The 112,494-nt window shown below is 63.2% G+C and carries 109 protein-coding genes, 1 tRNA gene and 1 riboswitch (2 of these 111 cut by a window edge); of the genes, 66 read left to right on the top strand and 44 right to left on the bottom strand.

Annotated features, from left to right (window positions below; translation table 11 throughout):
- The 3 genes from DH08_RS28100 to DH08_RS28090 form a co-directional block, all read left to right on the top strand.
- Positions 1–160 carry the end of a Na/Pi cotransporter family protein gene (locus tag DH08_RS28100; protein WP_192182511.1) on the top strand. 1,571 nt of this gene lie to the left of the window's left edge, so the window shows 160 of its 1,731 coding nt (coding positions 1,572–1,731); its start codon lies off the left edge, out of view; the stop codon is at positions 158–160.
- Between the two features lie 281 nt (positions 161–441).
- Positions 442–1,029, top strand: coding sequence for a YqaA family protein (locus DH08_RS28095; protein ID WP_006199903.1), 588 nt, complete (start codon positions 442–444; stop codon positions 1,027–1,029).
- Between the two features lie 128 nt (positions 1,030–1,157).
- Entirely contained in the window at positions 1,158–1,676 is a 519-nt protein-coding gene (locus tag DH08_RS28090; protein ID WP_192182510.1) for a disulfide bond formation protein B, read from the top strand.
- Positions 1,677–1,833: 157 nt separating this feature from the next.
- Here the strand turns inward: DH08_RS28090 and DH08_RS28085 are convergent, their stop codons facing one another.
- Both DH08_RS28085 and DH08_RS28080 read right to left on the bottom strand, forming a co-directional pair.
- Complete coding sequence (locus tag DH08_RS28085; protein WP_006199900.1) at positions 1,834–2,391, bottom strand: HNH endonuclease; 558 nt, start codon at positions 2,389–2,391, stop codon at positions 1,834–1,836.
- A 128-nt stretch (positions 2,392–2,519) separates the two neighbouring features.
- Complete coding sequence (locus tag DH08_RS28080) at positions 2,520–3,161, bottom strand: DNA-3-methyladenine glycosylase family protein (protein WP_192182509.1); 642 nt, start codon at positions 3,159–3,161, stop codon at positions 2,520–2,522.
- 74 nt (positions 3,162–3,235) lie between these two features.
- Between DH08_RS28080 and gluQRS the strand changes: the two genes are divergently transcribed.
- Positions 3,236–4,114 carry a tRNA glutamyl-Q(34) synthetase GluQRS gene (gene gluQRS / locus DH08_RS28075; RefSeq protein ID WP_192182508.1) on the top strand — a complete coding sequence of 293 codons (879 nt, stop codon included), beginning with the start codon at positions 3,236–3,238 and terminating at the stop codon, positions 4,112–4,114.
- A 12-nt stretch (positions 4,115–4,126) separates the two neighbouring features.
- Here the strand turns inward: gluQRS and DH08_RS36630 are convergent, their stop codons facing one another.
- Positions 4,127–4,639 carry a hypothetical protein gene (locus tag DH08_RS36630; protein WP_246801016.1) on the bottom strand — a complete coding sequence of 171 codons (513 nt, stop codon included), beginning with the start codon at positions 4,637–4,639 and terminating at the stop codon, positions 4,127–4,129.
- Between DH08_RS36630 and DH08_RS28065 the strand changes: the two genes are divergently transcribed.
- Positions 4,617–5,507, top strand: a complete 891-nt coding sequence (locus DH08_RS28065; protein ID WP_192182507.1) for a DMT family transporter — start codon at positions 4,617–4,619, stop codon at positions 5,505–5,507. The two genes, DH08_RS36630 and DH08_RS28065, sit on opposite strands and share 23 nt — an antisense overlap.
- A gap of 41 nt (positions 5,508–5,548) precedes the next feature.
- On the opposite strand, the gene DH08_RS28060 is transcribed toward DH08_RS28065, so the two are convergent.
- Positions 5,549–6,400, bottom strand: a complete 852-nt coding sequence (locus DH08_RS28060) for a YihY/virulence factor BrkB family protein (protein ID WP_192182506.1) — start codon at positions 6,398–6,400, stop codon at positions 5,549–5,551.
- 57 nt (positions 6,401–6,457) lie between these two features.
- On the opposite strand from DH08_RS28060, the gene DH08_RS28055 reads away from it, so the two are divergent.
- The 7 genes from DH08_RS28055 (at position 6,458) to DH08_RS28025 (ending at position 11,854) form a co-directional block, all read left to right on the top strand.
- The gene (locus DH08_RS28055; RefSeq protein ID WP_192182505.1) at positions 6,458–7,324 is read left to right on the top strand and encodes an SDR family oxidoreductase; all 867 of its coding nucleotides are present in this window, start codon (positions 6,458–6,460) and stop codon (positions 7,322–7,324) included.
- 24 nt (positions 7,325–7,348) lie between these two features.
- Positions 7,349–7,540: a twin transmembrane helix small protein gene (locus tag DH08_RS28050; protein ID WP_006199891.1), complete on the top strand. Its 192-nt coding sequence runs from the start codon at positions 7,349–7,351 to the stop codon at positions 7,538–7,540.
- A gap of 19 nt (positions 7,541–7,559) precedes the next feature.
- The gene (locus tag DH08_RS28045; protein ID WP_192182504.1) at positions 7,560–8,141 is read left to right on the top strand and encodes a cob(I)yrinic acid a,c-diamide adenosyltransferase; all 582 of its coding nucleotides are present in this window, start codon (positions 7,560–7,562) and stop codon (positions 8,139–8,141) included.
- 34 nt (positions 8,142–8,175) lie between these two features.
- Positions 8,176–8,979, top strand: a complete 804-nt coding sequence (locus DH08_RS28040; RefSeq protein WP_192182503.1) for a rhomboid family intramembrane serine protease — start codon at positions 8,176–8,178, stop codon at positions 8,977–8,979.
- A 172-nt stretch (positions 8,980–9,151) separates the two neighbouring features.
- Positions 9,152–9,901: an electron transfer flavoprotein subunit beta/FixA family protein gene (locus DH08_RS28035; RefSeq protein ID WP_192182502.1), complete on the top strand. Its 750-nt coding sequence runs from the start codon at positions 9,152–9,154 to the stop codon at positions 9,899–9,901.
- A gap of 24 nt (positions 9,902–9,925) precedes the next feature.
- Entirely contained in the window at positions 9,926–10,855 is a 930-nt protein-coding gene (locus tag DH08_RS28030; RefSeq protein WP_192182501.1) for an electron transfer flavoprotein subunit alpha/FixB family protein, read from the top strand.
- A gap of 120 nt (positions 10,856–10,975) precedes the next feature.
- Positions 10,976–11,854 (top strand): 3-hydroxybutyryl-CoA dehydrogenase, encoded by an 879-nt coding sequence (locus DH08_RS28025; protein ID WP_192182500.1) that lies wholly within the window; start codon positions 10,976–10,978, stop codon positions 11,852–11,854.
- A 48-nt stretch (positions 11,855–11,902) separates the two neighbouring features.
- Here the strand turns inward: DH08_RS28025 and DH08_RS28020 are convergent, their stop codons facing one another.
- The 3 genes from DH08_RS28020 to DH08_RS28010 form a co-directional block, all read right to left on the bottom strand.
- Complete coding sequence (locus DH08_RS28020) at positions 11,903–13,879, bottom strand: PAS domain S-box protein (RefSeq protein WP_192182588.1); 1,977 nt, start codon at positions 13,877–13,879, stop codon at positions 11,903–11,905.
- A 198-nt stretch (positions 13,880–14,077) separates the two neighbouring features.
- Entirely contained in the window at positions 14,078–14,716 is a 639-nt protein-coding gene (locus DH08_RS28015) for an NrsF family protein (RefSeq protein ID WP_192182499.1), read from the bottom strand.
- A gap of 1 nt (position 14,717) precedes the next feature.
- Positions 14,718–15,254: a sigma-70 family RNA polymerase sigma factor gene (locus tag DH08_RS28010; RefSeq protein WP_192182498.1), complete on the bottom strand. Its 537-nt coding sequence runs from the start codon at positions 15,252–15,254 to the stop codon at positions 14,718–14,720.
- A 205-nt stretch (positions 15,255–15,459) separates the two neighbouring features.
- Here DH08_RS28010 and DH08_RS28005 point away from each other — a divergent pair, with 205 nt between their 5' ends.
- The 3 genes from DH08_RS28005 to DH08_RS27995 all read left to right on the top strand — a co-directional run bounded on the left by DH08_RS28005 (position 15,460) and on the right by DH08_RS27995 (position 19,308).
- On the top strand, positions 15,460–16,467 hold the full coding sequence (locus DH08_RS28005) for an iron ABC transporter substrate-binding protein (protein WP_192182497.1): 1,008 nt from the start codon (positions 15,460–15,462) through the stop codon (positions 16,465–16,467).
- A 175-nt stretch (positions 16,468–16,642) separates the two neighbouring features.
- Positions 16,643–18,229 carry an ABC transporter permease gene (locus DH08_RS28000; RefSeq protein WP_192182496.1) on the top strand — a complete coding sequence of 529 codons (1,587 nt, stop codon included), beginning with the start codon at positions 16,643–16,645 and terminating at the stop codon, positions 18,227–18,229.
- Positions 18,226–19,308, top strand: coding sequence for an ABC transporter ATP-binding protein (locus DH08_RS27995; RefSeq protein WP_192182495.1), 1,083 nt, complete (start codon positions 18,226–18,228; stop codon positions 19,306–19,308). Before DH08_RS28000 ends, DH08_RS27995 begins: the two co-directional genes overlap by 4 nt.
- A gap of 42 nt (positions 19,309–19,350) precedes the next feature.
- Here the strand turns inward: DH08_RS27995 and DH08_RS27990 are convergent, their stop codons facing one another.
- The 5 genes from DH08_RS27990 to DH08_RS27970 form a co-directional block, all read right to left on the bottom strand.
- The gene (locus tag DH08_RS27990; RefSeq protein WP_192182494.1) at positions 19,351–20,154 is read right to left on the bottom strand and encodes a phosphodiesterase; all 804 of its coding nucleotides are present in this window, start codon (positions 20,152–20,154) and stop codon (positions 19,351–19,353) included.
- An 83-nt stretch (positions 20,155–20,237) separates the two neighbouring features.
- The gene (gene ugpC / locus DH08_RS27985) at positions 20,238–21,338 is read right to left on the bottom strand and encodes a sn-glycerol-3-phosphate ABC transporter ATP-binding protein UgpC (RefSeq protein ID WP_192182493.1); all 1,101 of its coding nucleotides are present in this window, start codon (positions 21,336–21,338) and stop codon (positions 20,238–20,240) included.
- Between the two features lie 11 nt (positions 21,339–21,349).
- Positions 21,350–22,264, bottom strand: coding sequence for an ABC transporter permease subunit (locus DH08_RS27980; RefSeq protein WP_192182492.1), 915 nt, complete (start codon positions 22,262–22,264; stop codon positions 21,350–21,352).
- A gap of 7 nt (positions 22,265–22,271) precedes the next feature.
- On the bottom strand, positions 22,272–23,156 hold the full coding sequence (locus DH08_RS27975) for a carbohydrate ABC transporter permease (protein ID WP_192182491.1): 885 nt from the start codon (positions 23,154–23,156) through the stop codon (positions 22,272–22,274).
- 106 nt (positions 23,157–23,262) lie between these two features.
- On the bottom strand, positions 23,263–24,615 hold the full coding sequence (locus DH08_RS27970) for an extracellular solute-binding protein (protein WP_192182490.1): 1,353 nt from the start codon (positions 24,613–24,615) through the stop codon (positions 23,263–23,265).
- 464 nt (positions 24,616–25,079) lie between these two features.
- Between DH08_RS27970 and DH08_RS27965 the strand changes: the two genes are divergently transcribed.
- A complete protein-coding gene (locus DH08_RS27965; RefSeq protein ID WP_192182489.1) occupies positions 25,080–27,515 on the top strand; it encodes a sensor domain-containing diguanylate cyclase in 2,436 nt (811 codons plus the stop codon).
- On the opposite strand, the gene tlpA is transcribed toward DH08_RS27965, so the two are convergent.
- The gene (gene tlpA, locus DH08_RS27960) at positions 27,507–28,193 is read right to left on the bottom strand and encodes a thiol:disulfide interchange protein TlpA (RefSeq protein WP_192182488.1); all 687 of its coding nucleotides are present in this window, start codon (positions 28,191–28,193) and stop codon (positions 27,507–27,509) included. The two genes, DH08_RS27965 and tlpA, sit on opposite strands and share 9 nt — an antisense overlap.
- A 36-nt stretch (positions 28,194–28,229) precedes the next feature.
- Here tlpA and argH point away from each other — a divergent pair, with 36 nt between their 5' ends.
- The 6 genes from argH (at position 28,230) to DH08_RS27930 (ending at position 35,368) form a co-directional block, all read left to right on the top strand.
- Positions 28,230–29,630 (top strand): argininosuccinate lyase, encoded by a 1,401-nt coding sequence (gene argH, locus DH08_RS27955; protein ID WP_192182487.1) that lies wholly within the window; start codon positions 28,230–28,232, stop codon positions 29,628–29,630.
- Between the two features lie 88 nt (positions 29,631–29,718).
- Positions 29,719–29,925: a hypothetical protein gene (locus DH08_RS27950; RefSeq protein WP_120016324.1), complete on the top strand. Its 207-nt coding sequence runs from the start codon at positions 29,719–29,721 to the stop codon at positions 29,923–29,925.
- A 52-nt stretch (positions 29,926–29,977) separates the two neighbouring features.
- Complete coding sequence (lysA, locus tag DH08_RS27945) at positions 29,978–31,246, top strand: diaminopimelate decarboxylase (RefSeq protein WP_192182486.1); 1,269 nt, start codon at positions 29,978–29,980, stop codon at positions 31,244–31,246.
- Positions 31,247–31,292: 46 nt separating this feature from the next.
- Positions 31,293–32,234, top strand: a complete 942-nt coding sequence (locus DH08_RS27940) for a threonine/serine dehydratase (protein WP_192182485.1) — start codon at positions 31,293–31,295, stop codon at positions 32,232–32,234.
- Between the two features lie 113 nt (positions 32,235–32,347).
- Complete coding sequence (locus DH08_RS27935; RefSeq protein ID WP_192182484.1) at positions 32,348–34,936, top strand: TIGR02302 family protein; 2,589 nt, start codon at positions 32,348–32,350, stop codon at positions 34,934–34,936.
- A 39-nt stretch (positions 34,937–34,975) separates the two neighbouring features.
- Positions 34,976–35,368, top strand: coding sequence for a glyoxalase superfamily protein (locus DH08_RS27930; RefSeq protein ID WP_192182483.1), 393 nt, complete (start codon positions 34,976–34,978; stop codon positions 35,366–35,368).
- Here the strand turns inward: DH08_RS27930 and DH08_RS27925 are convergent.
- Positions 35,352–36,236, bottom strand: coding sequence for a LysR family transcriptional regulator (locus DH08_RS27925; RefSeq protein ID WP_192182482.1), 885 nt, complete (start codon positions 36,234–36,236; stop codon positions 35,352–35,354). The genes DH08_RS27930 and DH08_RS27925 overlap by 17 nt on opposite strands.
- A 210-nt stretch (positions 36,237–36,446) precedes the next feature.
- On the opposite strand from DH08_RS27925, the gene DH08_RS27920 reads away from it, so the two are divergent.
- The gene (locus tag DH08_RS27920; protein ID WP_192182481.1) at positions 36,447–37,397 is read left to right on the top strand and encodes a DMT family transporter; all 951 of its coding nucleotides are present in this window, start codon (positions 36,447–36,449) and stop codon (positions 37,395–37,397) included.
- Positions 37,398–37,403: 6 nt separating this feature from the next.
- Here the strand turns inward: DH08_RS27920 and DH08_RS27915 are convergent, their stop codons facing one another.
- From DH08_RS27915 to DH08_RS27905, 3 genes are all read right to left on the bottom strand, one after another.
- A complete protein-coding gene (locus DH08_RS27915; RefSeq protein ID WP_192182480.1) occupies positions 37,404–37,775 on the bottom strand; it encodes a response regulator in 372 nt (123 codons plus the stop codon).
- A 53-nt stretch (positions 37,776–37,828) separates the two neighbouring features.
- On the bottom strand, positions 37,829–38,371 hold the full coding sequence (gene hpt / locus DH08_RS27910; protein ID WP_006200213.1) for a hypoxanthine phosphoribosyltransferase: 543 nt from the start codon (positions 38,369–38,371) through the stop codon (positions 37,829–37,831).
- A gap of 117 nt (positions 38,372–38,488) precedes the next feature.
- Positions 38,489–39,136 (bottom strand): hypothetical protein, encoded by a 648-nt coding sequence (locus DH08_RS27905; RefSeq protein ID WP_192182587.1) that lies wholly within the window; start codon positions 39,134–39,136, stop codon positions 38,489–38,491.
- A gap of 177 nt (positions 39,137–39,313) precedes the next feature.
- Here DH08_RS27905 and ftsE point away from each other — a divergent pair, with 177 nt between their 5' ends.
- From ftsE to DH08_RS27890, 3 genes are all read left to right on the top strand, one after another.
- Complete coding sequence (ftsE, locus tag DH08_RS27900; RefSeq protein WP_006200215.1) at positions 39,314–39,973, top strand: cell division ATP-binding protein FtsE; 660 nt, start codon at positions 39,314–39,316, stop codon at positions 39,971–39,973.
- A complete protein-coding gene (locus tag DH08_RS27895; RefSeq protein WP_192182586.1) occupies positions 39,966–40,955 on the top strand; it encodes a cell division protein FtsX in 990 nt (329 codons plus the stop codon). Before ftsE ends, DH08_RS27895 begins: the two co-directional genes overlap by 8 nt.
- A gap of 162 nt (positions 40,956–41,117) precedes the next feature.
- Positions 41,118–41,804 carry a YdcF family protein gene (locus DH08_RS27890; RefSeq protein WP_192182479.1) on the top strand — a complete coding sequence of 229 codons (687 nt, stop codon included), beginning with the start codon at positions 41,118–41,120 and terminating at the stop codon, positions 41,802–41,804.
- A gap of 16 nt (positions 41,805–41,820) precedes the next feature.
- Here the strand turns inward: DH08_RS27890 and DH08_RS27885 are convergent, their stop codons facing one another.
- A complete protein-coding gene (locus tag DH08_RS27885) occupies positions 41,821–42,453 on the bottom strand; it encodes a pyridoxamine 5'-phosphate oxidase family protein (protein WP_192182478.1) in 633 nt (210 codons plus the stop codon).
- A 111-nt stretch (positions 42,454–42,564) separates the two neighbouring features.
- Here DH08_RS27885 and DH08_RS27880 point away from each other — a divergent pair, with 111 nt between their 5' ends.
- Both DH08_RS27880 and DH08_RS27875 read left to right on the top strand, forming a co-directional pair.
- Positions 42,565–43,470, top strand: a complete 906-nt coding sequence (locus DH08_RS27880; RefSeq protein ID WP_192182477.1) for a LysR family transcriptional regulator — start codon at positions 42,565–42,567, stop codon at positions 43,468–43,470.
- Positions 43,471–43,571: 101 nt separating this feature from the next.
- The gene (locus DH08_RS27875; protein WP_192182476.1) at positions 43,572–44,372 is read left to right on the top strand and encodes a lysophospholipid acyltransferase family protein; all 801 of its coding nucleotides are present in this window, start codon (positions 43,572–43,574) and stop codon (positions 44,370–44,372) included.
- Positions 44,373–44,399: 27 nt separating this feature from the next.
- On the opposite strand, the gene DH08_RS27870 is transcribed toward DH08_RS27875, so the two are convergent.
- The 3 genes from DH08_RS27870 to DH08_RS27860 all read right to left on the bottom strand — a co-directional run bounded on the left by DH08_RS27870 (position 44,400) and on the right by DH08_RS27860 (position 46,718).
- A complete protein-coding gene (locus DH08_RS27870) occupies positions 44,400–45,020 on the bottom strand; it encodes a LysE family translocator (RefSeq protein WP_192182475.1) in 621 nt (206 codons plus the stop codon).
- Positions 45,021–45,114: 94 nt separating this feature from the next.
- The gene (locus tag DH08_RS27865) at positions 45,115–46,062 is read right to left on the bottom strand and encodes an aldo/keto reductase (RefSeq protein WP_192182474.1); all 948 of its coding nucleotides are present in this window, start codon (positions 46,060–46,062) and stop codon (positions 45,115–45,117) included.
- Positions 46,063–46,181: 119 nt separating this feature from the next.
- Positions 46,182–46,718 carry a gamma-glutamylcyclotransferase gene (locus tag DH08_RS27860; protein WP_192182473.1) on the bottom strand — a complete coding sequence of 179 codons (537 nt, stop codon included), beginning with the start codon at positions 46,716–46,718 and terminating at the stop codon, positions 46,182–46,184.
- Positions 46,719–46,841: 123 nt separating this feature from the next.
- Here DH08_RS27860 and DH08_RS27855 point away from each other — a divergent pair, with 123 nt between their 5' ends.
- Together DH08_RS27855 and DH08_RS27850 are read left to right on the top strand one after the other, a co-directional pair.
- Entirely contained in the window at positions 46,842–47,840 is a 999-nt protein-coding gene (locus tag DH08_RS27855) for a DUF2125 domain-containing protein (protein ID WP_192182472.1), read from the top strand.
- Between the two features lie 9 nt (positions 47,841–47,849).
- On the top strand, positions 47,850–48,782 hold the full coding sequence (locus DH08_RS27850) for a sugar kinase (RefSeq protein WP_192182471.1): 933 nt from the start codon (positions 47,850–47,852) through the stop codon (positions 48,780–48,782).
- 3 nt (positions 48,783–48,785) lie between these two features.
- Here the strand turns inward: DH08_RS27850 and DH08_RS27845 are convergent, their stop codons facing one another.
- Positions 48,786–49,721 carry a prephenate/arogenate dehydrogenase family protein gene (locus tag DH08_RS27845; protein WP_192182470.1) on the bottom strand — a complete coding sequence of 312 codons (936 nt, stop codon included), beginning with the start codon at positions 49,719–49,721 and terminating at the stop codon, positions 48,786–48,788.
- Positions 49,722–49,727: 6 nt separating this feature from the next.
- Positions 49,728–50,837: a histidinol-phosphate transaminase gene (hisC, locus tag DH08_RS27840; protein WP_192182469.1), complete on the bottom strand. Its 1,110-nt coding sequence runs from the start codon at positions 50,835–50,837 to the stop codon at positions 49,728–49,730.
- 135 nt (positions 50,838–50,972) lie between these two features.
- Positions 50,973–51,050, top strand: a riboswitch (SAM riboswitch).
- A 76-nt stretch (positions 51,051–51,126) separates the two neighbouring features.
- Here hisC and metX point away from each other — a divergent pair.
- Together metX and metW are read left to right on the top strand one after the other, a co-directional pair.
- Positions 51,127–52,296 (top strand): homoserine O-acetyltransferase MetX, encoded by a 1,170-nt coding sequence (gene metX / locus DH08_RS27835; RefSeq protein ID WP_192182468.1) that lies wholly within the window; start codon positions 51,127–51,129, stop codon positions 52,294–52,296.
- A 58-nt stretch (positions 52,297–52,354) separates the two neighbouring features.
- The gene (gene metW / locus DH08_RS27830) at positions 52,355–52,969 is read left to right on the top strand and encodes a methionine biosynthesis protein MetW (RefSeq protein ID WP_192182467.1); all 615 of its coding nucleotides are present in this window, start codon (positions 52,355–52,357) and stop codon (positions 52,967–52,969) included.
- Between the two features lie 25 nt (positions 52,970–52,994).
- On the opposite strand, the gene DH08_RS27825 is transcribed toward metW, so the two are convergent.
- Entirely contained in the window at positions 52,995–53,315 is a 321-nt protein-coding gene (locus DH08_RS27825; RefSeq protein WP_192182466.1) for a DUF1330 domain-containing protein, read from the bottom strand.
- 326 nt (positions 53,316–53,641) lie between these two features.
- On the opposite strand from DH08_RS27825, the gene DH08_RS27820 reads away from it, so the two are divergent.
- Positions 53,642–54,577, top strand: a complete 936-nt coding sequence (locus tag DH08_RS27820) for a glycosyltransferase family 2 protein (protein WP_192182465.1) — start codon at positions 53,642–53,644, stop codon at positions 54,575–54,577.
- Between the two features lie 21 nt (positions 54,578–54,598).
- Here the strand turns inward: DH08_RS27820 and DH08_RS27815 are convergent, their stop codons facing one another.
- From DH08_RS27815 to DH08_RS27805, 3 genes are all read right to left on the bottom strand, one after another.
- Positions 54,599–55,399 carry a DUF1194 domain-containing protein gene (locus DH08_RS27815; protein ID WP_192182464.1) on the bottom strand — a complete coding sequence of 267 codons (801 nt, stop codon included), beginning with the start codon at positions 55,397–55,399 and terminating at the stop codon, positions 54,599–54,601.
- An 83-nt stretch (positions 55,400–55,482) separates the two neighbouring features.
- Positions 55,483–57,306, bottom strand: coding sequence for an ABC transporter ATP-binding protein/permease (locus DH08_RS27810; protein ID WP_192182463.1), 1,824 nt, complete (start codon positions 57,304–57,306; stop codon positions 55,483–55,485).
- A gap of 124 nt (positions 57,307–57,430) precedes the next feature.
- On the bottom strand, positions 57,431–58,201 hold the full coding sequence (locus tag DH08_RS27805) for a class I SAM-dependent methyltransferase (protein WP_192182585.1): 771 nt from the start codon (positions 58,199–58,201) through the stop codon (positions 57,431–57,433).
- Between the two features lie 105 nt (positions 58,202–58,306).
- Between DH08_RS27805 and gloB the strand changes: the two genes are divergently transcribed.
- Positions 58,307–59,074 (top strand): hydroxyacylglutathione hydrolase, encoded by a 768-nt coding sequence (gloB, locus tag DH08_RS27800; RefSeq protein WP_192182462.1) that lies wholly within the window; start codon positions 58,307–58,309, stop codon positions 59,072–59,074.
- Positions 59,075–59,096: 22 nt separating this feature from the next.
- On the top strand, positions 59,097–59,525 hold the full coding sequence (locus DH08_RS27795; protein WP_192182461.1) for a cupin domain-containing protein: 429 nt from the start codon (positions 59,097–59,099) through the stop codon (positions 59,523–59,525).
- Here DH08_RS27795 and DH08_RS27790 read toward each other — a convergent pair.
- The 3 genes from DH08_RS27790 to DH08_RS27780 are packed head-to-tail and all read right to left on the bottom strand — an operon-like array spanning position 59,522 to position 61,898.
- Positions 59,522–60,196, bottom strand: a complete 675-nt coding sequence (locus DH08_RS27790; protein ID WP_192182460.1) for a lysoplasmalogenase family protein — start codon at positions 60,194–60,196, stop codon at positions 59,522–59,524. The two genes, DH08_RS27795 and DH08_RS27790, sit on opposite strands and share 4 nt — an antisense overlap.
- Positions 60,193–61,080: an aromatic amino acid exporter YddG gene (gene yddG / locus DH08_RS27785; protein WP_192182459.1), complete on the bottom strand. Its 888-nt coding sequence runs from the start codon at positions 61,078–61,080 to the stop codon at positions 60,193–60,195. The genes DH08_RS27790 and yddG overlap by 4 nt, the downstream gene beginning before the upstream one ends.
- Before the next feature lie 29 nt (positions 61,081–61,109).
- Positions 61,110–61,898: a DUF3108 domain-containing protein gene (locus DH08_RS27780; protein WP_192182458.1), complete on the bottom strand. Its 789-nt coding sequence runs from the start codon at positions 61,896–61,898 to the stop codon at positions 61,110–61,112.
- 248 nt (positions 61,899–62,146) lie between these two features.
- On the opposite strand from DH08_RS27780, the gene rpmB reads away from it, so the two are divergent.
- The 3 genes from rpmB (at position 62,147) to DH08_RS27765 (ending at position 63,945) form a co-directional block, all read left to right on the top strand.
- Positions 62,147–62,443, top strand: a complete 297-nt coding sequence (gene rpmB, locus DH08_RS27775) for a 50S ribosomal protein L28 (RefSeq protein ID WP_192182457.1) — start codon at positions 62,147–62,149, stop codon at positions 62,441–62,443.
- A gap of 118 nt (positions 62,444–62,561) precedes the next feature.
- A complete protein-coding gene (locus DH08_RS27770) occupies positions 62,562–63,242 on the top strand; it encodes a queuosine precursor transporter (RefSeq protein WP_192182456.1) in 681 nt (226 codons plus the stop codon).
- Positions 63,243–63,270: 28 nt separating this feature from the next.
- Positions 63,271–63,945: a polyamine aminopropyltransferase gene (locus tag DH08_RS27765; protein ID WP_192182455.1), complete on the top strand. Its 675-nt coding sequence runs from the start codon at positions 63,271–63,273 to the stop codon at positions 63,943–63,945.
- Between the two features lie 42 nt (positions 63,946–63,987).
- Here DH08_RS27765 and DH08_RS27760 read toward each other — a convergent pair whose 3' ends face one another.
- The 4 genes from DH08_RS27760 to DH08_RS27745 form a co-directional block, all read right to left on the bottom strand.
- On the bottom strand, positions 63,988–65,010 hold the full coding sequence (locus DH08_RS27760; protein ID WP_192182454.1) for an esterase-like activity of phytase family protein: 1,023 nt from the start codon (positions 65,008–65,010) through the stop codon (positions 63,988–63,990).
- Positions 65,007–66,905: a cobaltochelatase subunit CobT gene (gene cobT / locus DH08_RS27755; protein WP_192182453.1), complete on the bottom strand. Its 1,899-nt coding sequence runs from the start codon at positions 66,903–66,905 to the stop codon at positions 65,007–65,009. Before cobT ends, DH08_RS27760 begins: the two co-directional genes overlap by 4 nt.
- 11 nt (positions 66,906–66,916) lie before the next feature.
- Positions 66,917–67,903 carry a cobaltochelatase subunit CobS gene (gene cobS, locus DH08_RS27750; RefSeq protein WP_006200247.1) on the bottom strand — a complete coding sequence of 329 codons (987 nt, stop codon included), beginning with the start codon at positions 67,901–67,903 and terminating at the stop codon, positions 66,917–66,919.
- 123 nt (positions 67,904–68,026) lie between these two features.
- Positions 68,027–68,656: a J domain-containing protein gene (locus tag DH08_RS27745; RefSeq protein WP_040582048.1), complete on the bottom strand. Its 630-nt coding sequence runs from the start codon at positions 68,654–68,656 to the stop codon at positions 68,027–68,029.
- Positions 68,657–68,887: 231 nt separating this feature from the next.
- Here DH08_RS27745 and DH08_RS27740 point away from each other — a divergent pair, with 231 nt between their 5' ends.
- On the top strand, positions 68,888–69,190 hold the full coding sequence (locus DH08_RS27740) for a BolA family protein (protein ID WP_006200249.1): 303 nt from the start codon (positions 68,888–68,890) through the stop codon (positions 69,188–69,190).
- Positions 69,191–69,252: 62 nt separating this feature from the next.
- Here the strand turns inward: DH08_RS27740 and DH08_RS27735 are convergent, their stop codons facing one another.
- Entirely contained in the window at positions 69,253–70,803 is a 1,551-nt protein-coding gene (locus DH08_RS27735) for an acetolactate synthase large subunit (RefSeq protein WP_192182452.1), read from the bottom strand.
- Positions 70,804–71,192: 389 nt separating this feature from the next.
- Here DH08_RS27735 and DH08_RS27730 point away from each other — a divergent pair, with 389 nt between their 5' ends.
- Genes DH08_RS27730 through DH08_RS27720 form a run of 3 tightly spaced genes read left to right on the top strand, consistent with a single transcriptional unit; the run spans position 71,193 to position 76,031 of the window.
- A complete protein-coding gene (locus DH08_RS27730; RefSeq protein WP_192182451.1) occupies positions 71,193–73,142 on the top strand; it encodes a PrkA family serine protein kinase in 1,950 nt (649 codons plus the stop codon).
- Positions 73,143–73,160: 18 nt separating this feature from the next.
- A complete protein-coding gene (locus tag DH08_RS27725; protein WP_192182449.1) occupies positions 73,161–74,471 on the top strand; it encodes a YeaH/YhbH family protein in 1,311 nt (436 codons plus the stop codon).
- A gap of 9 nt (positions 74,472–74,480) precedes the next feature.
- On the top strand, positions 74,481–76,031 hold the full coding sequence (locus DH08_RS27720) for a SpoVR family protein (protein WP_192182447.1): 1,551 nt from the start codon (positions 74,481–74,483) through the stop codon (positions 76,029–76,031).
- Positions 76,032–76,094: 63 nt separating this feature from the next.
- Here DH08_RS27720 and DH08_RS27715 read toward each other — a convergent pair whose 3' ends face one another.
- The 3 genes from DH08_RS27715 to DH08_RS27705 are packed head-to-tail and all read right to left on the bottom strand — an operon-like array spanning position 76,095 to position 78,735.
- Positions 76,095–76,991 carry an HlyC/CorC family transporter gene (locus DH08_RS27715; RefSeq protein ID WP_192182445.1) on the bottom strand — a complete coding sequence of 299 codons (897 nt, stop codon included), beginning with the start codon at positions 76,989–76,991 and terminating at the stop codon, positions 76,095–76,097.
- Positions 76,988–78,127, bottom strand: a complete 1,140-nt coding sequence (gene aroB, locus DH08_RS27710; RefSeq protein ID WP_192182437.1) for a 3-dehydroquinate synthase — start codon at positions 78,125–78,127, stop codon at positions 76,988–76,990. Before aroB ends, DH08_RS27715 begins: the two co-directional genes overlap by 4 nt.
- Entirely contained in the window at positions 78,124–78,735 is a 612-nt protein-coding gene (locus DH08_RS27705) for a shikimate kinase (RefSeq protein ID WP_192182435.1), read from the bottom strand. Before DH08_RS27705 ends, aroB begins: the two co-directional genes overlap by 4 nt.
- 162 nt (positions 78,736–78,897) lie before the next feature.
- Here DH08_RS27705 and DH08_RS27700 point away from each other — a divergent pair, with 162 nt between their 5' ends.
- The 6 genes from DH08_RS27700 (at position 78,898) to DH08_RS27680 (ending at position 83,265) form a co-directional block, all read left to right on the top strand.
- The gene (locus tag DH08_RS27700) at positions 78,898–79,050 is read left to right on the top strand and encodes a hypothetical protein (protein WP_006200257.1); all 153 of its coding nucleotides are present in this window, start codon (positions 78,898–78,900) and stop codon (positions 79,048–79,050) included.
- A gap of 9 nt (positions 79,051–79,059) precedes the next feature.
- The gene (locus DH08_RS27695) at positions 79,060–79,977 is read left to right on the top strand and encodes a site-specific tyrosine recombinase XerD (protein WP_192182433.1); all 918 of its coding nucleotides are present in this window, start codon (positions 79,060–79,062) and stop codon (positions 79,975–79,977) included.
- A gap of 100 nt (positions 79,978–80,077) precedes the next feature.
- The gene (locus DH08_RS27690) at positions 80,078–81,028 is read left to right on the top strand and encodes an acetyl-CoA carboxylase carboxyltransferase subunit alpha (RefSeq protein ID WP_192182431.1); all 951 of its coding nucleotides are present in this window, start codon (positions 80,078–80,080) and stop codon (positions 81,026–81,028) included.
- A 222-nt stretch (positions 81,029–81,250) separates the two neighbouring features.
- Positions 81,251–81,385, top strand: a complete 135-nt coding sequence (locus DH08_RS36985) for a hypothetical protein (protein WP_282595059.1) — start codon at positions 81,251–81,253, stop codon at positions 81,383–81,385.
- Positions 81,386–81,642: 257 nt separating this feature from the next.
- The gene (locus tag DH08_RS27685; RefSeq protein WP_192182429.1) at positions 81,643–82,938 is read left to right on the top strand and encodes a L,D-transpeptidase family protein; all 1,296 of its coding nucleotides are present in this window, start codon (positions 81,643–81,645) and stop codon (positions 82,936–82,938) included.
- Positions 82,939–82,989: 51 nt separating this feature from the next.
- The gene (locus DH08_RS27680; RefSeq protein WP_192182427.1) at positions 82,990–83,265 is read left to right on the top strand and encodes a sulfurtransferase TusA family protein; all 276 of its coding nucleotides are present in this window, start codon (positions 82,990–82,992) and stop codon (positions 83,263–83,265) included.
- 17 nt (positions 83,266–83,282) lie between these two features.
- Here DH08_RS27680 and DH08_RS27675 read toward each other — a convergent pair whose 3' ends face one another.
- Positions 83,283–84,401, bottom strand: a complete 1,119-nt coding sequence (locus DH08_RS27675) for a CobW family GTP-binding protein (protein ID WP_192182425.1) — start codon at positions 84,399–84,401, stop codon at positions 83,283–83,285.
- 3 nt (positions 84,402–84,404) lie between these two features.
- Complete coding sequence (locus DH08_RS27670) at positions 84,405–85,571, bottom strand: D-alanyl-D-alanine carboxypeptidase family protein (protein WP_192182584.1); 1,167 nt, start codon at positions 85,569–85,571, stop codon at positions 84,405–84,407.
- A gap of 214 nt (positions 85,572–85,785) precedes the next feature.
- On the opposite strand from DH08_RS27670, the gene DH08_RS27665 reads away from it, so the two are divergent.
- Positions 85,786–86,949, top strand: a complete 1,164-nt coding sequence (locus DH08_RS27665) for a M20 aminoacylase family protein (RefSeq protein WP_192182423.1) — start codon at positions 85,786–85,788, stop codon at positions 86,947–86,949.
- A 184-nt stretch (positions 86,950–87,133) separates the two neighbouring features.
- Positions 87,134–87,210: transfer RNA gene (locus tag DH08_RS27660), tRNA-Arg, on the top strand.
- Between the two features lie 288 nt (positions 87,211–87,498).
- Here DH08_RS27660 and DH08_RS27655 read toward each other — a convergent pair.
- Positions 87,499–88,386, bottom strand: a complete 888-nt coding sequence (locus tag DH08_RS27655; RefSeq protein WP_192182421.1) for a metal-dependent phosphohydrolase — start codon at positions 88,384–88,386, stop codon at positions 87,499–87,501.
- A gap of 328 nt (positions 88,387–88,714) precedes the next feature.
- Between DH08_RS27655 and DH08_RS27650 the strand changes: the two genes are divergently transcribed.
- The 4 genes from DH08_RS27650 (at position 88,715) to DH08_RS27635 (ending at position 94,444) form a co-directional block, all read left to right on the top strand.
- Complete coding sequence (locus tag DH08_RS27650) at positions 88,715–90,451, top strand: adenylate/guanylate cyclase domain-containing protein (protein ID WP_192182419.1); 1,737 nt, start codon at positions 88,715–88,717, stop codon at positions 90,449–90,451.
- A 393-nt stretch (positions 90,452–90,844) separates the two neighbouring features.
- Positions 90,845–92,059 carry a glycosyltransferase family protein gene (locus DH08_RS27645; protein ID WP_192182417.1) on the top strand — a complete coding sequence of 405 codons (1,215 nt, stop codon included), beginning with the start codon at positions 90,845–90,847 and terminating at the stop codon, positions 92,057–92,059.
- Position 92,060: 1 nt separating this feature from the next.
- On the top strand, positions 92,061–93,305 hold the full coding sequence (locus DH08_RS27640; protein ID WP_192182415.1) for a glycosyltransferase: 1,245 nt from the start codon (positions 92,061–92,063) through the stop codon (positions 93,303–93,305).
- Between the two features lie 353 nt (positions 93,306–93,658).
- Positions 93,659–94,444, top strand: a complete 786-nt coding sequence (locus DH08_RS27635) for a glycosyltransferase family protein (RefSeq protein ID WP_345892454.1) — start codon at positions 93,659–93,661, stop codon at positions 94,442–94,444.
- Between the two features lie 90 nt (positions 94,445–94,534).
- Here DH08_RS27635 and DH08_RS27630 read toward each other — a convergent pair whose 3' ends face one another.
- Positions 94,535–95,209 (bottom strand): class I SAM-dependent methyltransferase, encoded by a 675-nt coding sequence (locus tag DH08_RS27630; protein ID WP_428339312.1) that lies wholly within the window; start codon positions 95,207–95,209, stop codon positions 94,535–94,537.
- An 80-nt stretch (positions 95,210–95,289) separates the two neighbouring features.
- Between DH08_RS27630 and DH08_RS27625 the strand changes: the two genes are divergently transcribed.
- From DH08_RS27625 to DH08_RS27610, 4 genes are all read left to right on the top strand, one after another.
- Entirely contained in the window at positions 95,290–95,553 is a 264-nt protein-coding gene (locus DH08_RS27625; protein ID WP_192182411.1) for a hypothetical protein, read from the top strand.
- A 17-nt stretch (positions 95,554–95,570) separates the two neighbouring features.
- Positions 95,571–98,285, top strand: a complete 2,715-nt coding sequence (locus tag DH08_RS27620; protein ID WP_192182409.1) for an ABC transporter transmembrane domain-containing protein — start codon at positions 95,571–95,573, stop codon at positions 98,283–98,285.
- 162 nt (positions 98,286–98,447) lie between these two features.
- Entirely contained in the window at positions 98,448–98,897 is a 450-nt protein-coding gene (locus DH08_RS27615) for a cyclic nucleotide-binding domain-containing protein (protein WP_192182407.1), read from the top strand.
- Between the two features lie 75 nt (positions 98,898–98,972).
- A complete protein-coding gene (locus DH08_RS27610; RefSeq protein WP_192182405.1) occupies positions 98,973–99,827 on the top strand; it encodes an MBL fold metallo-hydrolase in 855 nt (284 codons plus the stop codon).
- Position 99,828: 1 nt separating this feature from the next.
- Here DH08_RS27610 and DH08_RS27605 read toward each other — a convergent pair whose 3' ends face one another.
- Positions 99,829–100,593: a polysaccharide deacetylase family protein gene (locus DH08_RS27605; RefSeq protein WP_192182403.1), complete on the bottom strand. Its 765-nt coding sequence runs from the start codon at positions 100,591–100,593 to the stop codon at positions 99,829–99,831.
- Positions 100,590–101,678 (bottom strand): glycosyltransferase family 4 protein, encoded by a 1,089-nt coding sequence (locus DH08_RS27600; protein ID WP_192182401.1) that lies wholly within the window; start codon positions 101,676–101,678, stop codon positions 100,590–100,592. The genes DH08_RS27605 and DH08_RS27600 overlap by 4 nt, the downstream gene beginning before the upstream one ends.
- Before the next feature lie 86 nt (positions 101,679–101,764).
- On the opposite strand from DH08_RS27600, the gene DH08_RS27595 reads away from it, so the two are divergent.
- The 8 genes from DH08_RS27595 to DH08_RS27560 all read left to right on the top strand — a co-directional run.
- Positions 101,765–102,931 (top strand): DUF3095 domain-containing protein, encoded by a 1,167-nt coding sequence (locus tag DH08_RS27595; RefSeq protein WP_428339308.1) that lies wholly within the window; start codon positions 101,765–101,767, stop codon positions 102,929–102,931.
- 85 nt (positions 102,932–103,016) lie between these two features.
- Positions 103,017–104,360, top strand: coding sequence for a nucleotide sugar dehydrogenase (locus DH08_RS27590; RefSeq protein WP_192182397.1), 1,344 nt, complete (start codon positions 103,017–103,019; stop codon positions 104,358–104,360).
- Between the two features lie 234 nt (positions 104,361–104,594).
- Positions 104,595–105,929: an adenylate/guanylate cyclase domain-containing protein gene (locus DH08_RS27585; RefSeq protein WP_192182395.1), complete on the top strand. Its 1,335-nt coding sequence runs from the start codon at positions 104,595–104,597 to the stop codon at positions 105,927–105,929.
- Between the two features lie 156 nt (positions 105,930–106,085).
- Positions 106,086–107,981 (top strand): ABC transporter ATP-binding protein, encoded by a 1,896-nt coding sequence (locus DH08_RS27580; RefSeq protein ID WP_192182393.1) that lies wholly within the window; start codon positions 106,086–106,088, stop codon positions 107,979–107,981.
- Positions 107,978–109,876 carry an ABC transporter substrate-binding protein gene (locus DH08_RS27575; RefSeq protein ID WP_192182391.1) on the top strand — a complete coding sequence of 633 codons (1,899 nt, stop codon included), beginning with the start codon at positions 107,978–107,980 and terminating at the stop codon, positions 109,874–109,876. Before DH08_RS27580 ends, DH08_RS27575 begins: the two co-directional genes overlap by 4 nt.
- A 2-nt stretch (positions 109,877–109,878) precedes the next feature.
- Positions 109,879–110,877 (top strand): ABC transporter permease subunit, encoded by a 999-nt coding sequence (locus DH08_RS27570; RefSeq protein WP_192182389.1) that lies wholly within the window; start codon positions 109,879–109,881, stop codon positions 110,875–110,877.
- Positions 110,874–112,055, top strand: a complete 1,182-nt coding sequence (locus DH08_RS27565; protein WP_192182387.1) for an ABC transporter permease — start codon at positions 110,874–110,876, stop codon at positions 112,053–112,055. Before DH08_RS27570 ends, DH08_RS27565 begins: the two co-directional genes overlap by 4 nt.
- A 210-nt stretch (positions 112,056–112,265) precedes the next feature.
- Positions 112,266–112,494, top strand: the start of a protein-coding gene (locus DH08_RS27560) for a class I SAM-dependent methyltransferase (protein ID WP_192182582.1). It continues 251 nt past the right edge of the window; only the first 229 of its 480 coding nucleotides appear in the window; it begins with the start codon at positions 112,266–112,268; the stop codon falls past the right edge of the window.

Genomic DNA, 112,494 nt, shown 5'->3' with positions numbered 1-112,494 from the left:
TCTCGGTTCGATCGAGTGGGCAGAGATTCTGATCCGCCGCATCGATGCCGAGCGCAAGTCGGTCAATCGCGCCGGAGTGGTTGCCCGCGCATCGGCGCGCAGGCAGGACAAGCAGCGTCCGCTGGGCGATACCGGCCTCAGCCCTGTTCCGGCTGAGTAAAGGGCAGCGTCCGGACCACACTCCACCGAAACAATGCAAGCGGCATCGTCATCCGGCGGTGCCGCTTTTCTCGTTTTCGGGCTGCCCGCGACCAAACCTCACCTTTCTGTTTCGTGAAGCTTCAGCCATTGTGCAGCGCGGAAAATCTTTCTAGACAGACGGCGCGTTGGAGCGCCTCGCGTCCAGGAGATGGATGCGGCGTGCTTCTGGTCTTTGTTTTCATGCACGTCGCTTCCCCAAAACCGCTGCGCACTTTTGGGCGACGTGCATTAGGAGAGCCGATGCTTCGCGGACTTTACGACTGGACCTTGTCGCTGGCGGCGCGGAAATCCGCCGAATGGTGGCTGGCCTTCATCGCCTTCGTCGAAAGCTCGGTGTTCCTGGTACCGGCCGACGTGCTCTATCTGCCGATGGCCTTGTCGCGGCCCGACCGCGCCTACCGCTATGCACTGATCGCCACCGCCGCTTCGGTTCTGGGCGGCATCGCCGGCTGGTTCATCGGCCACTATGCCTATGAAGCGGTGGCCAAGCCCATTCTCGAATTCTACGGCAAATACGACGAGTTCGAGGCGCTGCGCACCTCGTCCGGTATCGGTTTCATCATCCTGATGCTGGTCACCTCGGGCGCCGCCCATCTGCCGCCGATCAAGGTGGTGACGATTCTCTCCGGCGTCATCGGCGTCAACCTGCTGTTGTTCATCGCGCTGGCGATCGTCGCGCGCGGCGCTCGCTTCCTGCTGCTGGCCTGGCTGTTGCGCCGCTATGGCGAAACGATCCGCGAGTTCATCGAAAAGCGTCTCGGCCTGATTGCCAGCGCCGCCGCCGCCGCCCTGATTTTGCTCTATATCGCGGTCAGATACGCTCACTAGAGCAATTCCAGGAAAAGTGCGCAGCGGTTTTCCGTCCGGAATTGCGTCAAGACAAACAGATAGAGCGGTACGGCGTTTCCGTGAAACGATGAACCGCTCTAAGCGACGAAGCAGACGGACCACCATCGATGACAGCGACCATGAATGCCGATACCGGACGCCAGCGCACGCGGGCCGCACTTTTCCTTGCTGTCGTCATGGCTGCCACCGTCGGCTCGGCGCTCGCCTTCCAGTACATAGGCGGCTACATCCCCTGCCATCTCTGCCTGGAGCAGCGCACGCCCTATTACATCGGCGCACCGCTGATGCTGCTGGCGGCGCTTGGCTCGGTGCTGGGCGCGCCCGCCTGGGTAACGCGCGGGCTGCTCGCCATCGGCGGACTGTTGATGCTCTACGGCCTCTATCTCGGCGTCTATCACTCCGGCGTCGAATGGGCATGGTGGCAAGGCCCGGCCGATTGTACCGCCGGTGCCGGCCCGGTCGACACCGGCGGCAAGGGCGTGCTCGATGCGCTCGACAAATTCGTGCCGCCGTCCTGCGACAAGGCGGCATTGCGCATCCTCGGCCTGTCGCTGGCCGGCTGGAACGCCATCGCCAGCTTCATCCTGGCCGCCGTCGCCTTCCGCAGCGCCTTCGCCCGCGACTGAACTGCTGAGCCCGACGCGAGATCGTTCAAGAATTCGGCAGGCTGAGCCGCATGAAGTGATTTTCGAGAACCGGAGCGGAGCGGACATTCAAGTCCGTGAGCACCGGAAGCGCAGAAAATCGCTTCAGGCGGCCAGCCTCCCGAATTATCGGACGATCTCAAGGTTCGAGTTCGACATCCCAGTAGAGATAATCCATCCAGCTTTCATGCAGATGGTTGGGCGGGAACAGGCGGCCGTTGTTGTGCAGGTCGTGCACCGTCGGCTGAAAAGGTTTCTGCAGCGGCCACATCTTGGCGTGCGCCGGCATCATGCCGCCCTTCCTGAGGTTGCAGGGCGAGCAGGCGGCGACGACATTCTCCCACGTCGTCGCCCCGCCGCGATGGCGCGGGATGACATGATCGAAGGTCAGGTCCTCCGGCGTGCCGCAATACTGGCACTGGAAACGATCGCGCAGGAAGACGTTGAAGCGGGTGAAGGCCGGATGCCTCGATGGCTTCACATAGGCCTTCAGGCTGACGACGCTGGGCAGCTTCATCGAGAAGGTCGGCGACGACACGGCGTGCTCGTACTCGGCGACGATGTTCACCCTGTCGAGGAACACCGCCTTGATGGCGTCTTGCCATGACCAGAGCGACAGCGGGTAATAGCTGAGCGGACGGTAGTCCGCATTCAGCACCAGCGCTGGAAGCCCATCCGGAGATACGGCAATCGTCACGCGTTGACCTCCTTGTCTCGCGAACCGATCGGCCGGGATACTGTAAGCCCGACATGACAGGGATGTGAAGCGGATTGTCGCTCGCCAGAAACGTCAAAAGCGCCTGATTTTCAGGCTTTTTTGTGGATTCACGCGGGGGGTGCAGCGTCCCTGCCCTTCAATTCGCGGTAATAGGCCCAGAAAAGTCGCGACGCGACACCTCGCCACGGGCTCCATGATTCGGCGAGCCGGATAAGCGTTTTCTCCGGCGGACGCGGGTCGATGCCGAGCGCGTGGCCGACGGCGCTCTGCAGCGCAACGTCACGCGCGGGGAAGATGTCGGGGTGGCCGGCGGCGAACAGCAGATAGACTTCCGCCGTCCACGGGCCGATGCCCGACACCGCCGTCATCGCCGCGATCGCCTCGGGGGCGTCGAGCAAACAGAGATGGTTGAGGTCAAGCCCATCGGCCACGGCTGTTGCCACGGCAATCAGGCCGCGCTGCTTCGGCCGCGACAGCCCGGCCTCGCGAAAGACGTCTTCGCCGGCGCCAAGGATCGCCTGCGGCGTCAGCGGATCGAGCAGCGTCGTCAGCCGCCCGAAAATCGCATCGGCGCTGGCGCGGGACACTTGCTGCGAGACGATGATCGAGGCAAGGCTCCTGAACCCCGGCTCCGAAAGCCTGAGCGGTACCTCCCCGGCCATGCCGCGCACCTTTTCAAGCCGCGGGTCGATGCGGCAGAGCGCGTCGAGCCCTTGCGCGATGTCGTCGAGATTGGCGATGCGTTGCATGTTCCCTTCCGCCTGGGCCGGGCGCAAGGTAGCAATCGGCGAAAGCGCCTGACAACCGACAAGCCGCCTGAGAGATGACGCTGCTGACATTCCGCTTTGCGCCGAGCCCGAACGGGCAATTGCATCTCGGCCACGCCTATTCGGCGCTGCTCAACCAGAGACTGGCGGCCGCGGCCGGCGGGCGCCTGCTGCTACGCATCGAGGACATCGACATCACACGCTGCACGCCGGAGTTCGAAGCCGGCGTCCTTCACGACCTGAAATGGCTCGGGCTCGACTGGGAAGAACCGGTACGCCGCCAGTCTGACCATTTCGCCGAATACCGGACGGTGCTCGACCGGCTGATTGCCGAAGAGCTTGTCTATCCGGCCTTCATGAGCAGAAGTGAGATCCGCGCCTTCATCGCCGGCAGCGAAAAACGCGGCCGCGACTGGCCGCGCGACCCGGACGGCGTGCCGCTCTATCCCCCAGTGGACAAGGCGGTGCCGGTAAGGGAACGCCAGCGGCGGATCGCCGAGAACATGCCCTTTGCCTGGCGGCTGGACATGGACACGGCGATGGCGCGCGCCTCGGGTGATCTGTCATGGACCGAATTCACCGACGAGACGCTTTCCGGCACCAGACAGGTCGAAGCCCGGCCGCAGGACTGGGGTGACGTGATCTTGGCGCGCCGCGACATCCCGACCAGCTATCACCTGGCCGTCGTCGTCGACGACGCCCTGCAAGGCATCAGCCATGTCGTGCGCGGCCAGGATCTGTTTTCAGCGACCGGCGTGCAACGCCTGCTTCAGGACATGCTTGGCCTGCCGCAGCCGGGATACTTCCATCATCGCCTGATCCCAGGCCCGGACGGGCGCAAGCTGTCGAAGAGTTTTGGCGATACCGGCCTTGCCGCGCTCAGGCAGGCGGGCGTCTCGCCGGACGACGTCAGGCGGCTGGTCGGCATCACCTGAACGGCAGAAACGCTACCAGCGGGCCAGCCCGGCTTTGATGAACGCCATCGTGCTGATGAAGGCGAAGGCGCCGCCCAGGCCCCAGGCGATCGCGAGTTTGAGATCCCGCAGGCTGATGCCATGCTCGTTGGCAACCATCACCGCGACGAAAAAGCCGAGCGTGAACAGCAGCGTGTTGCCGGTCGAACCGAAGCCGTCGTCGCGCATGATAGCGTCGAGCGCTGTGCCGAAGAAGAAGCCGAAAACGGCCACCGTCGCGACCGTCATCAGCAGCCAGCTGGTGTCGAGATTCAAAAGCATGACTACCCATGGCGACCGAGCCGCCATGCCCCTGGGATCAACCGATTGAAACGATTGTCCTGACGCCGTTTGTTGAATTCTAATGAGCTTATGGATCAATCGTTTCATTTTGCTTGCCGGATTAAACGGCATTAGAGCAATCGCCGTAGTCGGTTCTTCATCGAATACGTCTCCACCCGGTTCACGGACGGCTCCCGGAAAAATGCACAGCATCAAGCGGTTCATCCCCGCCTCCTTTGTCGTCCTGTGGGCAACCGGCTTCATCGGTGCGCGCTATGCCATGCCCTGGGCCGAGCCGTTCACCTTCCTGGCCGTGCGCTTCGTCCTGGCCGCCATCCTGCTGGGCGGCTTGACAGTCATGCTCGGCTCCAAAGGAGCCACCCGGGCGGAAGCGCTGCATGCGATGGGCGCCGGCGTGCTGATGCACGGCGTCTATCTCGGCGCCGTGTTCTGGGCGATCCACAGAGGCATGCCGGCCGGCTTCTCTGCCCTGATCGTAGGTCTGCAGCCGCTGGTCACGGCAGTGCTTGCCGGCCGGTTTCTCGGCGAGGCGATCCTGCCGCGCCATTGGGCGGGTCTCGCCGTCGGCCTTGCCGGCGTCGTCATCGTGCTGTGGCCGAAGCTCGGAGCGCTCGGCGGCGGCGTAACGGCAGCGACGCTGACCGCCTCGCTCATCTCGGTGCTTGGCATGAGCGCCGGCACGATCTGGCAGAAGCGCTTCGCCTCCGGTGGCGACCTGGTGGCGGCGACGATGTGGCAATATGTCGGCGGCGCCGCGCTGATGGCGCTCGCCTCGTTCGCCTTCGAGACTCGCACCGTCACCATTAATGGAGAGCTGATCTTCGCCATGGCTTGGCTGGTGCTGGTGCTGTCGATCGGCGCCATCTTCCTTCTGATGGTGATGATCCGCGACGGCGAGATGTCGAAGGTCGCTTCGCTGTTCTACCTCGTTCCCGCCGTCACCGCGGTCATCGCCTGGGCGCTGTTCGGCGAACAGCTCAACCTGGTCCAGATAACCGGCATGGCCATTGCCACACTGGGCGTCGGCCTTGCCACCGCCCAGCCAACCAGGAATCAGCCGACCAAAGCATGATCCCGAAAAGTGGAACCCGGTTTTCGGAACATGATCATGCTTCAACCAACTCTCGCGCGCGCCTCGAGATAGCGGCTGATCGCGGCGTTGAGCTCGCCGCCGAGGATGAAGATCGCCGAGAGCATGTAGAGGAAGACCACCGCGATCATGATCGACGCGAGGCCGGCATAGGTCGTCACATAGGACGAGAAATGATCGAGATAGGTGGCGAAGATGGTCGAGCCGGCAAGCCAGGCGACCAGTGTGAAGATGATGCCGGGCACGATCGAAAGGAAGCGGCGCTTGCCCGCCGGCAGCCAGAAATGCACCGCGAACAGCCCGCCAACAATGACGGTCGAGGCGATGACGTAACGCCATAGGGTGATCGTGCCCATATAGGGCTTGATCCCTTCGATATGCGCTTCGGCAAGCCGCGCCAGCAGCGGCGCGAACACCAGGAGCACGCTGATCACCAGGAAGCACGCCGTGGCGATCAGCACGAAGATGATGCTCTGCACCCGGCGATAGATGATGCCGCGTGTCTCTGACACGCGATAGGCCCGGTTGAGCGAGGTGCGCAGCGCCTCGATCCCGTTCGACGCAAAATAGGCGGCAAGCAGCACGCCGTAGGTCAACAAGTCGGTGCGGCGGACGGTGAGCACGTTGAGCACCTCGCGCGCGATCGGCTTGGCGATTTGTTCGGGCCAGGTGTCGAAGACCAGGTGCACGGCCGTGTCGGAAAAGGCCTGCGCGCCGAGAAAGCTCGCCAGGGTCGTGGCGAAAATCAGGAACGGGAACAGCGCCATCAGCGATGTGATCGCCAGATGGCTGGCCATCGCCCAGCCGTCGTCGGTGTTGAAATGACCGATCGCGTCATAGAGCACGCGGCGCAGGACGACGATTTTCCGCAACAAGTCCCGCGTTCCCTTCGATTGTCTCGACGCCGCGAATATGGGAAGGGAATGCGGCAAATGGCAACCCTTGGTCAAACCGCTAATCCCGCCGCGAGAGAATTGCGCACCATCATCGTCACCGGTGCGTCTTCCGGAATAGGCGCCTATTGCGCCCGGACGCTCAAGGCGGAAGGCTGGCGGGTGTTCGCGACGGCGCGCAAGCCAGCCGACATCGCCGCGCTCGAGGCCGACGGCATCGAGACCTTCTATCTCGACTATCGCGAGCCCGGCTCCATCGAAGCGCTGGTCGCCTCGGTGCTGGAACGCACCGGCGGGCGGCTCGATGCGCTGTTCAACAACGGCGCCTATGCCCAGCCGGGCGCCGTGGAGGATCTGCCGGTCGCGGCGTTGAGAGAACAGTTCGAGGCCAATCTCTTCGGCTGGCACGATTTGACGCGCCGCATCGTGCCGGTGATGCGCGGCCAGGGCCATGGCCGCATCGTGCACTGCTCCTCGATCCTCGGGCTGACGCCGGTGCGCTTTCGCGGCGCCTATTCCGCCTCCAAGCATGCGCTCGAAGGGCTGATGCTCTGCCTGCACCAGGAACTCGCGGGCAGCGGCATACACGTCTCGCTCATCGAGCCGGGACCAGTGACCTCGAAGATCGCCAGCAATGCGTTGTTCTGGTTCCTCAAGAATATAGACCACGAGAACTCGGTTCACCGCGCCGACTATCAGTCGCAGCTGGCACGGCTGCGGGCCGGCGGCAGCGTATCAGGGCTGAAACCCGGGCCGGAGGTGGTCCATACGGCCTTGCGCCATGCGCTTCTGTCGCGGCGCCCGCGACCGCACTATGTGGTAACAGTGCCGGCCAGAATCGGCGTGATCCTCAAACGCATACTGCCGGCATCAATGCTCTACCGCTTGCTTGCCAAACGCGCCTGAACGCAATCGAACTGGGAACAGACTATGGCAACCGTCTTCAATGTGCTCGCCGTCCTCGTCATGGTCGCCGTGGTGATCGTGCTGGTCCGCGGCCTCATCAACATGATGCGTGGCGGCGACGGCATGACCTCGAACAAGCTGATGCAGGCGCGCGTGCTGTTGCAGTTCGTGGCATTGGTGCTGATCCTGCTGGCGGTGTATTTCACCCGCAAGTGAGCTTTCCGGGAGGCAGAGCGTGGTCAAGCTCAACAAGATCTACACCCGCACCGGCGACGACGGCACCACCGGCCTCGGTACGGGCGAGCGGCGGCTGAAGTCCGACCTGCGCGTCGACGCCTACGGCACGGTCGACGAAGCCAATGCCTGCATCGGCATGGCCCGCATCCACACCGCTGCCGGCCATCAGGCGATCGACGCGATGCTGTCCCGCATCCAGAACGACCTTTTCGATCTCGGCGCCGATCTCTCCGTGCCGGACGACGGCAAGCCGCTTGGCTACGAGCCGCTGCGCATCATCGCCTCGCAGACCGACCGCGTCGAAAAGGACATCGACCTCCTCAACAAGGACCTTCAGCCGCTCAAATCCTTCGTCCTGAACGGCGGCACGCCGGCGGCCGCCGCCCTTCACCTCGCCCGCACGGTGGCGCGGCGGGCCGAGCGCATTATGGTGGCACTGGCACAGGATCCGCGCGAGCACGTCAACCGCGAGGCGATCAAATACATCAATCGCGTCTCGGACTTTCTGTTCGTCGCCGCACGCGCGGTCAATGACAACGGAAACGCCGACGTGTTATGGGTGCCGGGCAAGAACCGCTGAAATCGACCGAAGCGGAAGGGGCAAGTCAAACCTCATGTTCATCCCGCTTTACGACACCAACAGGCTGCGGCACATCCGGCTGCAATATGTGACGATCGGCCTGATCGCGGTTAACGCGCTGGTCTTTCTCATCACCTCGATCGGCGGCGAAAACTTCAAGAACGCTGCCGTGCTCGGCCTCGGCTTCATTCCTTCGGTCGTTCACGACAAGGTTGAACTCTCCCCTGAATTCGTCGTCATTCCGGAGAGCCTGAGCTACCTCACCTATGCCTTCCTGCATGCCGACATCTTCCATCTCGGCGGCAACATGCTGTTCCTGTGGGTGTTCGGCGACAATGTCGAGGACGCGCTCGGCCATATCCGCTACCTCATCTTCTACCTGCTTTGCGCCGCTGCCGGCGCCTTCTTCCAGGGCCTGGTGGCGTGGGATTCGCAGGTGCCGCTGATCGGTGCGTCCGGCGCCATCGCCGGCGTCGTTGCCGCCTATCTGATCCTCTATCCCAGGGTGAAGGTGTGGGTTCTCGCCTTCGCCCGCATCCCGCTGCGCATTCCGGCCTTTATCCCGCTCATCCTGTGGATCGTCTTCCAGATCGTCATGTTCGCCGCCGGCGGCGAGGACCAGGTCTCCTGGGCCTGCCATATTGGCGGCATCATCGCCGGCGCGGTGCTGGTGCTGGTGCTGCGCCGCCGCGGTGTGCCGCTGCTTGCCGGCGCCGACGGTGAACCTGCGGCGGAAGCCGATCAAGCGCCTGTTGCTGCCGAGCGGGTCGCCAGCGATCCGCATGCAGCCCAGCCGGCGCCGCAATGGGGCCGTGGCGGCGCTTCCAGTCCGAACTGAACCGATTTGACTGCGTCACGCATATTGACGCGCCGGGTTGTCGCAACTACGGAAGCGCCACCATTAGGCGTTTGAAGAGCAGGATTCCGTCCGGAATGTCGGCTTTCGACAACTCAGAAAGGGCGCGCGCTGCTATAGCGCGCCCAAATATTCTTGAAAGAGGTGACAGGAAATGAAGATCCTTGTGCCCGTGAAGCGGGTTGTGGATGCGAACGTCAAGGTGCGCGTCAAGGCCGACGGTTCGGCGGTTGAGCTTGCCAACGTCAAGATGGCAATGAACCCGTTCGACGAGATCGCGGTCGAAGAGGCCATCCGGCTGAAGGAAGCCGGCAAGGCCGAAGAGATCATCGTCGTCTCGATCGGCCCGCAGCAGGCACAGGAAACCTTGCGCACCGCGCTCGCCATGGGCGCTGACCGCGCCATCCTCGTCAAGACCGACGAGCAGACCGAGCCGCTCGGCGTCGCCAAGGTGCTGAAGGGCGTGGTCGAAGCAGAACAGCCCGGCCTGGTGATCCTCGGCAAGCAGGCAATCGACGACGATTCCAACCAGACCGGCCAGATGCTGGCCGCACTGCTCGGCTGGGCGCAGGGCACTTTTGCTTCCAAGGTTGTTGTCGAGGGCGACAAGGCCAAGGTGACGCGCGAAGTCGACGGCGGCCTGCAGACGGTGGAACTGAAGATGCCGGCGATCGTGACGGCCGACCTTCGCCTCAACCAGCCGCGCTATGCCTCACTGCCCAATATCATGAAGGCCAAGAAGAAGCCGCTCGACGAAAAGAGCCCGGCCGACTACGGCGCCGACGTCAAGCCGCGGCTGAAAGTACTCAAGACCGAGGAACCGGGCGGCCGCAAGGCGGGCGTCAAGGTCAAGAGCGTCGCCGAACTGGTCGACAAGCTCAAGAACGAAGCCGGCGTGCTGTAAGCGATCGGGAAAGGAACCAAGAAAATGACCATTCTCCTCATCGCCGAACACGACAACGCAACGCTTTCCGACCAGACCGCCAAGGCGCTGTCGGCAGCCCTGCAGATCGGTTCGGACGTCCACGTCCTGGTTGCCGGCAAGGGCGCCAAGCCGGCGGCAGATGCCGCCGCCAAGCTCAAGGGCGTGACCAAGGTGCTGCTGGCCGATGCCGACGAACTGACCGAGCGCCTCGCCGAACCGATGGCGGCGCTGATCGTCTCACTGGCCGGCGCCTATGACACGATCATCGCCCCGGCGACCTCGTCGGGCAAGAATGTCGCACCGCGCGTGGCCGCCCTGCTCGACGTCGCGCAGGTGTCGGAGATCATCGAAGTGGTGTCGCCCGACACCTTCAAGCGGCCGATCTATGCCGGCAACGCCATCCAGACGGTGCAGTCGAGCGACGCCAAGAAGGTCATCACGGTGCGCACCGCCTCCTTCCAGGCAGCGCCCGAGGGTGGCTCGGCCGCGGTCGAGACCGTCAAGGCCGCCGCCAATCCCGGCCTGTCCTCCTTTGTCGAGAACAAGCTCTCCGAGACCGACCGTCCGGAGCTGACCTCGGCCAAGATCATCATCTCGGGCGGCCGTGCGCTGGGTTCGTCGGAAAAGTTCCAGGAGGTCATCCTACCGGTCGCCGACAAGCTCGGCGCGGCCGTCGGCGCGTCCCGCGCCGCCGTCGACGCCGGCTATGCGCCGAACGACTGGCAGGTCGGTCAGACTGGCAAGGTGGTGGCCCCCGATCTCTACATCGCCGTCGGCATCTCCGGCGCCATCCAGCACCTTGCCGGCATGAAGGATTCCAAGGTCATCGTCGCCATCAACAAGGACGAGGAGGCGCCGATTTTCCAGGTTGCCGACTACGGTCTCGTCGGTGATCTCTTCGTCATTCTGCCGGAACTGCAAAAGGCGCTTTGACGCTATCTGCCGAACCGTATTAAATTGTGAAGGGTGGGGTAGACGAAGCTGCCCCGCCCTTTTAGTTTGCACCGCACAAAAAGCAGGCCGCAAAGGCCTTTCTTCGACGGGATCGGTGTAATGAGCAAGATCGAGACGATCGGCATCATCGGCGCGGGCCAGATGGGCGGCGGTATCGCCCATGTCTCTGCGCTTTCCGGCTACAAGGTGCTGATCTACGACATCTCGCTCGAGCGCATCGAGAAGGGCATCGCCACCGTCAGCGGCAACATGGCCCGTCAGGTCGGCTCGGGCAAGCTCGAGGAAAAGCTGCGCAACGAAGCGATGGCGCGCATTTCTGCTGCACCCGCCATGGCCGATCTTGCCGGCGCCGACCTGGTGATCGAGGCAGCGACCGAGGACGAGACAGTCAAGCGCAAGATCTATGCCCAGCTCTGCCCGCAGCTCAATCCCGAGGCGATCCTGGCGACCAACACCTCGTCGATCTCGATCACCCGGCTTGCCGCGCAGACCGATCGTCCCGAGCGCTTCATCGGCATACATTTCATGAACCCGGTGCCGGTGATGAAGCTGGTCGAGCTGGTGCGCGGCATCGCCACCGAGGACCAGACCTTCGAGGCGGCCAAGGCCTATGTGAAGCAGCTCGACAAGACGATCACCGTCTCGGAGGATTTTCCGGCCTTCATCGTCAACCGCATTCTGCTGCCGATGATCAACGAGGCGATCTACACGCTCTACGAGGGCGTCGGCTCGGTCGACGCCATCGACACCGCCATGAAGCTCGGCGCCAACCACCCGATGGGGCCGCTGCAGCTTGCCGATTTCATCGGCCTGGACACCTGCCTGTCGATCATGCAGGTGCTGCATGACGGCCTGTCGGATTCGAAATACCGCCCCTGCCCGCTGCTGGTGAAATATGTCGAAGCCGGCTGGCTCGGCCGCAAGACCGGGCGCGGCTTCTACGACTATCGCGGCGAGCATCCGGTTCCGACGCGCTAGAATCCGAAGACTTCGGCGCGGCAGCTCACAGACCTAGCAAGGCCTGCTTCAGGAGGCCGCGGCAAGCGGCTTGGGCGGCGCCGTGTCGGCGCCTTTGATGTCCTCATCCGGCGCCGCTGAAACGCAGCCCCGTCCGGCGGCCTTGGCCGCGTAACAGGCAGCATCGGCCCGTGCGATGATCTCATCCACTTCGCCACAGCCGGCGCGGATCGGAGCCAGGCCGATGCTGGCGCCGATCGAATGCGGTCGTCCGTCCCAGGTGAAATTCAGGCCGCGGATCGCATCGATGATGGATCGTGCCGCAATCATGCCGCTGGCGGCCGAGCCCGACCTCAGGATGACGGCGAACTCGTCGCCTCCGAGGCGGGCGACGATGTCTTCAGGTCCAAGCACGCCACGGATCGCCTCGGCGACCCGCTTCAACAGGGCATCGCCCGCGGCATGGCCGCCGGTGTCGTTGACCAGCTTGAAGTGGTCGAGGTCGACAAACATGAACTGATGCTCCCCGATCGACCCTGTCGTATCGCCGGCCGAGTTCGTCGTGCCGCCGACCGGCCCTGTCGTGTCGGCCGCGTCGGCCTTGCCGCTCCGATCGACCAGTTCCTCCATCGTGCGGATGAAGCTCGAACGGTTGGCGAGACCGGTGAGCGCGTCATGGGCGGCGGCATAGGCGAGTTGGCGCTGCAGGGCGCGCGCATCGGTAAAATCCTGGAAGACGATGACCAGTCCGCAGAATTCAGCTCGCTCGTTCATGATCGGCGACACGACCTGACGGATGCTGCAGCGCGTGTCGTCGCGGCGGACCAGCACGGCGCGACTGTTCTGCTCGGCGGGAGCTGTGCCGCCGGTCGAAGCCCGTGCCACGCCGATCCTCTGCCCGGTCTCTTCGTCTACCGCCCAGTAGACATGACCGAGCGTCTTGCCGAGCGCCTCGCCGCTGGTGACGCCGGTCAGCTTTTCGGCCACCGGATTCATGAAGGTGACGCGGTTTGCGGCATCCGTGCAGATCACGGCATCGCCGATCGACTGCAGGGTGACGCGCAGCCGTTCCTTCTCGTCGGCCAGCATCGCCGCCGAGACGATGAGGCGCGCTTCGGCCTCCTTGCGCTGAGTGATGTCGGTCAGGCTGCCAATGGCCCTGATCAGCCGCCCGACGGCGTCACGCTCGATGGCCTTGCCGCGGTCGAGGATCCAGACCCAGTGCCCGTCCTTGTGGCGCATTCTGAACTCGGCTTCGAAAAACGGCGTCTCGCCGGCGAGGTGGGCGCGGTCGGCCTCGGCGACGAGCTCGCGGTCGTCGGGATGGATCATCGTCAGCCAACGGTCGGGGTCGCCGTCCAGTTCGCCATCTGCATAGCCGAGCATCTTCACCCAGGTACCGGAGTAGGTCGTGCCGCCCTTGCGCATGTCGAGATCCCAGACGCCCTGACCAGCGCTGGCCAGTGCAAAGTTCCAGCGCGTTTCGGCTTCCGCGATGCGGGCCTCGGACTGCTTGCGGGCGTCGATGTCCTCAATCTGTGAAACCAGGTAGAGCGGGCGGCCGTTGTCTTCGTCGCGGATGACCGAGCCGGCAAGCTGCGCCCAAACCGGCGTCCCGTCCTTCCGCAGGTAACGCTTCTCGAAGTGGAAGGCGTCGATCTTGCCCTCCTTCAGGCTGATCATCGTTTCCCTGCCGATCTGCAGGTCGTCGGGATGCGTGATCTGGAAGAAGGTCAGCGCCTCGATTTCCTCCCGGCTATAGCCAAGCATGGTGGCGAAAGCCGGATTGGTCTGCAGGATGCGGCCGTCGAGGCCGACGATGGCGACGCCGATCGCCGAATCCTCCATGGCGCGGCGGAACCGCTGTTCGCTCTCGCCGATCTGCCGGCGGTCCTCGACGATCTGGCGAACGAACAGGGCGGTGAGGAAAAGCGACGCCGCGATCATCGCGACCGCTATCTGCAGGCAGAGTTTCAGGGCCTCGGCGCCGAGCTCCAGGTGCGACAGCAGGATCGACGCAAGGACGGCGACAAGGCCGACCACCATCAAAACCAGCGCAGCATGTCTGTCGGCCCGCAGGCCTTTCCAAGTCCACGTCACAATGCGGATCCACCCCGTTACGCAATTGCACGTTGCTGCAACCCTGGCGGATCGATTTTAAGGAAAGGTTGCGCTGGCGGTCCCGGCGACGATGCTAACCGGCAAACAATTGCCGGCATGATTAAGGATCGGTGTGCGTTCCCCCTACCAGCGCACGAAAAGCCGCCCGCCCAGGGCTCCCAGCGCCGTAAGGATGATGATCGCGACCGTGTACCAGGTGGCGACGAAGAGCGGTGAATCGTCGACGCAGTGCGCGGCATAGAAGGTCGCCGCCAGCCCACCGGCGAGCAGGCCCGCAACCGCGCCGGCAAGCACCGGCCGCGTCGGCGCGCCGTAGCGCAGCATCCACAGGAAAATCGCCAGCGGGCCAATGCCGATCAGCGGGATGAAGCCCATGCAGATCATCATGTTGGAGCCGACCAGCCGCGTGCCCCATTGCGCCTCAGGCACCGCGAAGAGTTCCAGAACCACAGCCACGAGGACGAGCAGCGGCGCCGCGGCCATCCAGGCCGCCGCCTTTCCCGTCGATGCGCCGGGCGTCGACAACGCGTGGATCAGCGCGAAGGCGGTGCCGGCAAGCACGATGGTGAAGACGAACTTCGACAGGAAGCGCATCGTGTGCATGGCGATCATGATGTCGGAACGTGGACCGATCGTGAACCAGAAAACCACCGCGGCGATCACCGCCGCAGCCGCGGTGGCTACCCACCAGGCCGAACGCAGCGGCATCGCCTTGCTGCGGGCGTCGGCGTCCAATGCCTTGATGAGATCCTCGGTCCTCATGTCATTCCCGCCCGAAACGCCTGGCAATGGCGGCAAGGCCGCGATGCAGCGACACCCGCACCGCCGTCTCGGTAATGCCGAATTTCGCCGCCGTCTCGCCGATCGAACGGCCCTCGACCGACACCGCCGAGACCACCGAGCGCTGCGCCGGCGGCAGGCTGTCCAGCACCCGGTTGATGTCGCGCTCGCTGACGGTCTCGGTCTCAGGCTCGGCGAAGGTTTCGGCGATTTCGTCGATCTCGATCTCGACACGCCGCCCGCGCCGCCGGAAGGCATCGATCAGCTTGAAGCGCGCTATGGCATAGACCCATGGCAGCACCGGCGCATCGTCGCGCCAGGTATGCCGTTTCACATGAATAGCCAGCAAGGTTTCCTGCACGACATCCTCGGGGTCGACCCCGCCCTGTACGATCTTGCGCCGGGCAAAGCCGCGAACGAGAACAGCCGTCCGGTGCAGAAAGTCGGCGTAGGCCCTTTCATCTCCGGCGATTGCGGCCTTGAGCAGCCGGGAAAGCTCGGCCTCATCCTTGCCGGTCACAAGAGTTCACTCCCCCGATGTTCGCGTCTCGGCGCTGTTTTGTTACGTGGCCGGCGAAATAATGTCCAAGCCAAACTGCCGCAGAATCACGAAAGTTTGCGCCCGGCTGCCGATTGAACCAGTTCACCAATGTTGACTCGGACAATCAGGTATTGGTAGGTGCAGCCGTGCCAAGACCAACCAACAAGATCGAGGACGACACCCCATGAGATACGCCCTTTCCGCCCTCGCCGGCGCCACCGCGCTGGCGATCAGCCTGATCGCCGCCCCGGCCACGGCCGAGGATGCCGGCATCGTCGTCTACAACGCCCAGCATGAGAGCCTGGCCAAGGAATGGGCCGAGGGCTTCACCAAGGAGACCGGCATCAAGGTCACGCTGCGCAATGGCGGCGACAGCGATTTCTCCAACCAGATCGTCGCCGAAGGCGCTGCCTCGCCGGCCGACGTGTTCCTGACCGAAAACTCGCCGGCCATGGCCCTGGTCGAGGCCGCCGGCCTGTTCGCGCCGGTCGATGCCGACACGCTGGCGCAGGTTCCGCAGGAATACCAGCCGACCACCGGCAAATGGGTCGGCGTTGCCGCGCGCAGCACCGTCTTTGCCTACGACAAGACCAAGCTGAAGGAAGACCAACTGCCCAAGTCGCTGCTTGAGCTCGCCGAACCGAGCTGGAAGGGCCGCTGGGCCGCCTCCCCCTCCGGCGCCGATTTCCAGGCCATCGTCAGCGCTCTGCTGCAGCTGAAGGGCGAGGCCGCGACGGCCGACTGGCTGAAGGCGATGAAGACGAACTTCACCGCCTACAAGGGCAACAGCACTGTGATGAAGGCGGTCAATGCCGGCGAGATCGAAGGCGGCGTCATCTACCATTATTATTATTTCGGCGATCAGGCCAAGACCGGCGAGAACAGCAAGAACGTCGCCATGCACTATTTCAAGAACCAGGATCCGGGCGCTTTCGTCTCGATCTCTGGCGGCGGCGTGCTGGCCTCGAGCAAGCACCAGAAGGAAGCTCAGGCCTTCCTGAAGTGGGTGACCGGCAAGGGTGGCCAGGAGGTGCTGAAGAACGGCACGTCCTTTGAATATGCGGTCGGCAAAGGCGCCGACTCCAATGCGAAACTGGTGCCGCTCGCCGATCTGCAGGCGCCGAAGGTCGAGCCGGCGACCCTGAATTCAAAGAAGGTCACCGACCTGATGACGGCAGCCGGCTTGCTTTAGTTCGCGTTCGTCCTAAAAGGGCAACCGACTGCGCTCCCGCGGGATACGCTCTCCGCGGGAGCGCTCTGTTTTCGAGGTGGCATTCGTCGATGACGACAAGCTGCGTTTCTGGCCGCATTCCGCGTGCCTCCGATGATCTCCGCCAGCAGGCGGAAGCGGCGCGGCGTCCGGCCTGATGCAGTCTGCGGTCGATCTTTCGCGTCCAGGCCTGCCGGCCGGCCTTAAGGCCGGACATGGGACGCGCCGTCGCTCCCTCTCCTGGATCCTGATCGCGGCCACCCTTGTCTCGCTGCTTGCATTGCTGCCGCTTGCCTTCATCGTCTGGGTGGCGGTGCAGACCGGCTGGGAAACCGCATCGGCGCTGGTCTTTCGTCCACGCGTCGGCGAACTCCTGGTCAACACCGTCCTTCTGGTGGCGATGGCGGTTCCGATTTCGATCGTGCTGTCGGTAACGCTGGCCTGGCTGACCGAACGCAGCGACCTGCCCGGCGCACGCCTATGGGCTTGGCTGTCGGTGGCGCCGCTCGCCATCCCCGCCTTCGTGCATTCCTATGCCTGGGTCAGCCTGGTGCCGGGACTGCACGGCCTTTGGGCCGGGGTGCTGGTTTCGGTCCTTGCCTATTTCCCGTTCCTCTATCTGCCGATCGCGGCGGCGCTGCGTCGTCTCGACCCCGCGCTCGAGGATGCCGCGGCGGCGCTTGGGCTCGGCCCATGGCGGGTCTTTGCCCGCGTCGTGCTGCCGCAGCTGAGGCTCGCCATTTGCGGCGGCTCGCTGCTGGTCGGCCTGCATCTGCTTGCCGAATACGGTCTTTATGTCTTCATCCGCTTCGACACTTTCACCACGGCGATCGTCGACCAGTTCCAGTCGACCTTCAACGGACCGGCCGCCAACATGCTGGCCGCGGTGCTGGTGACGTGCTGCTTCGTGCTGCTCGCCCTGGAAGTACTGGTGCGTGGCGAGGAGCGCTATGCCCGCGTCGGCTCCGGTGCGGCGCGCCAGCAGCAGCGCACGCGGCTCGGCCGCGTCACACTTGCCTGCCTGGCGCTGCCCGCAATCACCGCACTGCTTTCGCTCGGCGTGCCTTTCGTCACCATCGGCCGCTGGCTGATCGCCGGCGGCACCGATGTCTGGCGCCTCGACGAGATCGGCCTTGCACTCGGCCAGACCCTGTTCCTGGCGGTTGGCGGCGCGCTGCTCGCAACGATCGCCGCCATGCCGATGGCCTGGGTCTCGATCCGAGCGCCGGGTCCGCTGCAGCGGCTTCTCGAAGGCTGCAACTACATCGTCGGCTCCCTGCCCGGCGTCGTCATCGCGCTGGCGCTGGTCACCATCACCGTACGCATCGCCATGCCGCTCTACCAGACCCTGTTCACCATCCTTTTCGCCTATGCGCTGATGTTCCTGCCGCGCGCTTTGATCAGTCTCAGGGCGTCGATCGCGCAGGCGCCGGTCGAACTCGAACGCGCTGCCTCGAGCCTCGGACGGCCGCCGCTCAGGGCGCTGTGGTCGACGACGATCCGCCTGTCGGCACCGGGAGCTGCGGCGGGCATGGCACTGGTGGCGCTCGGCATCACCAACGAGCTGACCGCCACCCAGATGCTGGCGCCCAACGGCACCCGCACGCTGGCGATGGCGTTCTGGTCCTATAGCGGCGAGATCGACTATGCCTCGGCCGCACCTTACGCCTTCATCATGGTGGCGATGTCGCTGCCTTTGACCTGGCTGCTTTACGTCCAGTCGAAAAGGATGGCTGGACGATGAGCTTTCTCGAACTCAGCGGCGTGCAAAAACACTACGGCCCGGTGGCCGCACTTGCCGGCGTCGACCTCAGTGTCATGCGCGGCAGCCGCACGGCGATCGTCGGACCGTCCGGCTGCGGCAAGACGACCCTGCTCAGGCTGATCGCCGGCTTCGAAGCCCCCGACCAGGGCCGCATCGTGCTCGACGGCGAGGTGCTGGCCAATGGCGGCGCCGCCGTTCCGGCGTATCGCCGCGGCATCGGCGTGGTGGCGCAGGACGGCGCCCTGTTCCCGCATCTGACCATCGCCGACAATATCGGTTTCGGCGTGGTCCGCGGCGCCGACAAGCGCACCGAGCACATTGTCGAGCTCGCCTATATCGTCGGGCTGGACAAGGCGATCCTCAAACGCCGCCCGCACGAGCTCTCCGGCGGCCAACAGCAGCGTGTGGCGCTGGCCCGCGCCATGGCGATGAAGCCCCGGCTGATGCTACTCGACGAGCCGTTCTCGGCCCTCGACACCGGCCTGCGCGCCTCGATGCGCAAGGCGGTGGCCGAGCTTCTGGAGGCCGCGGGGATCACCACGATCCTGGTCACCCACGACCAGGCCGAGGCGCTGTCCTTCGCCAGCCAGGTCGCGGTCATGCGCGATGGCCTGTTCTCGCAGGTCGGCACACCGCGCGAGCTCTATTTCCAGCCAAAGGACAGGATGATCGCCGAGTTCCTTGGTGACGCCATCATCCTGCCGGCGAGGATAGCGGACGGCTTCGCCACCTCGCCGCTCGGCCGCATCGCCGTCGACACGACCGAGCGGCGCGACGTCGCTCGTATCATGCTGCGCCCGGAACAGGTGCTGCTGAAACGCACGTCCCGTGAAGGCATGTCGGGCACGCCGGAAATGCTGTTCGGCGAAGTGACGGAATCCGAATTCGCCGGTTCCATGTGCACCATCGCCGTGCGGCTTCTGAACAGCCCCGATCCGCCAGACGCTGCCGCAATCGGCAACACGCCGCTCATCCTGCGCAAGCCCGGCATGGACGCTCCGGCCCTTGGCGAGATCGTCCGGCTGACAGTTTCAGGCATGGCGCATGTATTTGCCTGACTGGTCCTGCGCCGGCTGGGGTCGGCGCCGCCACCGACGACGCTATTCGACGAGCTTGCCCGTCTCAGTCGAATAGGTGGGCCACTGTTCGAGGAAATCGCAATTGTGCACGACCACCCGTCGGGCGGCAGCGTCGATGAGGATGATCGCGTAGGTGGGCGGCGCCTGCTCGACCACCTCTTCCCCCACCAGATCGAGCACGAAGCGGGCATGCAGTCCGCGTTGCGCGGTAAACGGGATGCCGGCGACGGTACCGGCAATGTCGCGATGGACATGGCCGAAGAAGATGTGACCGACATTGCCGTGGCGCTTGAGCAGTTCCAGGAGGCGCGTGGGCTGTTCGAGCCCGAGCGGATCGAGCAGCGGCAGGCCGAGCTCGACCGGCGGATGGTGCAGGAAGATGTAGGCCTGCCGTCCCGCCGCTTCGCTGAGCCTGGCATCCAGCCAGGCCAGCCGCTCGTTGGACAGCTCGCCGGTGACGCGGCCTTCGGCCAGGCTGTCGAGGAACAGCAGCGATGCCTCAGGTGTCTCGAAGACCGACTGCACGAAGCCATTGTCGTCGACCGGGCTTTCGGGAAATGCCGCGGCGAGATTGGCGCGCCTGTCGTGATTTCCCGGCAGCAGCCGGTAAGGCAGGGAAAGCCTGGCCAGGGCCGACTTCAGATCGGCATAGCTCTCGGCTGCACCGGTTTCGGTCAGGTCGCCGGTGAAGACGCAAAGCGCGGCATCGCCATGACGGGCGTTGATATGCGCGATGCAGCGATCGAGCCGCTCATGCAAATCCGCGCCGTAGCGGATTTCGCCCCGCCGGCCGAGATGCACGTCGGTGACCTGGATGATTTTCATTGCGCGCCCTTCTTCGATCCGACGGGGGAATTTTCTGAACGCCCGGAGGGGGCAGGAATGAGCTGGCGGATGGCCGCAAAAGATCAAAGCGCGGGGACCGGCACCGAAGCCTTGAAGACGTCGAGGCGGCTTCCCGTCTCGGACGAGAAGAAATGCAGGTCTGCCTCGGAAAACTGCAGGCCGACCGCGCTGCCGGGCGCCGGATGGACAGCCTCCGACGTCATCACGGAAAACGCCGCGCCGTCGAGGTCGACATAGACGACGCGGCCCGCGCCCAGTTCCTCCACCAGATCGACGGTGGCATTGAGCGCGCCCGGCGTGCCGGGAGCGACCAGGCGCACGGCTTCAGGCCGGATACCCACCGCGACCTTGGTACCGACCGGCAGGCCGGCACGCGAAACGGCCAGGCGCCGGCTGCCGCCGAGCAGCGACAGGCCGTCGAGCGTGACCTCGCCTTCGAGCATGTTCATCGCCGGCGCGCCGACGAAGGTCGCAACGAAACGGCTGGCCGGCCGGCTGTAGATTTCGCTGGGCGTGCCGACCTGTTCGACGCGGCCGCCATTCATCACCACCAGCCGGTCGGCAAGCGTCATCGCCTCGACCTGGTCGTGTGTGACGAAGACCGAGGTGGCGCTCAGCCGGCGGTGCAGCTTGCGGATTTCTGAACGCATCTGCACGCGCAGCTTGGCGTCGAGGTTGGAAAGCGGTTCGTCGAAGAGAAAAACCTTGGGCTCGCGGATCATGGCGCGACCCATGGCGACGCGCTGGCGCTGGCCACCCGACAGCGCCATCGGCTTGCGGTCGAGCAGTTGTTCGAGCTCCAGGATTCGGGCCACCGCCTGGATGCGCTGGGTGCGCTCGGCGGTGGGAACGCCGGCGACCTTCAGCGAGTAGCCGATATTCTGCGCCACGCTCATATGCGGATAGAGCGCATAGTTCTGGAACACCATGGCGCAGCCGCGCTCGCGCGGCTCGAGCCTGTTGACGATCGCGCCGTCGATGGCGATCGTGCCGCCGGAGATCTCCTCCAGCCCGGCAATCATCCGGAGCAGCGTGGACTTGCCGCAGCCGGATGGGCCGAGGATGACGACGAATTCGCCCGACGTGATGTCGAGGTTGACGCCATGCACGACCTGCATTTTGGCGTAGCTTTTGTAGACGTCGCGAATGGTGATGGAGGCCATCTTTTCGTCTCCTACTTTTCAGTGGCGATCAGGCCGCGCACGAACCAGCGCTGCATGACCACGACGACGACCAGTGGCGGCAGCATGACGATGAGCGTGCCGGCCATCGCGATGTTCCATTCCGGTATGCCGCCGACATTCGGGATGAGCTGCTTGAGTTCGGTCACCGCCGTCGCATGCGACTGATCGGTGGTGATGAGCAACGGCCAAAGATACTGGTTCCACGCCCACAGGAACATGATGGTTCCCAGCGCCGCCATGTTGTTGCGCGACAGCGGCAGCAGGATGTCAATGAAGAAGCGCACAGCACCTGCGCCGTCCATGCGCGCGGCTTCGGTCAGCTCATCCGGCACCGTCAGGAAGAACTGCCGGTAGAGGAAGGTCCCGGTGGCGGTAGCGATCAGCGGCAGGATCAGTCCGGTGTAGGAGTTGAGAAGGCCAAGGCTGAGCGAAACCTGGACGCCCGAGATTTTCTCGATCAACCAGCTCAGCCCGGTCAGGTCGAGGATGGTCTGGTAGGGGGACAGCACATTGGCGACGACCGCGTAGGTCGGCACGATGCGCACTTCGAGCGGCAGCATCAGCGTGATGAAGACCAGCCAGAAGATCAGCATGCGGCCGGGATAGCGGAAGTAGACGATCGAGAAGGCGGTAAGCGCCGAGATGATGACTTTGCCCGCCGCGACGCCGGCGGCCATGATGAAGCTGTTGAGCAGCTTCGGGCCGAGGTCGGCCGTCGTCCACGCGGTCTTGATGTTGATCCAGAAATCGCTGCCCGGCAGCAGCGACATCGGCACGTCGTTGACGTCCTTAAGATTATGCGATGCGGCGATCACCACGATCACGAACGGTGCGACGCAAAACACGAAGCCCAGGAACAGGATCACATGCGTCAAGAAATTGAGGATCGGGGTGCGCTCGACCATGGCCGCCTCAGCGATAATGCACGCGCCGCTCGATGAAGCGGAACTGGAAGATGGTCAGCACGATGATGAGCAGCATCAGGATGATGCTCTGTGCGGCCGCGCCCGAATAGTCGAGGCCTTTGAAGCCGTCGGAATAGATCTTGTAGACCATCAGATTCGTCGCGTTGGCCGGCCCGCCCGATGTCATGATGTCGACGATGCCGAAGGAATCCTGGAAGCTCTCGGTGATGTTGATCACCAGCAGGAAAAAGATCGTCGGCGTGATCAGCGGGAACTGGATATCCCAGAACCGCCTGATGACGCCCGAGCCGTCCATCGCCGCCGCCTCGATCAGCGAACGCGGGATTGCCTGCAGGGCTGCGAGGAAGAAGATGAAATTGTAGCCGACATATTTCCATGAAAAGGCAACGATGATGGAAGCCATGGCATCGGTGCCGTCGAGGCCAGGATCCCAGAAGCCGGGCCAGACCTGATTGACGACAGCCATGAAGCCGGCCTCCGGCGCCAGGATGAAGCGGAAAGCCATTGCCAGTGCCGGCGCGGCGATGCCATAGGGCCAGATCAGCACCACGCGATAGAGCCGTGAGCCGGCAAGCTGCCGATCCGTCAGGGTGGCGATCACCAAAGCGATGAGCATGGCAAGACCGGTGCTGATCGCGGCAAAGGTCAGACTGGCCGTGATCGAGTTCCAGTAGTCGGCGTTGGACAGGATCGACCGGAAATTATCGAGCCCGACCCAGATGTTGCCGCCGCCCCAGGGCTGCTGCAGCGTCAGCGACCAATAGACGGCCTGGCCGGCCGGCCAGTAGAAGAAGGTGAAGATCAGGATCAGCTGCGGCACCGCAAACAGGATGCCGATCGACCATCTGCTGAAAGTGACGCGTTTTTCCATCGATCCGCCGACGCCGTTGAACCGCCAGCCCGCTTTCCCGAAATGAAACTAGATGTGAACTGGCCGCCCGTCGATTCCCGGCGGGCGGCCGCGGCAACACCTGAAATCAGGGCAGTGTCTTGTCCGGATAGGTCTGCTGGAAGCGGTCGAGGATCGCATCGCCGTTCTTGACCAGCGTGTCGATGCCTTCCTGGACGCTGACCTTGTTGGCGAATATCGCCTGCATCTGCGTGCCGAACTCGGCTCGGATCTGGGTGAAATTGCCGAGACGGATGCCACGAGTGATTTCGGTCGGTTCCGAAGCGGTCAGGCTGGCGATCGCCACCTCACGGCCCTTGTAGGGCGCCTTGTCGTAGAAGCCCTGCGTTTTCAAGTAATCGAAGCCCGACTTCGTCACCGGAATATAGCCGGTGTTGGTCGACCAGAACAAAGCGGTCTTGGGGTCGTGGATGAAGTTGAGGAAGGCGGCCGCGCCCTTGTACTCGGCATCCGACTTGCCGGAGAGCACCCATAGCGAGGCGCCGCCGACCAGCGAATTCTTGCGCTCGGTGCCGGCATAAACCGGCAACTCGGCGACGTCCCAGTTCATGCCTTCCTTCTGCGTCTTGCCGACCGTGCCGTGATCGCCGACCGAGGTCATGATGACCTCGCAGGTGCCGGACGCGAAGGCCTGGACCATATCTTGGCCGAGATCCTTGGACTTGATCTTGATCAGGCCGGCGTCATACCACTTCTTGAGGTCGGTGACATACTGCACGAACTTGGTCTTGTTCATCTCGAGGCGGGCGTCGAGACCGTCATAGCCATTGTTCTTGGTGGCGATCGGCTGGTTGTGCAGCGCCGAGAATTGCTCCATCAGCTGCCAGCTTTCGTTGGCCGAGATGTTGATCGCCATCGGGCATTCATAGCCGGCGTCCTTCAGGGCCTTGAGGTCGGCGCCGACGTCTTCCCAGGTCTTCGGTGCCTCGGTCTTGCCGATCTTGGCGAAGGCGTCCTTGTTCCAGTACATCAGCGGGGTCGAGGAATTGAACGGGAAGGACAGCATCTCGCCCTTCGACGTCGCGTAATAGCGGGCGATGCCGGGGAAATAGTCGCTGTAGTCGATCTTGTAGCCGTTTTCTTCCATCAGCTTGTCGGCCGGCTTGTAGGCACCCGACAGCATCATCGTGGCGGTGCCGACGTCGTAGACCTGGACGACGGTCGGCTGCTTGCCGGCGCGGAAGGCGGCGATGGTGTTCTGCAGCGTGGCGTCGTAATTGCCCTGGCTGGTGCAGACGACTTCATAGTCGGATTGCGATGCGTTGAAGTTCTTGCACAGCGTATCGACGACGCGGGCGAGGTCGCCCGAAAGGCCGAACCAGAAATCGAATTTGACCGGTTCCCCGGCAGCCGGCTGTGCCAGCGCGATGCCGAGAGCGCCGGCGGCAAGGGCAGCTAAGCCCTGCTTGATGATCGACATGGATATGATTCCCTCTTGAGTGGCTGATGACATCAGGCTTTGCGCAAGTCCTTTGCCGCTCTCATAGAGAAGGTATGTGACAGTTCTGTTGTGCCTTTTCAGGCCTGTGGACAGCCAAACTCTCCTCCCCTCGACGGCACGCCGGCATGAAACCGCCACACCAGCGCTCCAGTTAGCTAGGGCGCCGCGGAGTGGCGTAAAGGCCAGGAGAACAAGAGTGGTTATCCGGCTAAATTGTATGGATGAAATGCAGGTCTCCAAGCTGTCGACCTGCCTACCCAGCGGCGCTAAGGCCGGCGATCCCGCACCGGTCGGCGGCATCGGCTGAAGCAAAACGGAAATTGCCCTCCGATACAACCCGGAACAGCACGCTGCGGTTGTATACGCAATAACTGATTCTTCAACCGTCGGGCCCTAATCAATACCATTGCCTTGATTATTGCGGGAAGATCAGGTGAAGCGAGATGTTGACCGTCTATAATTGTATCGTGCACGAACACGATCTGAGACTGGTTGCACTGGCGGCGCTTATTTGTGGCATCTCTTCCTTTTCCGCGATCAATCTGCTTCGCCATGTCGACCGGTCGACCAACAGAAACCGCTACGCCTGGCTGATGATTGCCGCCACCTCGACCGGTTTCGGCATCTGGGCGACCCACTTCATCGCCATGATTGCATTCTCGCCGGGAATTCCGAACGCATACAATGCGGAACTTTCCGTGCTTTCGCTTGCCGCCGCCGTCATCCTGACTGCCGTCGGCATGTGGATCGCCACCTTGCGCGGCGGCATCGATCACTATCTTGTCGGCGGCGCCGTGCTTGGCGGCGGCATCGCCACCATGCACTATACCGGCATGGCGGCGTTCGAGGTGCAGGGCCGGATCGTCTGGGACCAGCTCCTCGTCGCCGTCTCGCTGGTGGCCGGCATCACGCTTGCCGCACTCTCGCTTCTCGTCGTGCTGCGCCGGCCCTCGACGTCAGGGACAATCGTCGCCGCCGTGCTTCTGACGCTGGCGATCTGCACCTTGCATTTCATCGCCATGGCCGCGGTGTCGATCTATCCGGACAGCTCCATAGAAATATCGAAATACACTGTCGAACCGATGTCGCAGGCCTTCGCCGCCGCCGCGGTCAGCCTGGTGATCCTCGTGCTTTCGGCCGCGGCACTCTGGATCGATCTGCGCTTCCGCCGTCACAAGGTCGAGGCCGAACGCATGCATGGCCTGGCCAACGCCGCCGTGGAGGGTCTCATCGTCTGCGACGGCAACCGCATCGTCAGCGCCAATGACAGCATCGCGGCGCTGACCGGCATCGCCGCCGGCACGCTGAACGCGATGCTGCTCGGCGATCTGTTCGGCGAGCGCGCCGCGTCGAGCATGATCGAAGGACAGGCGCAGGAAGCCGAACTGCGAAGCCACGACGGTGCCCGCATACCCGTGGAGCTGATCGCCAGAAACATCGACTATTGCGGCAAGCCGCACAATGTGGTCGCTGTTCGCGACATCCGCGAACGCAAGAAGGCCGAGCAGGAGATCGTCCGCCTCGCTCATTTCGACCCGCTGACCGGGCTTGCCAACCGCCGCAGCTTCACGAGCCGCCTCGAAGCCGAAATTGCCGCGGCGGACCGAGGCTGCAAGGGCGGCAATCTCGCGCTGCTGCTGCTCGACCTCGACCGGTTCAAGGAAGTGAACGATCTCTTCGGTCATGCCGCCGGCGACGCCATGCTGCAAAAGGTTGCGCAATGCGCCTCCGCCGTGCTTCGCCACGGCCAGATGCTGGCGCGCCTCGGCGGCGACGAATTCGCCATCATCGCGCCGAACCTTCCCGATCCCCAGGCGGCGGGCCGTATCGCCGAGGCGGTGCTTGCCGCCATGCGCGAGGAGAACAAGCTGTCGCCCGGCGGCGGCCTGGTCTCGGCCAGCATCGGCATCGCCCTCTACCCGCTCGACGCGGACGAACAGGCAGCCCTCGTCAGCCATGCCGACACCGCGCTCTATCGCGCCAAGGCCGAGGGCAAGGACACCTACCGCTATTTCGAGGCATCGATGGGCGCCGAGGCGCGCGACCGGCGGGTGCTGGAACATGATTTGCGCCAGGCGGTGGCGCGCAATGAATTTCGCCTCGTCTATCAGCCGCAGAAGGAAATCAGCAGCGGCAGGATGATCGGCTTCGAGGCCCTGATCCGCTGGCAGCACCCGCAGCGTGGAGAGGTTTCCCCGGCCGTGTTCATCCCGGTGGCCGAGGACAGCGGCGCCATCCTGCAGATCGGCGAATGGGTTCTGGCGACGGCCTGCGAGGAAGCCGCCCGCTGGAAGAACCCGCTGACGGTCGCCGTCAACGTTTCGGCCGTGCAGCTGCACAATCCGAATTTCAGCCGCAAGGTGCATGAAGTCCTGCTTCGATCCGGCCTGGCGCCGGGCAGGCTCGAGCTGGAGATCACCGAAACCGCGCTGGTCAAGGACATGCCGCGCGCGCTGGCGACCTTGCGACAGGTCAAGGCGCTCGGCGTCCGCGTCGCCATGGACGATTTCGGCACCGGCTATTCCTCGCTTTCCAACCTTCGCGCCTTCCCCTTTGACAAGATCAAGATCGACGGCTCCTTCATCAAGTCCGTCGACAGGAACGGCCAGGTCGCTGCGATCGTTCGCGCCGTGCTGGGACTGGGTCGCGGCCTCGGCCTGCCTGTCCTGGCCGAAGGCGTCGAGACATTGGGCGAGCTGCGCTTCCTCGACGCTGAGGACTGCGAGATCGGACAAGGCTTTTATCTTGGCAGGCCGAGCCCGATCGAGACGTTCGGCGAACTGACCGGCGTGACCGGGCCAGCGGTCAACGACGACGCCAGGCAACGCGGCGGCAGCATCCTGATGCTGGAGCCGGCCGCTGCGCTGCGCTCAATCTGACGGGCCAATTGCGGCTTCGACCAGCCGCTTCGCGTCCGGGCTCGACCATTCGGCCGGGCCGTTCATATGGGCGATCAGGCAGCCCTCGCCATCGATCAGCATCGTCACCGGCAGGCCCAGTGCCAGGCCGCGCTTCTTGACGTCGTTGAACAGCCCCATCGTCGAATCCCGGTAGTAGCCGAGCGTCTCGATGCCGATATCGCCGAGAAACTTCTTCGGCTTGGCGTCGTCGCCGGTATCGACATTGACCGCGACGACCTGGAAGGCATCGCTGCCCTTTTCCTTCTGCAACGCGTCGAGCGCCGGCATCTCGGCACGGCATGGCGCGCACCATGTCGCCCACAGATTGAGCAGCAGCGTTTTTCCGGCATGGTCGGCGAGCGTCATCGGCTTGCCGTCGGGATCGTTGAAGGCAAGGCTTTTCAGCGATTGCGGCGGGTCGGCCGGCAAAAGTGCTGCAACCTGCCCGGTGGCGGCAGCCGCAACCTTCTTGGCGCGGTCGGCCTTTGCCGCGCAGACGGCATCGTCCTTGCCGTCGCCGGCGGCGGCTTGCACCGGCGCGTTGTTGCCAGAACCGCTCTCGCTGACATATACCGCGACCGCGCCGGCCAGCACGCCCGCCGCCAAGGCGGCGAGGATGAGGCGCGGGGCCGGGAATAATCTATTGCCGTCTGCCATTTTCTTAAAACTGCTCCGGAGCACGGGTTTATAGCAATGAGCGACAAGAAGGCCAGCAACCAGATGTGGGGCGGACGTTTTGCCTCGGGTCCGGCCGCGATCATGGAAGCGATCAACGCATCGATCTCGTTCGACCGCAAACTCTACGCGCAGGACATCAGAGGCTCGATCGCGCATAGCGAGATGCTGGCGCAAACGGGCATTATTTCGGCGGCCGATCAAGAAAAAATCGCTCACGGGCTGAACACGATTCTGAAAGAGATCGAGGCCGGCAGCTTCGAATTCTCGACCCGGCTGGAAGACATTCACATGAATATCGAGGCTCGCCTCGCCGATCTGATCGGCCCGGCCGCCGGCCGCCTGCACACCGCCCGTTCGCGCAATGACCAGGTCGCGGTCGACCTCAGGCTCTGGGTCAAGGACGAGTGTTTGCGTGTCGCCGAAGCGCTGAAGGGACTGATCGCCGCCTTCCTGGAGCGGGCCGAGGAGCATGCGGCAACCGTGATGCCGGGCTTCACCCATATGCAGGCGGCGCAACCGGTGACCTTCGGCCATCACTGCATGGCCTACGTCGAGATGTTCTCGCGCGACCTGTCGCGGGTGCGCGACGCCATCGAGCGCATGGACGAAAGCCCGCTCGGTGCGGCAGCACTTGCCGGCACCAGCTTTGCTATCGACCGCCACCTTACCGCCAAGGCGCTCGGCTTCCGCGAGCCGATGCGCAACTCGCTGGACAGCGTCTCGGACCGCGATTTCGCGCTCGAGTTCCTGGCGCTGGCGGCGATCTGCGCCACCCATCTGTCGCGGCTGGCCGAGGAGATTATCATCTGGTCGACGCCGCAATTCGGTTTCGTCAGGCTGTCGGACAGCTTCTCCACCGGCTCCTCGATCATGCCGCAGAAGAAAAACCCCGACGCCGCCGAACTGGTGCGCGGCAAGACCGGCCGCGTCACCGGCCATCTTGTCGGCCTGCTGACGGTGATGAAGGGCATGCCGCTGACCTATGGCAAGGACATGCAGGAAGACAAGGAATCCGTCTTCGACGCCGCCGAGACACTCGACCTGATGCTGGCGGCGATGACCGGCATGGTGCGCGACATGACGGTGAATGCCGTCGCCATGAAGAAGGCGGCGGGTGCCGGCCATTCGACCGCGACCGACCTTGCCGACTGGCTGGTGCGCACGCTCGGCCTGCCGTTCCGCGAGGCGCATCACGTCACCGGCCGCGCGGTGGCGCTGGCCGAGGAAAAGAAGGTGGGTCTGGAGAAGCTCTCGCTCGAGGATCTGCAATCGATCCATCCCGGCATCACCGCGGACATTTTTTCGGTGCTGGCCGTGCAGAACTCGGTCAAGAGCCGCGTGAGCTTCGGCGGCACCGCACCATCGGAAGTCAGAAAGCAGATCCGCTACTGGAAAAAGCGTCTGGCCAAGGCGTGACCTCAGCGGCGGCCTGATTTGCCGGGGTGCAAAGGCCCAAAAATTTCGCTAGAAGCAGGCAACGGATTTTTCTCGGACGGATGGATCGATGACCGGAAGCAGGATTTTGGTGACGCTGACGTTGCTGGCGGCGATGGCCGCCGTGACGGCCTGCGGCAGGAAGGCCGGCCTCGACACCCCTTACGAGGCCGCCGTGCAGGCCCGCAAGGACGCCGAGAAAGCCAAGCAGCCCGTGCCGCCGGAGCCGGAAAAACCGGTCGAGGACAAGAAGTTCATTCTCGACCCGCTGCTCTAGAGCCGATGAGATCACCCGATCTCATCGTGCTCCAACTTCCGGAACCACTCTCGTGAACCATTTCGACTACCGCGACGGCGTGCTCTACGCCGAGGACGTGGCGATTTCAGACATCGCCGCAAGCGTCGGCACGCCGTTCTATTGCTATTCGACGGCGACGCTGACCAGGCATTTTCGTGTCTTTGCCCAGGCTTTTGCCGGGCTCGACGCGTTGGTCTGCTATGCCATGAAGGCGAACTCCAACCAGGCGGTGCTGCGCACGCTGGCCAGGCTCGGTGCGGGCGCCGACGTCGTATCGGAAGGCGAGTTGCGCCGCGCGCTGGCCGCCGGCATCCCGGCCAGCAAGATCCTGTTTTCGGGCGTCGGCAAGACCGCGCGCGAAATGGACTTTGCGCTGTCAGCCGGCATCCTCTGCTTCAATGTCGAATCCGAGCCCGAACTCGAGCTGCTTTCCGCCCGCGCCGCCGCACTCGGCAAGGTGGCGCCGGTCTCGCTGCGCATCAACCCGGATGTTGACGCCAGGACCCACAAGAAGATCTCCACCGGCAAGGCCGAGAACAAGTTCGGCATTCCCTGGCAGAAGGCGCGGCAGGTCTATGCCCGCGCGGCAAGCCTGCCGGGCATCAAGGTCACCGGCATCGACACCCATATCGGCAGCCAGATCACCGAGTTGCAGCCCTTCGACGATGCCTTTGCCCTGCTCGTCGATCTGGTCGGCGCGCTGCGCGCCGACGGGCATGCAATCGAGCATGTCGATCTCGGCGGCGGCCTCGGTATCCCCTACCGAGTCGACAACAGCCCGCCACCGCTGCCCGACGCCTATGCCGAGATTGTCAGGAAGCACGTCACCAAGCTCGGCCTCAAGGTCATGTTCGAACCGGGCCGCCTGATCGTCGGCAATGCCGGCATCCTGGTTTCGGAAGTGATCTTCGTGAAGGAAGGCGACGCCAAGAATTTCCTCGTCGTCGACGCCGCCATGAACGATTTGATCCGGCCGACGCTGTACGACGCCTTCCACGACATCAGGCCGGTGGTGCAGCAGCCGGCGGCAGCACCGCGCATGACGGTCGACGTGGTCGGCCCGGTCTGCGAGACCGGCGACTATATCGGCCTCGACCGCGACCTGCCCAGGCTGAAGGCCGGCGACCTGATCGCGATTGCCACTGCCGGCGCCTATGGCGCGGTGCAGGCCGGCACCTACAACACCCGGCTCCTGGTGCCGGAAGTGCTGGTCGACGGCGACCGTTTCCATGTCGTGCGCCCGCGCCAGACCTATGACGAACTGATCGGACTGGATTCGGTGCCCGACTGGTTGAAATAGGCTGCGGTCCCGAACCGGGTTCGCTTCAAACCCCAGAGAGCAAGATATGGCCAGCAGCACCTTGATCACCCGCGAACGCATCGCCGCGATGGAGCCGCGCATCCGGCCCTTCGTGCGCCACACGCCTGTGCTGCGCGTCGACATGGCCGATTTCGGCCGCCCGTCCCTGGCCGTCGACCTCAAGCTCGAATGCCTGCAGCATTCCGGCTCGTTCAAGGCGCGCGGCGCCTTCACCAATCTCCTCGAACGCCCCGTGCCCGCGGCCGGCGTCGTCGCCGCATCCGGCGGCAACCATGGCGCGGCTGTCGCCTATGCGGCCATGCGGCTTGGCCACAAGGCCACCATCTTCGTTCCCGAAGTGAGCCCACCGGCCAAGCTCGACCGCATCCGCGGCTACGGCGCCGAACTGGTCGTCGGCGGCGCCCGCTACGCCGAGGCTCTGGCCGCCAGCGAGAGCTTCGCCGAGAAAACCGGTGCGCTGCAGATCCACGCCTTCAACCAGGAGGAGACGCTGGTCGGGCAAGGCACGCTCGGCCTCGAGATCGAGACCGACCTGCCCGAGATCGACACCTTGCTGGTCGCTGTCGGTGGCGGCGGCCTGATCGGCGGCATCGCCGCCTGGTTTGCCGGCCGCATCCGGATCGTCGCCGTCGAGCCGGAAGGCGCGCCGACGCTGCACCTCGCCTTCGAGGCCGGACGGCCCGTCGACGCACCGGCCGAAGGCATCGCCGCCGATTCGCTGGCGCCGAAGCGGGTCGGCGAAATTATGTTCCCGATCGCCGAAGCCTATGTCGAGCGTTCCCTCCTGGTCAGCGACGACGACATCATTGCCGCCCAGAAAGCGCTGTGGGACCGGGTGCGAATCATCTCCGAGCCGGGCGGTGCGGCGGCCTTCGCGGCGGTGCTGTCCGGTCGCTACCAGCCGGTGCCGGGCGAGCGGATCGCGGTTCTGGTGTGCGGTGCCAACGCCAATCCCGCAAAATTCTGATCATAACCGGTCAAGAATTCATCTCGTTTTCGGAACCGCCTCGCCTTTGCCGTGTTTGCTGGTAAACTTCTGTTCCTGAGGTTCGGGCGATCCCGCCCGGACAGGAAGGGCCGATGACGGAACGACCCACTTCCAGCGGCGATCGCGGACTGGCCGGGCGTCTTGCCTTGAGCCGGCTGGCGACGCGGGTCTCCATGGTTGTCGAGCGCGGCTGGCCGTTGCTTCTGCCGCTGGTCATTGTCGCCAGCCTGTTCCTCAGTGTTTCATGGCTCGGCCTGTTTTCGCTTCTGCCCGATCCGGCGCGCATCGGCCTCCTTGCAGCGTTCGCCATCTCCGGCTTTGCCGCCCTCTATCCGCTGCGTTTCTTCCGCCTGCCCTCCGCCACCGAGATCGATCGGCGCATCGAAGCGGCCAACGAGCTTCTGCACAGCCCGGTTCTGGTGCAGACCGACCGGCCAAGCGGCCGCGATAGTATTTTTTCGCAGGCGCTGTGGCGCGAACACCAGAAACGCATGGCGGAGCGGCTGGGCAACCTTGGCGCCGACCGGCCGCGCACACGCGTGCCGGAGCGCGACCGCTGGGGCTTGCGCGCCGTGGCGGTGCTGCTGCTCGTCACCGCCTTTGCCTTCTCCTTCGGCCCCTCGGGCGGCAAGTTGAGTGACGGCTTCGTGGCGCGCGCGGCGCGCGACACCGTGCCGCCGCGCATCGATGCCTGGGTGACGCCGCCTGCCTATACCGGCAAGCCGCCGATCTTCCTCACCGCCGACGCCAACCAGGCCGCTCCGACCTTCACCGTTCCGCAAGGCAGCGATGTCTCGCTGCGCGTCACCGGCGGCTCGGGCGAGGAAACGCTTGCCTACGCCGACAAGGACGGCAATGCCCGCGCCATCGACCCGGCCGGCCCACCGGCAGCCAAGCCTGTGGCGAACACGGCGGCGCCCAAGGTGCGCCAGTTCACCGGCAAGCTGACCAGCGACGGCACGCTGACGCTGAAGTCGGGCGAGGACGACCTTGGCCACTGGGCCTTCGCGGTGATCCCTGACAAACCGCCGACGATCCGTTTCGTCGGCGAACCCAAGCGTGCCGTCAACGGCGCCTTCGAGCTCAGCTACCAGATCGACGACGACTATGGCGCCGCCTCCGCCAAGGCGGTTTTCGTGCCCGCCGACCCGCAGCCGCCGAACGCGCATCCGCTCTATGGCCCGCCCGATCTGCCGCTGGTGCTGCCGCGCCGCGGTGGCAAGGGCAATGCCGCCAAGACCAGCAAGGACCTGACCGAGCACGTCTGGGCCGGCAGCAACATCAAGCTGACGCTTGTCGCCACCGACGACGCCGGACACACCGCGAGCAGCGAAACCAAGACTCTGGTGATGCCGGAACGGCCCTTCTCCAATCCGCTGGCGAGAGCCGTGATCGAGCAGCGCCGCATGCTGGCGCTCGACGCCAATGCCAAGCCGCGCGTGCTCGACCTGATGGATGCCATCACGCTGCGCCCCGAAGACACCTTCGACAACATGGCGCACTATCTCGCCATCATGAGCGCCCACAGCCGGCTGAAGATGGCCGGCAACGACGACCAGCTGCGCAACGTGGTGTCCTATCTCTGGGAGATCGCGCTCGGCATCGAGGAAGGCAATCTGTCGGCGGCCGAAAGGCGGCTGCGCCAGGCACAGCAGGCCCTGCAGGACGCCATCAAGAACGGCGCCAGCGACGCAGAGATCGACAAGTTGATGAAAGAACTGCGCGAGGCGATGAACCAGTTCCTGCAGGAGTTCGCCGAGCGCGCACAGCAGAACCCGAACGCACCGCAGATGCAGCAGAACGGCCAGGAGCTGCGCCAGAGCGACATCGATCGCATGATGGACGAGATCGAGAACCTGGCAAAATCAGGCGACCGCGACCGCGCCCAGCAGCTTTTGTCGGAATTGCAGGACATGATGAACAACCTGCAGGCCGGCCGTCGCCAGCCCGGCGGCGAGCAGGATAGCGAGATGCGCCAGCAGATGGACAAGCTCGGCGAGATCATGCGGCGCCAGCAGGAGATGATGAACGACACCTTCCGCATGGACCAGATGCAGCGCGGCCAACGCCAGCGCGGCGAGAATCGCGACGAGCAGCTCGGCGAAAACGGTGGCGGCCAGGATGAGGACAAACCCGGCCCGGGCGACGACCGCGATCCGCTCGCCCGCCCGAAGCAGATGACGCCGCAGGAATTCGCCGAAGCGCTGAAGCAGCTTCAGGAAGGCCAGGGCAAGCTGCAAAACGACCTCGAGCAGTTGAAGAAGGGGCTGGAAGGCATGGGCATGCAGCCCAATGAGGGATTTGGCGAGGCCGGCAAGTCCATGGGCAATGCCGAACAGGCGCTCGGCGAAGGCGAGGGCGACCAGGCGGTCGGTCACCAGGGCCGCGCGCTGGAGGCGCTGCGCAAGGGCGCCAAGGACATGATGAAGCAGATGCAGGCCATGCAGGGCGACGAGGGCGGCAGCGAGCAGGGCGGCCGCCAGCAGAACGCCGATCGCGACCCGCTCGGCCGGCCGCGCGCCACAAGGGGTCCCGACGACGGCACCGAGGTGAAGGTGCCTGACGAGATCGACGTCCAGCGCGCGCGCCAGATCCTGGAAGCAATCCGCAAGCGGCTCGGCAACGCGCTCAGCCCCGACATCGAACGCAGCTATCTTGAGCGGCTGCTGGAGCTGAAATAGCGCCCTGCCACCCCAATCTTCTCGAACGGTCGCAACGCCATGCCGAAGCTCGGTGTCATTACCCCGATCCTGCGCATCTTCGACATCGCCAAGGCGCATGAATTCTATCTCGGTTTTCTTGGTTTCGAGGTGCGGTTCGAACATCGCTTCGACGACAATGCGCCGCTCTATACAGGCATTGCCCGCGACGGTTGCGAACTGCATCTGAGCGAGCATCACGGCGACGGCTCGCCGGGCTCCCACATACGCATCACGGTGGCCGATATCGCGGCATTGCATCGCGAACTGATCGGCAAGAAATACCGCTTTGCCAGGCCGGGGCTGGAAGAGACGCCGTGGCGGACGAAGGAAGTCACCGTCGGCGATCCGTTCGGCAACCACCTGACCTTCTACGAGGACATGCCCGCCCCGACAGTCACAGATCCGGCGTGATACCAGCCTGACCAGTGAGCATGAACGCCTCGCGGATCGCTTCTTCCATGCTGTCGATGGCTTCGCCGGAAACGCTCGGATTACGGTGCAGAACGACATTCGAGGAATCGATGTCGCCGAAGCCGTCGGCTGCGCCGAGCTCGCGGCAGCCGGCGGGAATGTTGCTGCGGGAGATCGGCGCGATCGCCAGGCCCGAGGTCACGGCCAGCGTCAGGCCGCCATTGGTGTCACTGGTATAGGCGACGCGGTAGCCGACGCCACGCTGTTCCAGCGACTTGATGGCAAAGTCTCGGCACCAGCCACCACGGTTGTAGAGCGCGATCGGCACCGGCCGCTCCTCATGCATGTGATGGATGGCGGAAGTGACCCAGACCGTCGGGTCATGCATCAGCACCTCGCCGCCCGACAGACCTTCCCATTCGAACACCACGGCGAGATCGAGCTGGCCCGCCGCCAGCGCCCGCATCTGCGAGTCGGAATGGGCGTAGCGCACCGTGACCTCGACCTGCGGATGGCGTTTGGCGAAGGCGCCGAGCGCGCGCGACAGGATCGAATGACCATATTCGGCAGGAATGCCGATGCGCACCGGACCGTCGAGCGGCGGCGCCACCAGCGACGCCGCCGTCTCGTCGAGCAGCGAGACGATGCGCCTGGCATTGACGATCAATTCACCGCCGCGGCGCGTCAGCGAAACGCCGCGCGAGCCGCGCTCGAACAGGCTGTCGCCGACCATGCCTTCGAGCTTCTTCATCTGCATTGAGACAGCCGACTGGGTGCGGCCTGCCTGTTCCGCCGCCTTGGTGAAATTGCCGGTCTCGGCCACCGCGACGAAGGTGCGCAGGAGGTCGCTATCGAGGGTAGGCTTCATCGCAATTCGCCATAAGAATTTTTGATCGCTGACATCATTTCAATTCGTTTGCAACATGTCAAACGTCAGCCGATAGTCATTTCTCCCATTGGATATGTGACCGCGAAATCGGTTGCGGACCAATCGAAGAGTCCTCACTCATACCCGCTGCCCGAAACGGTGGCGGGTTCTTTTTACTTGTACGCAGTGGCGCGCGGGGGGCCGAAGCATATGCAGAACCGGATGACGCTTGGCATCCTGAGCCTCTGTCTGGGCGTCCTGGTCTTTTCGCTGCAGGACCCGCTCGTCAAAGCGGTATCGGGAGCCTATCCGGTGACCGAGGTGATGGCGATCCGCGCGATCGTCGCACTTCCCATACTGATCGTTCTCGTCCACGCCGATGTTGGATTGCGGGCTTTGCAGTCGCGGCGCTTCGGCCTGCTGACATTGCGCGCCTTCACCCAGTTCTCGTCCTACACGGCCTATTATCTGGCGATCGCCGCCCTGCCGCTGGCCGACGCCGTGGCGCTTTATTTCATGGCGCCTTTGTTCATCATGGCGCTGGCCGGCCCCTATCTCGGCGAGCGCGTCTCATGGCAGACGCTGGCGACCGTTCTGATCGGCCTGGTCGGCGTTCTGGTGATGCTGCGCGCCGGCGCCGGATTGTTCGACTGGGCGGCCCTGCTCTCGCTCGGCTCGGCGGCGCTCTATGGTTTTTCGCAACTTATGGCGCGCAGGATCGGCGATACCGAATCGTCGACGGTCATGGCCTTCTACCAGAACGGCGCCTATCTCACTGGCGCCATCGTGGTCGCCGGCGCGTTCCACCTCGCCGGCATCACCCATGCGGTCCATCCGGGCCTCGAATTCCTGGTGCGGCCATGGGCGTGGCCGGCGCTGCCGGACATTCTCAAAATGGCCGCCTGCGGCTTCGTCGCCTCGGCCGGCATGATCCTGTTGTCGCAGGGCTACCGGCTGGCGCCGGCCAACCGCGTCGCCACCTTCGAATACACCGGCATCCTCTGGTCGCCGCTCTGGGGGTTTCTGTTCTTCGCCGAGGTGCCCAGGGGAACCACGATGCTAGGTGCGGCGCTGATTATCGGCGCCGGCCTGTTGGCGCTCAACGGCGAGCGGCGCAGGCAGACGGCGACCGTGCTTGCCGCAAGCGGCGATCCCGCCTGACGCCTATCAGGCGAAACAGGTCAGCGCGCGTCCAACACGGGCGCGGATCTCGGCCAGCGTAAACGGCTTCTGCACGACGTCGAGAATGATGCCGTTCAGTTCCTCGGCGCGCTCGCGCTGGTCGGCATAGCCGGTCATCAGCAGGATCTTCATCGCCGGGAACAGCTTCGCTGCAGCGGTCGCCATCTCGATGCCGTCCATCTCCGGCATGCGAATGTCGGAAACCACCAGATCGTAGCCGCCACGGGCCTGCTGGATCAGCGCCAGCCCTTGTGCGCCATCGGCGGCGATGGCCACGCTGTGCCCGTCGCGTTCAAGCGCGCGGGCGGCGAGAGTGCGGACGGACTCATCGTCCTCGACGATCAGAAGCTTTGCCATGGGCGGCATATTTGGCGGTGAAAAGTTGACTTTTCCTGAACCGCGAACGGCTTTTATGCATCCCCTTTGACGACGCCTACGAACGGCAATTCGCGAAACGCGTGCGCGACATCCATGCCGTAGCCTACGACGAAATAGTCGGGGCAGTCGAAGCCGACATAATCGGCGTTGAGCGCCGTCTGGCGGCGCATGCGCTTGTCGAGCAGAACGGCGATCGAACAGCTTTTGGCGCCGCGCGACAGCATCAGGTCGCGGGTGAAGGAGAGCGTCTTGCCGGATTCGAGAATGTCGTCGATCAGCAGCACGTCGCGGCCGGCGACCTCATTGTCAATGTCGCGCAGCACCCTCACCTCGCCGCTGGTGGTGCCGGCGCCATAGCTGGAAATGAAGATGAACTCGACCTCCGGCGACAGGCCGACATCGTGCATGGCGCGGATGAGGTCGGCGGCAAAGATGAAGGAGCCCTTCAGCACCGAAATCACCAGGAGGTCGTGGTAGTCGTGACCGGCTATCTCTTTGGCGAGTTCAAGATTGCGCCGGGCGATCGCCGACGCCGAAAACAGGACCTCGATGTCCTTGCCACGCACAACTGGCATTTTTGGCCCTCCAGGCGCTCCGCCTACAGGGCCAAGACCTTTTGGGCCTGCGGAAGCGCTGTAGACCTTTTTGATTTTGCACACGATCCCAGGAAAAACCGGTTCCTGGATCGAAACTTAGCCGGCGAATGTGACCGATACGGCCTTGACCCCGTTTCTAGGCACATCGAGGCGGCTGGAAAAGCCGAATCTTTCGCCGGGCGCCAAGGACCGGCTGGATGTCCCCAGCGTATAGCGCGTTACCTGGCTGTCATTGCCGGTGACCCGGATCTCCAAAGGCGGCAACGGTGCGGCCTTTGCTCCGTCATTGGCGGCTTCGCCATCGACGAACAGGACCGGCTTCAGCCCCGAAGCATCGATGCGCGAGGTGACGCCCGAGATGCTTAGCGCGACACCGGCTGGCTGCTCGGCGGCCCAGAACGGCGATTGACGCACCAGTGCGTGGCCGCCCGAGACCCAGAAGGCGGCAAGCGCCGCACCGACGCCGGCTATCCAGAAGATCGGCCCGCCGCGCGAGGCCGGCGGGCGCTCTGCTGCGGCTTCGGGTTTGCGCAGCATCTCCATGCCTTCGATCGAGGGCGCATCGCTCATGCGCGATGCAGGCGGCGATAGGGTTTCCGCCTTGACGCCATGGCGCGGCAGCACCTCATAATCGGCATCGACGATGTCGGCGGCCGGCGCGCGCGGTTCCGCCGCGGCACTTGTCCCCAGCCCGGTCATGATTTCGCCGGAAACCGGGCGCGCGGTTCGATCTTCAGCCATTATGGCCCTTGTTCGTCTTCGTTTCTTTTGCGTAAACGGAAATGGTTAACGCTTCCCCACCGGAACCCCTGTGTTGAACCGAAAAACACCGAAAATTAACCGACGGTTAACCATGCCGGCCGATGGTCATTTGAGAGAAAGGGCTGGCACGCCGCCGCCGCAAGTTTCAGGTCGTCGAACGTGATCCGCTTTGAAAATGTCGGCCTCCGCTATGGCATGGGTCCGGAAATCCTCCGTGACATTTCCCTGCACATTCCGGAGCGCTCCTTCCAGTTCTTGAGCGGCCCTTCGGGCGCCGGCAAGACGACGCTGCTGCGCCTTCTGTTCATGTCGCTGAAGCCGACGCGTGGGCTGATCACCATCTTCGGCAAGGACCGCTCGCGTATCTCGCGCAGCGAACTGCCGCATCTGAGGCGCCGTATTGGCGTCGTGTTCCAGGATTTCCGTCTGCTCGACCACATGACCACCTATGAGAACGTGGCCTTGCCGCTGCGCGTGCGCGGGCGCGAAGAAGCAAGCTATCGCACCGACGTCACCGAACTGTTGAAATGGGTCGGCCTCGGCGAGCGCATGCATGTGCTGCCGCCGGTGCTGTCGGGCGGCGAAAAACAGCGCGCCGCGATCGCCCGGGCGCTGATCGAGCAACCCGAGATCCTGCTTGCCGACGAGCCGACCGGCAATGTCGACCCACCGCTGGCGCGCCGGCTGCTCAGGCTGTTCATCGAGCTCAACCGTCTCGGCACCGCGGTGGTGATCGCAACCCATGATCTCGGCCTGATGGAGCAGGTCGACGCGCGGCGCATGATCCTGGCCGGCGGAAGGCTGGATGTCTATGACTGAGCTTTCCGCAGAACACCTGCACGAACAGCCCGCCGAGAAGGCCGGCGCGGTGCAGCGCGTCCAGCGCAAGATGGCGCCGATCGTGCCGGCGCAAAACATTGCTGGCCGGGCTCTGGTGCTGGTCATAGCCATCATGACCTTCCTGTCCTGCCTGACCTTCGGCGCCGTGACGCTGGTGCGCGACACCGCTTCGGTCTGGGAGAACCAGATCTCGCGCGAGGCGACGATCCAGATCAAACCGGTCGAAGGTCTCGATATGGAGGCAGCCCTTGCCCAGGCCTCGCAGATCGCCGGCGAATTCCCCGGCGTGAAGGAGACCAAGATCATCGACCGCGACGCGACCGCCCGGCTGCTGGAGCCGTGGCTGGGCTCGGGCCTCAACATCGACGAATTGCCGGTGCCGCGCCTGGTCGTCGTCACCATCGACGAGAACAATCCGCCCGACTTCGCCGCCATGCGCGCCGCGATCACGCCCAAGCTGCCGAGTGCCGCACTTGACGATCATCGCACCTGGGTCGATCGGCTGGTGGCCATGGCCCGCACCACGGTGACCATCGGCATCGCCGTGCTGGCGCTGATGCTATCGGCCACCGTGCTGACTGTGGTGTTCGCAACGCGTGGCGCCATGGCCGGCAACGGCCACATCATCGAGGTGCTGCATTTCGTCGGCGCCGAGGCGCGCTTCATCGCGCGCGAATTCCGCTGGCACTTCCTGGTCACCGGTATGAAGGGTGCTGCCGCCGGCGGGGCCGCCGCCATTCTGGTATTCATTGTCTTTTCCTGGTGGTCGTCGCGCAATATGGCGACGCCGCAGGCCGACCAGGCGACCGCCCTTTTCGGCAATTTCGCCATCGGATCGGCGGGCTATCTCGGCGTCGGCCTGATGGTCCTGGTGATCGGCGCGCTGACGGCAGCGACGTCGCACGTCACCGTGGTCACGTATCTCAGCGACATCGACATCCGTCAGCCGGACGCGGGCTGATGCGCGCGATGGCGGCATGCATGGAGCGAAAAGGGCTCAGGAACGATCACGGGCAGAAAACTGACGTAACGCAATGTGCGCATTTTTTCCTATCAAAGGCCACATTTCAGGATTAACCATAGGACGATGGACGCTAGGGACTCAACCGGAACGGCTGGACAGATGCCAGTGGTTGGTTCCCTTTTGCACGCCCGGGGCGAGCCGCGCCGATTGGCAAGAGCCCTGCGCATCTCCGTTTTCTCCATTCTCGTGCTGGCCGCATTGTTTGCCGGCGGTTTCGGCTGGTTCGCCAGCACCGTCAGCCACATGACCACGCCAGCCAATCCGGCCAAGGCCGACGCCATCATCGTGCTCACCGGCGGCCAGTCTCGCCTCGACGCAGCGATGGACCTGCTTGCCTCCGGCAAGGGCGAGCGTCTGCTGATCAGCGGCGTCCACCCTTCGGCCAGCCGCCGCCAACTCCAGGCGGCGACCGGCGGCGACAAGGCACTGTTTTCCTGCTGCGTCGACATCGACCGTGCCGCGCTCGACACGATCGGCAACGCCGAGGAGAGCGCCAAATGGGTGGAGAGCCACGCCTACGGTACCGTCATCCTCGTCACCAACAACTACCACATGCCGCGCAGCCTGCTGGAGATGAGCCGGCTGCTGCACGGCGCCAGGCTCGAGCCCTACCCGGTGGTCAACACCAATCTCGGCGATGGCGGCTGGCTGACCAAGCCGGAAGCGCTGCGCGTGCTTCTGACCGAATACAGCAAATATGTACTGGCGCTGGCGCGTGGCATCGTGCCGTCTCGCCAGACCGGCGGCAGTGTTGCTGTGGCGCAAGCCGCCACGGCGCACAACTGAGCGCTGCTGGCGGGCATCAGTCTGCGGCAGCAGAGCCCAGCGCGGCACGCAGACCGGCAATCTCCGCTTCGAGACGTTCTATGCGCCGGTCGCGCTCGACCAGCGCGGCTGCCACGTCGGCCGCCTCGAAGCGCTGCGGAATGTGCTGCGGGCAATTGGCGTCCCAGGCCGCAACGGTGAACAGGATGACCTGCTCGGGGCGCGCCTTGTAATCCCCTGGCATCAGCTTCGCCATCAGCTCGGGGTCGTCCTCGACGATGCGGGCCGTGCCCCAGATCTTGATGCGCTGCCTGCGGGCGTAGTCGATCAGGAACAGGAAAGTCCGAGAATTGTCGCTCAGATTGCCCTGGGTGATGAATTGCCTGTTGCCGGAGAAATCAGCAAAGCCGATCGTGCGCTCGTCGAGCACTTTCAGAAACCCGGCTGGCCCGCCACGATGCTGGATATAGGGCTGGCCCTCGCCATTGGCCGTCGCCAGGAAGATGCTGGTCTGCGCCTCGATGAAGCCGGCAAGGTCGGGGGTGATTTCCGATTGCCAGCCGCCGCGCTCCTCGACGCGGGCATAAGCATCGCGCGAACCCTTGCGGCTCTGGATCGCCTTGACGGTCGGTGTGAAGGCGACGTCGCTGGTGAAGGTGCGGGCATTCATGGGAAACCTCCTCGAGGGACCTGTGGTCATCGCCCACGACAGGTAGAACCTTCCATCTTTCGGATGTAGATGGCATATCTGCAACTCATACTTCCATTTTTCGGGAGAATTATGGATCGTCTCGAGGCCATGTCGCTGTTCGTCGCCGCAGTGGAGACCGGCAGCCTTTCCGCGGCGGGGCGCCGTTTCGGCATTCCGCTGGCGACGGTCAGCCGCAAGGTCTCCGACCTGGAAAGACATCTGAAGACGCGTCTTTTGAACCGGTCGACGCGACGGCTGACGCTGACCGATGCCGGGCAGGCCTATCTGGCCGCCTGTCGGCGGATTCTGGACGAGCTCGGCGAGGCCGAACGCAGCGCCGCCGGCGAATACAGCGTGCCCACCGGCGAACTGATCATCACCGCGCCGATCGTCTTTGGCCGCCTGCATGTGCTGCCGGTCGTCACTGCCTTCCTCGCCGCTTACCCGGAAGTGGCGGTCCGGCTGGCGCTCGCCGACCGGATCACCCAGTTGGTCGAGGAGCATATCGACCTTGCCGTACGCATCGGCGAGCTGCCCGTCTCGAGCCTGGTCGCCATCCGCGTCGGCTCGATCCGCCGCGTCGTCTGCGCGAGCCCGGCCTATCTTGCCGAACATGGCACGCCGCAAACTCCCGGTGATCTGGCCGGACACAGCTGTATCACCTTCGAGAACCTCTCCGCCCCCGCCGCCTGGACCTTCATCGCCGGCAAAGGCGAACTTGCCATTCCGGTCCGCTCCCGGCTTCGGGTCAACACGGCGGAAGCCGCGATCGATGCCACTATCGCCGGCGTCGGGGTGACGAAGGTGCTGTCCTACCAGATCGCCGCCGAGGTCCGCTCCGGCACGCTTTGCCCGATCCTGCAGGAGTTCGAATCGGAGCCATGGCCGGTGAGCCTCGTCCATGCCGGCCAGGGGCTGCTGCCGGTAAAACTGCGCGCCTTCCTCGACTTCGCCGCGCCGCGCCTGAAGGAGCGCCTGGCGCAAGCAATGTGGTAGATGATGGCGCGCGCAGGCCCGGGATCATTCCCGGCATCGCGTTTCCTTTTTGCCCGCGCTTGGTGTAACCAACGCACACCTCCTCACCGGGCCCTTCCCGCATGCTCTACATCCGCTCGCTGGCGTTCAACTTCGTCTTCTACGTCAACCTGATCGTCCAGATGGTCCTTTGGACCCCGTATTATTTCCTCTCGCCGCGCCACCGTGCCTGGTTCGTGCCGAAATTCTGGTCAGGCACCTGCATGTGGCTTTACGACAAGATCGCCGGCACCAAGAGCGAGATCACCGGCCTGGAAAACCTGCCCGAGGGCTCGTTCATCCTGGCGCCGAAGCACCAGTCGTTCTGGGACGCGATCGCCTTCTTCCCATTCCTGCAGGACCCGCTCTACATCCTGAAGCGGGAACTGACCTGGATCCCCTTCTTCGGCTGGTACATCATGAAGATGCGCATGATCCCGGTCGATCGCGGCAGCCGCTCAAAGGCGCTGAAGGCGGTGGTCTCCGCGACCAGGGAAGAGATGGCGCGCAATCCGCGCCAGCTGATCATTTATCCCGAAGGCACGCGCCGCGCGCCGGGCGACGAGCCGGCTTACAAATATGGCATCGTCGAGCTCTACACCCAGCTTGGCGTCCCCGTGGTGCCCGTGGCGCATGTTGCTGGCCTCTACTGGCCGCGCCGCAAGTTCCTGCGCTACCCCGGCACCATCAAGGCTCGCTTCCTGCCGCCGATCCCCGCAGGGCTCGACAGGGAAGAGTTCATGGAGCGGCTGATCGGTGAGACGGAGGACGCCTGCGATCAGCTGCTCGTCGAGGCCTCGCACACGCCGAACCCGCCGCCGATGCCGCCGACGGCGGTCAAGCGGCTGGCGGAACTCGGCGCGGCGAACAAGGCGAAGGCCTGACCCCCCCCGACAATCCCGCCGGTCGGCTCAGGGCCACGTCGCCAGTGCCGTGGTCAACACCAGCGTTGCCGCGAAGACCAGATTGATGATGCGCGAAGCCAGCGGCTGGCGCAGGAAGCGGGCGAATGCTGCCCCTGCGAGAAGCCACAGCGCATGGATGGCGACGATCATCGAGGCCAGGACCGCCAGCCTGGCCGGGATGCCGAGATCACCGGCTCCCGATGAAGCGCCGGCGAGCACCGCGGCAATCGCCACATAGGCTTTCGGGTTGGCGACGGCGAGCAGGAACCCGCCGAGGAAAGTCGGACGGTCAGCGCCACTTTCACGCGCGGCCAGCGGCGGCGCGGTCGCTATCTTGAAGGCGAGATAGAGGATGTAGGCGGCCGAAGCGACCGCCAGCAGCGGTGCCAACGTCGGCATCGAGGCAAGCACCGCTAAAATGCCGGTGGCCACTACCAACAGCACCGCGATGGTTCCGACGATGACGCCCGACGCGTAGCGGAGCGAATCGCGCAGGCCAAAGGCGGCGCCTACGGCGGTGACGCTGATCGTCGCCGGACCCGGACTGCCCATGACGACGGTTGCCGCCAGCACCAATGCGAGCAATTGCTGCCACTGCTGCGTATGCGAAAGAACCTCACCGGCCATCTCGGCTCCCGCATCTTGCCACGATGCGAAAACGCTATGACAGGCAGCGCGGCGCGTCTTGAACGATCGTGCGTCGGCGAAAGGCCGCCGGCGGCTATGCGCTCGCCTCGTTCAGCGCGGCCATGTCGTCCACGCCGAGCCTCAGCGAAGCGGCGCGTACCAGGCTGTCCATCTGGGCGAGCGTCGTGGCGCTGGCGATCGGCGCGGTGATGCCCGGCCGGGCCATCACCCAGGCCAACGCCACCTCCGCCTGCGTGGCCGAATGACGCTCGGCCACGGCATCGAGTGCGCTCAGGATGCGCATGCCGCGTGGATTGAGATAGTCCTTGACGCCTCCGCCGCGCTGGCTTTTGCCGAGGTCGGCCTCGCTGCGGTATTTGCCGCTCAGAAACCCCTTGGCGAGACCGTAATAGCTGATGACGCCAATGTCCTCAGCGAGGCAGAGATTGCGCAGCGGACCATCGAAAGATGAGCGGTCGTAGAGATTATAGGCAGGCTGCAGCACTTCGTAGCGCGGCAAGCTGCGCAAGCTTGCCACGTCCAGCGCCGCGCGCAACTGGCCGGCATCGAGGTTGGAGCAGCCGGCATGGCGGATCTTGCCCCTGGCGAGCAGGCTCTGGTAAGCGCCGAGCGTTTCCTCGTAAGGCGTCGCCGGGTCCGGCCAGTGCGACAGATAGAGGTCGATCACATCGGTCTGCAGCCGCTTCAGCGACTGGTCGACTGCCTTTTCGATATAGGCAGCAGAGAGATCCCGCCTGCCCTGGCCCATGTCCGAGCCGACCTTGGTGATGACGATGACCTCGTCGCGGTTGCCGCGGCTTTTCATCCATTTGCCGATGATGGTTTCGGATTCGCCGCCCTTGTTGCCGGCATGCCAGCGCGAATACGCGTCCGCCGTATCGATGGCGTTGAGGCCGGCGCCGGCAAAGCGGTCGAGCAGGTCGAAGGAAGTCTTTTCGTCGGCGGTCCAGCCAAAGACATTGCCGCCCAGAACCAGCGGCGCGATGGAAAGGTCGGTACGACCGAGACGGCGTTTCTGCAAGATCTGGCTCCGTGATGCGGGGGGACGGGCGAAAACCCGAAGGTTCGGGGCTGGAGCTAAGCTAGGTCTCGTCATGCCAAGGTCAAAGGCCTGGCTGCTCTTTCCTGCGGGCCAGCGCTTCACAAAGGCGCGAGGCGCCGGGCCACCTCTTCCAGCCAGTGGTCGCTTATGCCCAGCGCCTCCAGATGTTCCAGCGTGCTGAGCAGATAATCCTCGTTCCTGCCGGACTGGCCGACGGCGCCGCGGACGATACCAGCCGCATGCGCCGCATCGAGCCCGCCGGCATACTGCTCATGCGCGCGGTCGACGATATAGGCGACCGCGCTCACCGTCTCGCGTCCGCTCGTGCCATTCTTGTCGAGTCGGATATCGAGCGAGCGTTCGAGGTAGACGCTGGTCACCAGTTCGCGCTCGCGCAGATAGGTGAGCACCTCGTCGCGCAACTCTCCGGGCACGCGAAACGCCAGCCCGACGCAAGAGCCGCCACGGTCGAGGCCGAGCACAAGGCCCGGCCGCTCACGCGTGCCGCGATGCACGAAGGAATAGACGCAGAGCGACCGGCGATAGCCGTAGAGACGGGCGCGCCGCGTCTCTACATGCGCGAATCCCGGTCGCCAGATCAGCGACCCGTAGCCAAAAACCCAAAAATCGCCCATATCGCCAAGCCTGAATGCACGAGAGTGACGACACCGCATCGGAATCGGTGCTTTTTCCGTCTATCTGCTTGTTGCGTAAACGACAGTCCACCCGCAACAGGCGGCGATAATGAAAGCTGCAGCATGACGTCAAGTGACGAGCGCCCGCCGAACTTTCGCCGCCGGCTGTTCTGGCTTGTCGCTTTCATCGCCGTGCTGTTCGCCATCTACAGCGGCGGCTGGTTCTATCTGGCCGACCGCGTCCGGAGCGAAGCCGACAAGGCGGTGGCCGCGCTCAACGGCAACGGCATCGAGGCCGGTTGCTCCAACCTGACCGTCAGCGGCTATCCGTTCAGCTTTGCCGTTTCTTGCGACACCCTGGCCTATGAGGACGACACCAGGAATGTCGCCGCCTCGACTGGCAGCTTCAGTGCCGTCGCGCAGATCACCCGGCCTCTGTCGCCAGTCGCCGACCTGCGCGGGCCGCTCAGGACCTCCGTGCCGGGCATGACACCGCTCTGGATCGACTGGGACAGACTGCGGGCAGACGTGAAGCTCTCCTGGCCGCTGCCGCGGCGCATTGCGCTGAAGGCCGAGGGCCTGTCCGGCCAGACCGACCCAGCCGACGACACGGATCCCGTCTCGCTGTTCAGCGCCGGAACGGCGGCGGGGCAATTGCAGCCCGATGGCCAGGACATCGCCTACACTGGAAGCTTCGGCGATCTCGAGATCGACGCCAACGCCATCGGCGGCCGCGTGCTGCCGGCGCTCGACGGCAGCGGCGAGGCAACGCTGAAGAACGGCGTCGCGCTGATCGGAAAGCAGGTAAAGAGCCTGCGCGGCCAGGCCGTCGACATCGCCAGGCTGGACCTCTCGTCAGGCACGGCGCGCGTTACTGTCTCCGGGCCTCTGTCGGTCGATGCTGAGGGCCTGATCGATGGCGATCTGACGATCAGCCTGAAAGATCCCAAGGCGGTGGCGGCAATCCTCGGCGCCGCGATCCCCGAGCGCAAGAGCGAGATCGAGCAGGGCTTTGCCGGCCTGGCGATGCTCGGCAACGAACCGTCGATGCCGCTCAGGATCGTCAAGGGCAAGGCATCGCTCGGCTTCATTCCGCTGGGCAAGATCAAGCCGGTCGATTAGGAACAACGAATGAGCAGACCGGTAAGGCTCCTGAGCGTTGGCGCGCTGACGCTGGACACCATCCTTCGTCTCGACACGCTGCCCATGCATCAGGGCAAATTTATCGCCTCCGACGCTGCCCAGATGGCATCGGGCATGGCTACCAGTGCTGCTTGCGCCGCGCAGCGGCTCGGCGCCGAGGTCTCGCTCTGGGCAAGTGCGGGTGACGATGCCGTCGCCGACCAACTCATTGCCGGCATCGAGGCCGAAGGTGTCGACTGCGGCTTTGTCCGGCGCGTCAACGGCGCGCGTTCGGCACTGGCCGCGATCCTGGTCGACGCCCATGGCGAACGCATCATCGTTCCCTTTTACGACCCGAAGGCGCAGGCCGATCCCGAGAAATTGCCCGCCGATCTTTCCGGCTTCGACGCCGTGCTGGTCGACGTGCGCTGGCCGGGCGCCGCCGCACTGGCCCTGACCGCGGCGCGGGCGATGGGCCGTCCGGCGATCCTCGATGCCGACACCGCGCCGCTGGAGGTGCTGGAACAGCTGTTGCCTTTAGCCACGCACATCGTCGCCTCGGAGCCGGCGGCACGCATCGTCTGCGGCCAGGCGCTGGATCCGGAAACCGCCTGCGCCGATCTCGCCAGCCGCACCGATGCCTTTGTCGCGGTTACCGGCGGAGCACAGGGAAGCTGGTGGTATGACCATTCCGCCGGCGGCGTGCGCCATGTCGCGGCGCCGAGGATCAAGGCGGTGGATACGCTCGCCGCCGGCGACGTGTTTCACGGCGCTTTTGCCGTCGGCTTGGCGGAGGCAATGCCTCCCGAGCAGGCCTTGCGCTTTGCCAGTGCTGCCGCCGCGCTCAAATGCCAACGCTTCGGCGGCCGGCTGGGCGCCCCGGACCGGGCCGAGACGCTGGCGATGATGGCGGCCCACTGGCCAGCAGATTTGGAAGCGTGAGATTTACCCCTTGGCCGGGTGCTCGACCGCTTGCCGGCCGAAATCCGGCACGTCGATGTCCTGGCCGGCCTCGATGATCGAGCGGCGCACGGCGCGGGTGCGGGTGAACAGATCGAATAGCTTTTCGCCGTCGCCCCAGCGGATCGCCCGCTGCAGCGAGGCTAGATCCTCCGAGAACCGAGCCAGCATTTCGAGGATGGCGTCCTTGTTGTGCAGGCAGACATCGCGCCACATGGTCGGGTCAGAGGCGGCAAGACGGGTGAAGTCGCGGAAGCCCGAGGCCGAATATTTGATGACTTCCGATTTGGTCACCGACTGCAAATCGTCGGCGGTGCCGACGATGTTGTAGGCGATGATATGCGGCAGATGCGAGACGATGGCCAAAGTCATGTCGTGATGCTGCGGGTCCATCGTGTCGATGTTGGAGCCGCAGCGCCGCCAGAACTCCGAAAGCTTTTCCAATGCCGCCGGATCAGTATCGGGAACCGGCGTGAAGATGCACCAGCGATTGTCGAAGAGATCGGCGAAGCCGGCGTCCGGTCCGGATTTTTCCGTGCCGGCGAGCGGATGGCCGGGAATGAAATGGACGCCTTCCGGCACATGCGGCTGCATCTGCGCGATGACGGAGGCCTTGGTCGAGCCGACATCGGTGAGGATGGCGCCCTTTTTCAGCGCCGGCGCGATTTCTTCCGCGACCGCGCCGGAGGAACCGACCGGCACCGAGACGATGACCAGATCGGCATCGCGTACCGCCTCTTTCGCATCGGTGGTGTAGGAATCCCCTAGATCGAGTTCCTTCGCCCGCGCTAGCGTAGTCGGGCTGCGCGTCGCGATGGAGACGTGGCCGGCCAGCCCCTCGCGGCGAATGACGCGGGCCAGCGACGAGCCGATCAGGCCGATGCCGACCAGCGCGATCTTTTCGAACAGCGGTGATGTCATGGTGTTCTAGCTTTTCAGGAATGTCGTGAGGGCAGCAATCACGCCGCGATTTGCTTCTTCGATGCCGATGCTCATGCGCAGCGCATTGGGAAAGCCGTAGCCGGAAACGCGCCGCAAGATGAAGCCCCGCGCCGTAAGGTAGTCGTCCGCGGCCGCCGCCGAATGTTTCTTGTCGTCGCGAAAGTGGATCAGCAGAAAATTGCCGACGCTCGGCGTCACCCTGAGTCCGAGCTTTGTCAGTTCCTCAGTCAACCAGGTGAGCCATTTCTCGTTGTGCATCACGCTGCGCTCGACATGGGCGCGGTCGCGGATGGCGGCGATGCCGGCCTCGATCGCCGTGGCATTGACGTTGAAGGGGCCGCGAATGCGGTTGATCGCATCGACAATGTGCATCGGACCATACATCCAGCCGATCCGCGCCCCGCCAAGGCCGAGCTTGGAGAAGGTACGGGTCATGACCACGTTCTCGGCGCTGCCCGCCAGCTCGATGCCGGCCTCGTAGTCGTTGCGGCGGACATATTCGGCGTAAGCCGCGTCGAGCACCAGAAGCACGTTTTTCGGCAGGCTGGCATGCAGGCGCCGCACTTCCTGGAACGGCACATAGGTGCCGGTCGGGTTGTTGGGATTGGCGAGGAACACGATCTTTGTGCGCGGCGTCACCGCCGCCTGTATCGCATCGATGTCGGCGCGCTCGTCGCTTTCCTTGACCGCTACCGGTGTTGCACCGGCCGACTGGATGTAGATCTTGTAGACCATGAAGGCGTGTTCGGTGAAAATCGCTTCATCGCCGGGCGCCAGATAGGTCTGCGCCAGCAGGCCCAGTATCTCGTCGGAGCCGTTGGAACAGATGATGCTCGCAGCATTCAGCCCATGCACCTCGGCGATCGCCTCGCGCAGCCGCCTGGCGGTGCCGTCGGGATAGACGTCGAGCTTTGCCGCGACTTCACGCGCCGCCTCGATCGCCTTCGGCGACGGGCCGAGCGGGTTTTCGTTCGACGACAGTTTGTAGACCTTGGCAACACCGGCCGGCGCCGTGCTCTTGCCCGGCACATAGGCGTCGATATCCATGATGCCCGCGCGGGGCGTTGGCCGTGCCTGATCCGGTCTCTTGTTCATGTCTAACAAATCCATCGAGAATGCTTCCGCCGGAAGCCGCAGCGGAAATACTAGCCGTGGCCCGGAATGTCGAGTGCCGGCAATGGCGCGAGCGGCCGGCCGTTGACGGCAAGGCGCGCGAGTTCTAGAAGAATGTGACAGCTCCGTGGTGATTTGGCCGGTCGGCTTGCAGCCACGTTAAACAACTCGCTAAAGGGCCGTTTGCATCCTGTAACCGGCTTTGCGAAGGCATTGCCGGTTTTTTGTTGTCCGCCGCCGGTCGGACGATGCGTAATACAAGAGAGATATGATGGCCGTTCCGCGCCCTCGAAGAAGCAACAACGAGATCGACGCACCGTCGAGCCCGGTGTTGCGTTTCGGCGCCGACAAACCGCTGAAGCTTGACGCCGGCACGCTTTTGTCGCCGTTCCAGATCGCCTACCAGACCTACGGCACGCTGAACGACGCCCGTTCCAACGCCATCCTCGTCTGCCATGCGCTGACCGGCGACCAGCATGTTGCCAGCACCAATCCGGTGACCGGCAAGCCGGGCTGGTGGGAGGCGCTGATCGGCCCCGGCAGGATCATCGACACCAACCGTTTCTTCGTCATCTGCTCCAACGTCATCGGCGGCTGCCTGGGTTCCACCGGCCCCGCCTCGACCAATCCGGCCACCGGCAAGCCCTACGGGCTCGACCTGCCGATCATCACCATCCGCGACATGGTGCGGGCACAGCTTATGCTGGTCGACCATTTCGGCATCGAAAAGCTGTTTTGCGTGCTCGGCGGCTCGATGGGCGGCATGCAGGTGTTGGAATGGGCCTCGACCTATACCGAGCGCGTCTTCTCGGCGCTGCCGATCGCCACCGGCGCCCGCCATTCCTCGCAGAACATCGCCTTCCACGAGGTCGGCCGGCAAGCCGTGATGGCCGACCCGGACTGGCATGGCGGCAAATATTTCGAGCATGGCAAGCGCCCGGAAAAGGGGCTCGCGGTGGCGCGCATGGCCGCGCACATCACCTATCTGTCGGAGGCGGCGCTGCACCGCAAGTTCGGCCGCAATCTGCAGGACCGCGAGGCGCTGACCTTCGGCTTCGACGCCGATTTCCAGATCGAGAGCTACCTGCGCCATCAGGGCATGACCTTTGTCGACCGCTTCGACGCCAACTCCTACCTCTACATGACCCGTTCCATGGATTATTTCGACCTCGCCGCCGACCATGGCGGACGGCTGGCCGATGCCTTTGCCGGAACGAAGACCCGCTTCTGCCTGGTGTCCTTCACCAGCGATTGGCTGTTCCCGACCGAGGAAAGCCGCTCGATCGTGCATGCGCTGAACGCCGCCGGCGCCTCCGTCTCCTTCGTCGAGATCGACACCGACCGCGGCCACGACGCCTTCCTGCTCGAGGAACCGGAATTGTTCGCCGCCATCAACGGCTTCATCGGCTCGGCCGCGCGGGCGCGAGGGCTCAGCGCATGACCCCGAAAAGTTGCAGACTTTTCGGACCGGGATCATGCGCCAGGCAGGAGGCGAAGCCATGAGCGTAAATCGCGCCCAGCGCGTCGACCTCGAAGTCGTCGCCGGTCTCATCCCGTCGCGGTCGCGGGTGCTGGACGTCGGCTCCGGCGACGGCCTGCTGCTCGAACTGCTGCAGGAGACCAAGCAGGTCGACGGCCGCGGACTGGAGCTGTCGCAACGCGGCGTCAACGAATGCGTGGCGCGCGGCCTCAGCGTCATCCAGGGCGACGCCGACACGGACCTCGAATTCTACCCCGACAAGGGTTTTGATTTCGTCGTCCTGTCGCAGACCCTGCAGGCCACCCGCAATCCGAAGCTGGTGCTCGACGAACTGCTGCGGATCGGCAACCGCGCCATCGTCTCCTTCCCCAATTTCGGCCACTGGCGGGTGCGGCTGTCGCTGTTCGTCAAGGGTCGGATGCCGGTGACCAAGGACCTGCCCTATTCCTGGTACGACACGCCAAACATCCATTTCTGCACCATCCGCGACTTCGTCAATCTGTGCGAGGAACTCGGCGCCACGGTGGAAAGGGCGACCGCTCTCGACGCCAACGGCCAGAAGATCGGCCTGTCGATGCCGTGGTGGTTCTGGAATTTCTTCGGCCAGCAGGCGGTGTTCCTGCTGAAGCGATGATCTTGGCCGGCTGCCGGCCACGCAGCTATTCCAGGACGTCGGTGGCCTTGTGCGGATGCTCGACGCCGTCGACGAAGATGACGTCGGACTGCGAGTTTTCGGTGCGCAGCGCCAGGATCGCCTGATAGGCGGGCGATTTATACCACCCGCGTACATGGTCACGGTCGGGGAATTCGATGACGATCAGATGTCCCGGCCAGGTATCTTCGACGACCTCTACCGCTCCACCATGCACCAGGAAGCGGCCGCCGAAGGGTTCCAGCGTGGCGTCGATCTTGTGCAGATATTCGACAATCTCAGGTCCCAATGTGGCCTGCCGCATATGGGCAACGGCGTAAGCGGTCATGGCTGAACTCCTCTCTTGCAACCGGGGCAGTCTTGCCGACATGCGGTAGGCAGGTCGATTACGTGACAGGTAATAGCGGCGGCTATTTCCCTAGGCGGGCAGTTGAATCGACTCCCATTCCTTCCGGATGGGCTTGCAGGCCAGCAGACGGTGTTGCAGTTCAGGCGCGGCTTGTGAAATTCGACGCGCGCACGGCTTGCCCGCCGACAGTCGGGATGACACAGGCTTTTCTTTTTTGTACGGTCGAATCGAACGCAATCCTGGGGTGGGTATGGAAGGCGGCCATCAAATCTATCCGCACATCGCAGAACCCGGGGCATAGCCGCATGGGCAAAACCATCGACCCGGCTCCCCTTATCACGGTGATCACACCGACCCACAATCGTCGCGACCAGGTGGTGCGCGCGGTAGAAAGCGTGCTGGCGCAGAGCCTTACCCAGTTCGAGCACGTCGTTGTCGATGACGGCTCGACCGATGCCACCGCCGCGGCCCTTGCCGCCATCCGCGATCCCCGGCTGGTCTATGTCGGTGCGAAATGGCGCGGCGCCAACGCTGCCCGCAACGCCGGCATCGAGCTTGCGCGGGCGCCGATCGTGGCCTTCCTTGATTCGGACGATGTCTACCTGCCGGACCGGCTGGAGCGGACGCTGGCGCGTTTCGACGAGAACCCATCACTGGAAATCCTCATCAGCTCGTTCGTCTCGGTGAAAGGCGGACGCAGCACCAAATGCGTCAATCGGGAAGCTTTCCTGACCCGCAGTTCGCTGGAGAAGGCGCTGGTCGGGCAGACGATCTTCATCGCCGGCTCCGCGATTACCGCCCGCCGCGAATCCCTGCTGGCGATCGGCGGTTACGACAGCGACATCGCGCGCATGCAGGATCGCGAATTGCTGCTGCGTTTTGCCCGCCGCAGCGGCGCGCTACTGTCCGAGGACATCGACTGGAAGAAGTACAATTCGGAGAATTCGATCTCCGGCCGCCGCGACGGCTATGTCGAAGCCTACGCAAATCTGATCGACAAGCACCCTTACATCGCCGATCGCTATCCCGACGTCCCGCCCTACATGATCGCGCGCCAGATCATCGCCGATGCGATGAAGGGCAGGGTTTCCCAGGCATTCGCCGGTTACCTGGCCAACCGGTCGTCGAAAGCACTCGGCTACTCGCTGCCGCAGCTGTTGCGCGGCTATGTTGGAGGCCGGCGCTGGCGCCGCGATCTCTACGATGAGTTCCGCGAGAAATACGGCACGCGGCCGGCCTGAATCATCCTGAGACCTCACAGCTTATCGATCGAGTTCCGGAAAATACGGGTCTGAAAAAAACCGCCGGTCGCGCTCACCCTGCAGGCAGTCGATGGGAGGCGCCGCGTCGATCCGGACTGTCGTCGCGTTGCCGATGCCGCTCACTTCGAGGATGAGCTTGCGGCGAATGGCGGTCGAAAATTCGGAAGCTGCATAGATCGGCAGCACGAAGGACCCCGGGCCGCCGGTGACGCATTGCTCATAATAGCTGTCGAGATGGCTGAAGGTCGGCGACGGGCTGATCAGGATCGGCAGGCCGTTGATGACGATGCCCTTTGCCAGCGCCGCATCGCGCGTCGCGGTGACCGGCGGGCCGATATTGTTGGGGCCGTCGCCTGAAATGTCGATAACGCGCCGCGCGCCTGTGAAGGCGGTTTTCTCGAAAAGACCGGTGCCGAAGGCAAGCGCGCCGGAAATCGAGGTGCCGCGAAAGCTGCGGAACGGGCGGGCCGCGATCCTGTCGGCGAAGGCGTTGGCACTGTCGCTGCCGTCGATGATCTGCCAGGCGAGGATGGCGTCGTCGCGGACGGTGCCCGCCCACTCGAAATAGGCCAGCGCAATGCGCCCGTTGGTGCCCGAACGCACCGCCCTGATGAAATCCGGATGCCTGAGCGCCTCGACATAGCCGGCACGCTGCAGGGCAAACTCCTTCTCGTTCATCGACAGCGAGATGTCGACGGCCAGCACCAGTTCGACATCCACGGCAATCGCGTCGGCCGGCACAGGCAGGGGGGCTGCCTGTGTACAGGCGAAACAGGCAAGCAGGCTGAGCATGTCGAGCATGGCTGCGTGCGTCCGAGCGATGCGGACAATTTTCACCGCGATCGCGGCAAAATAAAGCTTACCGGGTTGCTTCCTCGGCGAGCCTACTTCTTCCGCCTTGCGGCGGGCGGCGGCTCGATGGCGCCGGCCCTGACGCGGGCCGGCTTGAGTGCCGATCCGCCCGTATCCTTCACGATCGTCAGCGAGCGCGAGAAGAACTGGTTGTTGTGCTGGCCGCGGCCGATGTTGAGGATGGCGGCGTCAGGCAGGCGCCGCGCCAGCATCGACAGCACCTGCCTCAGCGTCGCGCCGTCGAACGTATCCAGCGCCTCATCGATGATCACCCATTTCGGTCGCCTGAGCGCAAGCCTGGCAAAGGCCAGCAGGCGCTGCTCGTCATCGGCCAACTCATGCTCCCAGCGCGCCGAGTGGTCGAGCGAGGATGCAAGCCGCTCGAGACCGACCTCGGCCAGCACCGCCGCGATCTCGGCATCCTCGACCGGTGCCGTGCCATTGGTATGGTTGAGCACCTCGCGCAGCGTGCCGAGCGGGAAATAAGGGGTTCGCGGAACGAAGATCGGCGCCTCGCCGGCCGGCATGCCAACCCGCCCGCTGCCCCATGGCCAGAGGCCGGCAATGGCGCGAAAGAACAGCGTCTTGCCGGCGCGCGGGTCGCCGGTGATCATGACGCGCTCGCCGGGGTGGATCTCGACATGCGGCTCGGCAAGCTTTGTGCAGCCATCCGGCGAGGCGACCTCGAGCCGCTCGAAGCTCAGCTTGCCGTCAGGGTTTTCGCCGAAGGCGATACGCTTTTCCTTGTCGTGGAGGATATCGGTTTCGCCAAGTGCGATGCGGAAATCGGCGACGCGCATCAGCGTCGCCCGCCAGTCGGCGATGCCGCCGATGTTGTTGATGAACCAGCGCAGCGAGGAGTGCACCTGGTTGAAGGCGCCGACCGCCATCATCAGCCCGCCGAAGCTGATATCGCCGGCGAAATAGACCGGCGACGCGACCAGGATCGGCGCCACCACGGTGATCCAGCCATAGGTGTCGGTGACCCAGGACAGGTTGATCTTCGCGCTGTAGATGCGCTTCATGGCGCCGAGCACGGTGCCAAGATCGAGCTCGAGCTGCTGTTTGGCGTCGGCCTCGCCATGCGCCAGCGCGATGGCGTCGACATTTTCGTTGACGCGGACCATCGAGAACCTGAGTTCCGCCTCACGCGTATAGCGATCGCTGTTGAAGCGGATCAGCGGCCGTCCGACCAGCCAGCTCAGCCACGAGGCGATGCCGGCATAGAGGATCGCCGCCCACACCATGTAACCCGGTATCGCCAGCGAACGGCCGCCTATGTGGAAGACGAAGCCCGAGGACAGCGTCCACAAGACACCGATGAAGGACACAAGCAGGATGAAGGACTGCAGCAGGCCGACACCGAGATCGGTCGACAGATCGGACAAATGCGCGGCGTCCTGCTGCATGCGCTGGTCGGGATTGACGCCAATGGCACCGGCATGCGCCAGCCGGAAGGCGCGCGCCGGCCGCATCCATTCGTCGATCAGGTCGAGGGTCAGCGCCTGGCGCAGCTTCAGCCGGATCGTCTGGTTGAGCCAGGTCTGGCCGACATTGAGAACCAGCAGCCCGCCGGCAATCTCGGCAAAGACGAGAAGCTGGTGCAGGAAGCCCTGCATGTCGCGCCGCGCCAGCGCATCGTAGAAGGGCTGGTTCCAGCGGTTGAGCAGAACCTGGCCGATCGCGGTCGCGACAATGACGGCCACAATGCCGATCGAGGCCCAGGCGAGTGGCTTGCGTACCGGCGAGGTTCTCAGCGCCTGCTTGATGGTCTTTAGCTGGTCGCCGAGGCTGCTGGCTTCGATCGACACGGCGGCCTGTCCCGCACCGGTTATGACATCCGCTTGATCCGCCATGCGCGATATCCCTGCATTCGGAAGTGTGGTGGAGCCGATCAGAATCATGACCGGCCATGTTCAGGCGGCGGCACCGCACTCGACAGATAGGGAGTGACAAAGCCCGGGTCCGATCACGAACGCGTCACCCGCCCGGGGAAGCCGCCTCACCGCCGCGCGACCGGCCGAGCCTGGTCGCGCCTTGCGGCGAGAGCACCGGCACGAAGACGCGGCGCGATGCACGCTGGGCGACCGGTACGCCCTGATAAAGCCGCTTCTGCGCCTCGACCACGATGACGCCGGAAAAGATCGGCCAGAACCGCCGGCCGGCGCGCTCCAGCACATTGTGGAACCGCATCATGAAGCGCCGGGGCGACGGCGGGAAGAACAGCGCGTCGGACCATGCCGCCGGGGTGAAATGCGCCTCGCGCAGCAATTCGGTGAGCTGGCCGCGCGAGAACGGCCGGCCATTGCCGAACGGCGTATGCTCGAAACGCGCCCAGACGCCGCGGCGGTTGGGCACGACGATGACGACGCGCCCGGCTGGCGACAGCACCCGCCAGATCTCGTTCAGCGTCTCGCGCGGGTTTTCGACATGCTCGAGCGAATGGACGAGCAGCATGCGGTCGATGCAGGAATCGACCAGCGGCAATTCCTCGTCGAAGACCAGCGCCGTCGCCGTCGGACCTGTCGCCGGCCAGACCACCGCGCCCTGCGTCGCCGGCATGAAGGCAAAGACGCGCTCGGCATCGGCGCCGAACCGCTCCAGCCACGGCAAGGTGTAGCCGAGGCCGACCAGCCGCTCATTCGGCACCGCGGCCCATATCGAGGACAGCGCCATGGTGATCGAGTGCTCGGCAAGCCGGCCGAGCGTGGTCGAATAGAAGGAACGGAGATCGACGATATCGGAATGCATGGCCGGGACGGTAGCCGCGATATCCGCCGAGTTCAACAAAGCTCAATTCCAGATGACATCGGCCGGCAAGCGCCCTATGTCTGCGGCGACAAATGGAGAGATGCGATGCCGGTCGAAATCGAACAGTTCATGTGTCGCAGCGACAATTTCGGTGTTTTGGTGCACGACCCAAAAAGCGGCCAGACCGCGATCATCGACGCGCCCGAAGAGGCGCCGATCCTGGCCGCGATCCAGCGCACCGGCTGGACGCCGACGATGATCCTGACCACCCACCACCATGTCGATCATGTCGAGGCCAACCTGGCGCTAAAAGAGCGTTTCAAGCTGCGCATCGTCGGCCCGGAAGCGGAACAGGCGAAGATCCCCGGCATCGACGAGACGGTCGAGGAAGGCTCGGTCGTCCATCTCGGCGACGAACGGATCGACGTGATCGCCACGCCTGGCCATACGGCCGGCCATGTCTCCTACCATTTGCCGGTCTCGAAGGTGGCGTTCACCGCCGACACGCTGTTTGCGCTGGGCTGCGGCCGGCTGTTCGAATGCAAGCCGCCAGTGATGTATGACTCGCTGAAGAAGCTGGCAGCACTTCCCGCCGAGACGGTCATCTATTGCGGCCATGAATACACGCTTTCGAATGCCCGCTTCGCGCTGACTGTAGACCCGACCAATTCCGCCCTGAAGGAGCGCGCCGCCCGGATCGAGTTGCTGCGCGCCGACGGCAAGCCGACACTGCCGACGACGATCGGCGAGGAATTGTCGACCAATCCGTTCCTGCGCTGGCACGATCCGGCAATCCGCAAGCATCTCGGCATGGAGAAGGCCACCGACGCCGACGTGTTCGCCGAAATCCGCAAACGCAAGGACAATTTCTGAGCGCGGTGCTAGCCTCCAGCCGATGACAAGTGCAGCCGAAATCATCGCCACGCTCGGCCTGAAGCCGCATCCGGAAGGCGGCTGGTATGCCGAGACCTTTCGCGATGGCGCGGAAGGCACGCGCGGCCACTCGACCGCGATCTATTTCCTTCTGGAAGAGGGTCAGCTATCGGCCTGGCACCGGGTGAAGGATGCGGCCGAGGTCTGGCATTTCTATGCCGGCGCGCCGCTGGCGCTGTCGATGCAGGAGGAAGGCCGCACCGTCATCGAGCAGGTGCTCGGCACCACCCTTGCGGCGGGCGAGCGGCCGCAGATCGTGGTGCCCGCCGGCTGGTGGCAATCGGCGCGCAGCCTTGGCGAATGGACGCTGGTCGGCTGCACCGTGGCGCCGGGCTTCGACTTCGCCGCTTTCGAGATGGCCGAGCCCGGTTGGCAGCCGGAAAGATCTTAGCTGAGCAGGAATCCCAAGGTGATGACTAGCTGGGCGGCGTAGTAAAGCGCCCAGACCGCGTAGCGCATCCAGACGCGGTGCGGCGAGATGGCCGCAAGCAGGAACTGTTCCGTGGCGAGCAGCCCGTCCGACGCCATGAACAGAATGGCGCCCCCGATCACCAGGCTGTTGCTGGTGGTGAGCGCCGATATCCCCATGGCGAGGATCGCGGCGACATAGACGCCGATCGGGAGACGCAAAGTAGGGCCGACACGGCGCCAAAGGGCGGCCAGCATGACGATCGCGAATGTCGCCATCGCCAGCGCAATCGCCCCACGCCATGACTCGGCGCCGAGCAGCCCCATTCCGCCGCCGCTGCGCAGGAACAGCGGCACATAGAGGATGTGCGCCGCCAGAAAACTGGCCAGCCCGCAGAGAAAGGCCTTTTCGCCGTCGCGCGACAGGAAGGCGTCGCCGACAGCACTCAGCGCCAGCGCCGCGACGAGCAGCCACGGCCCGCCTTGCATGAAGGCAAGCACCGCCAGCATCGCCACGGCAAGCGTCTTTGCCGCCGAGCGCGCGAGCCGCGGCGGCATACCGAGCGTGAAGGCATAGATCAGCGCCGCCACCAGCGAAAACACCAGTGTCGCATTGGCGTTGGCGTCGATGCCGCCGGGGAACGGCATCGTCATACGCCGGCCTCGCCAGTCGCCGGCTTGCGCATGAACAGCGACTTTGCCGCCAGTGCCGCACCGCCGGTAATGAGCAAGCAGGCGGCGAGGATGCGCAGCGACGGCTCGGCGATGCCGGCCGCGATCAGCACCAGCGTCGACAAAAGCGGCGCGGCATAGCTTGCCGCCCCCAGCACCTGGATGTTGCCGCGCTTGACGCCGATGTCCCAGGCATAGAAGGCCGCACCCACCGGCATCAGCCCGAGACCGAGCACCGCCAGCCATTGGCCAGGGCCATCGGGCAGTACTGTCTGTTCCAGCAGGAGGTGGCAGATCAGCGAAAGCGCCGAAGTCGCCGCGCAAAACCAGGTGACGATGCTGGTCGGCACCGACGGAAACCGCCGCGACAGCAGCGAATAGGCCGACCACAAAAGCGCGCCGACGCCGGCCATCGCATAGCCAAAGGCATAGCGCGCATCAAAAGCGAGCCCGTCACCCTTGGTGACGATCAGGATCGTGCCGGCAAGACCGAGCAGTGCGCCGACGACATGGTTCCAGGCCAGCCGCTCGCCCGGCATCAGCGCCGAGCCGAGCACGATCAGCAGCGGCCACAGATAAGCGATCAGGCTCGCCTCCACCGCCGGCGCGTTGCGCAGCGCGGTGAAGTAGAAGAAGTGGTAGCCGAACAGGCCCACAATGCCGATCACCCACACTTGCGGCGGGATTTTCTCGACCATTCCGGAGGCCGGCATCACCATCCGCGCGCCCAGCCCGACGCAGGTGCCGATCGCGAAGGTGATGGCCGACAACAGGAAGGGCGGCACCTGCCCGGACGCGTCGGTGAGCAGCGCAAGCAGCGCCCACATGGCGACTGCCGAGAACCCGATCAGTGTTGCGCGCCCCATGCCCCGTCTCCGGCGGCGCGCGACGGCGCCTAGTTGATTGCCTCGAACCGCCCGGCGCTTATGGTCAGCGTGCCGATCTGTGTGCCGACCGTGGCGCGGATCGGCGCATATACCCCGCTTTGGCCGACTGGCGCAAACGTCACCATCATCTTGCTGCGGTTCTTCAGGTAATTCAAAGCCTTGCGGCCCTTGCGATAGCCCGCCACCGGCTCGAAGCCCATGCGGCAGGTCACCGTGTCACCCTTGTAGCCTTGCACCGAGATCGATCCCTTGGAGGCGTAGGTCAACGTCAGGTTAGCGCGCATCTCGCCGTCGTAGAATTTCACCGTGCGCCCGCAGACATTGTCGAGACTGTCGGCATGGATGACGGTCGCCGCCATCGGATCGAGCACCGACGTCAGGTCGCCGCTGCCCATCGGCACCCAGCTTTTGGGATCGCGCTTGCCTGGCGCAGGGACGACCTTGGTGGCGGTGACGGCGCCATTGGCGAAGCGGATGTCGACCACCGATGCCTTCTTGCCGGACGTGTAATCGGCACGGAAAGCCTGTGGCTGCATCCGCTTGCCGGAAATGATGCCTTTCGACGAGATGGTACCCTTCGTGTCGTCGAACAGCTTGGCAAGACCAGCGGCGGAGACCGTGCCGTTGATCGAATAGGTATCGCCTTGATAACTGCTGGAAAACGTCGCCCTGGCCACCGAAAGACCGAGGAACGACACCGTATACTCGCCCTTGAAGGACTCCGGCGCGGCCCCGGTGGCTGCATCCGGCAGGGCAATGGCAAGCAAGGCTGAGAGGGCATATGACGAACGGAGCATGGCGGCGGATCGATCCTCGATTTCAGCCGAAGGCGGGCAACTTCAGGCTGGCATGTCCCTTTGCGACCGCTTATAGGCCAGAATCCGGCCTTTATATGAAACAGGCGCTAGGCATGCCGGAGCTTGACGCGCCAGCGAAATGCAACTATGGAACGCCAACTTTTTCCATAAGGCCGCCTGACCGAGACCGCGCGCCACCCGGCGCGGGTTGAATGGTTTGGCCAGACCGAGAACTGAAGGTTAGAACCATGTCCCGCACCTGCGAACTCACTGCCAAGGCCGTCATGACCGGCAACAATGTGAGCCACGCCAACAACAAGACCAAGCGTCGCTTCCTGCCGAACCTGGTCAATGTGACGCTGATTTCCGAAGTGCTGAACCAGAACGTGCGCCTGCGCGTTTCGGCCAACGCGCTGCGTTCGGTCGAGCATCGCGGCGGCCTCGATGCGTTCCTGGCCAAGGCCGACGCCAAGGAATTGTCGCAGCGCGCCCGCCTGCTGAAGAAGCAGATTGCCAAGAAGCTCGCCGAGCAGCCCGCCGCCTGATTGCCGTCCGGAGCATCGCGCCGAAAGGCGCGAAGCGGTTTTCGGCTAGACATCTGATCAATGCAGCGCCGTCCGGATTGGCTGGCGCTTTGCTGGTTCCATTACCCAGGATAAAAAAATGAATTCCTTCTCGCGATACCTGCCCTTCGTGGCCGCCATGGCGTTTGTCGTCGTAGCGTCGAACATCCTCGTGCAATTCCCGATGCAGGGCCAAATCGGCGGCCTGTCACTGGCCGACATCCTGACCTGGGGCGCCTTCACCTACCCCTTCTCCTTCCTGGTCACCGACCTCGCCAACCGCCGCTATGGCCCGACCGTGGCGCGCCGGATCGTCTTTGTCGGCTTCATGACGGCAGTGATCTGCTCAATCCTGGTCCCGCCCTTCCTGTTCCGTCACGGCCTGATCGAGTTCGAGACCGCCGCTGACCGGCTGGTCCGCATTGCGGCTGCCTCGGGCGCTGCCTTCCTGACGGCGCAATTGCTCGACGTCACCGTGTTCAACCGGCTGCGCCGGCAGAGCTGGTGGCGCCCGCCGATCATCGGCACGCTGGTCGGCTCGGTGTTCGACACGCTCGTGTTCTTCACCGTCGCCTTCTCGGCTGCCTTCGCTTTTGCCGGCCCGAACGACAGTTTCGCGCTCGAAACGGCGCCGCTGATGGGCGTGCTGCCGGTCGAGACGATGCGCTGGGTGTCCTGGGCGCTCGGCGACCTCTCGGTGAAGCTGATCATCGCCGTGGTGGCGCTGATCCCCTACCGGCTGCTGGCCGCCCGCTGGAGCCAACCGGCGCTGGCGACATAGCCATGATTCCAGAAAGTGGAAACAGGCCGTGATCCCCTGGGTCCAACTGGACTCGGCAAAGACGCCGGACGGCGGGCAAGAACTTCGCCTGAAGCGGCGCGGCACTGAATTCTCGATCATGCTCGGCACCAACGAGCTGATGAACAGCCGTCTCAGCGGCTCCGAGGAAGCGCTGGCCAGTCTCTCCTGTGAAAAGATTGCCGGCCGCAAGCAGCCCAAAATTCTGATCGGCGGCCTTGGCATGGGCTTTACGCTGCGCGCCGCCCTTGCCGAACTCGGCGGCGATGCCAGCATCACCGTGGCCGAACTCGTTCCCGCAGTCGTCGCCTGGGCGCGCGGCCCGATGGCCGAAATCTTCAAGAACTGCCTCGACGATCCCCGCGTCACCATATTGGAGGCCGAAGTCGGTCACATCATCAGCTCCGACCAGTCGGCCTGGGACGCCATCCTGCTCGATGTCGACAACGGCCCCGAAGGCATCGTCCATAAGGGCAACGACGCGCTCTATGGCGCGACCGGCCTCGGAGCCGCCCGTGCCGCGCTCAAGCCCGGCGGCGTGCTGGCGGTGTGGTCGCAAGGGCCGGACAGCGGTTTTGCGCGCAGGCTCAAGCAGGCGGGCTTCGCGGTCGAGGAGGTCAACACCCGCGCCAACGGCAAGCGCGGCGCGCGCCACGTCATCTGGATCGCGACCAACGGGAAATAGGCCTGCTGGCTCGAAATCGCGGGCTCGTTTTGACCGGCGGCCTCAATCCTCGTGCAGAACAAATTCCAGATAGAGGTTGCGCTGCAGGATCGAATGGTTGTCGTCTGACATCAGCGACACCATCAGCGCGCCGTCGTCACGGGTCCAGACATCCAGACCTTCCATATTGTCGATCTGGTAGCCCATGTCGGCTTCCAGCAGCACCGGCCCGTCGGCGACGGCGCCCTTCTCGACGCTCTCGCCATAGATGCGCCGCAGGCGCATCTTCACCCCGCCTGCCATCGAGAAGCTGCGCTCGAGCAGCAAAAGATCGCCGTCCGGCAGGAAGGCGCCGTCGGTGATGTCGAAATCGCCATTGCGCTTGACGGTGAAGACGCCCTTGTGTGGCCCTTCGATGATTGCCGCATAGATGTTGCCGGCCTTGTCGAGGCTCTTTTCCGACACCACCACCAGCCCGCTCTCATGCTGACCATAAGGATGGGCGTGGGTGACCGTCTCGAAGCCGCGGTTCTGCCGCAACTCTTTGGCCGGAACCTGAAAATCCAATTGCTTGAACGGCGCCTTCATGCCGTCCGGATCGATCTTGAACTGGGCGACACGCTGGTTGCGTTCGAAGCCGACCGTGGCGATGCCGTCCTTGACCGCCAGGCCTTCGGCATCGACCTGCCACTTCTTGTCGATCGGCTGGCCTGCCTCATCGACCATCTGCTGCATGCGGAAATTCTGGATGCCCGAAGGACGCTCGTCGGCATCGTGGGTCACGCTGCCGAAGAACCAGAAGCCGGTGTCGGCGACGCCGATGAAGTCGCTGCCGGGTTTCAGGAAGCGAAAGGCCGACAGCGCGCCGAAATCGCGCGATGGCGAGGTCATTTCCAGTCCGCCGACGAATTCGAGCGGCCCGAACTGCTTGTCGTCATGGCCGATGCGGAATTGGCCTATCGGTCGCGCCGTGATTTCGACCGGCTCGACGGAGTCCGGGCCGGCGGCAACCGCTGGCGACAGCATGCCGGCCAGCATGCAAGCTGCAAAAATCGTGTGCCTGAGGCCCCCGCCCGAAAAGCTCATCCGGCGCGCCGCAGGCCGCCGCGGCGCGTCTCGCGTGCGCTTTCCTCGCCAAACAGAGAGGCAAGCTGCTCGGTCATGGCGCCGGCCAGTTCCTCGGCATCGACGATGGTGACGGCGCGCCTGTAGTAGCGGGTGACGTCGTGGCCGATGCCGATGGCCAAGAGTTCCACCGGCGAGCGCGTCTCGATCAGTTCGATGATGGCACGCAGATGCCGCTCGAGATAATTGCCCGGATTGACCGACAGCGTCGAATCGTCGACCGGCGCGCCGTCCGAGATCATCATCAGGATTTTTCTCTGCTCCGGCCGGGCGATCAGACGGTTGTGCGCCCAAAGCAGCGCCTCGCCATCGATGTTTTCCTTCAGCAGCCCCTCGCGCATCATCAGGCCGAGATTGCGGCGCGCCCGCCGCCACGGATGGTCGGCGGATTTGTAGATGATGTGGCGAAGATCGTTGAGCCGGCCGGGATTCGGCGGCTTGCCGTCCTTCAGCCACTTCTCGCGCGCCTGCCCACCCTTCCAGGCGCGGGTGGTGAAGCCGAGAATCTCGACCGAGACGCCGCAGCGCTCCAGCGTGCGCGCAAGGATATCGGCGCAGGTGGCGGCGACGGTGATCGGCCGGCCACGCATCGAGCCCGAATTGTCGAGCACCAGCGTCACCACCGTGTCGCGGAATTTGGTGTCGCGCTCCTGCTTGAAGGACAGCGGCTGCATCGGGTCGATGACGACGCGCACCAGCCGCGCCGGATCGAGATAGCCCTCTTCGAGGTCGAAATCCCAGGAGCGGTTCTGCTGCGCCATCAGGCGGCGCTGCAGCCGGTTGGCCAGCCGGCCGACGACACCTGAAAGGTTCGCCAGTTGCTTGTCGAGGAAGGCGCGCAGCCGGTCGAGTTCTTCCTCTTCGCAAAGCTCCTCGGCGCCAACAGTCTCGTCGAAGGCTGTCGTGAAAACCTTGTAGTCGATCTCTTTCGGCAGGTTGGTGAAGGGATTGTCATTGCGTCGAGCCTCGCCGGGCGTCTCCGCGTCGGAATCGTCCTCGTCGGAGAGATCGTCGGCGGTTGCGTCGGACGCCTCCGTCTCGGCCGACTGCTCATCGTCGGCCGACGCTTCGGCATCATCGGACTGCGACTGCTCGGAGCCGGAATCGTCCTCGCCGCCCTCCTCGCTCTGCTCCTCGCCTTGCGGCTGGTTGTCGTCATTGTCCTCGGAGTCTTCGGTCTCCTGGTCGTCGCCGAGTTCCTCGGCCATTTCCATGGAAACCAGCATGTCGCGCACGACGCGGGCGAAGGCCTGCTGGTCGTCGAGCTTGGCCGACAGCCCGTCGAGATCTGCGCTTGCTTTCTCCTCGACCCAGGGGCGCCAGAGGTCGACCAGCCGCTCGCCGCTCTTCGGCACGGCGCGGCCAGTCAGCTTCTCGCGCACCATCAGCGCCAGCGCCTCCTCGATCGGCGCGTCGGCCTTGTCTTTGACGTCGATGAGGTTGGCCCTGGCGTATTTGTCCTCGAGCATCGAGCCGATGTTGTCGCCGACGCCCTGCATGGCGCGGCTGCCGATCGCCTCGACGCGGGCCTGCTCGACCGCATCGTAGATCGAGCGCGCCAGCTTGCCTTCCGGCGCCAGCTTGCTGTGGATGCGTGCATCATGGCAGGCGCGCTTCAGCGCCATGGAATCGCCGAGACCGCGGGTGATCGCGATATCGGTCCTGGAGGCTTTCTTCGGCAGTTCGGGTAGGCGGGCGCGGCTGCCGGCAAGTGCGGGCCTGTCCTTGGCGAAGCCGACTTCGAGATCCTTGTCGCCGGCGATCGCGCGCATGCAGACGGTCACCGAGCGTTTGAAGCTGTCAGCTTCAGACCCCGTCTTCGACTTGTTGCGCGTGTTGTCGCCCGGACCCGCCATGGAGACTCTGTTTAGCCCAGCACCACGTTGGCGGCGCTCTCGGGCAGATCCTCGCCGAAGGCGCGCTGGTAGAACTCGGCCACCACTGATCGCTCCAGCTCGTCGCATTTGTTGAGGAAGGTCAGCCGGAACGCCATGCCGATATCGCCGAAGATCTCGGCGTTCTCGGCCCAGGTGATCACCGTGCGCGGGCTCATCACCGTCGATAGGTCGCCATTGATGAAGGCAGAGCGCGTCATGTCGGCGACGCGCACCATCTTGTTGACGATGTCCTTGCCCTTGCTGTCGCGATAGTGTTTGGCCTTGGCCAGCACGATGTTCACCTCATTGTCGTGCGGCAGATAATTCAGCGTGGTGACGATCGACCAGCGATCCATCTGTGCCTGGTTGATCTGCTGGGTGCCGTGATAGAGGCCGGTGGTGTCGCCCAGCCCAACCGTGTTGGCGGTCGAGAACAGCCGGAAGGCCGGATGCGGGCGGATGACGCGGCTCTGGTCGAGCAGCGTCAGCCGGCCCGACGATTCCAGCACGCGCTGGATGACGAACATCACATCCGGACGGCCGGCATCATATTCGTCGAAGCACAACGCGACATTGTGCTGGTAGGCCCAGGGCAGGATGCCGTCGCGGAATTCGGTGATCTGCAGCCCGTCCTTGACGACGATGGCATCCTTGCCGACGAGGTCGATACGGCTGACATGGCTGTCGAGGTTGACGCGCACGCAGGGCCAGTTGAGGCGGGCGGCGACCTGTTCGATATGCGTCGACTTGCCGGTGCCGTGATAGCCCGACACCATGACGCGGCGGTTGTAGGCAAAGCCGGCCAGGATCGCCATCGTCGTGTTCTTGTCGAACAGATAGTCGGGATCGACGTCGGGCACATGCTCGCTGGTCACCGAATAGGCCGGTACCACCATCTTGGAGTCGAAGCCGAATTTGTCCTTCACCGACACCGTCGTGTCGGGCAGGTTGGCGATGTCGCGATCGACCTTGTTCATCTCTATCAACGTCTCCACGGGCGAAACGCCTGATTTCGCCGGCAATCGATTTTGTCCGGGGGCGGTCTTAGAGCCTTTTCCAACCTTATGAAAGTTGGAAAACGACACGAACCGTATGGTCGCTCAGCACAATCCCGCCTGCTTGAGCACGCGATAGGCCTGCAGCACATCGCGGAACCGGTCTTCCGAACCTCTGTCGCCGCCATTCGCATCCGGATGGTGGCGCTTCACCAGTTCCTTATAGCGTGCCTTGATATCCTTGCCAGTCGCCTTTGTATCAAGGCCAAGCGTTTCCAGTGCCTTGGCCTCAAGCGGCTTGGCCTTGCGCTCGCGCGCCTCGCGCGGATCCTTCGGACCTTTGAACAGGTCGAACGGATCGCGCATGCGGTTGTAGTAGCCGGCGCGGCCGGAACGCTGCTGGGCGAAGTCAGGCGAGGATCGCGTCGAAGCGCCATTGATGCCCATTTTCCACGTCGGCCGATGGCCGGTCATCGCTTCCTTCTGGAAACGGGCGATCTCGCTGTCCGGCACGCCGGAGAAATAGTTGAAGCCCTTGTTGTATTCGCGCACATGATCGAAGCAGAACTGGAAATACTCGCCTTCCTTCATGCGTCCGACCGGCGCGCGATGGGTGCCGGCCTCCTTGCAACCGTCCCACTGGCAGATCGGCGAGCGCGACTTCAGCTCCGCGTCCTTCTCCGGCCGGATGCGGATCTTCTCAAAATATTTGGGATACGGTTTCATCTCACCCATTTATGGGCTGTTCGCTATTGCGAAACAAGAATTGACATTTCGGCGATCATCGCCCTAACCGCTGAATCGCGGCTTAAAGCGGGCAAATGACGCATTTTGCGGCGATGCCAGAGCATGATCCGAAAGTGGAATCCGGTTTTCGGAAAAGATCATGCTCAAACAAAATGATAGAGCCCCATCCCGTTTCCATCGGGATGGAACACGCTCTAGATGTGGTGAAGGGAAGTTTCGATGTCCATACAGGCGACGATGGAAGGCAAGCTTAACAAGGCGTTTTCGCCGGAACGGCTGGTCATTATCAACGAAAGCCATCTCCACGCCGGCCACCACCATCACGGCTCGGACCATCATGGCGCCTATGACGGGACCGGCGAGACGCATTTTCGCGTTCGCATCGTTTCGCCCGTCTTTGCCGGCATGAGCCGCATCGAGCGCCACCGCGCCGTCAACGAATTGCTGGCCGACGAACTGAAAGCCGGCGTCCACGCGCTGGCGATTGAACCGGCGGCACCCGGCGAACAGACGCGCTGGTAGGCACTGCCCGTCGACCGATGCCGCTCAACCCGGCTCCCTGGAAACGCCGCGGGGAAAAACGGTCAGATTACCGCTTCGATGAGAAACGGCCCGTGGCGCGATAGGGCGCTGTCCAACAGGGCATCGAACCGCTCGCACGTGTCGGCGCGGGCCGCCTCCACGCCCATGCCCTTCGCCAGCGATACCCAGTCCAGCGCGGGCTGGTCGAGATCGAGCATACGCCTGGCATTCTCGCCGATCGCGCCCACCCCGACATTCTTCATCTCGCCATGCAGGATTGCGTAGGTCCGGTTGGAAAAGACGATCGTGACCACGTCGAGATTTTCCCGCGCCTGGGTCCACAAACCCTGCACGGTGTACATGCCGCTGCCGTCGGCTTGGAGATTGATCACCTTGCGATCGGGACACGCGATCGCTGCCCCTGTTGCCAACGGGATGCCTTCGCCGATCGATCCGCCTGTCGTCATCATGTAGTCGTGCGGCGCGGCAAAGGCCGACAGGGCGAAATAGCGCCGGGCCGACGTGACCGCCTCGTCGCAGACGATGGCATTGGCAGGAAGTTTCCGCGCCACTGAAAGGGCGATCGCATCGTCGGTCAGCTTGCCGCGCGGCACCGGCTCGTCGGGAAAGCCCTTTGCTGCGGAGAATTGCTGCGTCGACCTGATGCCGAGTTCGTCGCGAAGCGCCTCCAGTGCCGCCTTCAAATCCTCGCCGTGCGCTGCCAGCGAACGCACCTCGCAACCGTCTCGAACCAGCCGTCCCGGCTTTCCCGGATAGGCGAAGAAGGCAACAGGCTCCTTCGCCCCGACCAGGATCAGCACGTCGATATCGCGCAGCAGCGCCGTTGCGGCATCGATCGGATAGGGGATGCGCGTGGGCGCGACCCGCCCGCGACCGCGCTCCATCCGCGCCACCAGAACCTCGCTGAACAAGCGGACATCCTGCGCTGCCGAGATTTGACCGGCGATCGCCAGCGCGTCGGCTCGCGCCGCGCGTCCGCGAACGATGATACCGGCACGGCCTGGGGCGCCACGGATCGCCTCGGCTGCATTTTGCACAGCGCCCATATCGACGGTGGGCTGCGCGAGCTCCACCTTGCGGGCCGAAACCATAGGAGCCTCGCCCCATGCCGCGTCCGCCGGCAGGATCAGGGTAGCGATGCCCGGCGGTGAAAGGGAAGCGCGGAAGGCCGCCTCGGTGGCCGCTGCGACATCGGCGGGACCTTCGATACGGCGAACCCAGTTCGACATCGGCGAAGCGAGGCTCTCGATATCGCTGGTAAGCGGTGCATCGAGCGCCAGATGATAGGAGGCGTGGTCGCCGACAATGTTGATCATCGGGCTCAAGGCGCGCTTGGCGTTGTGGATGTTGGCCAATCCGTTGGCCAGTCCGGGCCCGGTGTGCAGCAGCGTCGCGGCCGGTCGATCGGTCATCCGCGCGTAACCGTCGGCTGCACCTGTCACCACGCCTTCGAAGAGGCCCAGCACGCAACGCATCTGCGGCTTACGGTCGAGTGCGGCAACGAAATGCATCTCCGATGTGCCGGGATTTGCGAAGCAGACCGTCACGCCATTTGCCAGAAGCACGTCACACAGGACGTCGGCTCCGTTCATCGCATTCCCTCCTGCCTGGCGATCCCGGGCAATTGAGCCCACACATGCCCACACCGCAATGACCCGGCGCGGACTTTGACGTGATCCAGCCCAGGAGGACGTCTACTTGCGACGCGGCATCGCCAGGCGAAATTGCGCAGAAGCCGGGCAACCATCGCCTCCTGTTAACGCATGCGCGGCAGCAGATGCGAAAACCAACCGAGATCCGCCCTTGAAGCGCCGCCGGCAATCACCACGTATTTCTTTAGGCGGGCATTTCGGCGACATCGGGTGCCTTCCTAAAAGTCGGTGCATATCTCTTCTTGACGTGAAGGGAACCACAATGCCTTCCGGCAGTTGGATGTATGATGAGCCGACTCACCGAGAATGGGCTCTGAGAGCGAAACAACATGCGCGAAAATCATTCCGACGTCTTCGATCTGTTTTCGAAGGTCTATGCGAACGCGGCGCAGGAAGAGATCAGCCTCCAGCAATATCTGCTCGCCTGCCGAGAGGACAAATCCATGTATGCCTCGGCACCCGAACGGATGGTCGAGGCGATCGGCGAGCCAAATCTTGTCGACACCAGCAAGGACGAGCGGCTTGGCCGCATTTTCTCAAACCGAACGGTCAAGGTTTATCCCTCCTTCTCCGACTTTTACGGCATGGAGGACACGATCGAGCGCATTGCGGGCTATTTCCGCTATGCCTCCCAAGGGCTGGAGGAGCGCAAGCAGATCCTCTACCTCCTCGGTCCGGTCGGCGGCGGCAAGTCTTCCCTTGCCGAACGGCTGAAGAAACTGATGGAGCAGCGCCCGATCTACACGCTGAAGGTCGGCAACCAGATCAGCCCGGTTTTCGAATCGCCGCTTGGCCTGTTTCATCCCGATCGCATGGGCGATCTGCTGGAGGACAAATATGGCATAGCGCGGCGGCGCCTCAACGGGCTCATCTCGCCCTGGGCATCCAAGCGCCTCGATGAATTGTCCGGCGATATCTCCAAGTTCAGCGTGGTCAAACTGATGCCGTCGCGGCTGCGCCAGATCGGCATTGCCAAGACCGAGCCAGGCGATGAGAACAATCAGGATGTCTCGGCCCTGGTCGGCAAGGTCGACATCAGGCAATTGGAAAATTTCAGTCAGTCCGATCCGGACGCCTATTCCTTTAGCGGCGGACTGAACCGGACCACGCAAGGCCTGCTCGAATTCGTCGAGATGTTCAAGGCGCCGATCAAGGTTCTGCATCCGCTGCTGACCGCGACCCAGGAAGGCAGCTACAACGGCACCGAAAATTTCGGCGCCTTTCCCTATCAGGGGATCATCGTCGCCCATTCCAACGAGTCGGAATGGCAGCAGTTCAAGAACAACAAGAACAACGAGGCCTTTCTCGACCGCATCCTCGTGGTCAAGGTGCCGTACTGCCTGCGCATCACCGAAGAGAGGCAGATCTATGAAAAGCTGCTGCGCGAAAGCGAGCTGGCAGCAAGCCCCTGTGCCCCTGAAGTGCTGGACATTCTCAGCCGCTTCACCGTTTCGACCCGCCTTGCGGAGCACTCCAATTCGCCGCTCCACACCAAAATGCGCGCCTATGACGGCGAGAACCTGAAGGAGGTCGACCCCAGGGCGAAGTCGGTACAGGAGTATCGCGACGCCGCCGGCGTCGATGAAGGCATGACGGGGGTCAGCACGCGCTTTGCTTTCAAGATCCTGTCGCAGACATTCAACTACGACACCAAGGAAGTGGCCGCCGATCCCGTGCATCTGATGTACATTCTGGAGGAGGCGATCAAGCGGGAGCAGTTCCCGAAGGAAGCGGAAGCGGCCTATCTCGAATTCATCAAATCGGAGCTCGCCGCGCGTTACGCTGAGTTCATCGGCCACGAAATCCAGAAAGCCTATCTCGAATCCTACAGCGAGTATGGCCAGAACCTTTTCGACCGCTACATCGCCTATGCGGACGCCTGGATCGAGGACCAGGACTACAAGGACCCCGACACCGGCCAGATCCTCAACCGGGAGGTCCTGGACAACGAACTGTCCCAGGTCGAAAAGCCGGCAGGCATCGCCAATCCCAAGGACTTCCGCAACGAGGTGGTGAAGTTCACGCTGCGCGCCAGGGCAAAAAATCACGGCCGCAACCCGTCATGGACGAGTTACGAAAAGCTGCGCGAGGTCATCGAGAAACGGATGTTCGGACAGGTCGAGGATCTCCTGCCGGTGATCAGCTTCGGCTCCAAGCAGGACAGCGTAACGGAAAAACGCCACAACGAATTTGTGCAGCGCATGGTCGAGCGCGGCTATACCGAACGGCAGGTGCGCCGGCTGGTGGACTGGTACATGCGGGTGAACAAGGCGGGTTGATAGGCCCGGATGGTTTCCATGCCGATCTTCATCGACCGTCGCCTGAACCCGAAGGACAAGAGCCTCGGCAATCGACAGCGCTTCCTAAGGCGTGCTCGCGAGGAATTGAAACGAAGCATCCGCGATCAGATCCGCAGCGGCAGGATCGCCGACGTGGATGCCGAGCACACCGTGCCCATGCCCGAAAGGGGAACGGCCGAGCCGAGCTTCAACGACGACAAGGCCAGCGGCCGGCGCCAGCACATCCTTCCTGGCAACAGGCATTTTTCCCCTGGAGACCTGATCCCCAAGCCCGGTCAGGGCAGCGGCGCAGGCGCCCCGGGCAACAAGGTGTCGGAAGACGATTTTCGTTTCGTGCTGTCGCGCGAGGAGGTGCTCGAGCTTTTTTTCGAGGATCTCGAACTGCCCGACCTGGTCAAGCTCAATCTCAAGGAGATCCTTGCCTTCAAGCCGCGCAGGGCCGGCTTCGCCGCGACCGGTTCCCCGACCAACGTCAATGTCGGTCGCACCATGCGCAACAGCCACGGCCGGCGCATTGCGCTGAGGCGCCCGAAACAGGCGGAACTGGATGCGATCCTCCAGGAAATCGCCACGCTTGAGTCGGCACCAGCCGGCGCGGCGACGCGCCAGCGCATTACAGGATTGCGTGAGGAGCTTGACCGGCTGGAACGTCGGCGCAGGCGAATTGCCTTTGTTGATCCGGTCGATATCCGGTTCAACCGCTTCGACGCCCGGCCCATACCGAATGCCAAAGCCGTCATGTTCTGCCTGATGGACGTTTCCGGATCGATGGGCGAACGCGAGAAGGACCTGGCCAAACGTTTCTTCGTGCTGCTGCACCTGTTCTTGAAGCGGCGCTACGAACGCACGGAGATCGTCTTCATCCGCCACACGCACGAGGCGCACGAAGTGGATGAGGACACGTTCTTCTACAACACGCAGAGCGGCGGTACGATCGTCTCCACCGCGCTTGACGAAATGCACCGCATCATCGAACAACGCTATCCGGCCAACGAGTGGAACATCTATGCCGCGCAGGCCTCGGACGGCGACAATTTCGCCACCGATTCCGAGCGATGCATAGAGTTTCTGGACCGCAGGCTCATGCGCCTTTGCCAGTACTTCGCCTATGTCGAGATCATCGACGAACGAGAAACCCATATTTTCGGCGCCACCGAAAACGGGACGTCGCTTTGGCGCGCCTACAGCAGGGTCGACCTGAAATGGCCCAACTTCCAGATGAGCCGTATTGCCACTCCGGCAGATATATACCCGGTCTTTCGCCGGCTCTTCGCTAGGCAACCGGCTCCCGCCCGCAAGAGCGCCTGAGGAGGGCCGATGGCCAGACAAGCCACCAAACCGGGTCTGCTGTTTTCAGGATCCGACTGGGATTTTGGGAAATTGTCGCGGGTCCATGAGGCGATCGAGGCCCTCGCGATCGAAGAGCTGCACCTCGATACCTATCCGGTGCAGATGGAGATCATATCCTCTCAACAGATGCTCGACGCCTATTCATCGGTCGGCATGCCGCTGATGTATCGTCACTGGTCGTTCGGCAAGCATTTCCTCTACGAGGAACTGCTCTATCGCAAGGGCGGGCGCGGCTTGGCCTATGAACTCGTCATCAACTCAAACCCCTGCATCGTCTACCTGATGGAGGAAAACACCATGGCCTTGCAGGCTCTGGTGACGGCGCATGCGGCACTCGGACACAACCATTTCTTCAAGAACAATCATTTGTTCAGGCAATGGACGGATGCCGGGGCGATCCTGAGCTATCTGGACTTCGCCAAGGGCTACATTACCCGCTGCGAGGAGCGGCATGGCCTTGCTGCGGTGGAGGCGGTTCTCGACGCGGCGCATGCGCTGATGGAACAGGGCGTGTTTCGCTATCGTCGTCCGCCGAAATTGTCCTCGGAACGGCAGCGCGAGGGACTGCGTGAGCGCCTGGAATACGAAGAGCGCTCCTACAACGATTTGTGGCGCACACTGCCGCCCGCGCAGGGAAACAAGAAGATCGACGACAGGGACCGGGGCATGGCCGATCCGAAGAAATCGCTCAACCTGCCGGAGGAAAACCTGCTGTACTTCCTGGAAAAGAACAGTCTCGTCCTTGAGCCCTGGCAGCGCGAACTCATCAGGATCGTGCGTATCATTGCGCAGTATTTCTATCCGCAGCGCCAAACGCAGGTGATGAACGAGGGCTGTGCCACCTTCGTGCATTATACGCTTATGAACATGCTGTTCGACCGGGGCCAGATCAACGAAGGCGCCATGCTCGAAATCCTGCGCAACCATTCGAACGTGATCTTCCAGCCGGCCTTCGACGATCCGCGCTATTCCGGCGTCAATCCCTACGCGCTTGGCCTCGATATGATGCAGGACATACAGCGCATCGCGACCGAGCCGACGGCCGAGGATCGCGACTGGTTTCCCGACATCGCGGGCCACGGCGACTGGCGCGAGATCCTGCTCGACGCCTGGGCGAACCATCGCGACGAGTCCTTCATCCGCCAGTACCTCAGTCCAACCTTGATCCGGAAATGGCGGTTCTTTGTCCTTGGCGACGCAGCCGACGAACCGCATTATCAAGTCGCCTCGATCCACAACGAGCGTGGCTACAGGAAGATCCGCGCCGCACTGGCTCACAGCTACGATGTCGGAGTAAACCGGCCCGACATCCAGGCCGTGGATGTCGACCTGCTTGGCGACCGGCATTTGCGGCTGCAGCACAAGGTCAAAGACGGCGTCGTCCTCGATGAGGCCAGCCGCGACGCGACGCTGCGCCACATCCGAAAGCTCTGGGGCTACGAGGTCAGCCTGGCAGCGGTCGATGCCCAGACCGGTGCGACAATCAACGAGCGCTCGACCCGCCAGATCGCGGAGTGAGGCTTAGCATTGCGTCTGGTTCTGAGGCCTTCAACGGCATGGCTGGAGGCGACTGCGGGCCAATCAGGCTTCGCCGGCAGGCTTGATCCTCAGCCTGGCGATCCGGTTCTTGTCGCGCTTCATGACGACGAAGCGCATGCCGTGGAAGGTGAAGGCCTGCTTCTCGTCGGGGATCGACTGCGTCTCGTGAATGACAAGGCCGGCAATGGTGGTGGCCTCCTCGTCCGGCAGGTTCCAGTCGAGTGCGCGGTTGAGGTCGCGGATCGGCACGGTGCCGTCGACGACGACGGAACCGTCGGCCTCCTGCTTGACGCCTTGGATCTCGATATCATGCTCGTCGGCGATCTCACCGACGATCTCCTCGATGATGTCCTCCAGCGTCACCAGCCCTTCGACCTCGCCATACTCATCGACGACGATGGCGAAATGCGCCTTGCGGCGTAAAAACGCGTTGAGCTGTTCCTGCAGCGTCGTGGTGTCGGGCACGAACCATGGCTTCGACGCGATCTTCATCACGTCGATCCTGGAAAAGTCGTTGCCGACCTCGTTGAGCGCCCGGAGCAGGTCCTTGGCATGCAGCACGCCGACGATGTTGTCGAGCGAGCCCTTCCACAAGGGCATGCGCGTGTGCGGGCTCTGAAGGATCTCGCGCACCACGGCTTCCGGCTGATTGTCGGCATTGACGGAGCGCATATTGGTGCGGTGGACCATGATGTCGGACACTTCGAGCTCCTCGAGGTCGAACAGGCCGCCGACACGGTTGCGATCCTCGCGCACCATCTGGCCGTCACGGCGGAAATCGTCGACCGCGCCACGCAATTCGTCATGGCTCGAACGCTGCGGCTCGATCGGCTGCAACGCGTAGCCAAAGAGGGCAAGCAAGCGCGTGCGCAAGAGAAGGACCAGCAGGCCGAGGCCGGCAAGGACGGCGGCGACAATCCATCCGGGCTCGTTCATCATCCAGGTCGGCTTTCCTGACCCGGGTGGCTCTCTTTCAGGAACGACAAGACTTCCGAGGCCGGCACATCCCTGGCGATGAAGGACTGGCCGATGCCACGCGTCAGGATGAAGGTCAGCGCGCCGCGCGACACTTTCTTGTCCTGAGTGATGAACGAAAACAGCGCTTCGGCGTCGGGCAGTTCGCCGGGAATGTCGGCCATGCGCCAGGGCAGGCCGACGGCGCTGAGATGCGCCTCGACGCGTGCCGCATCGTCCGGGCTCGCCAAATTGAGCCTCGAGGAAAAGCGATGCGCCAGCGCCATGCCGATGGCGACGCCCTCGCCATGGACGAGGCGGGCGCCGTCATAGCGGGTGGCAGCTTCGAGCGCGTGGCCGAACGTGTGGCCGAGATTGAGCAGGGCGCGGTCGCCGGTCTCGAACTCGTCGCGCGCGACGACATCTGCCTTGGCGCGGCAGGCCTCCGCGATGGCTTCAGCCCGCGCCGGGCCACCGTCAAAGACCTCGCGCCAGTTTTCCTCCAGCCAGGCAAAGAAGGCCGGACGGTCGATCAATCCGTATTTGGCGAGCTCGGCATAGCCGGCGCGGAATTCCCGGATCGGCAGCGTGTCGAGCACCCCGGTGTCGGCCAGCACCAGCTTCGGCTGATGGAAAACGCCGACCAGGTTCTTGCCTCGTGCGCTGTTGATGCCGGTCTTGCCGCCGACCGAGGAATCGACCTGCGCCAGCAGTGACGTCGGGATCTGCACGAAATTCATGCCGCGCCGCACGATCCCGGCGGCAAAGCCGGCAAGGTCGCCGATGACGCCGCCGCCGAGCGCGATGACGACGTCGCCGCGCTCCAGCTTCGCGGCAAGCACGCCGTCCACCACCTCTTCGAGATGGGCAAAACTCTTGGTCTTTTCGCCGGCCGGAAGCGTGATGACGGCAGGCTGGATGCCGTCCTGCTCCAGGCCGGCCTTCAGAGTCTCGAGATGGGCAGCGGCGACGTTGTCGTCGGTGACGATGGCCGCGCGCGTGCCGGGCAAGCGGCGCGAAATCTCGGCGCCCGCGCGCGACAAAAGGCCGGAGCCGATCAATATGTCGTAGGCACGCTCGCCGAGCCCGACCTCGACGGTGACTGTCTCCCCGGTATTCATGAACGCACCTCGCCACCCGCGACGATTTCAGCAACGCCGAAATGCCGGCAAAGCGCATTCACCACCTCGGCCGCGATGACCTCCTTGCGGTCGTCGCGCGTCGGCACGGTGACGTCGGATGTGGCGTAGACCGGATAGCGCTCGGCCATCAGCTGCTCGAGCACGGCGCGCGGATCGGGGTTCTTGAGCAACGGCCGGTTCTGCTTCTTGGACACGCGCTCCATTAGAAGGTCGAGTTCGGCCTTCAGCCATACCGAGACGCCGTGGCCGGCGATCGCCTCGCGCGTCTGCGCATTCATGAAGGCGCCGCCGCCGGTCGACAGCACCTGCGGGCCGTTTTCCAGCAGGCGCAGGATGACACGCTGCTCCAGCGCGCGGAATTCCGCCTCGCCATAGCGCTCGAACAGCTCCGGCACGGTCATGCGCGAGACGCTTTCGATCTCCTGGTCGCTGTCGATGAAGGGCAGTGCCAGCATCGCCGCCACCTTGCGGCCGATCGCCGTCTTGCCGGCACCCATCAGGCCGACAAAGACGATCGAGCGCTTGCCCAGCCGCTCGAGCAGCTCGGCATGGCCTTCGCCTGGAGGATTTGCTGGCAACGCGTTCATGAGACCATGTTGTTTCTAGGCCCTCTTTGCCGGCGTATCGACATCAAAAGCCTGTTTGCGTCAAGCAGGGGGCACGCGAGCTTCGTCCTTGAATTGGCCGGATTGGCGTCCCATAAGGGCACAGGGTTTGGAAATGCAGAACAAGAAGACGGGCGAAGATTGATGCCGACTCTGTTTCGCTTTGTCGTGACGCTGATGATTCTTGCCGGCATTGCCTATGGTACGATGTTTGCCTTGGCGATGTTCGTCGAACCGAAAAAGGCCGAGATGAGCGTGCGCATCCCGCCGGAAAAGCTGAATCCCAAGAAGAACTGATCCGAAAGAATGAACAGCGCGGCTCGCATCGAAGCCTTTCTGGAAATGATGAGCGCCGAGCGGGGTGCCGCCGAAAACACGCTCTCCTCCTATCGCCGCGACCTCGAGGACGCTTCGCAGGAGATAGACGGCGGGCTTGCCGGTGCCGGCGCCTCCGAAATCCGCTCCTATCTCGACGACATCGCCGAACGCGGCTTTGCGCCGACATCGCAGGCACGAAAACTGTCGGCGATCCGCCAGTTCTTCAAATTCCTCTACGCCGAAGGCCTGCGCGGCGACGACCCGACGGGCACGCTGGACAGTCCGAAGAAGGGCCGTCCGCTGCCGAAGACGATGAGCGAAGCCGAGACGGGCCGGCTGATCGACCGTGCGGCCATGGAAGCAGGTGATACCTCGCAGAACGATGGCAACAGCCTGGCGGCTCTGCGCCTGCATGCCCTGGTCGAGGTGCTCTACGCCACCGGCCTGCGCGTCTCCGAACTGGTCGGCTTGCCGGTGACGGTAGCCTTGCGCGACGACCGCTTCTTCATGGTGCGCGGCAAGGGCGACAAGGAGCGCATGGTGCCGCTGTCGGCCAAGGCGCGCACCGCGATGCGCGCCTGGCTCACCGCCAGAGCCACCGTGCCGACCTTTGCCGACAGCATGTTCCTGTTTCCGGCCGCGTCCGACACCGGCCATCTCTCCCGGCAGGTGTTTGGCCGCGACCTGAAGGGGCTCGCCGCCAGGGCCGGCATCACCGCGGCGAAGATCTCGCCGCATGTGCTTCGCCATGCTTTCGCCAGCCATCTCTTGCAGAACGGCGCCGACCTCCGGGCGGTGCAGCAACTGCTCGGCCATTCCGACATCTCGACCACGCAGATTTACACCCATGTTCTGGAGGAGCGGCTGGTGCGGCTGGTCAATGATCATCATCCGCTTGCCGACTAGGCCTCATATCGCTATGTGAGGGCGACGTTCCACCGCCCGGAGCCTCCGTTTTCGAGGGTTTCGCCAGCCATTGCCTTCCGAATTGCCGGTCCGCTCAAGAATGTACAATTACCTCGATTTCGAAAAGCCGGTGCAGGATCTCGAAGGCAAGATCCTTGAGCTGAAGAAGCTTGCCGAGAACGGCGAGGCCGTCGATGTCGGCGACGAGATCAGCCGGCTGGAGAAACGCTCGCGCGATGCGCTGCGCGATGCCTACAAGGCACTGACGCCGTGGCAGAAGGTGCAGGTAGCGCGCCATCCCGACCGGCCGCATTGCGTCGACTACATCAAAGGCCTGCTCAGCGATTTCACGCCGCTGGCCGGCGACCGCAATTACGGTGAAGACCAGGCGATTGTCGGCGGCTTCGCCCGCTTTCGCGGCGAGCCGGTGGCGGTGCTCGGCCAGGAGAAGGGCTCGGACACGGCGAGCCGTCTCAAGCACAATTTCGGCTCGGTGCGGCCCGAAGGCTACCGCAAGGCGGTGCGGCTGATGGAGCTTGCCGACCGCTTCAAGATCCCGCTTTTGACCCTGGTCGACACCGCCGGTGCCTATCCCGGCGTCGGCGCCGAGGAACGCGGCCAGGCCGAAGCCATCGCCCGCTCGACCTCGGCCTGCCTTGGCCTCAAGGTGCCGTCGATCTCGGTGGTCATCGGCGAAGGCGGCTCCGGTGGCGCCATTGCGATTGCCACCGCCAACCGGGTCTACATGCTCGAGCACGCCATCTATTCGGTGATCTCGCCGGAAGGTGCTGCCTCGATCCTGTGGCGCGACACCACCCGCTCGAAGGATGCCGCGACCAACATGAAGATCACCGCCCAGGATCTTTACGAAATGAAGATCATCGACGCCATCGTCCCCGAACCGCTCGGCGGCGCCCATCGCGCCCCGGAAACGGTGATTGCCGCCACCGGCGACCTCATCGCCAGGACGATGAAGGACTTTGCCGGCGCCAACACCGATTTCCGCGAGCAGCGCCGCGAGAAATACCTGGCCATGGGCCGTAGCCTCTAAGGCGGTTCACCGTTTCACGGAAACGCCGACTGCAGACCAGTTCGTTGATTGGATGTTCCTAGTGACGGCCTGGACCCTATGCGCATTTCCGCAAGTGGCAGTAGGCGCTACCGCCTTCAGCGGGTTCAAAGTAGACTATCCTGGGGTTCGGGACTGGGTCGCCATAGACACCCTGCTTTAACGACTGCTAATTAGGCTTTTCGCTTTTAGGGGGGATTTGAGATGAAAAAATACGAGAAACCTACGCTGGTCAAAGCGGCCCGCCTGCAAGCACTTACGGCTCAACAGGTGAGTTCCCAGCCGCCACTGGACAATGGCAATAGCGATGGCAATGCCGAGGGTGGCAGCGTTATCTAGTCCCCGGCAGATCCGGATCTGTCAAAACGTATGATCGCCTTGGGATTGCCCCGGCCAACACGCCGCAAAGTGGCGGAATTGCGCAATTTCGCCACAAAAATGCCGCCGCATTCGGGTCAATGAAATTGCCGTGAGGGGTGATCCGAAGCTTGCGGTAAGGATTTTTCAAGGTTAACGGGCTTACGGTCCGCTAATGTTTAGCGTGTGGGCTGGCGGTGCCGAAATCTGTCGCCCGAGAGAAAAGACGTAGCCGTACCATGTTTGCCAAGCTTTCCCGCACCGGAGCTCTGATCGCCGCGATAGGCGTGGCCGGCTGCAACGATTCCTCGATGAAGGATTTCGCCCCGGAGGCCAACAAGCCGCTGCCGGACAAGATCCTGGCCGACATGAAGGCCAAGGGCATGGTCCGCACCTCCTCGGTGATGGCCCGCATCTTCAAGGAAGAGGGCAAGCTGGAGATCTGGAAGGCCAAGACCAACGGCCGCTACGATCTGGTCGCCAGCTACGACATCTGCAAATGGTCGGGCAAGCTCGGGCCCAAATTCACCGAGGGCGACCGCCAGGCGCCGGAAGGGTTCTACACGGTTCGTCCCCAGCAGATGAACCCGCGCTCGAATTACCATCTGTCCTTCAACATCGGCTATCCCAACGCCTATGATCGCGCCAACGGCCGCACCGGCTCCAATTTGATGGTGCACGGCGCCTGCTCGTCCTCGGGCTGCTATTCGATGACGGACGCGCAGATCGAGCAGATCTATGCCTTCGGCCGCGACGCCTTCCAGGGCGGCCAGACCGAGTTCCAGATCGAGGCCTTTCCGTTCCGCATGACCCCCGCCAACATGGCGCGCTACCGCAACGACCCGAACTACGACTTCTGGAAGATGCTGAAGGTCGGCTACGACAATTTCGAGATCACCAAGGTGCCGCCGAAGGTCGACGTCTGCGAGAAGCGCTACGTCTTCAACCAGGTGGCTCCGGAGGGCACGACCTTCGATCCGACCGGGCCCTGCCCCGCCAGCACGCAGCCGGATTCGCTGAAGAGCGCCTACAACGCCTACCAGAGCACTTACGAAGCGGCGTTCAGCGGCGCGGTCAAGTCCAGCGTGCCGGCGCCCAAGCCGACGATCGCCGGCATCAAGGAAGCCAGCATCGTTTCCGACTGGTCGAAGCGCCGCGCCCGCGGCGAGCGCGTGCCGATCGATCCGCCGTCGCTCAACTCCGACGGTACGGTGACCGAGACGGCGCGCATGGGCCGCATCGATTCGCCGGCCGGCCGCAAGATGGCCGCGCTCGACGCGGAGAAGGCGGCCAAGAAGAAGGCCGAGGAGCAGCGGCTGGCAGCCATAGAGGCAGCCAAGGCTGCGAAGGAGGCCGCAAAGTCGCAGGCACTGGCCGAGAAAGAGGCCGAGAAGGCCGCGGCACAGCAGCCGGTCGCTACCGCGACCATCGCGCAGCCCGCCGAGGCCGCACCGGCGGAGACGCAGGCGGCTGACGCCGGCGACGGCACGGTGACAAAGCTGAAGAAGAAGCTGCTCGGCATGTTCGGCGGCTGAGGTTCCGCAGCATGATCCCGAAAAGCGGGAGCCGGTTTTCGGAAAAAGATCATGCTTGAACAAGAAGATAGGCCCTTGGTCGATCCTGACGCTGTCTATGACCTCAAGGGGCTGAACTGCCCGCTTCCCGTGCTGAAGGCGAAGAAGCGGCTGGCCGCGATGCGGCCGGGCAGCCGGCTGTGGCTTGAGACCACCGACCCGCTGGCGGTCATCGACATTCCGGCCTTCTGCTCCGACGCCGGCCACCAGTTGATCGAAACGGCGGCGGTATCCGGCGGCCATCGTTTTCTGGTTGAGCGTGGCGGCACCGTGGAAATCTTGCGGTAATCTGCCACCTTCGCGAGCTAACGCCGCCCGGCGATGGCCAGCGGATTGTCTTCCAGCGCCGCTCTATCCGGCGTGTCGATCGACGGCCGGTTGGTGAAGGCGGCAAACAGCCGGCGCACATAGTCCTCCGGCATGTCGAGCGTGATCAGCACCAGCCTGGTGCCACGCTGGCCGTCGGGCCAGGACGGCAGCCGCGCCGGCGGATGCAGGATCTTCTGCACGCCGTGCACGACCAGCGGCCGCGACGGGTCCTCCTGCAACTCGATGACGCCCTTCATGCGCAGCAGGCGCTCGCCATGCGTGGAACGCAACAGGTCGAGGAACATCTCGATCGCCGAAAACGGCACCGGACCGTCATGCACGAGCGAATAGGACCGCACTCGTGAATCGTGGCGATGGCCGTGGTGATGGTCGTGATCGCCATGATCATGATCGCCATGATGGTGATCGCCATGATCATGGCCGGCTTCTTCGCCGAGCCAGCGTTGCACGTCGGCGGATTTCGTCGCCGGATTGTAGAGGCCGCAGTCGAACAGCGCGGCCGCGCCCGTGCTCCTGTCGCCGGCCTCGAGCAGCGCCGCACCCGGATTGATCTGCCGCAGCCGGGTCCGCAAGGCATCGAGATCGCCTGATTCAGTCATCAGGTCGGTCTTGGTCAGCACGATGCGGTCGGCGACGGCCGCCTGTTTCAGTGCCTCGACATGGGCATCGAGCGTCGCATTGCCATTGACCGCGTCGACCAAAGTGATGACACCATCGAGCCGGAAGGCCTGGACAAGTGCTGGATGCGCCATGATCGACTGCAGCACCGGCGCCGGATCGGCGAGACCGGTGGTCTCGACGACGACGCGGGCCAGTTTGGCGATGCGGCCGGTCTGCAGCCTGTCGACGAGATCGGCCAGCGTGTCGACCAGTTCGCCGCGCACCGTGCAGCAGAGGCAGCCATCGGAGAGCTGGATGATGCCGTCGGACGCCTGCTCGACCAGCAGATGGTCGATCGCCACCTCGCCGAATTCGTTGATGATGACGGCGGTGTCGGCGAGCGTGGGATCCTTGAGCAGCCGGTTGAGCAGCGTCGTCTTGCCGGCGCCGAGGAAACCGGTAAGCACCGACACGGGGATCGGGAAGCTTGCCATTGCCTAGTTCTTCGCGGCCTTGACCGGCTGGTCGCCCTGTACGGCAGCCGAGCCGACCACGGTGGCGCCGGCCGGTGCCGGCCGGTCGGGCCGCCAGGTCGGCAGCGGCACGTCGGCGAATTCCTGGCCGGTCTCGTCGAGCATCGCCTTCGGCGTCGGCCCGGTGGCGCCGCCGAGGCCGACGGCGACCAGCGTCGGCACGTGGTCGAGCTTTTGCTGGTAGGGCGATTTCGGCACGTCCTTGGCGGCAACGGCAGGCGGTGCTTCCGACTGCTCCGCCTTCGTCTTCTTCTTGCAGATCTCGTCATTCATGTCGTTGGCCGAGAGCGTGTCGCCATAGGAGGGCAAGGCGGCGATGGTGGTCGAGCCAGTCGCCGGCGTGTCAAAACCCTGGTCGAGGAGACGTGCCGCCGTCTCGGCCCGGCTTACCGCGGATTTCTCGCCAAGCACCACCGCCACCAGCGTACGGCCGTTGCGAGTTGCCGAACCGATCATGTTGAAGCCCGAAGGACAGACGAAACCGGTCTTCATGCCGTCGGCGCCGGGATAACGGCCGATCAGGAGATTGTAGTTCGAGATCGCCTTCTTGCCGACCGCAAGCCCCTCGATCGAGAACCAGGGCGCGTATTGCGGGAATTCGCCGCGGATCGCCATCACCAGCAGAGCGAGGTCGCGCGCCGTCGTGTACTGGTCGGGCGAATAAAGCCCGTTCGGATTGACGAAATGCGTTCCGGTCATGCCGAGCCGGCGCGCCTCGGCATTCATGCGTTCGGCGAACGCGGCCTGCGAGCCGCCGACATTCTCGCCCACGGCCATGGCAATGTCGTTGGCCGATTTGACCAGCATCATCTTCAGCGCATTGTCGAGCCGCATCACCGAGCCAGGCTTGAAGCCCATCTTGCTCGGCGGCTCGCCGGCGGAATGCTTCGTCACCTTGATCGGCGAATCGAGCTGGACCTCGCCCGCCGCGATCGCCCGGAACGTCACATAGGCGGTCATCAGCTTGGTCAGCGAGGCCGGATACCAGCGCTTGAAGGCGTCCTGATGCTCGAGGATCTTGCCCGTCTGCAGGTCGAACAGGACCAGCGGATTGGCGAGTACCGATGTCGCGAAGGCGGGCAGCGCAACTGCGCCCGCCAGCAACAATTTGAGAAAATGCCTGTACCACATCATGGAATCCGAAATCGCCTCTTGCCGTAGTCGCCTCTGGCTCCGTAAGATTTCATTACACGGTCGCCAGCATATTGGTCCGACCCTCATCCCCGGACCGCTTTGCTGCGGTGCTATTTACCCTATGTGACGCCAACATGGCAAAGTGCCGGACAATCACGATTGCAATTGAGCAGACGCAACCCGGCTGCCCCAACAGCGAAATGGACCGATCATGCCTATCCTGAATCGCGCCGCCGAGATGCAAGAAGAGGTTGCCGGCTGGCGACGGCACCTGCATCAGACGCCGGAACTGAACTTCGACGTCTTCCAGACCGCCGCTTTCGTCACCGAGAAGCTGAAGGCATTCGGCTGCGACGAGGTGGTGACGGGCCTCGGCAAGACCGGCGTGGTCGGCATCATCCACGGCCGCAAGGGCGACGGCACGACCATTGGGCTGCGCGCCGACATGGACGCGCTGCCGATCAACGAGATCACCGGCAAGCCCTATGCGTCCACCATTCCCGGCAAAATGCATGCCTGCGGCCATGACGGCCACACGGCGATGCTGCTGGGCGCGGCCAAATACCTGAGCGAGACCCGCAATTTCAGCGGTTCCGTGGCTGTGATCTTCCAGCCGGCCGAGGAAGGCGGCGGCGGCGGCAACGAGATGGTCAAGGACGGCATGATGGACCGCTTCGCCATCTCCAAAGTGTTCGGCATGCACAATATGCCGGGCCTGCCGGTCGGCCAGTTTGCCATCCGGCCGGGCCCGATCATGGCGGCGACCGCCGAATTCACCATCACCGTCAAGGGCCGCGGCGGCCATGCGGCGATGCCACACGGCACCATCGATCCGATCGTCATCACCAGCCAGTTGGTCGGCGCATTGCAGACGGTCGCCTCGCGCAGCACCGACCCGGTCGAGGCGGTGGTGGTGTCGGTGACGAAGTTCCACGCCGGCGACGCCTATAACGTCATTCCCGAAAACGCCGAGATCGCCGGCACCGTGCGCTCGCTGAAGAAGGAAGTCGCCAAGAAGGCGGAGGAGCGCATCCGCACCATTTGCCAGGGACTGGCCACCGCCTTCGGCGCGACGATCGAGGTCGACTACAACGCCAACTATCCCGTCACCTTCAATCACGCCGAAGAAACGGTCTTTGCCGGCGATATCGCGGCCTATGTCGCGGGCAGCGCCCAGGTGCACCGCGCCATCCAGCCGGTGATGGGCGGCGAGGATTTTTCCTACATGCTGGAAGCGCGCCCCGGCGCCTTCATCTTCATCGGCAATGGCGACACCGCGGGCCTCCACCACCCGGCCTACGACTTCAACGACGAGGTCATCCCGCACGGCATGAGCTATTGGGTGAAGCTGGCCGAAACCGCGCTGGCCGCCTGACGGACTTTGGCGCCGGGCCGCATGCGGCGCCGGCGTTCGGGCACGGGCACGGCGAGATTGCGGCTTGTCAGCGACGGCGCAGGCCTTGGAATTCAAGGCCGCGCCACACCTCGGCGTATCGACCCGGCGCTTTGAACCTTCCTCTTGGCGAAACGATCCGAAGCGGCTATGTGTCGGGCCGCGTGGTCCCGTAGCTCAGTAGGATAGAGCGGCAGATTCCTAATCTGTAGGTCACAGGTTCGATTCCTGTCGGGATCACCAACGGTTTCAATGGCTTATCTAGCAGGCTGCCGTACTTTTTTAGGATAGGCTGGGCGATATTAGTACGGCAAACTTTGCAGATCCTGTCGTTTAGGCGCGTATCCCGAAAGGCAGAAAACGGACAATATCCGCTGCGAAGGTTGTGACGCGTTCGGCCAGTTGGCTTCCGCGATCGCGTACCAGCCGGCCTATCGCGACAGCGAGCTCGATACTGCCTCGTCGGCGTTATCGCGCAACCATTCGAAGAATTTGACCTGGGTGGTTAGTCGTGCGATCGCGCCGGGGCTCTTAAGTTACCACCGAAAGGCTCGCCGAGGTCGGCTGCAACACGCCGGGGAACGGCCCGATCCTGGCCGGGCGATGCCCGGACTGGAAGAGGTTGCTGTGGAGGTTGGCGATCCACTGCTTGCCTTCCGTCGTCAGCTCCAGATAGCGGATCGCGTCACCGATATAGGGCTCGACCTGCAGCGTGAAGAAATCGGTGAAGATGGCGCCGAGATCGGCGGCGGTCTTGCAGCCGAGCTTTTCCACCATCCCGATCTCAGAGAACTCGGCAAACAGCGCCGGCAGCTTGCGGTGGTAGAAGGGATCAGCGAGCTGGCCGATCAGGTCCGCGGCCCTGACCAGCGCCGGCTCGGTGTTGGTGACCTGGTATGCCGGATCGTTCGGCACTGGAAAGCGCGTCATCTCGATCGCCTCGACAATGCGCTCCTCGTTGATGAACTTCGAGGAAGCAAAACGTTGGCGCGTATAGATCTTGGCGCGCTCGATATGATAGGGCGCTAGTACCGCGTCGGAGGCGCCGCGCGGTGGCGTATAGCGGTCGCCGGCCTCGTTAATGACGAAGCTGTCCTCGGTGTCGCCCTGGCACACGCCGTGCACCATGCCAATGTCGTGGACAAGCAGCGCGCAGGTATAATGCAGCCAGTCATCGGGGGTCAGGGATTCCGAAAGCAGCCGGCCTCGGATGATCTGCTGGCCAGCGAGCGTAACCATCAGCGTGTGCTCGATGTTGTGATAGAGAGCGTTCGAATTGCCGATGCGCTCCAGGACCAGGCGGGCCGCCCCGCCTATGTAGCTCGCATATTCCGAATTGCGATGCGAGAAATACTGGAGATAGAGTTCCGACAGATGGTCGCCGAGCCGGTCGGCCATGATGGAGATTGGATTGAGCATGACAACCGTTCCTGACCGCTTTGAAGCAGACATTTCGCGCCGCGCTGTGGCCATCCTAGCACGGTTTTGGCCTGGATCTTATCTACAGCAGCACCTATCTCAAACGTCTTGAACGACAGCTAATCTGTCGCTCACTCGACGAACAGCCTCGCACCAATCGCGACAAGCAGTTTTCCAGGTTGTACGAGCCTTGGGGCAACCTTCGCTTCTCACCTCCAGTGCCTCGGATGCGGCGCAACGCGAAAATCCCGAACCATACTCCAGGCCCACTAAGCCTTTGATTCCAGCGACTCCATGTTAAAGTTGCGTGTTTCTTTGAGGCTGAAGCATGGAACACAGGCTCGCTGCAGTGCTTGCAGCCGACATGGCAGGATACTCTCGGCTCATGGAAGCCGACGAGCAGGGCACGCTCGCCCGGCTAAGAACCCACCGGATCGAGCTCATCGATCCGGCAATCGCCAAGAATCAGGGCCGAATTATCAAGACCACAGGCGATGGCATGCTCGTCGAGTTCCAAAGCGTGGGGGACGCCGTACGCTGCGCCGCAGAGATTCAGATCCGCATGCGCCGCCGCAACACCGACGTGCCGGAGGACCGTCGTATCCAGTTTCGCATTGGCATCAACCTAGGGGATATCATCTTCGATGATGGCGACATCTACGGCGACGGCGTCAACGTTGCGGCGAGACTCGAGCAGCTCGCTGATGTCGGCGGGGTATGCGTCACCCAGGCCGTTTACGAACAGGTCTCCGATCGCATTGAAGTCAAGTTCGAGGATCTGGGCGAGAAGTCGCTGAAGAACATTTCACGCCCGGTGCGGGTCTGGCGTGCGGTGCTCGACGAAGCTGCTTCGGCAGCGGGCAACGGCGCCGCCCGACGTGGCGTCGTCAAGCCCTCGATCGCCGTCCTGCCCTTCGCCAATATGAGCGGCGATTCCGAACAGGAATTTTTCGTCGATGGCCTGACCGAGGACATCATCACGGAACTTTCGCGCCGGCATGAGCTTTTCGTGATCTCGCGCAACTCCACCTTCGTCTACAAGGGGCAGTCGGTGAATCTGCGCGAAATCGCCCAGAAGCTGGGCGCGCAATATCTGGTGGAGGGCAGCGTCCGCAAATCGGGCGGGCAACTCAGGGTCACCGCCCAGCTGATCGACACAGCAAACGACACACATATTTGGGCCGAGCGATACGATCGCAAGCTGGACGACGTGTTCGCCATCCAGGATGAGCTGACTGCGGCAATCGTGGCCACGCTGCCAGGCCGCGTCGAGGCCGCGCAACAGGACCTCGTCGCGCGCAAGACGCCGGCCAGCATGGCCGCTTACGAATGTGTGCTGGCGGCCAAGGTCCGCCACCATCGCAGCAGTCGCGCCGAGAACGAGGAGGCGCTGAAACTGATAACGCGGGCAGTGGAGCTCGACCCCGACTACGCGCATGCCCACGCCTGGAAGGGCTGCATCCTGGGGCAAGCCTGGGGCTACGGCTGGTGTGCCGACAAGGACGCGACCTTCGACGAGGTTGTCCGCGAGGCGGAGTCGGCGCAGGCGCTGGACGCCAACGATGCGGACGTCCAACGAATCCTGGCGGCGATCAACATCAACCGCAACGACCTGACCAAGGCCCGCCACCACCAGGAACGCGCGCTCGCGCTCAATCCGAACTACGATCTTGTCGTGGTCCAGCAGGGCGAGCTTCTGACTTGGCTCGGCCGGCCCAAGGAAGGGGCCGACTGGATTCGCAAGGCCATGCGGCTGAACCCTCACCACCCGGAGCGCTTCTGGAGCCATCTCGGGAAAGCGCTCTTTGCAGCCCGGGAATACTCGGAAGCCGTCGAGGCCTTCATGCATCTGTCGAAGATGGATGCCAGCCAGCACGCCTTTGTTGCGGCCGCCTATGGCTGGCTGGGTGATCGGACAGCTGCGGCCGCGCACTACGCTAAAATAAGCAAGTTCGATTCGGAGTTCACGATCGACACGTTGGTCGCCACCCTGCACTACGCGAATGACGCGGACCTTCAGCATTTGGTTGATGGGCTAAAAACTGCCGAATCCGCTCAGTTCTAGGCATAGGTTCGCTGGCTTCGTGCGACGGTCCAAATGATCTTCGAGCGGTTCGAACGATCAAATCGGCAACCGCACTGGCTGGACGCTCAGTTACGAAGGTGTTACCGGCCAATGGGGGACCGGTCGATCGACAAGGCCTCTGCAAGCTGGCCAAGCAAACAGATCTGCGTCGGCGAGGATCATACCCGTGAATGATGCAGGTTCTTCTGGACCACGTAGCAGGCGGGCAGCCGAGCAAACGCAGCTTCCTAGCTTCAGCATATGGGCCCTCTTGGATAATACAAATTGAAAATTGTGCCCTCATGTTTCAAAACAGGTCGATAGACCCGCGGGATGGTTTCGTGCGGGGCCGCCCACGGTCCTCAAGGCGAGAATTCTAAAAGACGTTCAACAATGACCCAGCACGTACAAGACGCGCGAATTCTAATGTACAGCCACGACACGTTCGGGCTCGGCCACTTGCAGCGCTGCCGGACGATCGCGCATTCGCTGGTCGAGGATTTCCGCGGACTTCAGGTGCTTATCATTTCGGGTGCGCCTATCGCTGGCGCCTTCGACTACCGCGCCCGTGTCGACTTCGTGAAGATCCCCAGCGTCATCAAGTTGCGCAACGGCGAATACACCTCGCTGGAAAAGGATATCGATCTGCATGAGACGCTGAGGATGCGCCAGTCGATCATCCGCCACACAGCCGAGACCTTCCGGCCGGATATCTTCATCGTCGACAAGGAACCGCTCGGCCTGCGCGGTGAGATCGAGGACACGCTGTCCTACCTCAAGACGCGGGGCACCACGCTCGTGCTTGGCCTGCGCGAGGTGATGGACGCGCCGCATCTGCTCGAAGCGGAGTGGGCACGCAGGGATGTGATGCGCAAGATAGGCCTGTTCTACGACAAGGTCTGGGCCTATGGTCCGCCGGATTTCTACGATCCGTTGACCGGCCTGGACGTGCCGCCGGCTGTCAGGGCAAAGATGAAGTTCGTCGGTTTCCTGCAACGGAGCCTGCAGAAGAACGAGTTGCCCGGCCACCGGCCCGAGGGCGACTATATCCTCGTTACCACCGGTGGCGGCGGTGACGGCGGTGAACTGATCCACGACGTCATCGATGCCTATCAGCAGGATCCGCAGTTGCAGCATAGGGCGCTGATCGTGCTTGGGCCTTACATGCCGGCGCGCAAGCGCAACAAGCTGCTCAGGAAAGGGTCCAAGATCCCCTATATCAAGATGATCGAGTTCGACAACCGCATGGAAGAGCTGATTGCCGGCGCCAAGGCGGTAGTGGCGATGGGCGGTTACAACACCTATTGCGAGATACTGTCTTTCGACAAGCCGGCGCTGATCGTGCCGCGCGTCAAGCCCCGCGAGGAACAGCTGATCCGCGCACGGCGCGCAGCCGAACTCGGCCTCATCGAGATGCTTTTGCCGGAAGAAGCCGAGGATTCCCGGCGGTTTGCCGATGCACTGAAGGTGCTGCCGGACCGGCCCCGCCCATCGCAGAGCAATCCGCATCTGACGCTGGAAGGGCTGCCTCATATTTCCGAAATCGTCGCGGAACTGCTCGACCGGCGGGCCGGCCATCACCTTTCGGTCATTGAAGGCATGAACTGAGTTGCAACACCGCAAGATCGTCGTGGTTCTGAAGGGCTATCCGCGGCTGTCGGAAACCTTCATCGCGCAGGAACTGCTCGGTCTGGAGCGTGCGGGATTCGAGCTGATACTCGTCGCGCTCAGGCGGCCGACCGACGCAAAACGCCACCCCGTGCATGACGAGATCAAAGCGCCCGTCCATTATCTGCCGGAATATCTGCATGAGGAGCCGCTGCGCGTGGTTCGCTCGCTGTTTGCTTATCTGTTGCGGCCGGGCTTCTGGCGCGCGCTCCGATTGCTGGCTACCGATATCCCCCGCGACTTTACGCGCAATCGCGCTCGCCGCTTCGGGCAAGCGCTCGTGCTGGCGGCCGAATGGCCTGAAGGCGCAGGCTGGCTGCACGCACATTTCGCGCACACGCCGGCATCGGTGACGCGCTATGCCAGCCAGCTTCGCGGCCTGCCCTGGAGCTGCTCGGCCCATGCCAAGGACATCTGGACTTCGGCGGACTGGGATCTGGCTGGCAAGCTTTCCTCGGCGCGCTGGACGGTCACTTGCACGAAAACCGGCTTCGACCGTCTGAAAAAACTCGCTAACGGCAACTCGTCCGTGCATCTGAGCTATCATGGGCTCGACCTTGATCGCTTCGGCAGTTTCGGCGAGGCGCGAAAACAGCATGACGGCTCGGCGCCGGACGAACCGGTTATCGTTCTGAGTGTCGGGCGCGCCGTTGAAAAGAAAGGTTACGATACCTTGCTGGAGGCCCTTGCCCTCTTGCCTGGTGATTTGGCGTGGCGTTTCGAGCATATCGGCGGCGGCGAGGAATTGGAACGGTTCAAGGCGCTGGCGCAAAAGCTCGGCCTGGATGGTCGCGTCTCTTGGAAAGGCGCGCTTGCGCAGCAGGAGGTGCTTGAGCACTACCGCTGCGCCGACATCTTCGCCCTGGCCTGCAGGATCACAGCAAATGGCGACCGGGACGGTCTGCCGAATGTTCTGGTGGAAGCAGCTAGCCAGCGGCTTGCATGCGTGTCGACCGATATTTCCGGCGTGCCGGAGCTTTTATCGCCGGATGAAACCGGGCTGCTGGTTCCGATGGAAAACCCAATTGCCCTGGCACAGGCGCTGGAGCGCCTTATCCGTGATCCCGTGCTGCGCGCCCGCCTCGGCGACGCCGCAGAGCGGCGCGTCCGCGGTAATTTCGATCATATGGCAAGCATTGGACAGCTCAAGGAACTGTTCGAGCGGGAGTGGCGGGCCGCCGAATGAAGCGGCTGCGTGCTTTCTTCTATGTCCAGCACCTGCTCGGTATCGGCCATCTCGCGCGCGCCAGCCGCATTGCGGCGGCTCTGGTCGATGACGGGTTTGACGTAACCGTCGTAACCGGCGGAGCGCCGATCGCGGGGTTTCCGGGATCAGGTGTAAAATCTGTAACCCTGCCACCTGTCACCTCCGGTGATGAAGGTTTTTCCGGTCTTGTCGACCTGCAGGGCAAACCCATCGACGATGATTTCAAGAAATCGCGTTCAGAGATGCTGCTGCAGGCATTCCGGGATTGCAGGCCTGATATCGTCATTGTCGAGGCGTTTCCATTTGGACGCCGGCAGATGCGCTTCGAACTCTTGCCGCTGATCGAGGCCATCGACGCGGCGTCGCCCAGGCCGCTGCTGGCGACGTCCGTCCGCGATATCCTTCAGGAGCGCGTCAAGCCGGGCCGAGACGAGGAAACGGTCGATCTCATCAACAGGCATTTCGACCTGGTTATGGTCCACGCCGACCCGGCTTTCGCAACCATCGACAAGACATTTCCACTGGCTGGGGCGATCAGGGCCGAGATCACCTACACAGGGCTCGTTGCCGGGCTGCCATCGCCCGCGGCTTCCGAGCGCTTCGACGTTCTGGTGTCGGTTGGCGGCGGGGCTGCCGGAAAGAGCCTTGTCAGATCCACCGTCGCAGCGGCGCGGAATGCCAACAACGCTTGGAAATGGTGTTTGATCACCGGCCCAAACCTGCCGAAAGACGAGTTTGACGCGATTGCACGCGATGCCACGCCGGGTCTGTCCATCTTCCGGTTCCGCGAGGATTTCGCCAGCCTACTGACCGGCGCCCGCCTGTCAGTCTCGCAGGCGGGTTACAACACGGTCTGCGATGTCCTGCGCGCGGGTTGTCGCTCCCTGCTCGTTCCATTTGCAGCCGGCGGGGAAACCGAACAGACGGTTCGCGCTCTGATGCTCGAAGAACTCGGTCTTGCAACGGTGCTGATGGAAAAGGACCTAACGCCCGAAGGCTTGGCGCAAGCGATCGAACAGGCGCTTGCGGCACCGACGCCATCCGCGCATCGTCTCAATCTGGAAGGCGCTCGTCGCTCGGCGCAAATCCTGCGCGAGCGGTATCGACATGGTCCCTAAAAGTGGAGCCCGGTTTCGAAAAAGTTCATGATCAAACAGACGATGGATCCTAACGCGCGTCGTGTCTGGATGAGATACGCTTAACACGCTTCAAACCGTTCCGATCAGCATGAAGCGCGTATAATTTTTTGTCGGCAGTTCGCCGGAGAACCGCACCTCCCGTAGCGCCGCCATTGTTTCGAAGGCTGCAAGTGAGGCCACGCAGTTGATGTGCGTCGGCTCGCTGAAATAATCGTTCGATTGCAGCAGCACATTCGTACCCTGCGGAAGCAGAGCAAGCCAGGCGCGCAGATCGGCTATGTGTTCGCAGCTCGTATTGACCGTCAGGTCGGGCCGCCCGGCCGCATAGTCGAGTGCGTACATATCTGCCGTCAGCGCCCGGAACCGGTCGCCGGCTTCCCGGTTGAGGGTCCGGGCGACCGGCGCGACTTCGGGATCGATGTCGATGCTATCGACCGCCGCGATGTCGAAGCGGGCGTCGTTGAAAAGCATTGCCGGCAATACGCCGTACCATCCACCCAGGACCCATATGCGCCCGAACCGGCCGCCGCTGCTTTCGAACAGCCTGTCGAGCGCCCACATCTTGCAGGCGACCTGCTTGTGGTTAAAAGCGTTGGCGATATCGGCCTGCGGATGCTTGGCGATGACGCGCGCCAGCCCTGCCACGAGAGGGCGGTCGACATAGGCAGCAATTCCCCGCGTGAGGTCCAGGGTTTGCTCGTGCCCGTCCATGCCGGCATTGCGTGGTTGCGTGACATCCATCATATTCGTCTTGTATGGTGGGATTTCGGGCGACACAACGCAATCTTGCCCCCCGCAAGGCTGTTTGATCCGCGGACGTGATTATGCTGCAAGCCGCTTCGCCATTGCCCGGTGCCGGAGAGAGCCGCTTGCATCTGTCCGGACCATCGGCGTCCATCCGCCAGCACCAGCCACGCAGCTGCGGCCTCGTGCTTGGCTATTCGCCAAAACCCTACGGAAGCCGCGAAGCGTTTGAGCGCAGGACAATTTCCGTGCACTGCAGCTTCGAGCTTGCCGTTGGCGACAAAGAAATTGCCGATACGCCATTCGCCAGCAGGTGCTTTTACATCCTGCATCCTTCCAACTGAAGGGTCCACAGCCGCATATGGAACCCAGCCTAGCCCGCTATATCTGGACGCACACCAAGAAGCAGCAGGTCGGGATATTGATGATCGTCGTGCTTTCGATGATCCCGTATTTCATGTCCTTCGACCTGCCGAAGCTGATCGTCAACGGCCCGATCCAAGGTGGCGGCTTCGAGCAACCGGGCGCGACCCAGCCATTCATGAGGCTACACTATAACCTGCCGTTCATTGGAGAGGTCCTGTTCTTCTCCGGTTTTCAGCTCGACCGCACGGCGACGCTGTTTGCCCTGAGCCTCGTGTTCCTCTTGCTGGTCGTCATCAACGGCCTGTTCAAACTCTACATCAACACCTACAAGGGCCGCCTCGGCGAACGCATGCTGAGGCGTATCCGTTTCGAGCTGGTCGATCGTGTGCTGCGGTTTCCGCCGGTTTACTTCAAGCGGGTGAAATCCGCCGAAGTGGCGACCATGGTGAAGGACGAGGTGGAGCCGCTGGGGGGCTTCATCGGCGATGCCTTCGTGCAGCCGGTACTGCTCGGCGGCCAGGCGCTGACGGCCATGCTGTTCATCATGGTCCAGAACGTCTGGCTCGGAATGATAGCGGCCGTGATCGTGGGGATCCAGATCGTGCTCATCCCGCGAATGCGGCGGCGGCTGATCGTGCTTGGACGCGAGCGGCAGTTGACGGCGCGCGCGCTTTCGGGCCGGGTTGGCGAAATCGTCGACGGCATCGGCGCGGTTCACATCCACGATACATCAAACTACGAGCGCGCCGACATAGCTGCCCGGCTCGGGCTTATCTTCAAGATCCGCTTCGATCTTTACCAATGGAAATTCATGGTGAAGTTCCTCAACAATTTTCTCGCGCAGGTCACGCCCTTTCTGTTCTACATGATCGGCGGGTATCTGGTCATCCAGGGGCGGCTGGACGTCGGCCAGCTCGTGGCCGTGATCGGCGCCTACAAGGACCTGCCCGGACCGATGAAGGAACTGATCGACTGGGATCAGGCGCGGCAGGATGTCCAGGTCAAATATCAGCAGGTCGTTGAACAGTTTACCGTTGAGGATCTCATTGCGCCGCGAATCGGGGCATTGACGATCGACGATCCCGCTCCGATGACCAACCCGCTGTCGGCGATCAATCTGTCCATAGCAGACGATGGCGGTGCAATGCTCCTTAATCGTATCTCCCTCCAGGTCAAGCCGGGTGAGACGGTGGCGCTGGTCAGTACCGCGACAGGTGGAGCGGAGGCGCTTGCAGAAGCCTTCGCGCGGCTGAACTGGCCGGACAGCGGAAGGATCGCTTCGGGCGCCGACGACCTGCTTGAACTCCCCGAAGCAGTGACCGGCCGGCGCATGTCCTATGCCTCGTCGGATGTTTTCCTGTTCCAGGCAAGCCTCCGCGATAACCTGCTCTACGGGTTGAAGCATGCGCCGCTGACATCGGTGCCTTATGACGGTGCTGCGGCAGACCAGCGCCGCTGGAACGTCGACGAGGCGCGCCGGTCGGGCAATCCGGAGCATGATATCCACAGCGACTGGATCAACTACGCTTCCGCCGGCGCTACCGGCCCGCACGACCTCTTTGAAGCCGTGCGGCGGGTGCTCGACGCGGTTGTTCTGTCGCGCGACATTCTGGACCTTGGCTTGCGCTCTTCGGCCGACCTCACGCGTCACACGGAGCTTGCCAGGCGGATCGTCGAACTGCGTGCGGCGCTGCGAACCCGGCTGGAACACGAAGGGCTGAGCGGACTGGTGGCTCCTTTCGAGCCGGGCGCCTACAACAAGGAAGCAACGATCGGCCAAAACCTGCTCTTCGGCGCTGCCGCCGGCCCCGAACTTGCCGACAGGGCCCTGGCGGCCAATCCCTATTTTGCTTCTGTGCTGAAGCAAGCCGGCCTCGACCGCACCCTCTACGAAATGGGCATGGAGATCGCCGAACAGGCGATCGAGCTGTTTGCCGACCTACCGCCCGATCACCAGTTCTTCCAGCAGCTCGCCTTCATGAGCGCCGAGGAGATACCCGCCTACGAAACCTTGCTGCAACGGCTCAAGAACCGTCCCTACGAGGCGGTTTCGGAGACCGACCGCGCCATGATCGTCACCTTGAGCTTTGCCTATATCGAGCCCCGGCACCGCTTCGGCCTGCTGAGCGACGAGCTGATGAGCAAGATCGTCGCTGCACGCAACCGGTTCTATGAAAACCTGCCGCCCGAGCTGCAAAATGCGGTCGAACGGTATGATCCTGCCAAATACATTGCCGCGGCTACCGTCATGGACAATGTCCTGTTCGGGCGTGTGGGCAACAACCATCCCGACGCGCCGGACCGCATACGCTCCATCGTCTATGACATTCTTGATGAACTGGGGCTTTATGCCGAACTTCTGGATGTCGGCCTGGACTTCAACGTCGGCGCCGGCGGCAGGCGGCTGACCGGTGGACAGCGACAGAAGCTCGATGTTGCCCGGGCCCTGCTCAAGCGTCCTGATTTTCTCATTCTCAACCGGCCGCTGTCGGCGCTCGACCAGCGCATGCAGGATAAGGTGCTGCGAAACGTGCTCGAGGAAGCCAGACGCGACGGCCATTCACCGGCAATTGTGTGGGTCGTGACGAATCCGGCAATGGCGATGATGTTCGATCGCGTTATTGTCTTCGACTCGGGTCAATTGGTGGAAGACGGAACACACGAGACACTTTTGGCGGGAAGCGGTATCTTTAAGGAACTGCTGTCATAGAGCATTGGACATTCAGATGGGGTCATTTTGCCGGTGGGAACTTTCTGCAAGTTCAAGGGGCCCGACTGATCGGGCTCGCCACCTTCCGGAAACAGAATTGATTCCATCTGGGTGTCGGTTGTTCTAGTCTCGCAGACGTGAATTTTGGGAAGGTTTGCGACAATGCTGCTCAAGGATGAGGTTGGAATGCTGCAACGCGTTCCCTTGTTCTCCGGCATAGAGCCGACAAAGCTCAAGCTGCTTGCGTTCACATCCGATCGCGTGAGCTACAGCGCCGGCCAGATCCTTTTCCGACAGGGCGACGAGGCAGACGCCGCCTATGTCATCCTCTCAGGCAGGGCGGATATTCTGGTCAATTCCGACAGCGGACCGATAAAAGTTGCCGAACTGGTGCCAAATTCGATTGTTGGCGAGATCGCCATATTGTGCAACAGCTCCCGCACGGCCACCGTCAGAGCCGCAAGTCCGCTGGAAGCCTTGAGAATCCGCAAGGATCATTTCCTGAGGCTTATGAAGGAGTTCCCGGAAATGACCATCGAGATGGTGCGGGTTCTTGCCGATCGCCTAAGCCATACGACCGCGGATCTGATCGACGCACGAAGCGCCAAGTAACGAGTAACGTGCGCTTAATCCTCGCCGTCGTGATGGCACTGGCTACCATAGGCGACTGGACTGCGAAGGGGTAGCATGGACGACGACGTTTTCCTGGTCAGGTTTTGGGGCGTGCGCGGCAGCATTTCGGTATCGGGGCCAGAATTCTCTCGCTATGGCGGCAACACAATCTGCATTGAGATGCGATGCGGTAAGCATACGCTTCTGTTCGACGCGGGCTCTGGCCTACGGCCTGCCGGCTGGGCACTTCGGGCGTCGGGCGTGACCGATTTCGACCTGTTTTTCACCCATTGCCATTACGATCACATCATCGGGCTGCCGGCTTTCAAGCCGATCTATGACCGGAGCGTCAAGGTCAGGCTCTGGTCCGGGCATCTTGCAGGACGCATGACGACCCGGCAGATGGTCGATGAGTTCATGCGGCCGCCGTGGTTTCCGGTGAAACTCGATATCTGCAAGGCAAGCATCGACTGTCGCGATTTCGTATCCGGAGACGTGCTTCGGCCGCGCGAAGGGGTGGTGGTCCGAACCGGCAGTCTTAACCATCCGGGCGGCTGCGTAGGATACCGGGTCGAATGGGGCGGCCGCGTCGTGGCGGTGATCACAGACACTGAGCACGAGCCGGACAAACTCGATCAGGCGGTGCTCGGCTTGATCGAAGATGCCGACCTCGTCATTTACGATTGCGCCTACACCGAGGAGGAAATGGAACGCCGCCGCGGTAACGGACACTCGACATGGCAACAGGGCGTCAAACTCTGTGAGGCGGCCGGTGCGCGGGGGCTTGCGCTGTTTCACCACGATCCGGCGCGCACCGACGAGGAACTGGACGAGATCGAGAAACTGGCCAAAGACAGGTTTGCCGGCGCTTTTGCCGCGCGGGATGGCCAGACGCTCAAATTTCCAGTCTCATTGCACAAAAAGCGCTGAGCTATTTTCCTCTACCGGCGCTGCGCCCGATCAATGTCCAGATCGGAAGCCATACGCAGGCTTCAGTCCGTGCGGTGACTGTGAACAGCCGTTCGAGGAAAAGCCAGGCCGATTCATCATGTACGAGATGGTGGGTGAGCAGGCCGACCGGTTCGCCACCGTCGACTGCATGCTGCAATTGCGCGATGATAGCCTGAACCAATAGGCCATGATCGCGGCAGCCGCGCGTGCCGTGCCAATCCATGATGTCGACATTGCTGTTGATGACCGCCAGTGAAGCCGGTTTCGGCGGCCCAAAGACCGACAATGCCGAAAATCCTATCGATCCAAGGTCGGATACCACGCCGGCGTCAATCCTGTTCCAGGGTGGCACCAGCATCGGAACGGCACGTGCGCCGTGCAGGCCGGTTACGTGCGACAGCCCGCGAGCCAGATCATCGAGCACCGCCTCGCGTGGCCGATGCGCGCCGAGCTCCTGCTTCTTCTGGTCCTCGGGCGCATGATTTCGGTGCGCCCAGCCATGGATGGCGACCGTGGCATGTGGCGCCTCGTCAAGCCCGACGACAAGCTTCTCGTCGGTCAGGGCTGGAATGACGGCCAGAGTGACCGGAACCGCGAATTCACCGGTGAGGTCAAGCAGCCGATCAAGCGCAGGCGTCGGATCCACGGCGTCATCGTCGCGCAGCCAGAACTCTGCCTTGCGGCCCGCCCTTTGCCGGCGCGCCAGCTCTCTCACCAAGGGCTGCCAGATCGGATCGGATGTCATGGAACCGGGATCTTCTTGAGAAGTTCGGCCAGACGCGCCGCTGCAGTACCGAGGGAGCGCTCTTCGAGGACGAAACGCCTGGCTTCTGCGGCCATCATGGTTCTTTCGTCGTTATGGGCCAGAAGCCTTTCAATGGCGGAAGCGAACGCCGCCACATCGCCCGGCGGGGTGAGAAACCCGGTCTGGCCATCCCGCACGACCTCCGGCACGCCGGCAATGTCCTGAGCCACCACCGGAAGGCCGGCGGCCTGCGCTTCAAGATAGGCAACGCCATAGGCCTCGCCGTAACCCGGCCAGACGTAAATTCCCCCGGTGTAAAGGACATCCGGCACGGCGGCCGGCTCGATCGCGCCAAGCCATTCGATACGGTCGGCAGGCAAGCCGGCGAATTGCGCTTTGACCTCGTCACGGGCAGGCCCGTCGCCGACGATCGACATGGTCCAGGGCAGGTGGCCGATCGAGCCGAGCGCTTGCGCCAGCATGCGATAACTTTCGAGTTTGTCGCCCGGGCGCATCATGGCAACGGTAACGAGGCGCGTCGGACAACCCCGTACCGGCATTTCCCGGAATGCCGATGTGTCGATGAAGGGCGAAAGCATGCCGAGAGCGGCGTCGGGAATGGCATCCGTCAGTCCCTGACGATCCCTTTGCGTGAAGCAGATGTTCAGCGCTGCCTGCTTGATGGCTCGCGCCACCAATGCCTGGCTATCGGCCCACAAGCCGGCGTTGCGTCGCCTGGAATAGGAGGCTTCCGCTGTCACATAGGGGACAGCAAAGGCCGACGCCAGCTCGGGCCCGATCAGGTCGGGCGCCTTGTAATAGGGATGATAGGAGAACCAGAGATCGGGCTTGCCGTTACGGTCCCAAAGCCTTGTCAGCCGCGCGGCTTCGTCCCGAGCCTCGATCTTGAGCGCATCGAAACTTTCCAGCTCCGGCTGGCGTAGATAGAAGCGCAACTCCGATGCCAGTTCGACGCTATGCCCGCCATGCTGCAGCGCCTTGACCAGCATCCGTGCCATCTGGCGGTCGCCGGAGACAACGGGATGATTGGGCGACTTCAGCGGCGCGTAGAAGGCAATTCGCATCGCGCGATCCTATCATCGCAAAGCCTGCGCAAGTCAATTTCGACGCATGATCGACTTCACCTTCAAGCTCTGGAGTGTGCTATCTGATGCTCATGGAAACAGCTGTCGCGTCCGACCCGTTTGTCGCTTCTTTGCCAGTCTTCGCAAAGTTCGAAAGCGTTGCCGATATCGATAACTATCGGCCTCTCCCCGATGGCTGGGCCCTGGCCACCGCCGACATCGTCGGCTCGACCAAGGCGATCGGGGCCGGGCGCTATAAAACCGTCAATATGGCCGGCGCCAGCGTCATTTCGGCGCTGCTCAATGCGCTGGGTCGGCAAGATCTTCCCTATGTATTCGGCGGCGACGGCGCACTCGTGGCGTTTCCCGGCTCGGCGCTGGAGATCGCCCGTAACGCGCTGGCGGCTGTCCAGAGATGGGTGGCGGACGAACTGGACCTGACCTTGCGTGCGGCAATCGTGCCGATAAAGGATATAAGAGCGCAAGGCCTCGACGTTCGCGTGGCGAGGTTCCAGGCCTCCGAAGCGGCCTTCTATGCCATGTTCGCCGGCGGTGGCGGCAGTTGGGCGGAAGCCGAGATGAAAGCGGGGCGCTACCGCATCGATCCTGCGCCGGCCGGCGCGCGGCCGGATCTGACCGGCCTCTCCTGCCGCTGGAACCCTATCGAAGCTCGGCACGGCGAAATTGTCTCGATCATAGCCATACCAGGGGCTTCGCGAGACTTGCGCGGTTTTCAATTTCTGGCTTCCGACATCATCGCCCTTGCCGGCAGGCAGGAACGCGATGGCCACCCGGTGCCGGTAGACGGGCCGGCCTACAGTCTTCTGCCTGCCGGCCTCGATGTCGAGGCGCGGGCCACGGCGCCGCCAGGGCGGCGGTGGCTGGCGAAGCTCTGGGTGATGTTCCTGATGTCGCTTACGGCCGTCACCGATAGATTTGGCTGGACGATCGGCCGTTTCGATCCGAAGGTCTATAAACGCGAGGTGGCCAGCAATTCGGATTTCCGGAAGTTCGACGACGGCTTGAAGATGACCATCGACGTTGACGCGGATGTGTTGCAACGGATCGAGAGCCGGCTGAAACAGGCGGAAGAAGCGGGCATCTGCAACTATGGCCTGCACCGCCAGAAATCGGCCTTGATGACATGCCTCGTCATCTCGCCGCTGCAGCCCGATCACGTTCATTTCATCGATGGCGCCGACGGCGGCTATGCGATGGCTGCCGCAAGCCTGAAGGCGAAGGTGCCGGTCTGACGACGGCTTGCGGAAATCTATTTTCCGCAATATGCCTCGGCCATGGGAGCGGACAGCCTGTCCGAATTGACGGGAAAGCAGATTTTTGGACGCCTCACGATCGACATATGACCGTCTTCTGAACCGGATTTCAGCGCGCGCCGCGCAAGTCGGCGTGATCGGACTGGGCTATGTCGGGTTGCCGCTGGGGGTTGCGATCGCACGCGCCGGCTTCCCGGTTTCCGGCTTCGATATCGAAGCCCAGAAGGTCGAGAGCCTGAACAACGGCCAATCCTACATTGAGGCGGTGACGTCGACAGCCCTTGCCGGCCAGGTGGCGAGCGGACGGTTCCGCGCCACTGCGGATTTTGCCGAACTGGCCGTCTGCGATGTCATCATCATCTGCGTTCCTACACCGCTGACGAAAAACCGTGAGCCGGACCTCTCCTTTGTCAGGAACACGGCAGGCACCATCGCGAAGCATCTGCGTCGCGGCCAGCTGATCGTGCTGGAATCGACCACCTATCCCGGCACCACCGACGACGTGATCAAACCCATATTGGAAGAAACCGGCTTGCAGTCGAAGATAGACTTCTTCCTCGGCTTCTCGCCCGAACGCGAGGATCCCGGCAACCGCAGCTTTGAAGTCGCGACGATCCCCAAGGTCGTGGCAGGCGACGGCGTTGAAGCGGCGACGCTCGTGCAGGCTTTCTACCAGGGCGTGGTCAAGACCGTCGTTCCGGTTTCCACCACGGCGACCGCCGAGGCGGTCAAGCTGACGGAAAACATCTTCCGCTCGGTCAACATAGCCCTGGTCAACGAGTTGAAGGTCGTGCTCGGGGCGATGGGCATCGACATCTGGGAGGTGATCGAGGCGGCAAAGAGCAAGCCCTTCGGCTACATGCCTTTCTATCCTGGCCCCGGACTTGGCGGGCACTGCGTTCCGATCGATCCCTTCTACCTGACGTGGAAGGCGCGCGAATACGAACTGCCGACCCGCTTCATCGAGCTGGCGGCGGAGATCAACACGGCCATGCCGCGTCATGTGGTCGATGAACTGGCGAAGGCGCTGGACCGGCGCTGCGGCAAGGCGCTCAGCCGCTCGCGCATTCTCATCATCGGGCTCGCCTATAAGAAGAATGTGCCCGACATCCGCGAAAGCCCTTCATTGCGGCTCATTGAACTCATCGAGGAATGGGGCGGCAAGGCGGAATTCCACGATCCGCATGTTGCCGAAATCCCGACCACACGGGAGCATATGGCGATCAAGGGGCGTTGCTCGATCGAATTGACCGAGGCGGCCTTGAAGGATTTCGATGCTGTCGTCGTTGCAACCGACCACGACGCGATCGACTATCAGGCGATCGCTGATCACGCTCTTCTGATCGTCGACACACGCAATGTTTTTGGCCGCCTCGGGCTAGCCCGAGAGACGGTAGTGAAGGCCTGACGGCGTCTAAGCCGGCGAATTTTTTGCCCGATGTCAGGATCGTGGTTGCACTCCGCCGGCAGCCTCGCCACATATGTGCCCCAGGAGATAGATGCAGTTACGCCTGCTCCTTGCCTGCAAGGACAGTCATTCGGGAAATTCTTCGCCGGCTTTTGCCTCCGAAGCCGGCTTCATTGACTTCGAGGGTGTGGCGGATCAAAGGAGATGGCTCGTCTTCGACGGGTTCGAGATAGCATGAGCACAGCGCAAGTAGAAATTTCCACCATTCTCATGGATAAGGTTGCCGATTGGCTGACCCAATCGGCGCTGGCCGGCAACGACCTGGAAACATTGATAAAAGGCTTTTGTGAACGGCTGGCTGCTGCCGGCCTGCCACTGAAGCGGGTGCATTTGAGCTTTTCGATGCTTCATCCGCTTTATGACGCGCTTGGCTTCACCTGGCTTCGCGGCCAGGGGATGGAAATGGAAGGCTTCCGCAATGAGGGCGGCGTGCAGTCTGACAGATTCCTGACCAGCCCATACTACCATCTGCTCACCAACAAGCTCGACCATCTGCGGCGCCGGTTGAACGCGTCGGTGCCGTCGGAGTTTCCTGTTTTCGATGAACTCAGGCTTATGGGCGTCACCGATTACATGGCTTTCGTCCATCCCTTCAGCGGCAACACCAGTCAGGGCATGCTAGGGTCCTGGTCCACCGACAGTGCTGCAGGCTTCAGCGACAGCATGATTTCGGCGCTGCTGCGCATCCAGAACCATCTCGCTATCGCAACCAAGATGGCGGTACTCACCAAGCTCGCCGACAACATGATGACCACTTATCTCGGCGGCGACGCCGGCAGGCGCGTGCTCGACGGCCAGATCAAGCGCGGCGAGGGTGATACAATCCGGGCCGCGCTGGTCATGGGCGATATGCGCGGGTCGTCAAGACTTGCCGAAACCTCCGGCCGCGAAATCTATATCGATACGCTGAACCAGTTTTTCGACGCCGTTGCCGCCCCTTTCAATCGCAAAGGCGGGCAGATCATGAGTTTCATAGGGGATGGCTTCATTGCCGTCTACCCTTGCGAAAGGCACCGCTCGCAGTCCGAGATCGCCTGCCAGGCTGCTCTTGCGGCAGCGCACAAGGCCAGCGCGCGCATGATGGACCTCAATCTGCGCAGAAAGGAGCAGGGGTTGGGCGACATAAAATTTGGTATCGGCCTGCATGTCGGCAATGTGATGTTCGGCAATGTCGGGCTTACAGACCGGCTCACATTCTCTGTCTTCGGCTCGGCTGTAAACGAGGTCCAGCGCCTCCAGACCCTGACCAAGAAATATCCGCACAGCGTTCTCGCCAGCAAGGACTTCGCCGGCTATTGCGGCGCCAACAGCTGGCTGACGCTCGGCATGGAGGAACTGGCGGGTATCAAACAGAAGCTGACGGTGCTTTCACCCGATCTGTCGGGTGCTCTCGCACTCGATGAAGACGCTGCGCCGATTCACGACCGGATATCGGACGCCGAGCAGGTCATGCTGCTTCATCGCGATGCCGCGCGGCTGTCGGCGGGCGACCGAAGGAAGCTCCAGTAACTGCCACGATCTGATCCGAACGCCTTGGTATGCAGTCCGGTCGCCGGTTCCGCCGGGGAACTCGTTTCGAATCCAAGTTGCTCTAGGCCGGCAATGCGCTAGTCTCGCTTCTGGGCTTGCCGGCCGGCAGGCCGCCAGAGTGGGCTGGTGTGAGAAATGAATGCGGGCGTTGATCTGCTGCGGATCGAGGATGTTGGCATCTCTTTTGCCATTATCGGGGGACCGTTGCATGCCGTCAGGCGGGCAAATCTTCGCGTCCTGCCCGGCAAGGTTACTGCGCTTGTGGGCGAGTCCGGTTCCGGAAAATCGGTTCTCAGCCAGGCAGTGATGGGCATTTTGCCGAAGACAGCCCATGTTCGCGGCCGTATCCTGTTTTCCGATCCTGAAAAGCCCGGCACGACGCAGGATATCCTGCAGATGCCGCGTGACGGACCCGAAATCCGGGCATTGAGAGGCAGCCGCATCGGCAAGATCTTTCAGGAGCCGATGACATCGCTGTCGCCACTGCACACGATCGGCAACCAGGTCAGTGAATCCCTGCAGATTCATGCGCCCATGGCTCGGGCGGAGCGCAAGGCGCGGACCGAGGAAATGCTCGGCCTTGTCGGCTTTCCCAATCCCAAGCGCGCCTATGACATGTACCCCTTTGAACTTTCGGGAGGATTGCGTCAACGCGCCATGATCGCCATGGCGCTTATCTGCCGGCCGGCTTTGTTGATCGCCGACGAGCCGACGACGGCGTTGGACGTCACCATCCAGGCGCAAATCCTGCAATTGCTGCGCGGGCTTCAGACCAAGCTGAACATGGCGATGCTGCTGATCACGCACGACCTCGGCGTGGTCGCGAATGTCGCTGACGAGGTGGTGGTCATCTACCATGGCGAGATCATGGAAGCGGGGCCTGTCGAAGCGATATTCCGCCGGCCGGGTCACCCTTACCTGAAGGGCCTGATGGCAGCCGTTCCGCATTTCGACCTGAAGCCTGGCGAAAGGCTAAAGGCGCTCCGCGAGGTGCCGGTGAATGTCGAGAACCTGCTCGGCAAGCAGACGGCGCCGGCATCGAAGGGGCCGGACGACATCCTGTTGTCGGTCAGAGATCTGAAAAAGACCTTCACCACTCGCAAGTCCGGATGGTTCGGCGGGGGTCATCAAACCTCTGTTCGCGCCGTGGACGGCGTGAGCTTCGATATCAGGCGGGGTGAGTGCCTGGGTCTGGTCGGCGAAAGCGGCTGCGGTAAAACCACCGTCAGCAAGATCCTCATGCGGGCTGTCACCCCTAGCGGCGGCTCTGTGATCTTCAACGGCCGCGATGCACCGATAGACGTCCTGGAAGCCGAGGGAGAAGCCCTGCGCATGCTGCGCGCGAAAATCCAGATGGTCTTCCAGGATCCGGTTTCGTCGCTTTCACCTCGCATGACGGTAGAGAACATCTTGGGCGAGCCGCTGGAAATCCATCAACGTGGCAATGCCGCGTCCCGACTCGCCACGGTCAAGAGCCTGATGCAGGCTATCGGGCTCGATCCGCGCTTCATCAAGCGTTATCCGCACAGTTTCTCCGGCGGGCAGCGTCAGCGTATCGGCATCGCGCGTGCGTTGGCGCTGGGGCCTGAACTCCTGATCTGCGACGAGCCGGTTTCGGCGCTCGATGTCTCTGTCCAGGCGCAGATCCTGAACCTTCTGAAGGACCTGCAAAAGGAACTGGGCCTGACCTATCTGTTCATATCCCACAATTTGGCGGTGGTGGACTACATGGCAGACCGCATCGCGGTGATGTGCGGCGGGCGTATCGTCGAGCTTGCGCCGCGCGAAATTCTGCTCAGGAAACCGATCCACCCCTACACGCGCTCACTCGTCGCCTCGGTACCTTTCCCCGATCTCGACAGGCCGATGGATTTCAAGACGCTGAAACTCAGCGGCGCTTCCGACACCAGCGCATGGGGACCGCAATTCCGCGACGAGAGCGACGAGGATATGCTGTCGCCGCTCGATCTTGGCGGCGGCCACCTCGTGCTGGCCCGACGTTCGGCCGATGTCAGCGAGCTACGCCATTGATCAGCCGGCGCACCGTCCTTGGCCTCATGGCTTCGACATTTCTGCCGGGTACGTTGCGCGCCGACGATCTGGAGCCGGAATTTCTTCAGCCGCAGCTGAAGGCCAAGGCGCTACCGGCACTCACTGACCGCCTGCCCAAGAGCCCGCGCGCGTTGAATCTCGCTGCGATGAGCCGGCAGCCCGGCCAGTATGGCGGCACGCTGCGAACGATCATCGGTAGCCAGAAAGATATCCGGATGATGACGATCTACGGGTATTCTCGCCTGGTCGGCTATGACGAAAAGCTCAACATGCAGCCCGACATTCTCGAGAGTTACGACGTAGCGGATGATCGCGTCTTCACTTTCAAGATACGGGAAGGGCATAAATGGTCTGACGGCAGCCTGCTGACGCCGGAGGATTTTCGCTATTGCTGGGAAGACGTCTGGCTGAACGATGAGCTTTCGCAAGGCGGGCTCGCCCCGGCCCTGCTGGCGGACGGCAAGCCGCCACGTTTCGAGATCGTCGATCCGTTGACGGTCCGCTATAGCTGGGATGCGCCCAATCCCGACTTCCTGCCCAAGCTCGCTGCTGCTTCGCCGCTATCGCTTGTTCTGCCGGCCGCCTATCTCAAGCAGTTCCACAAGAAATACCAGGATGCATTCCGGCTCGCCGGCCTGATGAAGGAGAACCGGGCCAAGAAATGGACGCTCCTGCATATCCGCATGTCGCGGCAGTATCGCCCGGAGAACCCGGATCTGCCGACGCTCGATCCCTGGCAGAACCGGACCAAGCCGCCGGCCGAGCAGTTCGTCTTCGAGCGCAACCCGTTCTTTCATCGAATAGACGAGAATGGCCGGCAACTGCCCTATGTTGACCGGATTATCATGAATGTCAGCTCGTCGGCGATCATTTCCGCCAAGACCGGTGCCGGCGAGAGCGACCTGCAAGGCATGGGAATTGACTTCGCCGACTACGCCTTCCTGAAGGATGCGGAGAAGCGCTACCCGGTGAAGATGCATCTGTGGAAACGCACCCAGGGTTCGCGGCTGGCGCTGCTGCCCAATCTGAATTGTGCCGACCAGGTGTGGCGTGGCCTTTTGCGTGACGTGCGCGTGCGCCGCGCACTTTCGCTCGCTGTGGACAGGCGCGAGATCAATATGGCTGTGTTCTACGGATTGGCGCAGGAAAGTGCCGATACGGTCCTGCCGGAGAGCCCGCTCTACCGGCCGGAATTCGCGAAAGCCTGGGTCGCCCATGATCCCGACCAGGCCAATGCCCTGCTCGACGAGGTCGGGCTCCAGGCGCGTGACGATGACGACCTGCGGATACTTGCCGATGGACGCCCGGCGCAGATCATCGTGGAAACGGCCGGCGAAAGCACGCTGGAAACCGACGCGCTCGAACTCATCACCGATCACTGGCGCAAGATCGGCATCGCCCTGTTCATCCGGACTTCGCAGCGCGACATCTTCCGCAGCCGCGCGCTTGGCGGCCAGATCATGATGTCGATGTGGTCGGGCATCGACAATGGCGTGCCGACCGCCGACATGAACCCGAGCCAGCTGGCCCCCACCATCGACGACCAGTTGCAATGGCCGCTCTGGGGTGCTCACTACTTGTCGCATGGCAAGATGGGTGAGGCGCCCGACCTTCCCGAAGTGGTCGAGCTGATGGCCTTGCTCAAGCGCTGGAACGCATCGACCGAAGCCACGGAGCGCGCCGAAATCTGGAATTCGATGCTGTCGATCTACACCGATCAGGTGTTTTCGATCGGCACGGTGAACGGAACGCATCAGCCGGTTCTGGCGTCCTCGCGGCTGCGCAATCTGCCTGACAAGGCACTCTACGGCTTCGACCCGACTGCTTATTTCGGTGTCTACATGCCGGATACATTCTGGCTTGGAGACTCCTGAGCGTGCTTCGATATATTGTCTGGCGCATCACTGTGATGGTTCCAACGCTGCTGGTCATATCGGCGCTGGTGTTCACCATCATCGAACTTCCCCCAGGCGACTATTTCGACAGCTATGTCGCCGAGCTTCGGGCTCAGGGCGAAGGGGTGGATTCCGATCGCATCGAGATGATGCGCAAGGAGTATGGTTTCGACAAGCCGCCGATCATTCGCTACTTCTACTGGGTCGGCGGGATGCTGCGTGGCGATTTCGGCTATTCCTTCGAATATGAGCTGCCGGTTCGCGACGTCGTCGGGGACCGGATGTGGCTGACCGTGCTGGTTTCCTTCGTCACGATCATCTTCACATGGCTCATCGCCTTTCCGATCGGCATATACTCCGCAACGCGCCAATACAGCTGGGGCGACTACGGCCTGACTTTCTTAGGCCTTCTCGGCCTTGCCATTCCGAACTTCATGCTGGCGCTGATCCTGATGTATTTCGCCAACATCTGGTTCGGCACGTCCATCGGCCATCTCATGGACCAGCAATATCTCGCCGAGCCGATGAGCTGGGCCAAGGCGAAGTCGATCCTCGCCCATCTCTGGATCCCGGTCTTGATCATCGGCACCGGCGGCACGGCAAGCATGATCCGGCGGCTGCGCGCCAATCTGCTCGATGAGCTGCACAAGCAATATGTCGTGACCGCGCGCGCCAAAGGCCTTCATCCCTTCAGGGCGCTGGTCAAATATCCGCTGCGCATGGCGCTCAATTTCTTCATTTCCGACATCGGTTCTATCCTGCCGGCCATCATCTCAGGCGCCGAAATCACGGCGATCGTGCTGTCTTTGGAAACGACCGGGCCGATGCTGATCAAGGCGCTGCAAAGCCAGGACATGTATCTGGCAGGGTCGTTCCTGATGTTCCTCGCCTTCCTGACGGTCATCGGTGTCCTGATTTCCGACCTGGCGCTGGCGCTGCTTGATCCACGAATTCGTTTGCAGGGCGGTAGCACCAAATGAAGACGGATTCGCCGCTGCCCGCTCCGGGTGCTCCACTGCAACACTACATTTCCAGCGCGCCCTTCGACCTGCAGTCGGTCGAATCGATGACGCCGGAGCAGTCGAAGGTCTTCCAGGCGTCGCAGTTGCGGCTGATGTGGTGGAAATTCTGCAAGCACCGGCTTGCCCTTGTATCGGGGATGTTCCTGGCGGTGCTTTATTTCGGGATACTGATCTGCGAGTTCCTGGCGCCCTACAATCTGCACACGCGCAACATGGACTACATCTATTCGCCGCCGCAGCGGGTGCACCTGTTCCACGACGGCCAATTCGTCGGGCCGTTCGTCTATGGCCGCCAGATGAAGCTGGACATGGACACGCTCAAGCGAAACTACATCGAGAACAAGGATGACGTTCAGCGGCTCCGTTTCTTCTGCAAGGGCGACAGCTACCGATTCTGGGGCCTGATCGAAGGTGACAGGCATTTTGTCTGCCCTGCCGAAAACGGCCAGCTCTTTCTGGCCGGCACCGACAGGTTGGGGCGCGATGTGCTCTCGCGCATCATCTATGGCGCACGCATTTCACTGACGATCGGCCTCGTCGGCATCAGTTTCAGCTTCCTGCTCGGCATCGTCATCGGCGGACTGGCCGGTTACCACGGCGGTATCTTCGACCTCATCGTTCAACGGATAATCGAAGTTCTGCAATCGATTCCCAGCATTCCGCTATGGCTGGCTCTGGCGGCGATCATGCCGATAACCTGGAGTCCGATCCTGATCTATTTCGGCATCACCGTCATCCTCGGGCTACTCGACTGGACCGGACTGGCGCGGGCCGTGCGCTCAAAGCTTCTGGCCTTGCGCGAGGAGGACTACGTTCTGGCCGCGCAATTGATGGGCGCCAGGAGCAGCCGCATCATCGGGCGGCACCTCATTCCCGGCTTCATGTCGCATCTGATCGCGACGGCGACGATCTCCATACCCGGCATGATCCTGGGCGAGACCGCGCTGAGCTTCCTCGGGCTCGGCCTGAGGGCGCCAATAACCAGCTGGGGCATCCTGCTCACCGAGGCGCGCAGCGTCAGCGTGATCGCGTTCTATCCATGGCTGCTTTTGCCGATGCTTCCCGTCATTCTCGTCATCATGGCGTTCAACTTCCTCGGCGACGGCTTGCGGGACGCCGCAGACCCCTACAAGTGAGATCGCTATTGCGCCGCGCGCCGGGCAGCCGACTCCATCCGGTATGATCCCTGTCGGCAGCCTGTTCGATTGTTGCAGCGTTCATCGTTCGCCTCTATATGTGGCGAGACGCGATCGGGGTTAAACACGTCGCCCTCGGTTTCACCCGTGAACCGTTCTGGTCGCGAGCATTGCCGATCTCTTGAGCTGGTTCAGGACACACAAACGCATATGACTCGCCTCGAGAATTTCATCAGCAGGATGACCGCACAGCGCGACATTCTCGATCAAGTCTGCGCCGAGGTGGCGAAGATCGAGGGCCCCGTGCTCGAGCTCGGCCTCGGCAATGGCCGGACCTTTCACCATCTGCGCGAGCGCCTGCCCGGACGCCGGATCGTGGTGTTCGACCGCGCACTTGGCGCACACACCAGCTCAATTCCCGAAGCTGAGAACCTCGTGC

The sequence above is a fragment of the Mesorhizobium amorphae genome (genome assembly GCF_014843845.1).
In the GTDB taxonomy this organism is placed as follows: Bacteria; Pseudomonadota; Alphaproteobacteria; order Rhizobiales; family Rhizobiaceae; genus Mesorhizobium; species Mesorhizobium amorphae_A.
Note: the sequence above shows the minus strand (reverse complement) of the source record. Positions and strands in the feature narration are given on the sequence as shown.

Bases quoted from the DNA above. Each gene is read 5' to 3' on its own strand.
- DH08_RS28095 (WP_006199903.1), top strand. From the start codon at position 442: ATGCTTCGCGGACTTTACGACTGGACCTTGTCGCTGGCGGCGCGGAAA.
- DH08_RS28090 (WP_192182510.1), top strand. From the start codon at position 1,158: ATGACAGCGACCATGAATGCCGATACCGGACGCCAGCGCACGCGGGCC.
- DH08_RS28080 (WP_192182509.1), bottom strand. From the start codon at position 3,161: ATGCAACGCATCGCCAATCTCGACGACATCGCGCAAGGGCTCGACGCG.
- gluQRS (WP_192182508.1), top strand. From the start codon at position 3,236: ATGACGCTGCTGACATTCCGCTTTGCGCCGAGCCCGAACGGGCAATTG.
- DH08_RS28065 (WP_192182507.1), top strand. From the start codon at position 4,617: ATGCACAGCATCAAGCGGTTCATCCCCGCCTCCTTTGTCGTCCTGTGG.
- DH08_RS36630 (WP_246801016.1), bottom strand. From the start codon at position 4,639: ATGAACCGCTTGATGCTGTGCATTTTTCCGGGAGCCGTCCGTGAACCG.
- DH08_RS28055 (WP_192182505.1), top strand. From the start codon at position 6,458: ATGGCAACCCTTGGTCAAACCGCTAATCCCGCCGCGAGAGAATTGCGC.
- DH08_RS28050 (WP_006199891.1), top strand. From the start codon at position 7,349: ATGGCAACCGTCTTCAATGTGCTCGCCGTCCTCGTCATGGTCGCCGTG.
- DH08_RS28040 (WP_192182503.1), top strand. From the start codon at position 8,176: ATGTTCATCCCGCTTTACGACACCAACAGGCTGCGGCACATCCGGCTG.
- DH08_RS28035 (WP_192182502.1), top strand. From the start codon at position 9,152: ATGAAGATCCTTGTGCCCGTGAAGCGGGTTGTGGATGCGAACGTCAAG.
- DH08_RS28030 (WP_192182501.1), top strand. From the start codon at position 9,926: ATGACCATTCTCCTCATCGCCGAACACGACAACGCAACGCTTTCCGAC.
- DH08_RS28025 (WP_192182500.1), top strand. From the start codon at position 10,976: ATGAGCAAGATCGAGACGATCGGCATCATCGGCGCGGGCCAGATGGGC.
- DH08_RS28020 (WP_192182588.1), bottom strand. From the start codon at position 13,879: ATGGTGGTCGGCCTTGTCGCCGTCCTTGCGTCGATCCTGCTGTCGCAC.
- DH08_RS28015 (WP_192182499.1), bottom strand. From the start codon at position 14,716: ATGAGGACCGAGGATCTCATCAAGGCATTGGACGCCGACGCCCGCAGC.
- DH08_RS28005 (WP_192182497.1), top strand. From the start codon at position 15,460: ATGAGATACGCCCTTTCCGCCCTCGCCGGCGCCACCGCGCTGGCGATC.
- DH08_RS28000 (WP_192182496.1), top strand. From the start codon at position 16,643: ATGCAGTCTGCGGTCGATCTTTCGCGTCCAGGCCTGCCGGCCGGCCTT.
- DH08_RS27995 (WP_192182495.1), top strand. From the start codon at position 18,226: ATGAGCTTTCTCGAACTCAGCGGCGTGCAAAAACACTACGGCCCGGTG.
- DH08_RS27990 (WP_192182494.1), bottom strand. From the start codon at position 20,154: ATGAAAATCATCCAGGTCACCGACGTGCATCTCGGCCGGCGGGGCGAA.
- ugpC (WP_192182493.1), bottom strand. From the start codon at position 21,338: ATGGCCTCCATCACCATTCGCGACGTCTACAAAAGCTACGCCAAAATG.
- DH08_RS27980 (WP_192182492.1), bottom strand. From the start codon at position 22,264: ATGGTCGAGCGCACCCCGATCCTCAATTTCTTGACGCATGTGATCCTG.
- DH08_RS27975 (WP_192182491.1), bottom strand. From the start codon at position 23,156: ATGGAAAAACGCGTCACTTTCAGCAGATGGTCGATCGGCATCCTGTTT.
- DH08_RS27970 (WP_192182490.1), bottom strand. From the start codon at position 24,615: ATGTCGATCATCAAGCAGGGCTTAGCTGCCCTTGCCGCCGGCGCTCTC.
- DH08_RS27965 (WP_192182489.1), top strand. From the start codon at position 25,080: ATGTTGACCGTCTATAATTGTATCGTGCACGAACACGATCTGAGACTG.
- tlpA (WP_192182488.1), bottom strand. From the start codon at position 28,193: ATGGCAGACGGCAATAGATTATTCCCGGCCCCGCGCCTCATCCTCGCC.
- argH (WP_192182487.1), top strand. From the start codon at position 28,230: ATGAGCGACAAGAAGGCCAGCAACCAGATGTGGGGCGGACGTTTTGCC.
- DH08_RS27950 (WP_120016324.1), top strand. From the start codon at position 29,719: ATGACCGGAAGCAGGATTTTGGTGACGCTGACGTTGCTGGCGGCGATG.
- DH08_RS27940 (WP_192182485.1), top strand. From the start codon at position 31,293: ATGGCCAGCAGCACCTTGATCACCCGCGAACGCATCGCCGCGATGGAG.
- DH08_RS27935 (WP_192182484.1), top strand. From the start codon at position 32,348: ATGACGGAACGACCCACTTCCAGCGGCGATCGCGGACTGGCCGGGCGT.
- DH08_RS27930 (WP_192182483.1), top strand. From the start codon at position 34,976: ATGCCGAAGCTCGGTGTCATTACCCCGATCCTGCGCATCTTCGACATC.
- DH08_RS27925 (WP_192182482.1), bottom strand. From the start codon at position 36,236: ATGAAGCCTACCCTCGATAGCGACCTCCTGCGCACCTTCGTCGCGGTG.
- DH08_RS27920 (WP_192182481.1), top strand. From the start codon at position 36,447: ATGCAGAACCGGATGACGCTTGGCATCCTGAGCCTCTGTCTGGGCGTC.
- DH08_RS27915 (WP_192182480.1), bottom strand. From the start codon at position 37,775: ATGGCAAAGCTTCTGATCGTCGAGGACGATGAGTCCGTCCGCACTCTC.
- hpt (WP_006200213.1), bottom strand. From the start codon at position 38,371: ATGCCAGTTGTGCGTGGCAAGGACATCGAGGTCCTGTTTTCGGCGTCG.
- DH08_RS27895 (WP_192182586.1), top strand. From the start codon at position 39,966: ATGACTGAGCTTTCCGCAGAACACCTGCACGAACAGCCCGCCGAGAAG.
- DH08_RS27890 (WP_192182479.1), top strand. From the start codon at position 41,118: ATGCCAGTGGTTGGTTCCCTTTTGCACGCCCGGGGCGAGCCGCGCCGA.
- DH08_RS27885 (WP_192182478.1), bottom strand. From the start codon at position 42,453: ATGAATGCCCGCACCTTCACCAGCGACGTCGCCTTCACACCGACCGTC.
- DH08_RS27880 (WP_192182477.1), top strand. From the start codon at position 42,565: ATGGATCGTCTCGAGGCCATGTCGCTGTTCGTCGCCGCAGTGGAGACC.
- DH08_RS27875 (WP_192182476.1), top strand. From the start codon at position 43,572: ATGCTCTACATCCGCTCGCTGGCGTTCAACTTCGTCTTCTACGTCAAC.
- DH08_RS27870 (WP_192182475.1), bottom strand. From the start codon at position 45,020: ATGGCCGGTGAGGTTCTTTCGCATACGCAGCAGTGGCAGCAATTGCTC.
- DH08_RS27860 (WP_192182473.1), bottom strand. From the start codon at position 46,718: ATGGGCGATTTTTGGGTTTTTGGCTACGGGTCGCTGATCTGGCGACCG.
- DH08_RS27855 (WP_192182472.1), top strand. From the start codon at position 46,842: ATGACGTCAAGTGACGAGCGCCCGCCGAACTTTCGCCGCCGGCTGTTC.
- DH08_RS27850 (WP_192182471.1), top strand. From the start codon at position 47,850: ATGAGCAGACCGGTAAGGCTCCTGAGCGTTGGCGCGCTGACGCTGGAC.
- DH08_RS27845 (WP_192182470.1), bottom strand. From the start codon at position 49,721: ATGACATCACCGCTGTTCGAAAAGATCGCGCTGGTCGGCATCGGCCTG.
- hisC (WP_192182469.1), bottom strand. From the start codon at position 50,837: ATGAACAAGAGACCGGATCAGGCACGGCCAACGCCCCGCGCGGGCATC.
- metX (WP_192182468.1), top strand. From the start codon at position 51,127: ATGGCCGTTCCGCGCCCTCGAAGAAGCAACAACGAGATCGACGCACCG.
- metW (WP_192182467.1), top strand. From the start codon at position 52,355: ATGAGCGTAAATCGCGCCCAGCGCGTCGACCTCGAAGTCGTCGCCGGT.
- DH08_RS27825 (WP_192182466.1), bottom strand. From the start codon at position 53,315: ATGACCGCTTACGCCGTTGCCCATATGCGGCAGGCCACATTGGGACCT.
- DH08_RS27820 (WP_192182465.1), top strand. From the start codon at position 53,642: ATGGGCAAAACCATCGACCCGGCTCCCCTTATCACGGTGATCACACCG.
- DH08_RS27815 (WP_192182464.1), bottom strand. From the start codon at position 55,399: ATGCTCGACATGCTCAGCCTGCTTGCCTGTTTCGCCTGTACACAGGCA.
- DH08_RS27810 (WP_192182463.1), bottom strand. From the start codon at position 57,306: ATGGCGGATCAAGCGGATGTCATAACCGGTGCGGGACAGGCCGCCGTG.
- DH08_RS27805 (WP_192182585.1), bottom strand. From the start codon at position 58,201: ATGCATTCCGATATCGTCGATCTCCGTTCCTTCTATTCGACCACGCTC.
- gloB (WP_192182462.1), top strand. From the start codon at position 58,307: ATGCCGGTCGAAATCGAACAGTTCATGTGTCGCAGCGACAATTTCGGT.
- DH08_RS27795 (WP_192182461.1), top strand. From the start codon at position 59,097: ATGACAAGTGCAGCCGAAATCATCGCCACGCTCGGCCTGAAGCCGCAT.
- DH08_RS27790 (WP_192182460.1), bottom strand. From the start codon at position 60,196: ATGACGATGCCGTTCCCCGGCGGCATCGACGCCAACGCCAATGCGACA.
- yddG (WP_192182459.1), bottom strand. From the start codon at position 61,080: ATGGGGCGCGCAACACTGATCGGGTTCTCGGCAGTCGCCATGTGGGCG.
- DH08_RS27780 (WP_192182458.1), bottom strand. From the start codon at position 61,898: ATGCTCCGTTCGTCATATGCCCTCTCAGCCTTGCTTGCCATTGCCCTG.
- rpmB (WP_192182457.1), top strand. From the start codon at position 62,147: ATGTCCCGCACCTGCGAACTCACTGCCAAGGCCGTCATGACCGGCAAC.
- DH08_RS27770 (WP_192182456.1), top strand. From the start codon at position 62,562: ATGAATTCCTTCTCGCGATACCTGCCCTTCGTGGCCGCCATGGCGTTT.
- DH08_RS27760 (WP_192182454.1), bottom strand. From the start codon at position 65,010: ATGAGCTTTTCGGGCGGGGGCCTCAGGCACACGATTTTTGCAGCTTGC.
- cobT (WP_192182453.1), bottom strand. From the start codon at position 66,905: ATGGCGGGTCCGGGCGACAACACGCGCAACAAGTCGAAGACGGGGTCT.
- cobS (WP_006200247.1), bottom strand. From the start codon at position 67,903: ATGAACAAGGTCGATCGCGACATCGCCAACCTGCCCGACACGACGGTG.
- DH08_RS27745 (WP_040582048.1), bottom strand. From the start codon at position 68,656: ATGGGTGAGATGAAACCGTATCCCAAATATTTTGAGAAGATCCGCATC.
- DH08_RS27740 (WP_006200249.1), top strand. From the start codon at position 68,888: ATGTCCATACAGGCGACGATGGAAGGCAAGCTTAACAAGGCGTTTTCG.
- DH08_RS27735 (WP_192182452.1), bottom strand. From the start codon at position 70,803: ATGAACGGAGCCGACGTCCTGTGTGACGTGCTTCTGGCAAATGGCGTG.
- DH08_RS27730 (WP_192182451.1), top strand. From the start codon at position 71,193: ATGCGCGAAAATCATTCCGACGTCTTCGATCTGTTTTCGAAGGTCTAT.
- DH08_RS27725 (WP_192182449.1), top strand. From the start codon at position 73,161: ATGCCGATCTTCATCGACCGTCGCCTGAACCCGAAGGACAAGAGCCTC.
- DH08_RS27720 (WP_192182447.1), top strand. From the start codon at position 74,481: ATGGCCAGACAAGCCACCAAACCGGGTCTGCTGTTTTCAGGATCCGAC.
- DH08_RS27715 (WP_192182445.1), bottom strand. From the start codon at position 76,991: ATGATGAACGAGCCCGGATGGATTGTCGCCGCCGTCCTTGCCGGCCTC.
- aroB (WP_192182437.1), bottom strand. From the start codon at position 78,127: ATGAATACCGGGGAGACAGTCACCGTCGAGGTCGGGCTCGGCGAGCGT.
- DH08_RS27705 (WP_192182435.1), bottom strand. From the start codon at position 78,735: ATGAACGCGTTGCCAGCAAATCCTCCAGGCGAAGGCCATGCCGAGCTG.
- DH08_RS27700 (WP_006200257.1), top strand. From the start codon at position 78,898: ATGCCGACTCTGTTTCGCTTTGTCGTGACGCTGATGATTCTTGCCGGC.
- DH08_RS27695 (WP_192182433.1), top strand. From the start codon at position 79,060: ATGAACAGCGCGGCTCGCATCGAAGCCTTTCTGGAAATGATGAGCGCC.
- DH08_RS27690 (WP_192182431.1), top strand. From the start codon at position 80,078: ATGTACAATTACCTCGATTTCGAAAAGCCGGTGCAGGATCTCGAAGGC.
- DH08_RS36985 (WP_282595059.1), top strand. From the start codon at position 81,251: ATGAAAAAATACGAGAAACCTACGCTGGTCAAAGCGGCCCGCCTGCAA.
- DH08_RS27685 (WP_192182429.1), top strand. From the start codon at position 81,643: ATGTTTGCCAAGCTTTCCCGCACCGGAGCTCTGATCGCCGCGATAGGC.
- DH08_RS27680 (WP_192182427.1), top strand. From the start codon at position 82,990: ATGCTTGAACAAGAAGATAGGCCCTTGGTCGATCCTGACGCTGTCTAT.
- DH08_RS27675 (WP_192182425.1), bottom strand. From the start codon at position 84,401: ATGGCAAGCTTCCCGATCCCCGTGTCGGTGCTTACCGGTTTCCTCGGC.
- DH08_RS27670 (WP_192182584.1), bottom strand. From the start codon at position 85,571: ATGTGGTACAGGCATTTTCTCAAATTGTTGCTGGCGGGCGCAGTTGCG.
- DH08_RS27665 (WP_192182423.1), top strand. From the start codon at position 85,786: ATGCCTATCCTGAATCGCGCCGCCGAGATGCAAGAAGAGGTTGCCGGC.
- DH08_RS27655 (WP_192182421.1), bottom strand. From the start codon at position 88,386: ATGCTCAATCCAATCTCCATCATGGCCGACCGGCTCGGCGACCATCTG.
- DH08_RS27650 (WP_192182419.1), top strand. From the start codon at position 88,715: ATGGAACACAGGCTCGCTGCAGTGCTTGCAGCCGACATGGCAGGATAC.
- DH08_RS27645 (WP_192182417.1), top strand. From the start codon at position 90,845: ATGACCCAGCACGTACAAGACGCGCGAATTCTAATGTACAGCCACGAC.
- DH08_RS27630 (WP_428339312.1), bottom strand. From the start codon at position 95,209: ATGATGGATGTCACGCAACCACGCAATGCCGGCATGGACGGGCACGAG.
- DH08_RS27625 (WP_192182411.1), top strand. From the start codon at position 95,290: ATGCTGCAAGCCGCTTCGCCATTGCCCGGTGCCGGAGAGAGCCGCTTG.
- DH08_RS27620 (WP_192182409.1), top strand. From the start codon at position 95,571: ATGGAACCCAGCCTAGCCCGCTATATCTGGACGCACACCAAGAAGCAG.
- DH08_RS27615 (WP_192182407.1), top strand. From the start codon at position 98,448: ATGCTGCTCAAGGATGAGGTTGGAATGCTGCAACGCGTTCCCTTGTTC.
- DH08_RS27610 (WP_192182405.1), top strand. From the start codon at position 98,973: ATGGACGACGACGTTTTCCTGGTCAGGTTTTGGGGCGTGCGCGGCAGC.
- DH08_RS27605 (WP_192182403.1), bottom strand. From the start codon at position 100,593: ATGACATCCGATCCGATCTGGCAGCCCTTGGTGAGAGAGCTGGCGCGC.
- DH08_RS27600 (WP_192182401.1), bottom strand. From the start codon at position 101,678: ATGCGAATTGCCTTCTACGCGCCGCTGAAGTCGCCCAATCATCCCGTT.
- DH08_RS27595 (WP_428339308.1), top strand. From the start codon at position 101,765: ATGCTCATGGAAACAGCTGTCGCGTCCGACCCGTTTGTCGCTTCTTTG.
- DH08_RS27585 (WP_192182395.1), top strand. From the start codon at position 104,595: ATGAGCACAGCGCAAGTAGAAATTTCCACCATTCTCATGGATAAGGTT.
- DH08_RS27580 (WP_192182393.1), top strand. From the start codon at position 106,086: ATGAATGCGGGCGTTGATCTGCTGCGGATCGAGGATGTTGGCATCTCT.
- DH08_RS27565 (WP_192182387.1), top strand. From the start codon at position 110,874: ATGAAGACGGATTCGCCGCTGCCCGCTCCGGGTGCTCCACTGCAACAC.